Origin of the sequence: Nonomuraea roseola (assembly GCF_039535395.1) — a bacterium.
In the GTDB taxonomy this organism is placed as follows: Bacteria; Actinomycetota; Actinomycetes; order Streptosporangiales; family Streptosporangiaceae; genus Nonomuraea; species Nonomuraea roseola.
This window is the reverse complement of the sequence record NZ_BAAAXC010000008.1, coordinates 55,655-168,190: the sequence shown is the minus strand read 5'-3', so window position 1 is coordinate 168,190 and position 112,536 is coordinate 55,655. Positions and strand designations below refer to the sequence as shown.

The window sequence follows — 112,536 nt, the reverse complement described above, 5'->3', positions numbered from 1 at the left end:
CGTGCGGATCGAGAACACCCGCCTGACCGACCTGGCCACGCCCGACTCCTGACCATCACGAGCGCACCTCGGCCAAGGCCGAGGTGCGCTCTCCTCTTTTCCGCCCCAGGAGCTCCAGGAGGACGTGTGTCCGCCATCGTTGACAGAGACCTGCGCGAGCGGGCCGCGCGGCTGAGCGTCGCCTTCGACGGCGACGCCTGGATTCTGGGCCGCCCCGACCTGGGAATCTTCGTCGCGGTGCCCGAGCCAGGCGCGGTGTTCGTCACCACGCTGCAGGAGGGCGGCTCAGCCGCCGAGGCGGCCAGGCGCGCGGGCGAGGTGGCGGGTGAGGAGGTCGACGGCGCCGACTTCCTCGAAGGTCTCATCGACGCGGGCCTGCTCGACCCGCCCGCGCCCGCCGAGGAGCGAGCCCCCAGCGGCTGGATCGAGGGGCTCAGCCAGAAGACGGCGGCCAGATTCTTCGGCAGGACCGCCTGGTCGTGCTACGTGGCGGCGGCGGTCTTCGTCGTGGCCGTCCTGGTGTTCACGCCCGAGCTGCGCCCTTCGTGGAAGGACGCCTGGTTCCTGCCCAGCGCCATGCTGTCGGTGCTCACCTACCTGCTGGCCGGCATCGCCTTCAGCGCCCTGCACGAGGCGTGGCACTGGGTCGCGGGCAGGGCACTCGGCATCCCCGCCACCTTCAGGGTCAGCTACCGGGGCCTCTACATCGTCTTCGAGACCGACCTGACCCAGATCGTCAACGTGCCGCGCGGGCGCAGGTACGGGGTCTACCTGGCGGGCATGGCCATCGACGCCGTGGTGGTGGCCGTGGCGCTGGGATTGCGGCTGCTCGACAGGGCCGGCGTGCTCGCGCTGCCTGAGACGCTGAACGGTTTTCTCGGCGCCGTGGTGTTGTACCGGCTCATCGGGATCGTCTGGCAGTGGGCCGCGGTGCCGATGCGCAGTGACGGCTATGCCGTACTGGCCAATGCGTTGCGCTGCTACAACCTGTACCGGATCACTTGGCTGACCGCCAAGGCCAAGCTCTTCCGGCTGACCCCCGCCGAGGCGGGGGAACTGGCCTCGGCGGGCGAGCGTGATCGGCGCGTGGCTCGCTGGTTCGCGCTGCTGTACGTGGCGGGGGTCGTGGTCATGGCCGGCATGTTCGTGCTCGTGGCCCTGCCGCTGCTGCTCGCCCTTGCCCAGTGGGCCATGGTGCGGCTGAGCGCCGGCGCGATCGGTTCGGCCGGTTTCTGGGAGGCGCTCGCCGTGGCGGCGTACGTGGTGACGCAGCTCGCCCTGCCCTCGCTGCTCGCGCTGAGGGAGCGCCGCCTGCGCAGGGCGGGCAGGCTCCTGTGAGGGGTGCGGTCAGCCGACAGGCGTGACGCAGTCGAGGCAGCGCTCGTCGTGACCGTGCACGGCCGCGTCGTAGGGCTGGTTTGCCGACACTGCGACCTTGGCCTGCATGCCGAAGATGACCCACGGATCGATGGGCTCACCGGGTAGCTGGATCTCGAATCCGGAGCCGCGATAGAAGGCATCCAGGCCCGGCGTGGGTGGCATCTGCCCGTACAGCAGCACGTACCGCAGTGGGAGTAGATCTGCTTGCAGCGTTTAGTAGAGCGGCGCCGACGCCCTGTCCGCGGGCATCGTCGTCGTGACCGGTGAGGCCGTACGCCTGGATTTTGACGTCGTATTGGTGGTCCAGAAGTAGGGCACCGGTGCGAACGGGGTTGCTGCCCCCAAGAGAGTTTCCGCGGCGGCGGCGCCTTGTTCGGTGGCGCTCATCCGGTGTTCGACGCGCATGCGCCCAAAGTGGGGGTGTTGCCAGGAGGCGAGGTCGCCGGCGGCGACGACGCCGGGGGCGGCCTGGCACCTCTGATCGCATAGCACGCCATCTCCCCAGGTTCAGTCCGCTGTCGGCCAGCCAGCCGACCGCCGGTATCGAACCGATGGCCACCGGCACCAGGTCGGCTGGGACGTGGACGCCATTGTCCAGGTCCACTCCGGTCACCCGGCCATCACGGCTGGTCAATCCAGTGACAGCGGTGCCGGGGCGGAGCTGCACGCCGTGCTGGATGTGCAGCTCGGCAAGCAGCTGCGCCGCATGGTCGCCGAATCGGCGGATCATCGGGGCGGGCAGCGGATCGATCAGGGTGACGTTCAGGCCGAGTTCTCGGGCGACCGCGGCGACCTCCGATCCAAGGAAGCCGGCGCCGACGATGGCCACCGAGGTGGCGGCGATGCCCAGCAGCCAGTCCGCGCCCAGCGTGGTGAGGGCGTCGTGGCGCCGCAGCGCCACACGGTCGGGTTCGCAGCTGCCGCGCAGGATTTGCTTGGACAGCGGCGGCCGATCGTAGGGCAATCGCGGCTCCTTACCGACCAGGGTCAGCCGCGATTGCCAACGCGCCGGTGAATCCTTTCCTGCGCAAGGTTTCGGCGGCGGTCGGACCCGCCGCCGAAGCACCCACGACCACGATTCAAGATGGCTGGTTCACGACGGGGTCAGCGTGATCGCCAGGGCTGGGCAGATGCGGGCGGCCTCACGGACGTCCTCCTGTAGCCCGGGTCCCGGGCTGTCTTGCAGGAGCACGGCGATGCCGTCGGCGTCGCGTTGGTCGAATACCTCGGGTGAGCTGAGTACGCATTGCCCGGAGCCGATGCAGGCGTCTTGGTCGATGGTGATCTTCATGTGTTCTCCTTGTGTGATTTACCAGGTGACGGGTAGTTCGCGCACTCCGTAGAAGACCGCGTTCTCCTTGAACGTCAGCTGTTCCAGCGGTACGGCCAGGGCCAGTGTGGGGATGCGTCGATACAGGGTGCCGTAGACGACTTGCAGTTCCACTCGGGCGAGTGGCTGGCCCAGACACTGGTGGGTGCCGAAACCGAAGGCGACATGGTGGCGGGCCTTGCGGTGGACATCGAGGGTGTCGGGGTCGGGGAAGGCCGAGGGGTCGCGGTTGGCGATGCTTTTCACCGCGATGATGCCGTCGCCTTCGCGGATGAGCCGGCCGCCGATCTCGAGATCTTCCCGCGCGACGCGGCGGGCTTCGGTATGGGTGATGGACAGATAGCGCAGGAGCTCTTCGGCGGCGTTGGTCACCAGTGCGGGGTCGCCGCCGTCGCGGACCGCGCTCAACTGGTCCGGGTGCGCCAGCAGTGCGGTCGTGCCCAGCGCGATCATGGCCGCGGTGGTGTCGTGCCCGGCCACCAGAAGGAGTTGACCGGCCGTGGCGATCTCACGCCGGGTCATCGCGCCGGTCCGGTACTGCTCGACGGCCAGCCTGCTGAACACGTCGTCGCCCGGCTCAGCATTCTTCTTGTCCACCAACTCCTCCAGGTAGGCGTTCAGTTCCTCGCTGGCGGCCATGGCCTGTTCAGGGTCGGGTTCGTCCATGACGAGCGTGCGGGACACTCGGTGGAAGAGGTCGCGGGCGGTATAGGGCGCGCCCAGCAGTTCGCAGATCACCAGTGAGGGAACCGGTAGCGCGAACGCCTCCACCAGGTCTACTGGATTCGGGCCGGCGAGCATCTCATCGATGAGGTCATCGACGATCCGTTGGATCCGGGGCCGCAACGCCTCCATCCTTCTGATCGTGAAGTCCGAGGTCAGGAGCCGTCGCTGGGCGGTGTGCTCCGGCGCATCCATCTGCATCAGCGTCTTCATGTGTGCGTCGCGTGCCTTGCTCACCGCGTTGGTGTGCGGGAAGCCGGGTTGCGCCACGTCGACGCTGACCCGCGGATCGGCGAGCAGCGCACGCACATCCGCATGGCGGGTGACCATCCAGGGGGTGCTGCCATCCCACAGTCTCACTCGTGAAACCGGCGCGTCTTCGAGTCGTCGGCTCAACTCCGGCGACGGGTCGAAGGGACACCCCGTCGCGCGGGCCATCGGAAAGGTCGGCATCTCTGGCAGGGCGTCAGCCATGGCATCTCCTCGCATCGAATGCGGTCATCGGGTGATCTCGGGCACGCGGTGAACAGGCGATCGGAAACCCGAGCCGGTCATCCCCGGGGGTGGACGTCATGTCGGTAGATCGCGAGTCACGAGCCCTGTTGGAGCGGAGTGTGGTCGGCGGGCTCCGGGCGGCTCGAACGGTTCGCCGCGCGTGCGGTGATGGCGCCGATCGCGCAGATGATCGCGAATCCGAACAGTACGTACCGTGCCGAGTCGAGCATCGACGGGTCGCCGAGGTTGACCAGGACTCCGGCCACGGCCGTGCCGAACGCGATCGACAGACTCGTCACGGTGGCGATCGCCGCGGCGGCCCTGCGTCCTTCCTCCGGATCCTGGGTGCTGGACATGGCGGCCACGGACAGGTGCGGGTAGGCCAGGCCGATGCCGGAACCCGCGATGAACAACACCGGCACCCAGATGAGTACCAGCCAGGTCGGCGTGTCCTCGCGCTGCAGCAGTCCCTGGAGGAGGAAGCCGGACGTCAGGAGCAGCGGGCCGATGATGCGCAAACGGCGTACCGTGCGATCCTTGGTGGCCGATGAGCTGCCGAGCTGGGTCAGCGACCAGCCGAGCGAGATGGCCGCCCCGAACAGGCCGGCCGCGAGCGGGGGCAGCCCGCCCAGCTGCTGGCCGAACAGCGGGACGAACGACTCGACCGCGACGCCGAAGGCCAGTAGCCCGAGCGTCAGGTAGATCCACTTCAGTGGGGAGCCGGCCTGGTAGGTCGTGCGCGGGAAGACCCGCAGCTCGCTGCGCCGTTCGTAGGCGACGAAGACGGCCACCAGCAGCAGTGCCACCACGATGCTGCCCACCATCGCCAGGGTGCCGGGCAGCACTCCGGCCAGGCTGACGGCCGCGGTGGCCGCCGTGACCAGCAGCAGCGACACGGCCGGGACCGGTGCCCGCGCGTCACTGCGTTCGCCGCGCGGTAGCACCCGGGGCACGACCGCGCAGCACGCCGCCGCGATCACTGCCATCGTCACGAACGCCAGGCGCCACGAGCCGAACTGGGCGAACAGGCCGCCGAGCGCCGGGCCGACGAAGTTGCCGACGCCGTACATCGCTGACATCAGGGCGTTGCCCCGGGTCCACAGTCGGCGCGGCAGGGCCGAGCGGATGACGGCGAACCCCAGCCCGGACAGCACCCCCGCCCCAAATCCCTGGATGCCGCGGCCGGCCAGCAGTACCGGCATCGCCGGGCTCGCCGCACAGGCCAGCGAGCCCACCAGGAACACGGCGAAGCCGAGGCGATAGGCGCCGACGTTCCCCCACCGGGCCAGGAGCCGACTGACCAGCATCGTCGCGATCACCATGGCGACGAGGTAGATCGTCATGTTCCAGGCGTAGAAGCCGGCGCCGCCGATGTCGGCCACCGCGGTCGGCAGCAGGCTCGAGGCCAGATAGATATTGACCGCACCGACGAGCACGCCGCCCGCCAGCACGATCGCAGCTCCGAGATGTTGGGGGCCCAGCAGTTCCCGCCAGGACGGCGGGGCGGGGGTTGAATCGGGAATCACGCGGTCATCTCGCTTAGTTCGTCGGGGGCTGCGGTGGGCTTTCCGGGTTCGGACTCGCTGGCCACGGCCATGGAGGCGTTCCGCGCATCGATCCGTCCGCGGCGCGGACGCCGGCTGCGGGTCTCGATGGCAGGCTCCGCGCCGGGCTGCTCGTTGTCACCAGCACTCATGACTTCAAGGCTGTCGTTGAACCGTCCCCGGAGACTTTTCGCCGCCTTTCGTGGACGGTTCTGGGCCGGTAGCCGGGAAAGCCTCAAGCCGCGGTCGAACCATGCCGTTCTGCTCCCCGTGGTCGAGGCCATGCGAGCAGCCGATCAAGCACCTCTTCATGACGAACACGGTTGAGGCCGCGGCAACCCTGTCACTCAAACGTGGCCCGCGCCGAGAACGCGCAGCTCGGCGCTGCCCAGAACCTCCTCTCAACCAACCCCGCCTGTCGACTGGAACGCCGCACCCCCGCCCGCCGCGGCGACCCGCACAGCGTGAAAGGGTGCAACCCTCGCTGACCAGCCCGACCACCCTGGAGAACGTCGTGCCGCTGCCCCAGATCCCGACCGGCGACCCGCGCGTACTGGCTCTGTCGCACACCGATCGCTAGCCGGGCGTCCCGTCGCGCTCGCTTCTTCGGGCGAGGCGCTGGGCTTGCCCGTTGTGCACATCGCTTACCCACTCCCAGCCGGGCTTGGCCGATGGGCCGACCCGCGGGTCACTGGGAACATGGCCCTCACGCAAGGCGAGCACGTACGCCCGATCCCGCACGATCCGTGCGTGTACCTGATCAGCTCCGCCGACTGACCCGTGGCCGGGGACGAGGACATCGACGTCGCCCGCCACGCCCTCCAGCAGCCGCAGCGCGGCGAGGTAGTCCTCGATCGGGTCAGCGGTGTCGTCCAGGTCGAGCATCGGAACCAGGACATCAGAGAGCATGTCGCCGGCGACGAGAACCCCGCGTTCTTCGATGAACAGCGCCGCATGGCCCGGTGCGTGCGCTTGATGCTCGATGATCCGGACTTGAGTGCCATCCCATGGAATCTGCGCCGTCTCTGCTGGCAGGGCGGTGATGAGGCCGTACAGGTCCAGCGGGACCTGGTCGGCGATGCCCGTCGGGGCCAGGTGGGCGGTTATCTCGGCCTTCGCACCCGGGTCGGACAGCTGATCCCGGACAGTGGCCGCGCATCGGGCCGTGCCGTATCGAGGGGCCGCGCCGAGCCGGGGGTGCCAGAGCAGGTGATCCCAATCCGGATGCGTCGAGAAGCCTGCCGCAACGGTCTGCCCCAAATCGGACAGGTCGTTCGCGAGGCAGGCCATTTCGTGGTCCTGCACCCCGGGGTCGATGAGCAACACGCCAGCCCGGCCCTGCACGACAACGGCGTTGCTCTGGCAGAACTCGCTCTCATGGACCAGCACCCCCTCAGCGACCTGCCTCAGCACGAGCTCGCCTCCCTTGCATCCCGGATGGCGTGGCGATGCATCGTGACGCCCTGCTGGAACGATCGCTGCTCGAGCAGGTCGAGCTCGATCGGCACGTCGTAGTCGTCGAACAGCGGCCTGCCCGTGGGCGCCGACCTCTTCACCGCGCTTGTGTTCGCCATCGTTCTCCCTGTGGTCGTCGGTTTGCCGACACATCGTCGCGTTCACCATGGAGCCTCATCAATGACGAGATCTGGAACAATTGTTTGGCAATACTGAAGAATGAGGGAGCGGTGGAGCGTCAGGACATCGAGGTGTTCCTCGTACTCGCCGAGCAACTGCACTTCGCGCGCACGGCCGAGCGCCTCCGTGTCTCGGCTGCAACCATCAGCCAGACCATCGCCAAGCTGGAGCGCCGGTTCGGCGCACCGCTGTTCTACCGCACCACCCGCCGGGTCGAGCTGACCTCGCTCGGCAGGCAACTCCGGGACGATTTGCAGCCCGCGCACGCACAAATCCAGGCCGCGATCGCACGAGCGATCGCGGCGGGGCACGGCATCACCGGCACGCTGGAGCTGGGCTACATGTCGGCCGCGGTGGCCCAAGTCGTCCTGCGGCTGGCTGACAGCTTCCGCGACCACGTGCCCGGGCGCCGGGTGGCCATCCGCGAAACCGCGCTCGCCGACCTCTTCGGCCCCCTGCGCCGGGCAGAGGTCGACCTGTCGGTGCTGCCCTTGCCGGTAGAGGAGCCGGACCTCACCGTCGGGCCGGTGCTGCTGTCGGAGCCAGCGATGCTCGCCGTGCCCGCGGACCATCGGCTGGCGCACCGCATCCACGTTGGTCACGATGAGATCGCCCACGAGAGGGTGTTCTTCGCCGATAGTCTGCCCGGCTACTGGATCGACCACCACCTACCGGTGCCCGGCCGTCTCACCGAGTCCCTGCCCGGCTTCCAAGAGATCCTCGCCTACGTCACCTCAGGCCACGGCGTCGCCCTCGTCGGCGCCCAGACGCCGCACTTCTATCCGCGTCCCGGCTTGCTCTGCATCCCCGTGGAAGGCGATGCCGCGTTCGACTACGCCCTGGTCTGGCGCACCGATCGGCTCAGAACCATCGCCGAGGCCTTTCTCCACCACATCACGCCGCTGACCAGTAGCTGAGCGATGTGCCTTCGCTTGCCGGACTCCCATGGCAGCGGAGGTGCAGGTAGGCGACACCTCGTTATCGGGCAATACAGCGATCACCGACCCGGTCGTAAGCAGGGCGGGCGCCATCCGGCGCGAACGCTTTGTTTCCCGATTATCCGCCAACCTGGCGGATCAGGGAAGGCGACACGATGGGTCCACCCACTCGCCCGGCACCTGGACGATTTCCTCACCGACCTGGCCAACGCCGGCGCCTCCCCGCACACCCAGCGCGCCTACCGCGGCGACCTGCTGCAGTTCGCCGCCCACCACGACGGCGAGGTCGCCGAGCTGACCGCGACGCCGATCCGCGCCTACCTGGCCGAGCTCGCCGAACTGTCGCCGGCCAGCCGCAAACGCAAGCGCGCCTCCGTCGCCTCGTTCTGCAAGTGGGCGGTCACGACCTGCCGCTGGACCGGCTGCGTGACCGGGTGCTGTTCGAGACGGCCTACGTCTGCGGCGCCCGCGCCTCGGAAGTGTGCGGTGTCCATCGAGGCCGTCCGCCGCCGCCTCGGCCACGCCTCCACCGAGACCACCCAGCTGTCCGCGCTGCTGGACGGCGAGGTCGCCGACGCCGAGATCCGCGCCGCCCGACGTCACCGCGACCGGGCAAGCCGCTGATCCTCCGTGCTGCACAGCAGCGCGGCCGCGGCGCTGCGGTTCTCGACAACGCTCACGTCGAGATCCCACGTCGCCTTGCCCTGGAGGTGCCAGGGCAGGGTCTGGTGGTCGAGCTCGTCGGCGAGCAGGAGCGCGGCCACGGTGTCGAGGGCGCGGCGCATCGTCGGCCGGGCGGTGTCGGAGTCGTGCGCAGAGAGGTAGACGCTCGCCGGGCTGTGGGCGGTCGGTGCGGGCGAGCGCGGGCGGAGCGCCGGGGTCGCCCTCCGCAGCGTGCGGGTTCCCGATTCGCAACGCGGGGACGCTGGCACCTACAGCAGGCGACCTTTACAACGTAGATCAACCTCGTCTGATCACGTGCCAGGCCAGGTGCAGGGCCAGTCTGGTCGCTGGGTCGTCCAGGTCGTAACCCACCTCCTTGATCCGCTCCAGCCGCGCGGTGATCGTGTTGCGGTGCACGCCCAGCCGTTCGGCCGCCCGGACGGCGCCGCCCTCGCTCAGCACCGCTCCCAGCGTCTCCAGCAGCGTGCCCTCCCTGTCGGCGGCCATCAGCGGCCGCAGCACGACCGTGGCCGGCGCCCTGAGCACTCCCCCTGGAATGGCCGCCAGCAGTTCGGCCGGCCCCAGCCGATCCGAACGGGCCACGCGCCCGCTCCCTGCCAGGAACGCCGCCGCCTCCGCGCCCAGCAGCGACTCCCCCACGGCACGCAGTCCCGCCACGGGGGTGCCCACTCCCGCAGCGCACGGCCATGGCAAGGCTCGCAGGCACGCGCCGAGCCGCTCGGCCAGCTCGCCGGGTTCGAGCGCGGACCAGCCCGCCCAGCCGTCACCCCGCCGGATGACCGGAGCCCCGCCCAGCGTGGCCGCGATCACCTCGCCGGCCCTGGGGGCGTCCTGCCCGGCCGCCGTCCATCCGGACGGTCTGACCATGAAAGCGGACACGGGACCGCGCACGGCCCACCCCAACGCCACCGCCCTGGCCCAGACCCCTTCACCAGCCCTGCGGTCATCGGAGCGCCGGCCTGACCGGCCGCCACGGAGCCTGCCCGAGCCGCTCGGGGCGCTCGGGCCGGCCACGCCGCTGAGTCCAGAGCAGCTCCCGCCCCTGGAACCGGCTGGGCTCTCGGAACCCTCAGCACCCTCGAAGCCATCGAACCCCACGGGGCCGTCAGAATCCTCGAAGCCGCCAAGGTTGCCGGGAACGTCTGGGCCGTCAGAATCTTCGATGCCACCGAGATTGCCGGGAACGTCGGCGCCGTCAGAATCGTCGAAGCCAAGGTCGCCGGGAACGTCGGGGACATCAGAATCCTCCAGGCCGCCGCCGAGGTCGCAGGGAACGTCGGAGCCGGCTGGGCCCTCCGGGTTCTCGGGGCCGCTCGCGGCCTCCGACAGCAGGCGCTCGGCCAGGGCGGACTGGAGGGCGAAGTCACCTGCGGCCGCCAGCCGTTCTGTCGCCGCCCACGCCGCCAGGGGCGCGACGGCCAGCTCCAGCACCGTGCGCACCACCGAAGGCCAGCCCGCCGACCTCGCGGGACCGCCGGCCACCAGCCTGCCGAGCACCTCACCGGCGGGCCCCCGCACGACCACCTCAGCCGGCCACGCCCCCACGACCCCGGACGACCGAGCCACCGGCCCCCGTCCCGCAGGACCCGACGACGGAACGACCGGCCCCCGCCCCTCGAGCCCTGCCGGGCGAGCAGCCGGATCCCTGCCCCTGAGACCGGATGGGCGAACAGCCGGACCTCGGCCTGCGAGACCGGCTGGTGGAACGGCCGAACCTCGGCCCCCGAGACCGGACGCGGGAACAGCCGGATCCCGGCGTGCGGGACCGGACGGGGGCACGGCGGTCCCTCCACCTGCGGCGCCGGACGACAGCGCCGCCGTCCGGCCCGCCAGGCGGGTGCCGTACTCGTCGACGAAGGCCACCGACGTGCCAGGCAGCTCCGCGTTCAGCACCCCGAGCACCCGCCGCGCCGAGGCTCCGGCCTCCGCCAGCCTGGTCGCGCAGCGCGCCACCAGCTGTGTGCGCGCCGCCGCAGGACGAGCCGCCGCCGAGGCCACCTCCACCGCCGTCACCAGCGGGTCGGCCGTCACGAACACCAGCGTGATGCCGAGCCGCTCGGACAGCACCGCGCTGGAGCCCGCCCCCACCGCGCCGGCAGGAGCGATCACGCAGGCCGCCGCCTGCTCCCACGCCCGCCGCATCGCCATCTCCACCGCCCAGCCGCCGCTGGCCGCAGCGCCGATCAGCACCACGGCCGTGTGCGGCGCCACCGAGGAGAAGACGGCCAGCTCGTCCACGATGCGCACCTGATGGACGGGGCTCTCCCCCGCGCCGTACATCCGCGCGCCCGCCAGCGGCCCGCCGTTGACCAGCTCGGCCACCGTGACAGGCGCCTCCCACTCCGCCGCCCCGCCCATCGCACCACCAGGCCCGCTCACAGCTCCCCCGCTCCACTCATGACTCCGCCGCTCCACCCACCAAGGCCCGCTCCATGCGCTGATCCGTGCGATCGCCCCTCCCGCGCGGTGCGCGACGACGCCTCAACCCGCCGCATCCGCCCGGTTCGAGGGATCCCTCCGTCCACCGCGCCCGCTCCCCTCCCAGGAACCGGGGCGTTCTCGGGGAGCGGATCGCCCGCCTCCGCCCCGCTCCTTGTTCGCTCACAGAGCCCGGTCACAGCGGCACCCCGAAGGCGCGCAGGCCGCCGAGGGCTCTGCCCTGCTCGGTGTGCCACGCCGGGGCCGCGCGCAGCACCAGCACCTCGACACGCATCCCGGGGCTCGCCTTGTCGACGTCCACCACCACCCCGTCCGCCGACGAGATCATGCAGATCTGGTCGGGCGCCATCGCCACCGCCGCACCGTCGGCCAGGGCCAGCACGATCTCGTTGTGCGCCTCCAGCCGCACCAGCCGTCCCAGCCCCTCGCTCTCCTCTACCACGATGCTCGACGGCGCCGACGGCAGCGTCACGTCCGCGCCGTGCCCGCTGCTGCCCTCCACCGCGACGATGCGGCCCTCGCACAACCTGCGCACGCCGTACGGCGCCGCCACCGAACGCGGCGCACCGGGTCTGCCCGCCTCCAGCAGCAGCGACACCGTGCCCGGCACCAGCACCCGCGCCAGCTCGGCGGCCTCCATCGGGTAACAGGCGGCCAGCCCCCACCCGCCGAACGACAGCACCACCGGCCGCAGCGTCTCCTCCACCCTGTCGGGCGCGGTCTCCAGCAGCACCAGCTCGCCCGAGGGCCCCGCCAGCGCCAGCGGGGTGGAGCTGACCCCGCCCAGCGTGTAGGTCGTCTGCTCCACCAGGGGGAACACGCGTCCTGTGCCGTCGCCGTCCACCAGAGGCAGCCCCAGCGAGGCAGCGGCGATCAGGGGAAGCAGCGCGTTCTCCGCCGCCAGGTTCAGCGCGACGACCGCGCCCGCGCGCCTGCCCAGCCTGCGTTCCAGCGCCCGTACGGCACGAGCAGGCTCCTGCCCTTCCGGCAGCTGCTCGCCCAGGGCGGTCGTCGACCCGACCAGGCTGACGGCCACGCACAGCGTGCCCGGCGGCAGGTCGCCGGCCCCTGCGAGCTCCACGGGCGTGTCGAGCACCGCGCCCGCCCAGTCCACCGCCAGCTGGAAGGAGGACTCGGCGGCGCCCGTCGCGAACAGCCTCGACCCCGCCGCCAGCACGGGCAGCTCCTCACGCCCGATCACGGGGTGGTCCCCGCGGCGGTGACCCGGACCCTGTAGAGGCCGTCGGGCAGGTAGGACAGCGGGTTCACCGTCACCTCGCCGATGCGCGCCGAGCCGGGAGCGGCTCCCGCGCTCACCACCCTGGTCAGCGCCTCGTCGCGGGCGTCGGCCAGCGCCCTGTCGAGCTCGGCCCTTCCCCTGGCCTGGACGATCCGCTCCACCTCCGCCAGCGGTCCCGCCAGCGCGGCCCCGAAGGCGGCCGCCGCACCCGGTGGGACGGCCCCGCCCTCCCCCGCACCGGCCACCGAGCCCGGCGAGACGGCCTCACTCCCCCGCCCGCGGCCCGCAGGGCCGGGCGGCACTGCCTCGCTCCCCCGTCTCCGGTCCGCCGGGCCGGGCGGCGCGGCCTCGGTCTTCCCCGTGGACCCCGAGGAGACGGGCCCGAGGGGACGTCCAGAATGCGGGCCGGGCAGGGCGCGGGCTCCGTGCAGGGCGGCGGCGGCGGCGCCTTCGCGACAGATCAGGGGGTAGCGGCGGAAGTAGTGCGCCGAGACCAGCCCCTCGCCGCTCCTGGCGAAGTACAGCGGGATGCCCTCGAGCCACGAGGCCGCCGCGTCCGCCAGGCGCTCCGCCTCGGGCCGCAACGCCGCGTTGAGCATCGCCTGCCGCTCACGCTCGCGCAGCCCAGGCCGTCCGAACTCGTAGGACAGCGTGATGCGCGCCCCCGGCACCTCGGCGGCGATCAGCTCGGCCACCGCCAGCTCGTGGTCGGCCAGCACCGGTGAGCCCGTCGCCGTCACCGCGAAGTCCGCCAGCCCGCACCCGGAGGCGAAGGCGCGCACGGCGGCGGCGTCGAGAGGGGCGAGGGGGCGTCGGGTGAGGCTGTGGCCGCCGCGCACGATCGTGGCCAGCCCGCGCGGGTGCGTCACCTGCGGGCCCAGCGCCGGCGGGCACGGGCCGCCCACCCTGATCGCGGCGACGGGCGCGGCGTGCACGTCGTCGAGGTCCACCGCGACACAGGCCGCCCTCACCTCTCCGAGACCCGCCTCGGCGAGCCCGTTACCCAGCGAGCCGGCAGAGGAACGAGCGGAGGCGGGGAGGCCGTCGCCGTCGCGGGCTGGGAGCAGGGCGCCGTCATAGGCGCGCCACCAGGCCAGGACGCCGTCGCGAACGACCGCGACCGTGGTCGAGGACCGTCCGGGAGCGACGCCGAGGATCATTCCAGGCCGCGCCCCTCTGTCTCGGGCAGCGGCACCGCCAGCAGCGCCGTGACCACCATGAACGCGTTGATGACCAGCATCGTCGCGGTGAAGCCCGTGGCGCCTGCCAGCAGCGCGCCCACCGCCGACGGCGCCACCGTCGTGGCCACCAGCTGCGAGGCCGTGGCCCAGGAGTAGCCGGTGCCGCGCAGGGCCGTCGGGTAGAACTCGCCGTTCCAGGTGTTCCAGACGCCCCACGCGCCCAGGCTGAAGAACGACAGCACGAAGTTGCCCGCGTAGAGCTCGAAGGTGGAGTCGGCCAGCGCGAACCACAGCCCGCCCAGCGCCGCGGCCACCACGTAGACCAGGAACACCTTCTTGCGTCCGAAGCGCCCGGTCAGCAGGGAGGCGCTGACGTAGCCGGGGATCATCATCAGCGCGCTCAGCGCCGCGAAGCCCAGCGAGGCGTCGAAAGTCAGGCCCTTGTCCTGCAGCAGCGTCGGCAGCCAGGTCTGCAGGCCCCAGTAGCCCCAGTTGAAGGCGAAGTTCAGCAGCAGCATCGCCACGGTGATCTTCGTCAGTCTGCCGCGCAGCAGGTCGAGGGGGCGGCCCACACGCTCGGTCGCCACGGTGAAGGTCGCGTCGTGGTCGGGGCTGCCCAGCTCGCGCAGGACCTGGCGGGCCTCCTCCTGCCGCCCGCGCGCGGCCAGCCAGTACGGCGACTCCGGCACCCACGCCTGATCGCGAACGCCCACAGCCCCGCCGCCGCACTGGCGATGACGACCACGTGCCAGCCGAGGTCGCCCAGCGCCACCGACGCGCCGATGGCGGCCAGCATGCCGATCGGCCAGCCGATGGACAGGTAGACCGCCGCCCTGCCCCTGCTCCTGGTGGGCAGCAGTTCGAGGAAGTAGGGGAAGGTGATGGTGTAGACGCCCGCCAGCGCCAGTCCCGAGGCGACCCGCAGGGTGACCAGCGTGGCCATGTTCGGGGCGAAGGCCGAGGCGAAGGCGATCACCCCGTAGGCAAGCAGCGACCAGAAGGCGGCGGGCTTGCGGCCGATCCTGTCGGAGACGGGCCCCCAGATGAGCGCCCCCGGGATCATGCCGAAGGCCACGGCCGACAGCACGATCCCGATGCCCGCCTCGTCGATGCCGAAGGACTCGCCGAGGTCGCCCGAGACGTAGATGAGCGCGAGCTGCTCCCACGACTCGATGACGAAGGCGATGAACAGGGCGAGGGCGATGAGCACGTGCCGTCTGGTGAACGGCATCCGATCGAAGGCCGCCCCGATGGGCAGCGTGCGGGCGTCGGTGGCGGTCATGGAGACTCCTCGGAGGAGGGGGGCGCTGTGGGGATATGGCGCACCATAGGGCCGCCCCTCCCTCCTCCGCTGTGCACGACGCACCGGCCCGGCGGGCCGCGCTGTGCGCCTTGCCTTGCGGCCTCAGAATACCCGCAGGTCAGAGGCTGTTCTCGTGCACGTGCACGATGAGCCACTCCCCGTCGAGGTGACGCAGCACGGTGGTGGTGCGCACGATCTCGGGCTCCCCCGTGGCGTAGTCGACGCGCAGCAGGTAGCGGGCCAGCGCGGTGTCTCCCCACACGTCCACGACCTCGTCGTAGGCGTGCAGACCGGTCTCGGCGGGGCCGTCGGTCGGCCTGGCGTCCCGCACCTTGTCCAGCTGCGCCCTGCTGGTGATCAGGTCGGGGGCCGCCGAGTCGAAGATCGTGGCCTCCGGGTGCAGCAGGCGGTCGATGCCCGCCCTGTCCCCCCTGGTGTAGGCGTCGTACATGCCGGTCACAACCGCCCACACTGCCTGGCGCGTCATCGTTGCCCTCTCGTTCGCGTCTTTGTCCCATCGACCCTAGGTGATGGCCGATCAGCCACTTTAGGGTGCTTTGTCGGCATCACCGGACACCCCCTGCGCCCGCCGTCCAGGAGCAGCACGGGCCGTCAAGCTCGGATCAGCCGCACCACAGGCGGTGGAAGGAGTAACCACGCGCCTTCAACGTCTTGATGATCTTGGGGAGGGCCGCGACCGTCTGCCTCCTGTCGCCGCCGCCGTCGTGCAGCAGCACGATGCCGCCCGGCCTGACGTTCGCCAGCACCCGCTTGGCGATCGCCTTCGAGCCGGGCCTGGCCCAGTCGCGCGGGTCCACCGTCCACAGCCGGACCTCCTTGCCGAGCGCGGCCGCGCGCTTGCGCGCCCGCTTGTCCACGGCCCCGTACGGCGGGCGCAGGCACTGCGGGGTGTACCCGGTCTGCTTCCTGATCTCGGCGTCGGTGTGGAGCACCTGCCGCCTGAACGCCGGCCACGACAGGCCGCGCACGTCGGGGTGCGACCAGGTGTGGTTCTGGACGCTGTGGCCCTGCTCGAACACCTTCCTCGTCAGCGCCCTGTTCTCCTTGATGTTGACGCCGAGCTGGAAGAACGTGGCCCGCACGCCGTGCTCGCCGAGGATGGCGAGCACCCTTGACGTGTACTCGGACGGCCCGTCGTCGAAGGTCAGGTAGACGACCTTCTCCGCCGCCCGCGCGTGTGCGGCGGGAGCCGCCCCCAGACCCGCCACCATGACAGCGGCCACGACCGGCACCACAGCGCGCCAGCGAACCATCGTTCCCCCTCGTCCCCACGCCACGAGATCCCCTCTCACGAGAACCCCCGTCACGAGATCGCCCCTGATGAGATCGCCCCTCATGCGAGCCCCCTCAAGAGCTCAGTTCACGAGAGCTCACGTCACGGGAGCCGCCATTACGGGAGCACACATCATGAAATGTCGGGATCTATCTTGCTGCACGCGGGGGTCACTTACTCACGCCTGAGCTCGTGCTCCAGCTGCTCCAGCTCCGAGCCCCCGGCCATGAGCGTGGTCAGCTCCTCGCGGGTGATGTCGGCCTTGCCGTACTCGCCGATGCTCGTCCCCCTGTTGAGCAGCAGGAACCGGTCGCCGACCGGGTAGGCGTGGTGCGGGTTGTGGGTGATGAACACCACCCCGAGGCCGCGGTCGCGGGCCTTGGCGATGTAGCGCAGCACCACCCCCGCCTGCTTGACGCCGAGGGCGGAGGTGGGCTCGTCGAGGATGAGCACCCTCGCCCCGAAGTGCACCGCCCTGGCGATCGCCACCGACTGGCGCTCTCCGCCCGACAGCGTGCCGACGGGCTGGTCGACGTCGCGGATGTCGATGCCCATCGCGCGCAGCTCCTCGCGGGCGACCCGGCGGGCGCGCGCCACGTCGAAGCGCCCCATGGACTTGACCGGCTCCGAGCCGAGGAAGAAGTTGCGCCACACCGACATGAGGGGGATCATCGCCAGGTCCTGGTAGACGGTGGCGATGCCCCTGTCCAGCGCGTCTCGCGGGCTCGACAGGCGCACGGGCGCGCCGTCGACGAGCAGCTCGCCCGAGTCGTGCTGGTGCACCCCCGCCAGGATCTTGATGAGCGTCGACTTGCCCGCGCCGTTGTCGCCCAGCACGCAGGTCACCTGGCCCGCGGCCACGCTCATGGACACCCCGCGCAGCGCCAGCACGCTGCCGAAGGACTTGCCGACGTCCCTGGTCTGGAGGATCAACGTTTCACCTCTTCGGCGTAGCGGCGGACCAGACGGTTGGCGAGCGTGGCCAGCAGCAGCATCGCCCCGAGGAAGAACTTGAACCAGTCGGCGTCCCAGCCGAGGAAGACGATGCCCTTGTCGGCCATGCCGAAGATGACGGCGCCGATGGAGGCGCCGATGGCCGAGCCGTACCCGCCGGTGAGCAGGCAGCCGCCGATGACGGCGGCGATGATGTAGATGAACTCCTGGCCGATGCCCGAGCTGGCCTGCACCGAGGTGTAGCGCAGCGCCAGGATCGAGCCGACCAGCCACGCCGCGAAGGCCGTGGTCATGAACAGGGCGATCTTGGTGCGGGCGGCCGGCACGCCGACCGCGCGGGCGGCCTGCTCGTTGCCGCCGACCGCGAAGATCCAGTTGCCCGCTCTGGAGCGCATCAGCACCCAGGTGGCCACCACGGTCGCCAGCACCCACCACAGGATGGCCACCCTGAACCCGCTGTCGCCGATGGTGCCGCCGAAGACGGCCCTTGCCGACTCGTAGCCCTCGGCCCTGCGCAGGCCCGCGACCTGGACGGTGCCGGTCAGCGCCTTGGTGACGCCCAGGTTGAGTCCCTGCAGCATCAGGAAGGTGCCCAGCGTGACGATGAAGCTGGGCAACCTCGTCCTGGTGACGATGAGTCCGTTGGCGAAGCCGACGGCCAGCGCCACCGCCAGGCCCACGAGCATCGCCAGCCACACGTTCAGCCCGAACCTGGTGGCGAGCGTGACCAGCACCAGCCCCGTGGTGCCGGTCAGCACACCCGCCGACAGATCGAACTCGCCGCCGATCATCAGCAACGCGATCGCGACCGCCATGATGCCGAGGGTGGCCGCGGGGTCGAGCCAGTTGGCGATGCCCGCGACCGAGCGGAAGACCTCCGACTGCCCCGCGAAGAAGGCGAAGACCACCACCGCGCCGACGACCGCGCCGAGCTCCGGCCTGATCAGCAGGCGGCGCAGGCGGCCGACGTCGGCCAGGCGCTCGTCGGCGGCCGCGGAGCTCACCTGGTTCCGCTCTCTGCCAGCTTGGCGACCTGCTCGGCGTTGTCCTTGGTCACGAATCCGGGGCCGGTGTTGACCGGCAGCCCGCCGCCGACGGTGTTGAGGTTGGACTTGTACAGGTGCAGGAAGGTGATCGGCAGCCAGCCCTGCAGGTACTGCTGCTGGTCGACGGCGAACAGGACCTCGCCGTCCTTGATGGCGGTCACCACGTCGCCCGACAGGTCGAAGGTGCCCAGCTTGGCCTGCGAGCCCGCGTCCTTGAGCGCGTCCCTCGCCGCGATGGCCACGGCGGGGTTGAGCGCCAGCACGCCGTTGATCGCCTGGTCAGACTGGATCTTCGCGGTCACCTTTGAGCTGACGTCGGCCAGGTTGCTGACGTCCACCTGCAGGCGCTCGACCGATCCGCCGAGCGTCTGCTCGGCGCCCTTGCACCGCTGGTCGAGACCGACGTTGCCGGCCTCGTGGATGACGCACAGCAGCTTGGTGACGCCCGCCGCCTTGAGCTGCTCGCCCGCCCCGCGCCCCGCCACGTCCTCCGACTGGCCGACGTGCGTGAGGGCGCCGAACTCCTTGGAGCGGTCGAGGCCGGAGTTGACGGTGATCACCGGGATCCTGGCGGCGACGGCCTTGCCGATCGACTCCTTCAGCGCGTCGGGGTTGGCCATCGAGACCACGATCCCGTCGACCTTCTGCGTAACCGCCTGGTCGATGAGCTGCGACTGCTTGGCCGCGTCGCCGTCGCCCTGGTAGGTGACGCTCGCGCCGTACTGCTTGCCCGCGGCCTCCGCCCCGTTCTTGACCACGTCCCAGAAGGAGTCGCCGGGCGCCGCGTGGGTGATGACGGCGTAGGTGCCGCCCCCTCCGGCGGGGGCCGCGGTGGGAGCCGGCGAGCCGGCGGGCGCCGTGGCGGGGGCGGCGGACTGTGCCGCGCCACCGCCCGAGCAGCCCGCGAGGGCCAGCACGCCTGCCAGGACCAGCACGATCGGGGTTCGTTTCATGCGATACCTCCAAGACCATCGGGCTCGTCCTTGATGTAAACGCGCGGTCACCCCTTCGTCAATAATTTGTCGTGACATTAGGACTAATGGCCGTGCTACAGAACGGAATCATACGTTCCGTAGTATGGTCGAGTCATGACCGCCACACCGATGAGCGGCCGCCGTGCTCAGGCCGCCCGCAACGACGAAGCCATCCTCCAGGCGGCGAGAGCCGTCTTCACCACCGATCCCAGCGCGCCCATCTCTGCGGTGAGCGAGCGGGCGGGGGTCGGCATCAGCGCGCTCTACCGCCGCTACGGCAGCAAGGAGGGGCTGCTGCAGAAGCTCTGCGGCGACGGCCTCGAGCTCTACATCGCCGCCTCGGAGAAGTCACTGGCGATGCGGGGGGACCCGTGGGAGGCGTTCACGACGTACATGCGCGACATCGTCGACGCCGACTCCAGCTCCCTCACCATCGCGCTGGCCGGCACCTTCCACCCCACCGAGGAGCTCTACCACGCCTCCGCGCGCGCCTCCCAGCTGGCCATCGAGGTCCACGACCGCGCGGTGAAGGCCGGCGCGCTGCGCCCCGACGTGACCGCCGCCGACATCGCGCTGCTGTTCGAGCAGATCGCCTCCATCAAGCTCGGCGACGGGCAGCGCACCACCGAGCTGCGGCACCGCTACCTGACGCTGGTGCTCGACTCCCTGCGCAACCCCCCTGCCCACCAACCGCTGCCCGGCCCCCCGCCCACGGACGAGGAGCTCGAGCAGCGATGGGCGCCGCCCTCCTGACGGCGCGCCCCGCCGTACGCTCAGAGGGCGAGCCGCTCGGCCAGCGCGAGCGTGCGGCGCGCCCTCGTGATGATCGGCGCGTCCACGAGGCGGCCGTCGGGCAGCGCGACCGCGCCCACGTCGACGGCGCCCTCGGCGGCCTCCACGATCTCCCGCGCGGCGGCCACCTCCTCCCCCGACGGCCTGAACGCCTCGCGGATCACCGGCAGCTGCCGCGGATGGATCGCCGTGCGGCCGAACAGCCCGAACCCCCGCCCGCGCCTGGTCGAGGCCAGCAACCCCTCGTCGTCGGCTACGTTGGCGTACACCGACATCGGCACCGGCGGCAGCCCCACCGCGGCCGCGGCCAGCACCGCCCTGATACGCAGCTGGTCGAGCGCCGCCTCGTCGGTGAGAGACAGCTGCGCGATCAGGTCCTGCTCGCCCAGCGCCACGCCGGCCACCCTCGGGTGCGCCGCGATCGCCACCGCGTTGACCACACCGGCCGCCGACTCCAGCAGCGCGTGGATCGGTGCGTCCAGATCGACCAGGTCCACCGCCGCGGGCGACTCCACCTTCGGCACACGCACCCCCGCCACCGGAAGCCCCTCCAGCGCCCGCAGGTCGAGCTGGCCCTCGTCGGTGGCCGGGTCGTTGATCCGCACATGGACGGCGGGCGCCCCGCCGCGCAGATAGGCGACCGCGTTGCGCCTGGCCTCCTCCTTGCGGGAGGGGGCGACGGAGTCCTCCAGGTCGATGATCACCACGTCGGCGCCCGACGTCACGGCCTTGTCGAACCGCTCGGGTCTGTCAGCCGGAACATAGAGCCACGTGAGGTTCATGCGATCACCCCGTTCTCCCGCAGTTGCTTGATCTGCTCGGGCGTGTAGTCGAGTTCGCCCAGCACCTCGTCGGTGTCGCGGCCGAGTGGTCGTCCGGTCCAGCGCACCTCGCCGGGGGTCTCCGACAGCCTGAACAGCACGTTCTGCACGGTCACCGAACCCAGCTCCTCGTCGGGCAGCTCGACGAAGGTGTTCAGCGCCTCGTACTGCGGATCCTCGGCAATGTCCTTTACATTGTAGATCGGAGCGATCGCCGCCTGCGCCTCCTCGAAGCGGGCCACGACCTCCTCCGCGTCACGTGCGGCGATCCACGAGCCGACCGCCTCATCCAGCTCCTCCACGTGCTCTACCCGGCCCGCGCCGCTGGAGAACCACGGCTGCGCGACCAGGTCGGGCCTGCCCACCAGCGTGACCACGCGCTCGGCGATGGTCTGCGCGCTGGTGGAGACGGCCAGCCAGCGGCCGTCCCTGGTGCGGTAGGTGTTGCGGGGAGCGTTGCTGCTCGAACGGTTGCCCGCGCGCCGCGGCACCACTCCGAGCGCCTTGTAGGCCGTCATCTGCGGCCCGAGCAGGCCCATGATCGGCTCGATGATGGCCATGTCGACGACCTGGCCGCGTCCGGTCCGCTCGCGGGCGTGCAGCGCCACCATGACGGCGTAGGACATCGCCAGTCCCGCGATGCCGTCGGCCAGCGCGAGCGGCGGCAGCGTCGGCGGCCCCTCGGGCTCGCCCGTCATCGAGGCGAAGCCGCTCATCGCCTCGGCCAGCGTGCCGAACCCCGGCCGGCTCGCCATCGGCCCGAACTGGCCGAACCCGGTCATCCTCGCCACGATCAGGCGGGGGTTGAGCGCCAGCAGGTCCTCAGGCGCGAGGCCCCAGCGCTCCAGCGTGCCAGGCCTGAAGTTCTCCACCAGCACGTCCGACTCCCGCACCAGGCGGCGCAGGATCTCCTGCCCTTCGGGCTTGGACAGGTCGACGGCCGCGGCCCTCTTGTTACGCGAGAGCGACTTCCACCACAGGCCGACCCCGTCCTTGGCGGCCCCGTGCCCGCGCGAGGGGTCTCCGCGCCTGGGGTGCTCGATCTTGATGACGTCGGCGCCGAAGTCGCCCAGCATCATCGCGGCGGACGGCCCGGCGAACAACGTCGCCGCGTCAATCACTCGGATATCGGCAAGACTGGTCATAGTCCTATATCTTATAAGTTATGCGAGCGCCCATGAGCAAAGCGGACTACGCGTACGAGGTGCTGCTGGAGGAGATCAGGACGGGCCAGATCCCCGGCGGCACCGCGCTGCGCGCCGCGGCCGTCGCCGCCAGGCTCGGGGTGTCGGTCACCCCGGTGAGAGAGGCCCTGCGCCGCCTGGAGAAGGACCGGCTGATCAGCTACGAGGCGCACCACGGCGCGACGGTCGTCGATCTCGGGGACGAGGCGCTGGCGGAGTTCTACGGCGTGCGCGCGGTGGTGGAGGGCCTGGGGGCGAGGCTGGCCGCCTCCCGCGTCACCGCCGTGGAGCTGGCCGACCTGCGCGAGCTGCACCGCTCGATGGCCGAGGCCGCCGCGGCAGGGCGGCTGGAAGAGCTCGGCGCGGGCTCGGAACGCTTCCACCTGCGGATCGCCGACATCGGCGGACCCGCCTTCCTCGGCCAGCACGCCAGAGCGGTGCGGGCCAGCTTCCCCGTGCCCGCCACGGCCTCGCTGTGGCTCGACCCCGAGGTGGCGGCGCGGCAGCTGGAGGCGCACGAGCGGATCCTGCGGGCGCTGGAGGAGGGCGACGGGACCACCGCCGAGCGCGTCATGATCGAGCACGTCGAGGCGGGCGCCGTCCACCGGCGCGAGCACGGCGCGTCGCCGGCCTGAGCCCCGGCGGACCCGCGTCCCGGCCTCCGCGCCTCAGACCCGCGCGGCCCTGCAGGCGAGCTGGAGGGCCAGGCGTTGCTGGGGATCGTCCAGGTCGGCCTGGAGCAGTTCCTCGATGCGCCTGACGTTCCTGCTGACGGCGTTGCGGTGCATCCGCACCTCCTCGGCGGCCCTGGCGGGCGAGCCGTGGTGGTCGAGGTAGGCCCGCAGGATCTCCAGCAGCAGCCCGGCCTTCTTCTGCTCCAGGATCGGCTGCAGCAGCTCCCTCACCGCCTGCTGCGCCGCGTCGGAGGAGTACCACTCCTCCAGCATCCGGTCCAGGCCGGCCAGGTCGTAGGTGGCCAGGGCCGAGGAGCCCCTGCGCACGGCCGTACGGGCCTCGGAGGCCGAGGTGCGCAGCCCCAGCAACCCCTGGTGGGCGGTGCTGACACCGCATCGCAGGTCGGCGCCGGCCGGCCGTACGCGCTCGAGCAGCAGCGCCGCGTCCCTGGCGGCCGCGCGCAGGCCCGCGCGCCCCGGGTCGTGCGCCGAGGTGCGCACCACGATCAGCGCCCCGTCGGCCATCGTGACGCTCCACTCGGGCCCCACCAGCTCCCGCACCAGCCGCGCGGCCCGCGTCGCGAGAGTGTCGAGCAGCGCGTAGGGCTCGGGGCCCTCCATCCGCAGCACCACGTGCCATCCGTCGACGGGCAGCCCGAGCGTGCGCGCCCTCGGGGCCAGCTCCTGGGCCTGCTTCTCCGGCGCGACCAGCAGCTCGGTCAGCACCTGGGCGCGCGAGCGGGCCGGCGCCTCCTCCGAGGGGCCCGCCGCCGCCACCAACTCGGCCAGTTTGAGCACGATCCGCGTCGCCCTGCCCAGGTGGTCGTCGCGCTCCTGTGCGGAGAAGTCCGCCGCCACCTCGACGCCGAGCGCCGCGCCCGCCTCGGCGGCCATCCGCTCAGGCGCTCCGGCGGCGGCGAGCACGCCGCGCACCGCCTTCTCCGCCCTCACCAGCGCGTCGGCGGCGTCCCCGGCGATGGCGCGCTCGACGGCGACGACGAGCCCCGCCAACTCCGTCCCTTCCCGCGCCGCCAGGAGCGCCACCCCTGCCCGCTCGGCCAGGGCTGCGGCCGAGCGGGCCACCTCCACCGGCGCGGTCAGCACCAGCGCCGCCGCCCCCGCCGCGCCCGCGTCGCGCAGCACCACCTCCAGGCGGTAGCCGGTGGCCCGCAGCGACGCCTCGCCCGTGAGCACGAGCACGGCGCCCGGCGGCTGGTCCACCACCGTGCGCAGGTCCTCAAGCAGCCGCACCCCCGTGGCGAGCCGCGGCTCCGCTGGTCCGGCCAGTCGGCGCAGGTCATCGCCTGTGTACATGCGTTCAGTGTGCCACCAGCACACTGATCCCCCAAAGAGGGTCTCTCAGCACACCCCAGGTGACCTGCGGCTTTCCTACTGTGGGAGACATGGACATCGACACGGGGTCGCTCCCCGCCTACGCCAGGGGATGCGCCGTCCTCGGTTCGGGCGGCGGCGGTCCCGTGACGATCGCCAGGGCCGCCGCCCTCCAGGCGCTGCGCGACCACGGTCCCGTCCGCGTGGTCCAGCCCGCCGACCTCGACCCCGACCTGCTGGTCATGCCGGTCGGGACCGCGGGCTCCTCCGCGGTGATGTCGGAGCGGGTCGGCGGCACCGACGAGCCCCTGTACCTGCGCCAGAAGATCGAGGAGCTGTACGGCACGCCTGTCGCCGCCCTCATGGCCAGCGAGATCGGCGGCGCGAACGGCTGCCTTGCCGTCGCGTGGGCGGCCCGCCTCGGCCTGCCCCTGGTCGACGCCGACGGCATGGGCCGCGCCTTCCCCCGCATGGACCAGACCGTCATGCAGCTGCGCGGCATCTCCCCCACCCCCGCCGTGGTCTGCGACGGGCGCGGCAGGACCGTCGTCATCGACCACGTGTCGGGCCGCTGGCTGGAGCGCCTGGTCCGCGCCGCCCTCGAACCCTTCGGCGGCCAGGTGGCCACCAGCGAGTACGTGCTGCGCGGCCACCAGGTCGCCTCCTCCACCGCGCTCGGCTCGGTGAGCAGGGCGCTGCGCCTCGGCACCACGCTGCCCGCGCCCCTCATCTCGGGGAAGGTCGCCGAGACCGGCTCCATCCTCGTCGAAGGCCTCGGGCCCGACCTCGGCCGCCTGGTCAGGGTCGAGGCGGGCACCGAATTCCTCGCGGTCATGGAGGACGGCGCGCCGCTCGCCGCCGTCCCCGACGTGATCGCGATGCTCGACTCCCGCACCGGCGAGGCCGTCGACGCCGAGCACGTCAGGTACGGCCTGCGGGTCAGCCTCGTGCACGTCCCCTGCGACCCCGTCTGGCACACCCCCGAAGGACTGCGACTGGCAGGACCTGAGGCGTTCGGCCTGTTCGCCCTGCCGGTGCCCGCGACCTCCTCCGCTCCCCCCGGGGGACCCCCGCCCGCGGCCGCCTCCGCCCTCCTGGAGGACCCCCCGGCCGCGGCCCCGTCCCCGCCGCACCGGCCGGTGACGTCGTGAAGGCCGGAGTCGACGTCGGGCCGACCAACACCGACGCCGCCCTGCTCGGACACGCGGGCGCGATCCTGTCCACCGTCAAGGTCGCCTCGGTCCCCGGCGACCCGGTGGCCAGCGTCACCGCGGCGCTCGGAAGGCTCGGCGCGCCGCCCCTCGCGCAGGTCGCGGTCGGGCTGCGCGGCGCCGCCTCGGCCGTGGACGAAAGGCGCGGCCTGTACAAGGTCGCCGTCCTGCGCATCGGCGGGCACGAGGCGCAGGCCGTACGGCCGCTGTTCGGCTGGCCGGAGGACCTGCTGCGGGCCGTCTGCGCCGCGACCGCGATCGTGGACGGCGGCGGCGGCCTGGACCGCGAGGACTGGACGCCCCTGGACACCGTCGCGGTCGCCCGCTTCGCCGCCGGCGTCGCGGGCCGGGCGCAGGCGGTCGCGATCACCGGCCTGTTCTCGCCCCTCGACGCCGAGCAGGAGCTCGAGGCCGCCGACATCGTCAGGGCCGAGCTGGGCGACCTACCCGTCGCGCTGTCGGCCGACCTCGGCTCACTCGGCCTGATCGAGCGTGAGAACGCCACGGTCCTCGACGCCGCCCTGTCCGGTTTCGCCACCGACGTCGCCGCCCGCCTGGCGGCCGCGCTGTCGCCGGTCACCGCCGTCCACGTCACCCGCGGCGACGGCACGCTGATGAGTCTGGAGCACCTGGCGCGGCATCCGGGGCTCAGCCTGGGCAGCGGCCCCGCCAGCGTGCTGCGCGGCGCGGGCGTGCTGACCGGCCTCGAGGACGCCGTGGTCGCCGACGTCGGCGCGCGCCGCGTCAGGGTGGGCGCCCTCGCCGGCGGCTTCCCCGAGGAGGCCCCCGGCGGCGCCCGCATCGGCGGCGTGCCCGTCGGCCTGCGCATCCCCGAGCTGATCAGGGTCCCTCGCCCCTTCGAGCCCGCCGAGCTGGCCGAGGCCGTCGACAGGATGCAGCCGGGCGCGGACCGCCTGCCGCTCGTGGTCGTCGGGGGAGGGGAGCGGGCCGTGCCGGACGGGCTGCATCCGGTCCACGGCACGGCGGCGGGCGCCATCGGAGCGGCCACCAGCCCGGTCGGCGGTCAGTACGAACGCGTCGTGCGCCTGCCCGACCGCTCCGACCTGCCCGCCGCGCTCGAGGCGGTGGTCGAGGAGGCCAGGGCCAGCGCCGTCAGGGCCGGCGCCGACCCCAGGCACGTGCGCATCCTCGAGGCCGCCGACACGCCGCTCGCCTACCTGCCAGGCCCCTTCGTACGGCTGCGCGCCAGGGCCGCGGGCCCGCCAGCCCAGCTGTGAGACCCCCACGAAAGGCACACCTTCCATGAGCACAACCACCACCGACGAGGACTACCCCCTGGAGCGGGTGCCGCAAAGCGCCCGCTATCCCTGGTTCGACGTGGCCGTGCAGCGCTTCGGCCAGCTGTCCGACCTCACCCAGTTCCTGCTCGGCGCCACCCTGGGCGCGGGTCTGTCGTTCTGGGGCGCGTTCTGGGCGTTCACGCTCGGCTCGGTGATCCTGGAGATCGTCTGCATCTTCGTCGGCATCGCCGGCATGCGCGAGGGCCTGTCCACCTCGGTCCTGGCCAGGTGGACGGGGTTCGGCCGCTACGGCTCCACCCTGATCGGCGTCATCATCACGCTCAGCCTCTTCGGCTGGTTCGGCGTGCAGACCGCGGTCTTCGCCGCCGGCCTGCACTCGATCATGAACTGGCTGCCCCTCTGGGCCTGGTCCCTGATCGCGGGTCTCGGCGTGACCGCGCTGGTCATCCGCGGGTTCAAGGCGATGGGCATGACGGCCTTCATCACCGTGCCGGCCTTCCTCGGCCTCGCCGGATGGGCGATGTGGGTGGAGATCTCCCGCCACGACCTGGGCGCGCTGGTCGCCTCGCCGCCGTTCGGCGAGCCGATCTCGATCGCGACGGGCGCCACGATCGTGGCAGGCTCCTACATCATCGGCGCGGTCACCACGCCCGACATGACCCGCTTCAACCGCAACGCGGGCGACGTGGTCAAGCAGACGCTGGTGGGCATCTCCCTCGGTGAGTACGTGCTCGGCCTGGCCGGCGTGCTGCTGGCCTACGCGGTGAAGTCCTCGGACGTCATCGCCATCATCACCGCCTCCTCCGGCGTGGTCGGCGTCATCGTGCTGATCTCGGCCACCGTCAAGATCAACAACTGGAACCTGTACTCCGCCTCCCTCGGCCTGCTGAACGCCATCGAGTCCACGACCGGCCTCAAGCTCAACAGGGTCGCGGTGACCATCGGGATCGGGATCTTCGGTAGCATTCTGGCCGCGATGGGCATCCTCGAGCGGTTCACCGACTTCCTGCTCATCCTCGGCGTCATCACCCCGCCGATCGCGGGGATCATGGTGGCCGAGTACTTCGTGGTCAAGCGCTGGCGGCCGGTCCTCGACGCCTCCCGCGAGCGGGGCGAGCTCCCCGCGACCGAGCCCGGCTGGGTGCCCGCGACGCTCGTCATCTGGGCCTGCGCGGCGCTGGTCGGCTGGCTGAGCGAGCACCACCAGTGGATCGGCATCCCCGCGCTCAACTCCCTGCTGCTCGCAGGCCTGGCCTACATCGTCGCGGGCAAGCTCGGCCTGGTCCGTGGCTCCCGCGAACTCGTCACCGTCTGAAGGATCTCCCCCTTATGCGCATCGGCATCGACGTGGGCGGCACCAACACCGACGCCGCCCTCATCGGCGACGGCGGCGAGGTTCTCGCCACCGTCAAGTCCCCCACCACCGAGGACGTCACCGGCGGCGTCGCCGCGGCGCTGGCGGGCCTCGGCGCCAACCAGGTGTCCGCGGTCATGATCGGCACCACGCACTTCGTCAACGCCCTGGTCGAGGCGGCCCGTCTGGAGCCCGTCGCCGCCGTACGGCTGGGCCTGCCCGCCACGGCGGCCCTGCCGCCCATGGTCGACTGGCCCGAACGGCTCAGGAAGGTCGTCGAGGGCGCGTCCTACCTGTGTCACGGCGGCCACGAGTACGACGGCACCCCCATCTCCGAGCTCGACCCCGAGGAGCTGCGCCGGGTCGCCGCCGACATCAGGGCGCGCGGGCTGCGCTCGGTGGCGATCTCCTCGGTCTTCTCGCCCGTCAGCGACTCCTCAGAGCGGCGCGCCGCCGAGATCCTCGCCGCCGAGCTGGGCCCGGAGGTGCACCTCTCCCTCTCCGGCGAGATCGGCCGCGTCGGCCTGCTGGCCAGGGAGAACGCCACGATCGTGAACGCGGCGCTGCGCCCGCTCGCCGAGCGCACGGTGGCCGCCTTCAGCCAGGCCCTCAAGGTGGCCGGCATCGAAGCGCCGCTGTTCCTGTCGCAGAACGACGGCACGCTCATGGACCTCTCGCGGGCCACGCGCTACCCGGTGGCCACGTTCGCCTCCGGGCCGACCAACTCCATGCGGGGCGCCGCCTACCTGTCGGGGCTGACCGACTGCGCGGTCGTCGACATCGGCGGCACCACCTCCGACGTCGGCATCCTGGTGGGCGGCTTCCCCCGCGAGGCCTCGGGCGAGGCGATGGTCGCCGAGGTCCGCACCAACTTCCGCATCCCCGACGTGCTGTCGATCGGCATCGGCGGCGGCTCGCTGGTCGCCGAGGACGGCTCGGTGGGGCCGCGCAGTGTGGGCTACCGGCTGCCCGAGGAGGCGCTGGTGTTCGGCGGCGGCACGCTGACCGCCACCGACCTGGCCGTGGCCGCGGGCCACTCCGACATCGGCGACCCCTCCCTGGTCGCGGGGCTCGACCCGGCCAGGTCGCTGAAGCTCATCGCCGAGCGGGTGGCCGACGCCGTGGACCGCATGCGCACCTCCTCCGACCCGCTGCCGGTCGTGCTGGTGGGCGGCGGCAGCATCCTCATCAGGGAGCTGCCCGGCTTCGAGGACGTGCGCAGGCCCGACCACTACGCCGTGGCCAACGCCGTGGGAGCGGCCATCGCCCAGGTCGGCGGCGAGGTGGACAGGGTCTTCTCAGGCCCGCGCGACACCGTGCTGGCCGAGGCCAAGGCGGAGGCCGTGGCCCGCGCCGAGCGGGCGGGCGCGCGCGCGGGCAGCGTGCGCATCGCCGACGTGGAGGAGGTCCCGCTGGCCTACCTGCCCGGCGACGCGACCCGCATCAGGGTGAAGGCGGTCGGCGACCTGGACTTGGAGAAGATCAATGCGTGAGATCGACATCGACCAGCTGGACGACATGGCCAGGGGCGCCGGCATCCTCGGCACCGGCGGAGGCGGCGACCCCTACGTCGGCAAGCTGCTGGCCAGGGAGGCCATCCGCCGTCACGGCCCGGTGACCCTCTACGACATCGCCGAGGTGCCGGCCGACGCCACCGTGGTGCCGATCTCGGGCATGGGCGCCCCCACCGTGCTGCTGGAGAAGCTGCCCGCCGGCACCGAGGAGCTGGCCGCGCTGCGGGCGCTGGAGGCGGTGCTCGGCCGCAAGGCCACGCACATCGTCCCGATCGAGGTCGGCGGCGTGAACTCGATGATCCCCATCGCGGCCGCCGCCCAGGCAGGGCTGCCCCTCGTGGACGGCGACGCCATGGGCCGCGCCTTCCCCGAGGCGCAGATGGTGCTCCCCACGCTGATCGGGGTGTCCAACACGCCCATGGCCCTGGCCGACGACAAGGGCAACACCCTGGTCGTCGACGCGATCTCCAACCACTGGGCCGAACGGCTGGGCAGGGCGGCCTGCGTGCAGATGGGCTGCCAGGTCTCCTGCGCCGACACGGTGCTGCGCGGCGACCAACTGGCCGACGGCCTGGTCCCCGCCACCCTGACGCTGGCCGAGGACCTCGGCAGGGCCGTACGGCTGGCGCGGGCCGCCCACGCCGACCCCGTGGCCGCGGCGACCTCCGTGCTCGGCGGCGTGAAGCTGTTCGCGGGCAAGGTCGTGGACGTCGAGCGCCGCACCACCGGCGGGTTCGCGCGAGGCAAGGCGCTGCTGGCGGGGGCGGGCTCCTTCGAGCTCAGCTTCCAGAACGAGCACCTGCTGGCGCGCAGGGACGGCGGGATCGTCGCGACCACCCCCGACCTCATCTGCGTGCTCGACACCGACACCGGCGAGCCGGTGACCACCGAGGCCATGCGCTACGGCCTGCGCGTCACCGTCATCGGGGTGCCCTGCGACCCGCGGTGGACCTCCCCCGCGGGGCTCGAGCTGGCGGGGCCGAGGTACTTCGGCTACGACTGCGACTACCGGCCCCTGACCCTCGCCTAGCCCCGAGCCCCGGCTCAGGGCCTCCCCAGAGCCGGGGCGCGTGCCACCCCTCCGCGGCGCGCCCCCGGTCCCTGTCCCCGCTCGGGTCGCCCTGCCGTCCGTGCAACGTGGAGGAAATATTTGTCAGGACATTCTGACCTCGGTAACCTGATCACATGACCGCGAACCTGGCGATCGACCTGGACCGCTCCAGTCCCGTCCCGCTGTACTTCCAGGTGGCCGAGCAGATCGCCGAAGCGATCAGGCGAGGCGACCTCGCCCCCGGATCCAGGCTCGACAACGAGATCCTGCTCGCCGACCGGCTCGGGCTCTCCAGGCCGACCATCCGCCAGGCGATCCAGTATCTCGTCGACAAGGGCCTGCTGGTGCGCAAGCGCGGCGTGGGCACCCAGGTCGTGCACGGCCAGGTCAAGCGCTCGGTCGAGCTCACCAGCCTCTACGACGACCTGCGCCGCGCGGGGCAGGAGCCCGCCACGCAGGTGCTGGCGCTCGAGCCGCGCCCCGTCGACGAGCAGGTCGCCCAGGTGCTCGGCCTCTCGCCCGGCGACGAGGCCCTCTACCTGGAGCGGCTGCGCTTCGCCTCGGGCGAGCCGCTGGCGCTGCTGCACAACTGGCTGCCCCTCGCCCTGGCGCCGCTGACCCCCGAGGGCCTGCAGGGCAGAGGGCTGTACGAACTGCTGCGCGCCGCCGGGGTGCGGATGCGGGTGGCCAACCAGCGCATCGGCGCCCGCGCCGCCTCCGCGACCGAGGCCAAGCTGCTCGACGAGCGCAGGGGCGCGCCGCTGCTCACCATGATCCGCACCACCTACGACGACCAGGGCAGGGCCGTCGAGCACGGCTCACACGTCTACCGGGCTTCGCACTACTCCCTCGAGGTCACTCTCATCGAGAGATGAGGCCCTGCTCGCCTTCCTCTTGAGATACCAGGTGGTGCCGAGCCCGAACAGCACGGCCGCCACCAGCCCCACCCACGAGAAGCCCTTCAGCCACTTCTCGGCGACGATGCCCAGGTAGTAGATCACCGCCGTGGTGCCGCCCGCCCAGACGATGCCGCCGAGCACGTTGGCGACCAGGAACTTCCAGTACGGCATGCGCAACGCCCCCGCCAGCGGCCCGGCCAGGATGCGCAGCAGTGCGACGAAGCGCCCGAAGAACACCGTCCACATGCCGTAGCGGTGGAAGTAGTGCTCGGCCTTGGCGATGTGGTGCGGCCCGAAGTGCTTGGGGAACCTTCTGCCCAGACGGTCGAAGAGGGGCTTGCCGCCCCTCCTGCCGACGGCGTAGCCGATCGAGTCGCCGACGATCGCCCCCACACTGGCGCACACGCCCACCCAGACGGGGCTCACCACACCCTTGGCCGACAGCAGGGCCGAGCTGACCAGGACGATCTCGCCCGGCAGCGGGATGCCCAGGCTCTCCAGCCCGATGACCAGCCCCACCAGAGCGCAGATCCACAGCGGCGGGATGGCCTGCAGCCATTCGTCGATATGCATCCGGACACCTTAGCGTCGGCAACCTGCGGAAAGAGCGCCGACAGAAGTCGCGATCACACGGGCCGGTCGGCGCCGGGTCCAGGTCGGAGGGCCGCCGCCACTCCGCCGGGATCGGCGCCCTGTGGCCCTCTGTCGCCCGCAACGGGCGCGCAGGGCGTCCCCGGGTCACGCTCCCCCTGTCGAGGACCGGCGCGGCCCGACGGGGCCTCGACACCCGCGCCGACGGCCTGGCCGCCTGTGTGCTCTCCCCATGGCGACCGGGATCGGGACCGTGGCGCCCCAGCCGTCAGGCTGTGTGACCTGTCCGATGTCGCAGCGCCCCGGCCGTCGTATGGACGGGGCCGGGGCGCTCGGACCAGAAGGCGTTACCGCGTGACCCGGGTGCCGCCGAAGGTGACGACGAGGCGGCCGTCTGCGGCGAAGGACCAGTTCAGGGCGCCGGAGTAGGAGGCGCAGCGGGAGCCGTTCGTGCCGGACCAGAACTGGTTGGAACTGTCCGCGTTGCCGACGATCTTGTCGTTGCTGCCGCTGCCGGCGCGGCAGGAGACGTTGTTGCGGAACACCGAGCTGCCCGCCTCGAAGGTGTAGTTGCGTTCGGTGTTGTCGATGCTGATGTTGTCGGAGACCGTCATGGCGCCGGGGTTGCGGTTGTAGGTGAAGCCGTGCTTGCCGTTGTTGTACGCGATGTTCCGCCGGATGACGTGGTTGACCCCGATGTCCTCGCCGCCGAGCTTGTAGCCGTTGCGGTCACCGTTGCCGGCCTGGCCGCCGTCGCTGAGGGTGCCGTTGTCGTACGACAGGGAGTCCTCGATGGTCACCGCGCCGATGGCCCCGGTGTCGGTCTTGGTGTAGAGGTCCCAGCCGTCGTCGATGTTGTTGCGCGCCACGGCGTAGCGGAAGACGTTGCCGGAGCCGACGGTGAGCTTGGCGGCGAAGCCGTCGGCGTCCTCGCCGTCGGAGTCGGCGTTGTCATGCGAGACGACGCTCAGCATGAGGTTGTCGGCCGGCCACCGGTCGCGGGGAGTGGTGGAGAGCATCCGCGAGAGCTGCAGGCCGGTGTCGCGGTTGAACCTCGTCACCGTGCGCTCGATGATGTTGTCGCTGCCGCCCACGAAGATCCCGTTGTCACCGGCGCGCTCGACGGTGATGCCGTTGACGTGCCAGTACGACCCGTTCACGGCGAGACCGCGGTTGGCCGGGTCCTCGGCCTGCGCCGAGAAGTTCAGGATCGGCGTCTCGCCGGGGTAGGCGGTCAGCTTCTTGCGGGCGCTGGGAGTGCCGTTGTTCCCGTCCGCGATGGTGACGGTCTGCGCGAAGGCGTACGTCCCGCCGCGCAGGTAGATCGTCCCACCGGCGGCGACGCGCGTGATCGCCGAGGTGAGCGTCGTCGGGTCCGACTGCGTGCCGGTCGCGCCGTCCCTGCCGCTGGGCGACACGTACAGCGCGCCGCTCGGCGGGGTCGTCGGGGTGACGGTCGGGGTGGGCGTGGGGCTCGGCGTCGGCGTGACGGTCGGGGTCGGCGTGGGGCCGCCACCCGCGGGGCGCAGGGTCCACTGTTTGGAGGTGACCGAGTCGCAGGAGTTCTGCTGCAGGACGGCGCCGACCGCGGTGGAGCTGTCCTTGACGTTGAGGCACTTGCCGCCGTTGGCGTTGACCACCCGGTAGTCCGAACCGGCGGCGACCAGCTGCCAGCTCTGCGAGGCGGCGCCGGTGCACGTCTCCTGCTGGACGGCCTTGCCCGCGCTGGTGGAGGCGTCACGGACGCCGACGCACTTGCCGCTGTGCCGGGCCTTGATCTGGTAGGCGCTGCCGGAGGCGGTGAGCGTGAAGACCGGTTCCGAGGTCTCGGCGCACGCGTTCTGCACGAGCTGCACGCCGTCGCCGGTGCTCTGCCCTGGTACGGCGGCGCACAGGCCGCTGCGGGCGTTGACCAGGGTGTAGTCGCCGTTGGCGGGGGCCGCCCAGGCCGGCGTGGTGACCGCGGCCACCAGGCCGGCGGTGGTGAGGAGCCCGGCGGTCAGTGCGACCGCCAGTTTCCTTCCCATGGATTGCTTCTTGTGCACGTCCAGCTCCATTCCTGCAGTGGGGGGTTTGTTCAGGCATGGCTGTCAGAGCTGCGGGCCGGAGGGGACCGCGGCTGTGGACTGAGAGGAATCCGGGGTGCCGGGCCCCGTGGCACCGGGGACCGCCCCCGGTGGGTCGTGGTACGGCTTGCGCGGGCCGTACCTGTGCTCGGTCAGTTCTTCAGGTCGTCGGCACGGGGTCGCGCTCTGCGCAGTCGACGCCAACCGGTTGCAGAAACAGTGCCGTTACATGACAAGCACCGTCAATACATGCCGATAAAACTGCAAACGCGATCGGGTGTTCCGCCTGGTTGTGTCGCTATTTCTGCAACAACCGATTGCAAGGATTCCCGTGCGGGCTGCGGCAGATGCCGACCGTTCTCGAGGAGATTCACGTCGGGCTGTCGCTGTCGCGCACACCATCCCCCGCCGCCACCGGGTATCGCGTCCGGCATGTCATCGCCTGGCCACCGTCCTACGGAAGACGCTCGTGGCCGTCCGCCGACCGTGGCCGACGAGTGATCGTGCCCGCCCGGAAAAGCCAGTCGACCGCCTCGGCCACGGCGTCCGGGGAGGTGTGGCGGGGCCGGTGACCGAGCATGCGCAGCGCCTTGTCCATGCTGCAGTGGGGACCGTGCGCGAGGTGGTCATAGGTGACCCTGGCGTCCTCCTCGGACACCGTGTGGCGCCACCGCTCCCACGGCAGGTACGCCAGCCGCGCCTCCTGCCCGAACCAGCCCGCCACCGCCTCGGCATAGCCACGCAGCGTGAGACCGGTGGTGGCGACCGAGTGGAAGCTCTCGCCCGTGGCAGCCGTGGGGTTGGCCAGCGCGTCAACGAACAGCCGGGCCACGTCGTCCGCGTTGCCCTACGCGCATGCGCCCCCGCCTGGACGCGCCCAGTCATGCGCCGATCGCGGAGATGAGGCCGGGCTCCAGGCCGTGCCTCGCCCCGTCGCGGAAGGCCGCCGTGAAAGCCCGTTCTCCCAGCTTCCGGCGGGACTGCTCCGCGCAACGCTCGTGCCACCTCGCGTGATACCCCAGCCGGGCCGGTGTGGTGCCCACCACCTGCCACAACGCATGGGCAGCGCCCAGCGTCCTGGCGGCCCGTTCGTGGTCCCCCCTGGCGCCGGCCGTCCACGCCAGCACCTCCAGGCACTGCGTGAGGGTCCACCGGTCGTTGATCTTCTGGGCGAACTCGGCCGCCTCGCTCACCAGCGCTCCGGCACGACAGCAGTCACCCAGGTTCCACATGGCGATGCCGAGCGCCAGCTTGGCGTGACTGCATGACATCGAAGCGTGATGGGTCTCGCACAGCGCCAGCAGTTCCTCACCGAACCTGGCGGCTCGCGCAGGGTCCTCCGTCGAGCCGTAGACGGCCGCGTAGTAGAGGTTGAAGGCGACGCTGTCGATGTCGCCGGTGGCGCGGTGGAGGGCGAGCGACTCCTCCAGGAGCGCGAGGCCGCGTGGCGCGTCGCCGGTGGAGAAGGCGGCGAGACCGGAGGTCCGGATGGCGAACGGCAGGACATTCTCGTTGTCTGCCTGCCGTGCCATGGTGTGACATTCCTCCAGGCTCGGCATCGCCACGGCCAGGTCGCCCTGGCGGAGGGCGAGCATGCTGTCCACCCAGAGCGCCATCGCCCGGGCTCCTACCGCGCCTGGCACCAGGTCCAGACCGCGCTCCAGCCAGTACCGGCCTTCGGTGAGGGAGCCGGCGAGGAGCCAGTAGAGCCACATCGCCGTCGCGGTCTCCAGCCCCTCGACAGCCGTGCTCGGCTCGCTCAGGCACATCTCCAGCGCCGCGCGCACGTTGGGCAGCTCGCGCCGCAGGAGCCGGTAGCGCTCGAGCTGGTCCGGGACGATCCGGTCGATCCGGTGTCCCTCCACCACATCCCGGTAGTGGTCGATGTACCGCCCGCGCAGCGCTCGCGCCTCCGAAGGATCCAGCCGCTCGTACCCGTACGCGCGGATGCTCTCCAGCATGCGGTACCTGACTCCGGCCTGCCCCTGCTCGCCCACCAGGACCGACTTGTCCACCAGACCTGCGAGCAGATCGATGACGTCGGCGAGGTCGATCTCGTCGCCTGCGCACACCGCCTCGGCGGTGTCGAGGTCGGTCCCACCGGGGAACATCGACAGCCGGGCCCACAGCCGCTGTTCCGCCGGCGAGCAGAGATCGAAGCTCCAGTCCATGGTCGCGCGCAGCGTCCGATGGCGGGGCAGCCCGGTGGGGCTCGCGCGCGCCACCACGTCGAAGTGTTCCTCCACCTCACGGGTGAGCTGCTCCAACGGCACTGCGCGCAGCCGCGCCGCGGCCAGCTCGATCGCCAGCGGAATTCCTTCCAGGCGCTGGGCCAGCCTCGCCAGACACGCCGCGTTCCTTGCGTCAAGGGAGAAGCCCGGCCACACGCTCGCCGCGCGATCCACGAACAGCCGTACCGAATCGTGCCGGGCGATGTCGCTCGGCTGGTGGCCGTGGTCAGGCACGGACAGTGACGGGACCACCAGCACCTGCTCGCCGCTCACCCTCAAGGTCTGCCTGCTGGTCACCAGGATCCGCAGCCGGGCGGCACCCCGCAACAGCTGCTCCACGAGGCGGGCGCAGTCCTCGAGCAGGTGCTCGCAGTTGTCCAGCACGAGCAGCATCCGCTTGTCCGCCAGGTAGTCCACCAGCATGGTCGCGGGGTCGGGTCCCGCCTCCGGCAGGCCCAGCGCCGCGGCGACGGTCGGTGCCAGCAGGTCACCGGCTTCCAAGGTGGCCAGCTCGACCGTCTCCACGCCGTCCTTGTACGTCCGCCCGAGCGTCTCGGCGACCCTGGCCGCCAGCCGTGTCTTGCCGACACCGCCCACTCCGGTCAAGGTCAGCAGCCGCGTGTGGGACAGCATCTGCCTGGCCTGCGACACCTCGCGTCTGCGCCCGACGAACCTGGGCGCCTCCATCGGCGGGCCGGTCCTGGCCGCAGGACGGCGCTCGGTCCGGCTCACGGCGCATCTCCGGAAAGGCTCGGGTCATCCCCCGGCTCCTGCCGGCTGACCCAGGCGGCGATCTGGACACGCGAGGTGAACCCGAGCTTGACGAGGATGTGCTCGACGTGTCCCTCGGCGGTGCGCTGCGCGATCACCAGCGCGGCCGCGATCGCCTTGTTGCTCATGCCCTGGGCGACCAGCCGGGCGATCTCCATCTCCCTGCGGGTCAACGGTGAAGGCCTCCGCTGTGGCTCGCTCTCCGGCGGGTCCTCCCGCATCGCGTACTCCAGCGCCTCGGCGAGGGTGAGCCCTGCGCCCTTGCGGAAGGCGGCCTCGAACCCTCTGGCACCGAGGTTTCCCCTGGCCGCCCGCTCGCAGGTGTCATGGTGTTCGGCGAGGTAGCCGAACAGGGGGCCGCCGAAGGAGCGCCAGATCTCCCGCAGGGCGCCGAGGAGCAGGGCCGCGCGCTCACCGTCACCCTCGCCGCAGCTCATCCATGCCAGGGCCTCGATGCACAGGGCGACGCCCAGGTGGTCGTCGAAGGGCTCCTTCAGCCGTACGGCCTCGCGTTCCATCTCGACCGCCCGCCGGGTGTCCCCCCGCTTCCACACCTCGATCCCGTACGTCCACAGCGTGTATGACCGGAACCAGTTCTCGTGGCGCGGCTCGCAGATCGCCAGGCACTCCTCGAACTGCTCGACGGCCTGGTCGGATCGGCCGAGAAGCGACCGCGTGGTGGCGAGATAGATCAACGAGTTCACGACGCCGATCTGGTCGTCCGTCCTGCGGCTGCAGTCCAGCGCCTTGCTGAGGAGGGTCAGCGCCCTGGGGAGGTCCTGCTGGAGCAGGGCGGCGAGGCCGGCGACGTACGTGGCGCTCCCTGTGATCGTCAGGTCGTCGAACCGGCGGGCCAGCTCTCCGCACTCCTCCAGCAAGGTCGCGGCCGCCGTGAAGTCGCTCTGCAGGACCGCGAGCCGAGCCTTGACGCAGAGAGCCCAGGCGCGGGCGGGAGTCGGCCGCTCATCGGCGGCGAGCAGGCGGTCGAACCAGTTCCTGCCCTCGTGCGGGGAGTCGGCCGCGATCCAGTAGTACCGCAGCGCCGAGGCGATGATCAGGCCGGACTCGGCCTCTCCCCCCGCCGCGAGGCAGAAGTCGAGGGCGGTGCGGAGATTGCCGTGCTCGGTGCGCAGGCGCGCGTACCAGGTCACCTGATCCGGTGTGAACCAGTCGTGCTGGGCGCCGAGCACCAGGTCCAGATACCAGTCGCGATGCCGACGCCGCAGCTTCTCCTCCTGGCCGGACTCGCGCAGCCGGTCCCGGCCGTACTGGCGGATGGTCTCCAGCAACCGGAACCGTACCTTCGACCGGTGCTCCTCCCTGACGAGGATGGACTTGTCCACGAGGCCGATCACCAGGTCGAGGATCTCCTCGGTGGCGATGCCGTCGCCGGAGCACACGTGCTCGGCCCCTTCGAGGTCGAGGCTGCCGGAGAACACCGAAAGGCGTGCCCAGAGCAGTTGCTCCTGCGCGGTGCACAGGAGGTAGCTCCAGTCGATCAACGCCCGCAACGTCCGCTGGCGGGGCAGCATCACCTTCGATCCCACCGTGAGCACCCGGAACCGGTCCTCCAACCGGGTCAGCAGCTGTTCGACGGAGATGGCTCGCAGCCGGACGGCCGCCAGCTCGATCGCCAGTGGGATGCCGTCCAGGCTCCGGCAGATCCGTACCACGGCTTCCCGGTTGTCGTCGGTGACCGCGAAACCGGGCAGCACGGCCCCGGCCCGCTCGGCGAACAACCGCACCGCGTCGGACTGCTCCGACGACTTGCCTGGCGGCCGCGACATGTCGCCGTCCAGCAGCGGCAAGGGCGGCACGACCATCGTCTGCTCGCCCGCGACGCCGAGCACCTGCCGGCTGGTCGCGAGGATCCGCAGGCCGGGCGCGGAGCGCACCAGCGTCTCGGCCATGACGGCGCAGTCATGCAGCAGGTGCTCGCAGTTGTCCAGGACCACCAGGGTCTGCCTGTCGCGCAGGTGGTCGGCGACTACCTCGAGCAGGGGCCTGGTGGACAGGTCCGGGATCTCCAGGGCCTCGGTCACCGCCTGGACGAGCAGATCCGGGCGTTCCAGCGCCGCGAGCTCGACCAGGTACACGCCGTCGGGGAAGGCGCGCCGCACGTCGGCCGCGACCCGGAGGGCCAGCCGGGTCTTGCCGACGCCGCCCACGCCGACGAGGGTCACCAGCCTGGAGCCGGCCAGCAGCCGCTTGACCTCGGCTATCTCACACCGACGGCCCACGAAGCTGGTCAGCTCGGCCGACAGCCCACAGATCTCCCAACCCCTCGACGCCACCCCCATGGGCGCTCCACCCGCGTGGTCCCTCGCGACACCCGTTCGATCGGAACTGAGCCGATGAAGTCCAGATTACGCCTGGACTCGCCCGGAGGTTTTTACCGTTTTGTATGGAATCGCCACAGGGATCCTGAGGTTGCAGACGTGTGAGGACCTGCGCATAACCTGAACAACGGCGGCTTGGTTGTTCCATCGTCGACCAAGCCTGGCGAGGTAATCGATGACAGCGCTGAGGACCAGCGCCTCCAGCCGGCAGCAGAAGGCGCGACTGCCGGCTGAGGCGACCAGCTTCGTAGGCCGCAGGCACGAAGTGGCCGAGGTCAAACGATGCCTGCCCGTCTCACGTGCGGTGACCTTGACCGGTGTGGGCGGCGTCGGCAAGACACGGCTGGCCCTCCGGGTCGCGCTCGACGTCGCGCGGGACTTCCGCGGCGGGGTGTGGTTCGTGGAACTGGCCGCGGTGGAGGATCCGGACATGCTCGCCCAGATCGTGGTCGAGGCTCTGGAGATCCGTGACCACAGACTCAGCTCGCCCGTGGAGGTGCTCACCGAGTATCTGCGGGACAAGCAGGCACTGATGATCCTCGACAACTGCGAGCATCTGGTGCACGAGTGCGCCGTCCTGGCTGACGTGCTGCTGCGCTCGGCCCCCGAGCTGCGCATCCTCGCCACCAGCCGGGAGGCCCTCGGCTTCGCGGGTGAGCAGACGCTACCTGTGCCCACGCTCCCGTTGCCGGACCTGGACGGCGCGCGGCTGCCCGCCGAGTCGCTCGCCAAGTGCGATGCCGTCTGTCTGTTCACCGAGCGGGCCAGGGCCGTCCTCCCCTCGTTCGCCCTCACCGAGGACAACAAGGACGTCGTCGTCCGAATCTGCCGGCAGCTGGACGGTCTGCCGCTCGGGATCGAGCTCGCCGCCGTCAGGTTGCGGGCGCTGTCCGTCCAGCAGCTGCACGAGCGCCTGGACGACCGGTTCCGGCTGCTGACTGCCGGCTCGCGGGCCGTACTGCCACGTCACCAGACGCTCCGCGCGCTGATCGACTGGAGCCATGCCCTCTGCTCCGAGAAGGAGCAGGCGCTGTGGGCACGCGTGTCGGTGTTCGCCGGCAGCCTGGATCTGGAGGCGGCCGAGGCTGTCTGCTCCGGCCACGGAATCGCCCGCGAGGAGATCCTCGACCTGGTGTCCGGCCTGGTGGACAAGTCGATCCTGATCCGGGAGGAGCACGGGTCACAGGCGCGCTACCGGTTGCTGGAGATCATCCGCCAGTACGGCATGGAGAAGCTCGTCGCCGCGGGCGAGGAGGCCACTCTGCGACGGCGGCACCGTGACTACTACCGCGCGCTGTCGGCGCGGGCACGAGCGCAGCTGTTCGGGCCGTCGCAGATCGCCTGGTTCGCCAGGCTGCGACTCGAGCACGCCAACCTGCACACCGCGCTGGAGCACTGCTTCGGTGATCCGTCAGAGGCCGCCGACGGCCTCGACATGGCCGCCGACCTGCTCTACCACTGGATCAGCTGTTACTACTTGGGCGAGGGCCGCCACTGGCTGGACCGGGGACTCGCCGCTTACACCCAGCCGGGCGAGATACGCGCCCGGGCACTGTGGGCCGACAGCTGGCTGGCCATCATCCAGGCCGACCTCGCCTCCGCCACGGCGAGGCTGGAGGAGAGCCGGTCCATCGGCGAGCGGCTGGAGCTGGAGCCGGTCCTCGCCTACGTCGCGCTCTACTCCGGGATGATCGCCATGTGCGAGGGCGATGCCGAGTCCGCCATCGCGCTCTACCAGGAGGCGCTGGCCCGGCACCGGGCCACCGATGACCCCGTGGGCACGGCTCTGGCCCTCATCCGGCTGTCCCTCGCGTACTCCTTCTGCGGCGACTCGACGCGGGCCATCTCGCTGGGCGATGAATGCCTTGCCCTGTCCGACGCCCACGGAGAAGGCTGGCACAGGGCGTACATGATGATGGCGCTCGGTGTGGAGGTCTGGCGGCAGGGTGACGCCGCGCGCGCGACCGAGCTCGAGACGAAGAGCCTGACCTTCAACCGCGCGCTCGACGACCCGCTGGGAGCCGGGGTCAATCTGGAGGTGCTGGCCTGGATCGCCGCCACCGAGAAGCAGTACCGGCGAGCGGCCCAGCTGCTGGGCATCGTGGAAACGGTCTGGCAGAGGATCGGAGCGCCACTGTCGGGATTTGGCCATCTTTCGCACTATCACGACGAATGTGTGCAACACACTCGTCAGGCGCTCGGCGATTCGGCCTTCGACATCGCGTTCGAGCGGGGCGCCCGGCTCACCTATGACCAGGCGCTCGCCTACGCGCTCCGTGAGGACAAGCACGTTGACGAGCAACCCGCCGAGACGAAGGGGGCGCAGCTGACCCCGCGGGAGACGGAGATCGCCGGTCTCGTCGCCCAGGGCCTGTCCAACAGGGAGATCGCCGCCTCCCTGGTGATCTCTCGGAGAACCGCCGAGGGGCACATCGAACACATCTTGAGCAAGCTCGGCTACCACTCACGCGCCCAGATCGCCGTCTGGGTCGGCGAGCAGGCGCGCCCGGCCGACGACAGGTCCCCGCCTGACACCGGCGTTCAATAGGGCAACAGCCGCCCGGAGGGCGTCCGCAGGTCCTGGGCCGGGCGGACGATCGGCCTGCCGCCCTTGTGGATCCGGATCCTTCGCACGTAACCACTTCCCTTCAGACGAGTCCGGGCGCGGGAAGCTCGAACCAGACGACCTTCCCGTCGCAGGTATGGGCGGTGCCCCAGCAACAGGCCAAGTCGGCGAGCAGAAGGTTTTCACGGCCCACCCGGTCCCTGGTCCGCGAGGAATCCGCGTGCTCGACCTCGCAGCGCAGCAACCCGTCCTCGGCGGCGAGCATGAACCGGATTTTGTCGCCGCTGTGACGCAGGGCGTTGGTTACCAGCTCGCTGACAAGAAGGTCCGCGACCGCGGCCTGGTGCTGAAGTCCCCACTGCACCAGGCGGTTGCGGGTGATGCGCCGCGCGCTGGGCTCGGCGGAGGGCTCGCACGAGAGAACCCAGCAGGCCGTCCGGTCGCCGCCGGCCGGCCAGACGCGAGCGAGCAGGCCGTCGGCGAAGGCCAGGAGCCGATTAAGGGTCATGAGTTTCATGCCGCATTCCCAGTGCGCACAAGTCCGACGAAGATGCTCCGGCCGTCCGGCAGTAGTTCACCGGCGTCATCGAAGATGACGACACCGTTGCAGAGCAGCCCCCACCCCTGTTCTGGGTGAAAGGCGACCATCCGGGCCGAATCGTGGTCCGAGGCGTCCGCCGACGGGCACTGCGGTTGATGCTGGCGCATGGCTCGTACCCTTCTCTGTATGTTCGTGGTTCTGCTGAGCTCATGTCTAAGCACTCAGCCTGCCCCGCGGACGGTACGAGCAAGACGGGATAAACCCCCGTATACGTACCTATTAGCTACAGGTAGGTACCTACGTAGTGGGCGCGCCCGGCAGCCCGTCTCATTCCGACCTGAGCTTGTCGGCGGTTCGTGGAGCCGGATGACCGTCCACACTGGGGCGATGACAAGCGACGCCGGGCCTCCACCCCGACCTGTCTTGGCGGACACAGCGCGAGAGCGGATCCCGACCGTGTTCCCCTGGAGCATCGGCAAGATCGCTGGTTGCCTGGACTCCACGATCGACCATTCCATCCAGATCGTCGACCGCGCCACCGAGATCGCGCCAGACGACAGCACAGGGAACCGTGGGTAATGCTACGTATGCGCATGAAGCATCTGCGGGTGCCCGCCGGAACGCTGCTGTTCGCGGCAGTGGTGGCGTGCGGCGGTCAAGACCCGACGACCGCGCGGACGAGCCCTGCTCCGTCGGCGTCCAAGCCGACCGCCACGTCCACGAAGGGCGCTTCGTACGAGCTACGCAGGAGCGACCTTCCTTGGAACGGCACGGGAGACCCGTACAACGCCATGGTCGGGCTGGACGACGGGCGGCGAGTGGCCATGCACCACCGGCGGGGGAAGGGGCTCTTCGAACAGCACTCCGGTCCACAGTCCGACGGGTGGACGAGGCCACGCCTGATCTACGGCACGAAGACCGAGGCCTGCCAGGGGATTCACCTGCAGGCCTTCGGCGAAACCGTCACGGTGACAGCGGACTTCGGCCTCTACTGTTCGGACGGCGAGCCGCCGATGGAGTCCATCGCGGCCGTCAGCGTGGGGAACCTGCACACGTGGGACCACCATCTGACGAGAGGCTTCGACGGCTGGGAGCGGGTCTCGGCGGGCGATGGCGGAAGGGAGATCACCTTCAGACGGGGCTCCTCCACGCTGCGGTGGAGCAGGGCGAACGGGTTCTCGAAATAAGGGCGATCATCTCCCTCTCGTTGTCTCTGCCGTTCGGGAGACGCATTCGGATGACATGGGCGTCGCGGGGACTTCCTGAGAGACGGCCGCCTACTCCGAGGCCGAGACCACCTCCCCGCCCTGCACCACGTACCTCAGGTTCTTCGGCTCGGCGAGCGCGCCGATGTCACGCGTCGGGTCGCCCTCCAGCACCAGCAGGTCGGCGTGCGCTCCCACCGCCAGCGTCCCGATGCTTCCCGCCATGCCCACCAGCTCTGCGGCGTTGACCGTCGCGGCCCGCAGCACCTCGATGGGGCTCTGCACCCGCGCCCGCAGGCGCAGCTCCTCGCTCTGGTGGCGGTGCATCCCGCCCAGCAGGTCGCTGCCGTAGACCAGGCGCACCCCCGCCGAAGCGGCGCGCTCCAGCGCGGCGAAGCCGGCCTCGAGCACCTCGTCCACCTTGCGCCAGCTCGCCTCGGGCAGCCCGAAGGCCATGCCCTCCTCCTTGAGCGCCCAGTACGTCACCAGGGTCGGCACGAGGAAGGCGTCCTTGCGCAGGAACAGCTCCACGCTGCTGTCGTCGATGAGGTTGCCGTGCTCGACCGAGCGCACCCCCGCCTCGAGCGCCCTGTTGACCGCCTTGGCGGTGTAGGCGTGGGCGGCGACGTAGCGGTTGGCCGCCTCGGCCTCCTCGACGATCGCGCGCAGCTCGTCCATGGAGTACTGCGTGGAGTCGATGCGGTCGGTCGGCGAGGCCACGCCGCCCGAGGCCATGACCTTGATGTGGTGCGCGCCCTTGCGCAGTTCGTCGCGGGCGGCGGCGCGTACGGCGTCCACGCCGTCGGCCACGCGGCCCACACCCGCGCAGCAGGGGTGGTCGTCCTGCCGGTTCACGCCGCGCCCTCGCAGGTCGCCGTGGCCGCCCGTCTGGCTCAGCGCCTTGCCGCAGAACAGCAGACGGGGCCCGCGGATCAACCCCTCGGCCTGGGCGTCGGCCAGCCCGTAGTCGGCGCCCGAGGCGTCGCGGACGGTGGTGAAGCCGCGCTCGAGCATCTGGCCCATCAGCCGCGCGCTGTGGGCGGCGAGGTAGCTGGGCGACATGGAGGGCAGCGAGCCGAGGTCGGCCGTGGAGGCGGTGACGTGCACGTGCGCGTCGATCAGCCCCGGCATCACGTGCGCGCCGCGCAGGTCGATCACCCGCGCGTCCTGAGGCGCCTTCAGTCCTGGCCCCGACTCGACGATGCGGCCGTCCTCGCAGCGCAGGTCGCCTTCGGAGTGGTCGCCCGAGGCCACGTCGAGCAGCAGGGCGTTGCGCAGCAGCAGGCTCATCGCCCTTCACCCGCCCCGACGGCCTGGCGCAGCGCGGGCACGGCCAGCGGCGCGAGCGCCACGGCCGCCGCCACCGACGCCTCGTCGTAGCTTCCCTCGGCGTCCAGCAGGTTGAGCACGCCCAGCACCCGCCCCTCCTCGACCACGGGCACGTTGATCACGCACCCGCACCCCAGGCTCTCGATGAGCTCGTGGTCGGCGAAGATCTCCCGCACCGCGGCCCTGTCGGCGCCCAGGTACGGCCTGCGCCCCTCGATGCACGTGGCCAGCCAGCCCTCGGCCACCTCCACCGTCTTCTCCCCTCCCACCGGGTACTGGCCGGGGTGGCTGCTGTGCACCCGCCGCAGCGCGCCCCGCTCGGGGATCCAGGCGAGGACGGTGAACAGCCGCGCCCCCACCTCCCGCCTGATCGCGCTCTCGACGTCGAGCAGCTCTTTCACCTGGTCATCTCCTTATTCGGGGCGGGAAGGTCCCGCTCGGTCAGGTCTTCGAGTGATCGTCCCGCCGTGGACAGGCCGAACACCAGCACGCAGATCACCCCGGCCGCCAGCACCGCGGTGGTGAGACCGAAGACGCCGGCGAAGCCCAGGCTCGCCGCCGACAGGCCGATGATGGTCGGCGCGAGGATGCTGCCCACCCGCCCGAACGCGCTGGACAGCCCCGTGCCCGTCGCGCGGATCCAGGTCGGGAACACCTCGGGGGTGTAGGAGTAGACGCCCGCGTACGTGCCGTTGAGGAAGAACGACAGCACCGCGCCCGCGAGCGTGATCGTGGCGGGGGTGTCCATCTGCGACAGCCAGAACGCGCTGACCGCCGACCCCGCGAGGTAGATCGCGATGGTGTTCTTGCGGTCCAGCCTCTCGGTCAGCCACGCGGCGGAGAAGTATCCGGGGATCTGCGCCAGGTAGATGATGATCGAGAACTCGAAGCTCTTGGTCACCGTGATGCCGCGCTGGACGAGCAGGGTGGGGATCCACGAGAAGAAGCCGTAGTACGAGAAGGTGATCACGAACCAGATGAGCCAGATCACGGCGGTGCGCTTGGCCATCGCCGGGCTCCACAGAAAGCGCAGCGCGCTGAGGAGGTTGACCTTCGGCGTCTGCTTCGCCGGCGCCGCGGACGCCGGCGGCACCGGCGGCAGCGTCTGGCCCGTGGCCCGCTCCACGCGGCGCTCCAGGTTCGCCACGACCGCCTCGGCCTCCTCGTGGCGGCCCTGTTGCAACAGGAAGCGCGGCGACTCGGGCAGCGAGCGCCGCCACCACAGCAGCATCACGATCGGCACCGCGGTGATCAACTGGGCGACGCGCCAGCCGTCGTCCAGCGTGGGCACCACGAAGCGGCCGATCAGTGCGGCCAGGACGAACCCGAAGGAGAAGAAGCCCGCCAGCGCGCCGATGAACCAGCCGCGCCGCTTGGCCGGCACGAACTCCGACAGGAACGGCGCGATGATGGCGCTCTCCGCGCCCGCTCCCGCCCCCGCCAGGACCCTCGCGCCGAGGAAGACCTCGTAGTTGGGCGCGAAGGCGGCCACGACGGAGAAGACGGCGTAGAAGGCCAGGGCGTACATCATGACCTTCTTGCGCCCGATGCGGTCGCCGAGCAGGCCCGCCGCCGTGGCGCCGAACAGGAAGCCGAACGGCGTCGCCGACCCGATGAGCCCGAGCTGGCCGTTGGACAGACCCCACGCCTCCTGGGCACTGGGCAACAGGAAGGCGACGACGGCCGAGTCCATGCCGTCGAAGGTGTAGCCGAGCCCGCCTATCAGCAGCAGGACGTAGTGCGGACGGCTCAGCGGGAGCCTGTCCAGCCGCGCCAGCAGAGTCATGGCACATACCTCCCGGATCGATTTGCAGCAACGTATAGTGCGTTTCAGCGAAAACGCAATAGTCTTTGCATAGAAGTACGATGTCTCCCGGCCTAGGGAGAGGATCACGTGACAGAGCACGCGACGGACAGGTTCGACGACTGGCTGCGCGCCCGCGTGCCCGCCCGGGGCCTGCGGCCCAAGGCCGCCGCGGTGCTCGAGGTCCTGCTCTCGCAGCCGCGCAGGGCCTCCTACGGCTCGGCCGCCGAGCTCGCTCAGCTGGCGGGCGTCAACGTCGCGACCGTCACCCGCACGGCGCAGGCGCTGGGCTTCGCCGGATGGCCGGCGCTCCAGCAGGAGCTGCGCGCCCGCTACATGTCCTCGCTCAGCGCCGGGCAGGTCGCCGCCGAGCACAGCGGCACAGGCTCGCCCAGCGCCAGATCGCTGCGGCGCGACCTCGACAGCCTGGCCCTGCTCAACCGGCGCATGGACGAGGAGGTCCTGCTCACCATCGCCGAGGCCGTCGCGGCCGCGCGCCGTACGGTGATCGTCGCCGACGGCAGCTACGCCGCCGTCGGCCTCGCGCTGGCGCACAACGCGGGTCTGGCGGGCTACGACGTCAGGGCCGTGACCGCAGGCGACGCCGAGCTGGCCAACGCCGTCGCGGCGATCGGCGAGCGCGACGTCCTCATCGCCATCAGCTTCTGGCGGCTGTACGAGAGCACCGTGCTGGCCGCCAACGTGGCCCGCGCGCGCGGCGCCCGCGTCTTCGCGGTGACCGACGCCGCCAGCCCCGCCCTGGCCGAGGCGGCCGAGCAGGTGGTGATGGTGCCCGCGGAGGGTGTGGCGTTCTTCCCCTCGCTGACCGCGGGCTTGGCCGTCGCGCAGGCGCTCGTCACTCAGCTGGCCGCTGTCGACCCCGCGCGCACGAGCGCCTCCATCGAGGCAGCCGAGGGCATGTGGTCGAAGTTCGGCCTGCTGCACAGGCGGCCGTCCGGCGGCTAGAGTTCCCTGATCGCCGCCTGGGCGGCGTCCCTCAGCTGCCCGTGCAGGGCCGCGTTCGGCTCCCTGTCGGTCCTGACCTCCACGATCCGCAGCCCCTCGCCCCTGACCGCCTTGGGCAGGTCGGAGATGTCCTCCACCAGCCGGTACGGCGTGCCCGTCGCGGCCGCCACGTACCCGAGGTCCACCCCGTGCGGCGTGCCGAAGACCCGTTCGAACGGATCACGGATCGCCGCCTGCGGCAGCAGCGAGAAGATCCCGCCGCCGTCGTTGTTGACCACCACGAGGCACAGGTCGGGCCGAGGCTCCCTCGGCCCGAGGATCAGCCCGTTCTGGTCGTGCAGGAAGGTGAGGTCGCCCAGCAGCGCGTAGGAGGGCCCGTTGTGCGCCAGCGCCGCCCCCATCGCGGTCGAGACCAGCCCGTCGATGCCCGACACACCCCTGTTGGCCAGCAGCCGCAGCCCTCGCCTCGGCCGCATCGCCTGGTCGAGGTCCCTGATCGGCATCGAGGACCCGCAGAACAGCAGCGCCCCGTTGGGCAGCGAGTCGGCCAGGTCGCGGGCGATGCGCGGCTCGCTCATCCCGCTGGAGTCGAGCAGCTCGTCGATCGCCGCCCTCGCCGCCGCGTCGGCGCGCCGCCACGAGTGCAGCCAGGCGTCGTCGCCCGCCGCGACGGGGATCTCCACCGCCTGCGCCACCTGGGTGGCCGAGCGCGTCGGGTCGGGCCAGCGCGACAGGTCGGTGGCGACCACGATGTGCTCCTGCGCCCTGCGCAGCCACGACAGCAGCGAGCGCGACAACCCGGGACGGCCGAGCGTGACGACGACGTCGGGCTGGTGGGCGTCGGCGAAGGAGGGCGTGCCGAGCAGGAAGTGGTAGGTGGAGACGGCGTGGTCGCCGTACCTGCCGCCGCCGTTGGGCTCCGACAGCACCGGCCAGCCCGCCATGCCCGCCGCGGCGACGTAACGGCGCACGTTCGCCGCGCCGTCGCCGACCACCAGCACCCCTCGCCTGGTCGGCGGCAGGTGCAGGGCGACGGGCGGAGGGGCGACGCGGGTGCGCACCCACGGCCCCGAGGCGTCGCCGTCGAGCGACTCCACCCACGAGCTGTCGCCGTCGGGGATGAGCGGCTCGCGGAAGGCCAGGTTGAGATGGACGGGCCCGGGGTCGGACGGCCCGACGGCCCGCTGGTAGGCGCGGCAGGCCAGCGAGCGCCAGTAGGCGACCTGCCCCGGCCGCTCCTCAGGCACGCCGACCTCGGCGAACCACCTGGCCGAAGGGCCGAAGACCTTCAGCTGGTCGATGGTCTGGTTGGCGCCGGTGCCGCGCAGCTCGGGCGGGCGGTCGGCGGTCAGCACCAGCAGCGGCACCCCCGACTCGCTCGCCTCGATCACGGCGGGGTGGAAGTTGGCCACGGCCGTGCCGGAGGAGCAGATCAGCGCCACGGGGCGCTCGGAGCGGCGGGCCAGGCCGAGCGCCAGATAGGAGGCCGAGCGCTCGTCGATGCGCACGTGCAGCCGCACCCTGGACTCGGCGTGCAGGGCGAGCGCCAGCGGGGCCGAGCGGGAGCCCGGCGCCATCACCACGTCGGTCAGGCCGCAACGGACCAGCTCGTCGACCAGAACCGTGGCGAGCGCCGTAGCCGGGTTCACAGGTCCGCCTCCCGCATCCGCCGCAGCCACGACGGCGACTCGATCTCAAACTCCGACAAAAGCGAAAAATCCACTGCAGGACGCAATACTGGCAAGAAACCATCCACGGGGGCCAGCGAGGGACTCGCGACATCGCCTGACAGCAGCGACATGGTCCCCAGACCGCAGGCGTAGGGCAGCGACGGCAGGCACGCCGCCAGCGCCACCCCCGCGGCCAGACCCACCGACGTCTCCACGGCGCTGGAGACCACCGCGGGCAGCCCGCAGGCCTCCACCACCCGCAGCGCGGCCCGCACCCCGCCGAGCGGCTGCACCTTCACCACCGCGATGTCGGCCGCCTCGGCCGCCCTGACCTTCAGCGGATCCTCGGCGCGCCTGATCGACTCGTCGGCCGCGATCGGCACCTCGACCGCCCGCCGCACCGCGGCCAGCTCCTCGAGCGTGGCGCACGGCTGCTCGGCGTACTCCAGGTCGAAGGCGTCGAGCTCCTTCAACTGCCGTACGGCCGCGGAGACCTCCCACGCGCCGTTGGCGTCCACGCGCAGCTTCCCCGAGGGACCGAGCGCGTCGCGGACCGCCTCGACCCTGGCCAGGTCGTCGGCGAAACTCTGACCCCGCTCGGCGACCTTGACCTTCGCGGTGCCGCAGCCGGATCGCCTGACGATCTCGTGGGCCTGCTCGGGCCCGACCGCGGGGACCGTCGCGTTGACGGGCACGCGCGAGCGCACCGGCTCGGGCCAGCCGTCGAAGGCGGCCTCGCGGGCGCATGCCAGCCAGCGCGCGCTCTCGCGCGGGCCGTACTCGGGGAAGGGGGAGAACTCACCCCACCCGGCGGGCCCCTCGATCAGCACGCCCTCGCGAGCCGTCTGGCCGCGGAAGCGGGTGCGCATCGGGATCCGGAAGACCCGCGGCCCAGAACCCATCAACGCACCTTTCCCATGACCACCGGCTGTCGCCACTAACCTTACGAGCATGTGGAGGAACCCGTCGCATCCGGACCGTCCGTTGCGGGCGCTCGTCCTGCCCCCTGGGCCGCGGCTGTTCGAGGCGATCGAGGCGGCGCTGTCCGGCGAGGGTCCCGCCGTCCTCCCCCTGTCCCCCGACCGCCCCGAGGCGGCGCTGGCGACGCTGCGCCCGACGGAGATCGAGACCACCGAGGGCGTACGGCAGGCAGGCGGCCCCGGCGTCGGCGCCGACATCGCCGTCGTCATCGCCACCTCGGGCAGCACGGGCGCGCCCAAAGGCGTCATGCTGACCGCCTCCGCGCTCAGCGCCTCGGCCGCCTCCTCCCTGCGCCGCCTGGGCGCCGCCCCCGGCGAACGCTGGCTGTGCTGCCTGCCGCCCTCCCACGTCTCCGGCCTGCAGGTGCTGGTCAGGTCGCTCCTCAGCCGGGCCGAGCCGATCACCCACGAGCGCTTCGACCCCGCGGCGGTCGCGGGCTCCGGCGCCGAGCACGTCTCGCTGGTCCCCACCCAGTTGCACCGCCTCATGGAGTCGGGCGCCGACCTGAGCGCCTTCCGCACCATCCTGCTCGGCGGCGCCGCCCCCAGACCGGGGCTGCTGGAGGCCGCGAGGCAGGCGGGGGCCAGGATCGTCACCACCTACGGCAGCAGCGAGACCAGCGGCGGCTGTGTCTACGACGGCAGCCCCCTCGACCAGGTGGATCTCAAGATCCGCGACGACGGCAGGATCCTCGTCTCAGGTCCCGTGCTGTTCTCCGGCTACCGCTCGGGCGAGGCGGGGGCCGCCCCGGAGGGCGGCTGGTTCGCCACCTCCGACCTGGGCGCGATCGAGAACGGCAGGCTGAGGGTGCTCGGCCGCGCCGACGACGTCATCAACACGGGCGGTGAGAAGGTCGTCGCCGCCTCGGTCACCGAGGTGCTCGCCCGGCATCCCGAGATCGCCGACGTGGCCGTCGTCGGCCGCCCCGACCCCGAGTGGGGCCAGGCGGTCGTCGCCGTGGTCGTCCCCAGGGACTCCGCGGCCACCCCCACGCTCGCCCAGCTCCGGGCCTACTGCCGCGACCGGCTGCCCGCCTACGCCGCCCCGCGCGAACTGCGGCTGATGTCCGCACTTCCGCTGCTGCCGAATGGTAAAACCGATCTCGCCGCCCTTCGGACCGGAACCTGAGGCCCGCCGGATGCGTCTTATAGGAGCAGCTGGAAGATAGGAGCCCTTCATGAACCCAACCCGCAAGATGTGGGTGTCCGCGGCGGCTGTCGGCGTCATCGTCGTCGGCGGCGTCTCTGTCGCGGCGGCCGCCTCGGCGGGCAGGCTCGAGAAGGTGAGTCAGGAGACGAAAGTCGTGATCGCCCCGACACCGTCCAGCCGGCCCGCCGAAAGCCAGGATCCCCCCGCCGACGGACAGGATCCGGGCGAGGTCGTCTCCCATGAGGTCAACCAGGACCCGCAGGACGCGGTCGACTACTGGACCGACCAGCGCATGGAGGAGGCCGAGCCGATGCCCATGCCGGAGGTGAACGGCCAGCTCAACGACGTGGACAACTAGGGCGTCCACTCTCAGGGGGCGGCCGCCGGGTCCGGCGGACCGTCCCTTTTTCATCCGGCGCGGGAACAAATTGCGGCAGATGACGTTATTGATACTGGTGCGCCGAGCGGCCGGATCCGCCCCACCACAAACTTTTGACTGACTGCGACTCCGTTTGGAGGAGGTGTCCTCATGCCCCGAACCGCCGTGGCGACCTCGCCTGCCACCCTCGACCAGCTCCTTGACCGAGGGCGAGCTCAGGGTCACCTTTCCCTCGCGGAGCTCCGGGAGGCTTTCGCCCTAGCGGGGATCAGCCCCACCGAGGGACGTTCGATACTGCGCGAACTCACCGAGGCCGGGGTGAGCCTGGCCGCCGAGAACGAGCCCTCGCTCGGCAAGAAGGTTCCCGCACCGAAGAAGGCGACCACCACGCGCAAGAAGACCGCCACCACCAAGAGCGCCACGGACAAGACCGGCGCCACCAAGACGGGGGCCACCAAGACCGCCGCCACCAAGGCCGGTGCCAAGGCGACGGCCGAGTCCGCCGCGAAGCAGGCCGGCGAGGCCGAGCTCGTGGAGCAGACCGACCCGCTCGCCGCCGACGAGGTCGAGGCCCCTGACGACCTCCAGCTGAGCGCCGAGGACGTCGAGCTCGAGCCCGAGCAGGAGCAGCTCGACCTCGACGACAACCAGTCGGTCATGGGTGACTCCGTCCACACCTACCTGAAGTCGATCGGCCGCCGCACGCTGCTGACCGCCGCTCAGGAGGTCGACCTGGCCAGGCGGATCGAGGCCGGCCTGTACGCGGAGTACAAGCTCGACAGCGAGCAGGATCTCACCCCGGCCAGGCGCGCCGACCTGGAGATGGTGGTCGAGGACGGCAGGCGGGCCAAGGACCACATGCTCGAGGCCAACCTGCGCCTGGTCGTCTCGGTGGCCAAGAAGTACACCGACCGCGGCATGGCCCTGCTCGACGTCGTGCAGGAGGGCAACCTCGGTCTCATCCGCGCGGTGGAGAAGTTCGACTACACCAAGGGCTTCAAGTTCTCGACGTACGCCATGTGGTGGATCAGGCAGGCCATCCAGCGCGGCTTCGCCGACTCCGCCCGCACGATCAGGCTGCCCGTCCACGTGCTGGAGATGCTGTCGAAGCTGTCGCGCATCGAGCGCGACATGCACCAGCGCCTCGGCCGTGAGCCCACGCCCGAGGAGCTGGCCGTCGAGCTCGACAAGACGCCCGACCAGATCGAGGAGCTGCTGCGCACCAGCAGGCAGCCCATCTCGCTCAACGCCACCATCGGCGAGGACGGCGAGACCACGATCGGCGACCTGATCGAGGACGTCGACTCCCCCGAGGCGTCGGAGATCGTCGACAGGCAGCTGCTGGGCGACCAGCTGCGAGGCGTGCTCGACAACCTGTCGCCGCGCGAGGCGCGGATCATGGCGCTGCGCTTCGGCCTGGTGGACGGCAAGCCGCACACCCTCGACGAGATCGGCAAGCACCTCGGTCTCACCCGCGAGCGGATCCGCCAGCTGGAGAAGGAGTCACTCTCCAAGCTCCGGCACCCGAGCAACACCCGCCCGCTGCTCGACTGGGCGAGCTGAGAAGAGCCCCGGCCAGCGGCCGGGGCTCTTCGCATTCCGGCCCCCACCCGGAGCCCTTCGAACCCCATCGGTCGCACCCCACGGTCACCGCCGCTCGCACCCCACCGATGGCACCCCAGCGCTCGCATCCTGACACCAGACCCAGCGGTCCGACCCCGACAGGTCGCAGGACCTCGTGGCCGATCAGCTCGAGGCGGGCGGTGGGAGGTCCACAGGTACCTCGCGCAGGACGTCATTCTGATTCTGACGGGCACCAGGCACCCCCCCTGGGGACGCTATGGCGGTCCAGGCCGGGCCCATCCATCCCGGCGAGCGAATCCGGGATACTGCATACTGGATACATGACGCACAATACCGTAGACCGTCGTACTCTTCTCCGCGCAACCGGCCTGGTGGCCGGCGGCCTGCTGTTAGACGCGGGGGCGGCCCACGGGCTGACTCCGTCCTCCGCACCTGCCACGAGCCCGCCCACCCCGGATGAGGCCTGGGCGAAGCTCAGAGAGGGCAACCGGCGCTGGGCGTCCGGCACCGCGATCCACCCCCACCAGGATCTCGCCAGACGGGCCGGCACCGCCCAGAACCAGGAGCCCTACGCGGTCGTCGTGTCCTGCATCGACTCCCGGGTGCCTCCGGAGATCGTCTTCGACACGGGAATCGGCGATCTGCTCAGCGTGCGCAGCGCCGCCCAGACGATAGACCCGCTCGTGTCCGGGGCGATCGAGTACGGCCCGGCCGAACTCGACACCCCCTTGATCGTGGTGCTCGGTCATCAGCGCTGCGGGGCGGTGGCGGCCGCCGCGCACGCGTTACACGAGGACACGAGGCTCCCCGGCGACCTCCATCACATCGTCGAGGCCCTCCGTCCCGCGTACCGGCGCGCCTCAGGTAACACGGACAAGATGATCAGAATCAACACCGCCGACGTCGTGGCCAAACTGAAGGCCGACAAGCTGTTCGTCCCGCGCATCGCCCGCAAGCAGCTCAAGATCGTGGGCTGCTACTACTCTCTCGACACCGGCCAGGTCACCCGAGTCGTTTAGTCCGTGATGGCCTGGTTGGCTCGGCCGTATCGCACCCGAGGGCGCCCGAGTCCCTGCCGGTCGCTCGTTCGGCGAGGGCCTCGAGTTCGGTGACTGCCCGGTCGGTGGCCGTCTCGGCGGCGATCTCGGCCGCCAGGTGCTGCGCTTCGCGGCGGTAGGACGGGTCGTGCAGGACTCGGTCGACCGCGCGGGCGATGGTACGGGGTGAGCTGCTCTTGCTCACCGTGATCCCGGCGCCGGCGAATTCGACGTGCCGTGCCACCTCGCGCTGGTCTCGCCCGAGCGGCACGCAGACCAGGGGGACCCCGGCGGCCAGTGACTTGACGGCCGTCCCGTGCCCGGCGTGCGTGATGGTCACCGCGGCGTGGCGCAGCGCGATGCTGTGCGGGGCGGCCGCGGTGACCAGGACGTTGCCGGGCGCTCGGACCGTCGCCGGGTCCACGGCTGGGCCGGTGGTCAGCAGCCCGCGCACCGGCAGCGTGCCGAGGGCTTCGGCGATGCGCTCGAGCACTATGCGCTGGTCCATGAACGATGAGCTCAGGCCGACCAGCGCCAGCGGTGCGTCACCCGCCGGCAGCTCCAGCTCCCCTGCCCAGGCCGGGTCGTCGAGCCGTGGGCCGACGTGCCGCACGGAGGCGGGGAAGCGTCGGCTGGGGTAGTCGAGCGCACGCGGGGACAGCACGAGCAGCCGGTCGACGCGATAGAACGCGTCGATGACCGAGTCCACCGGCGCTAGGCCGTTGGCGACGCGGGCGGCGTTGAGCGCCGGCAGCCCCTTCCCCCACGGTTTGAGGATCAGCTGGGCCAGCACCCGATCCCGCAGGCGCCCCAGCACGCCCGCGGCGGGGGCGAGGCCAGGACCGGGCGGTGGCGCCCCAGGTGTGGGGAGCGGATAAAGGCTCGTCACCAGCGAGGCCACGGGGATCCCGGCGGCCTCGCCGCCAGCGAGCACGCCGAGCAGCATGTGCTCGGCGACCAGCACATCGGCCGGGCGGGCTCGCAACTCGGCCAGCGTGTCCCGGGCGTAATCGGCCGCAGGGCCGCAGACGATGCGATCCCTCAGCCGCGCGAACTCGCCCAGCGGCGTGCGGGCCTCGAAGTCCTTGATGACGTCCTTGACCGGATCGGTGGCATCGCCCTGGGGCGCCGTCGTCCAGGCGATCGGCTCCACGCCGCTGGCGGCGACCTCCTCGTGCAGTGACCTGTCGGCCAGCACCCGCACGCTGTGGCCGCGTTCGCGCAGTGCGCGGGCGACCGACAGGACGGGCGGCACGGCTCCGCCGCCGGCCCAGGTGGCGAACAAGAAATTGCTACTCATGGTTCCTCTTCCGCGGGTCGATCGAGGTCAACAGGTCGCACATGGCACGTTCGGCGTCCTCACGCGCCAGGCCGAGGTCGCGCCGCCACAGCTTCCACAGGTAGACGTCGGTGGCGGCGTAGTGCAGGTTCAGCGCGTGCTCGCGGGCGAGGCCCGGGGCCGGGAGGCGGTCGGCGAAAACCCGTTCCAGCCACGCCCGATGCTGGCCGCGCGCGTGAGCGGCCGCCCTGGCGATCGCCGGGACACGGTCGACCTGCGCGATCCAGAGCACATTGGCGTCGCCGTGCCGCTCGTAGTCCTCGAACAGCGCGGCCACGATCGCCGCCACATCACCGGCCGGCGCCTGACGGGTGACCGCCGCTTGCGACGCCATCCAGTCGGCGACGGCCTCGGCCAGCTCATCCTTGCCACCGAAGTGGTTGACGATCGTCTGCACCGACACACCCGCCTCATCGGCGACGTGCTGCAGCGTGACGTCGTCGTACCACCGCCGCATCCACAGCGCGGCCGCCGCCTCCAGCACGCGCGTACGCGTGACCTCCATGGCCGCGGCACGGGCACCCATGCGGTACGGACGCCTGGTCCCACTTTCCATGGAGTCATATCTATATTCAATTGATTGCTGAGTCAAATCAAATTGGCCGCCCTCGTCCTGACCGCAGCTGGCGGCGCAGCAAGGCCGGGTAGGTGGGTGAGGGGGCACGCGGTTCTCACGTGTCCTGATCCTCTGCCGTGGTCGCAGGTCCTCGATGTGGCCGGCCACGACGTCGTCGGGTGGGTTGGTGCACAGCACTCGGACCAGCGGGCCGTCCCCCGTTCGTCGGCGGACCGCCTGTCGCACGCGTCAGCGCGTCCAGGCCAGGCAAGGTACGGCTCGCGGTCGGGTGGAGGGCGGGTTCGGGTGCGGCGGGAGTGGGAGCCGGAGGAGCTGATCGCGGCGTGGACGTTGCTGGACGCGACTGGGAGTTGGTGGGGAACAAGACGGGAGCGACCCGTCTGGAGTTCAGCCTGATATTGAAGTTCTTCGAGCAGGAGGCCCGGTTCCCGCGGCAGGTGGGTGAGCCGCACAAGGCTGCGGTGGACTACGTGGCCGGCCAGGTGAAGGTCGATCCGGCGTTGGTGGCGGAGTATGGCCGTGGTGCTCGTTATGCTGCCGAAGTGATCAATACCCCCCTCCTGCGCGGCGCCCTGGCCATGGGTTCGGTGCTGGCCGTACTCACGGCGGCGCCCGCGTACGCGCAGCAGCTCGACGAGGTCGACATCGAGTTGCCTGACATCGGCGTCACCCTGCACGAGCAGGCCGACGATCCGAAGAAGGTCTCCGCGTTCTCCACCCGGACGCGTGCTTACGTCCGGTCCTCCGAGGAAGACTCCTTCGTGAAGAAGAAGGGCTACAAGGAGCTGACCGTGTCACCGACGGGTGGCAAGGTGGCCGGCGTGCCCGACACGTTCGCGGGCAACACCGACTCCGTCGTGATCATCGACAGCGCTACGGGAAAGACCCGGCGCATCCGCACCGTGCGCAAGCCTCTTGAGACGAACTACGCGCTCTGGTCGCGCGATGAGCGCAAGCTCGCCCTGACCATTGAGAAGAAGGTCGGGAAGAAGTGGCACACGATCGGCTTCACACTGATCGACACCGTGGCGGGCACGGCGAAGGCGGTTATGATTCCCGGCGTCGACAAGGAGACGTCCTTCGAGTGGACGCCCGACGGCAGGTACCTAGCCGCCACCCACCACGACGGCGTCCGCTTCTACGACCCGGATGGGCGTGTCCGGCGGGCCTATCCCAAGATCGGCACACTGGCCGGGGCTGAGGACGCGTTCTCGCCTTCGGGCAAGCAGATGGTCACCTGGTGCCCAGCTCGCTACACGGAGATGTTCTGCATCTGGGACACCCGGTCCGGCAAGCTGGCCAACCGCGTCGGCAAGAGTGCCGAGGATTCGCTGGGCTGGTGGGATGACCGTCACCTGATCAGCTTGGTGAAGGAAGAAGGCGGCTACCAGGCGGTCGTGGTCGATCTCAAGGGCCAGGTCGTCCGCGTTCTGGCCGACGTCTCCTCCCCCGCGTGGAAGAAGGACGAGGTCTACCTCTCCTATACCCCCGCTAGCTAGGGCTTGGAACGAAGCCCTTGCCCGATTGGGCGAAGGCTTCGTCATGTCACAGATGCAGGCCGGTGCCGTATTCGGTTTCCTGGGTGGCCACCGCGTGCAGGTCGCGTTCGCGCATCACCAGGAGGTCTGCGCGCGCAGTTCCACCTCGAGCTGCGCGCCACCGGCCGGCTGGATTCGGGCTTGGGCAGCTGGCCGGCCCCAACCGGTGACGCACAGTACCGCCACAGGCGGGACCATCGCCCATGCCAACAGCCTCCAGCCGACCGGCTACCTCAGGACGGAGGTGTCGTCCCCCGAGCAGATCACCGTCTTCTGGTCCACGGTGGACAAGGTGGAGCAGTACGTCCTGCTGCGCGGGCTGGGCCCCCGGCGGGCCGTACACGGAGGTGTGGCGGACCGACGCCAACGGTGCCACCGACACCGGGTTGCGGCCGGACACGACCTTCGTCCACACCGGCACGTCCCTCAGCCACACCGACACCCATCTGGAGCCGGGGACCACCTACCGCTACGTCGTGCAGAGCACCGACGAGACCCGGGTGTCGGAGGGTGAGCTGGCGGGCGGCGCGGCCGGAGCCGCTCATGTAAATCGACGCCGGCGGCGAAGGCGGGCTCGACGGGCAGTGGGTGGTGCCAGCCGATCTCTTCGGCCGGTTCGCGCCCGAGCGCCTGCAAGTCGTGACGAAGGTTGCTCCAGGGACAGACTCACCTCAAGAAGATCCGTCGCGCCCTGGCGAGGTTGGCAATCAGTTCGGAACGGGTCTGGTGCTCGTGCGCGACCCACGCGGGTTGACCGGGACCGCTGCGCCACGATTCGCTGAGCGGGCTGTTGTCTACGGTGTCGAACCCGAACTGGTCGTACAGTCGCGTCACGAGTTCTACGGCTTCGGGAAAGTCGCTCGAGGCCGACAGCGCCAGACGGCCGGAGGTGCCCGCCGGTCTGCCCGCGGTGGTGATGCGGGGAGCCTGGATGTGGGTGAAGGCCTTGACGACCTTGGATCGCCGAAGGTGCTCTTGACGCAGCTCGTGAACGGTCTTCTCACCCGAGTCGATGACCGGGATATGGCCATCGCGCCAGACCATGTAGTTGTTCGTGTCAAGCACGATCTTGCCTGCCAGCTCCTGCGCGGGCATGTCGTTGACCACCTTGAGGGGGACCGCCACGACGGCGAAGTCCCCAGCGGCAGCGGCGCCGGCAGCGGTTGCGGCACGCGCTGACGGTCCGAGCTCGTCGATGAGGTCCTGCAAAGTCTCAGGTCCTCGAGAATTGGCGATGACGACGTCGTAGCCGTTCGCGATCGCCGCACGCGCGATCTGGCTACCGACCTCACCTGCGCCAATGATGCCGATTACTGTCATGGGTGCTTTACCTCTTGTGAGACTCTTGCGTCGTCGGCCGGCGCGGTTTCGCCGTGTGTTGTATGGAGTCGAGCGAGGACGCCGCGGCTGGGGTGCCGTCGGGACCGTTCGTTTGATCAGGGTGATGGGTGGTCAGGCGGCCCACCGAGATCTCCCAGGCGCCGAAGCCGATCACCGTCGCCCCGAGCGTGACCGTCTTGATCGTTCAGACCTGCTTGACGCGCGGACTTATCGCTCACTGGTCGGACTCTTCCTGCTGGCGGTCCGCCGGCACCGTGTCCGGTGCCGACCGAGGCCGAACGCCGCAAGGAGACCCCGGACGAGACCCGGGCCGTTGGCTCACCTGGTGCCGCACCATCAGACGCTGGACCGCACCACCGGTTGCCAGCGGCAGCAAACTGCTGGTGCACTGAATCAACTTCACGCTGCAGCAGGCCTGACCTCTGTCCGCCCTGCCAGCCTGCGATCGAGGCGGCCAGGCTCGCCCACCTGAGCGAGCCCGGCCGGCCAGGCGTCGCCATCCTCGCCAGAGGTGCGGCCGTGGAATTCAGATCTGGTTCAGGCCACCGTCGACGTACAGGCTCGAACCGGTGATGAAGCTGCTCTGTGCGGAGGCGAGGAAGGTCACGGCGGCGGCGATCTCCTCCGGGCGCCCGAGCCGGCCCAGCGGCACCTGCGTCGCCAGTTGCCGCTTGAGGCCGGCGGCCTGTTCCGGGTCGGGAGCGAGCCCCGACAGCCCAGGGGTGTCGGTGGGGCCGGGCGTGATGGTGTTGACCCGGATGCCGCGTCCCTTGAGTTCGTTGGCCCAGGTCCGGGAGAACGATCGGGTGGCGGCCTTGGTCGCCGCGTACACGCCGAACGCCTCCGCGCCGACGTCAACATTGGTAGAGCCGTTCAAGATCACCGAGGCGCCGTCGTTGAGCAGCGGCAGCGCCTTCTGAACGGTGAACAGCGTGCCACGGACGTTGATACCGAAGAGGGTGTCGAAGTGCTCCTCGGTGACCTGCTCAAGCGGCACGAACGCGGCGACGGAGGCATTGGCGAACAGGACGTCCAGGCCCCGTCCCCGGCCGCGGATCGCCTCGTAGAGCCGGTCCAGGTCGGCCAGTTCCGAGATGTCGCCGATCACCGCGGTAGCCGCTGAACCGATCACTTCGACGGCCGCGTCGAGTTCGGTCTTGCGCCGGCCGGTGATGAACACGTGTGCGCCCTCGGCCGCCAGCCGTACGGCACTGGCCAGGCCGATTCCGGTGCTGCCGCCGGTGACGAGAGCGGTCTTACCCTCAAGCAGTCCCATGAGAACAGCCTCCTTCGACTTCTGCAGCGATCGCTGCAGAAGAGGTAGGCTGCAGGCGTGAAGACCAACCAGAGCGGCCCCATCGGCCGCCCGCGAGGATTCGACGCCGACGAAGCGCTCGAACGCGCCATGCTGGTCTTCTGGGAGCATGGCTACGAGGGGGCCAGCCTGGCCACCCTGACCGAGGCGATGGGCATCTCCGCCAAAAGCATGTACGCAGCCTTCGGCAACAAGGAAGAGCTGTTCCGCAAGGCCCTGGAGCGCTACACCGAAGGCCCGAGCGCGTACCTGGCCCGGGCCCTGGAGGAGCCGACCGCCCTCGGTGTCGCCACCGCGATTCTGGCCGGCACCGTCCGAACCACCACCCGCCCGGTCCACCCCCACGGATGCCTGGGCGTCCAGGGCGCCCTGGCCGCCAGCGACTCCGGGCGCGGAGTCCGTGACCTTCTCGCCGCCTGGCGCAACAACGGCTGCTCCCGCGTCCGAGAGCGGTTCCAGCAAGCCCTCGACGACGGCGACCTGTCTCCGGAGGCCGATCCCGGGCTCCTGGCCCGCTACGTCACCACCTTGGCATTCGGCATCGCCGTGCAAGCCGCGAGCGGTGTCGGTCGCGACGAACTCCAGGAGATGGCCGACGCCGCCCTACGCAACTGGCCGCTCCCCTGAGAACCGCCCGGCGTTCGTCTTCGAGGTCGAGACGTGTGGTGGGCTCGGTGGCCGGTGGGGTGAGGTGACACCTGGTAGTCCACCGCGAACGCGAAAGTCTCCGCCCAGGTTGGTGCTGTGAGTGCGCCGGCTCCAGCCGATGCAGCTCGCGCTGCGCCGTGGCCAGCTTCCTGCTGCTGATGGCCGAGCGGTTCGCCCGCAAGCGCCTGCACGTGCTGGCCTACGTGGAGGGCAAGGACACCTCCGGCACACCTCCAACTGGCGAGCGGGTTGAGGCAGCGGCCCGTGGCGGAGCTGGCCACGAATGTGTTGAAGCCGCTCCCCCGTCCTGTAACTGAGGAAGCATCAGCCAGGGAGCGGCTGTTCGTCACTGAGCTGAGCGGCCAAGATATCGGCGCAGGGCTTCTCGCCCACCTGGAACGAAGGGCCCTCGATTGACCACCTTCCGCAGTTCGAGCTCCGTGAGCCAGGCATGCCAAGCGATCTCGGACGGATCTGGAGCCAAGGGCTCGGCGATCAAGGCCTCGTGCACCCCGAACCAGACAGGGCTGATCCCGTCCTGGCACAGGAACTTGAACAAAAAGCGGACCGGGAAGCCGGCGCCCAGCTCCTCGACCAGTTCGCGGGCCGCCGCGTCCTCATACGATTCGCCTACGCCCACGGCGCCGCCGACCATCACGTCATAATGGCCGGGAAAGCGAACATGCCCCTCGGCTCGGCGCAGCACGAGGATCCGCCCCATCGGATCGCGGCAGATCGTCGTCGCGATCCGGTGCGTCCACCGCCGACGCACCGCCTCTGCGCGCTCCACGACTTCCAGCACGCGGTCCTGTTCATCCACCCGCTCGATCAGCTCACCCATGCAGCACACGGTCGCAGACGCCACTGACTGAACATCGCCCGGGCCGCCGGGTAGATCAGCCGCCGGAACGGACGGCGCATGCTCAGGCCCGGGCTGCACGAGACCGAGACCCGGCTGGCCACCGAGCGCGAGCCGCGGGACGAAGGTGAGCGGCGGTTCGCCGAACACGCCGGAGACGAGCCAGGCCCGGCCGCCGGCGATACGGAGCGGCCGTCATGAGCCCGGCCGCCGGCACGAGGCTCGGGGCCGGCCCGGTCGGTACCAGCCGTTCTCCCTCAGGAACTGCCCGGCCGCGCAGGGACCGCCGTGCTTCTCCTTGAGATAGGCGGCCCCTGTCCCGGTCCAGCCGAGGTACTGCCTCGGACGGGTCTCGCGGATCACCTCGCGTACTGGCTCGGTGCGCAGCGCGTACCTGGGAATATCCCCTCACAGGCAGTTTCCGGACCGGTGGGGGAGTCCTTCATGGCTTACCGTTTCGCGCAGGACGAGAAGTTCAACTTCGAGATCCAGCTCGCGCTCGGCCAGGTCCAGGCGGGCGCGGGCGACGTGGGGGAGATTCTGTCGACGACGGCGCGCGTCATCGACGGCGACGCCGAGAGCTGGTTCACCGAGTGGACACGCACGGGTGAGCGCGTGCACTGGCCGAGGCGAGCGCGGCCCGCGGCCACCCCGACTGGGAGCGGGTGCTCACCCCCGTCGTCGACTTCCTGTGCGCCCGCCCCGAGGTCGACGCCGACGGGATCGTGCTGATCGGCGTCAGCCAGGCCGGCTACTGGGTGCCCAGGGCGCTGGCCTTCGAGCACCGTTTCGCCGCCGCGGTGGCCGATCCCGGCGTCTTCGACGTGTCCACCTCGTGGCTGCGCAACCTGCCGGACGAGCTCGTCGCACTGCTGGACGGCGGTGAGCGCGAGCTGTTCGACCGGGTGGTGGCCGAGGAGATGAGCCAGGCGACGCCGCAGGAGCGGCAGGAGCTGGCCTGGCGGGCCAAGCCGTACGGGATCGGCTCGCTGTTCGACCTGTTCACCGAGGTGCGCGGGTACACCCTGGCCGGGGTCGCCGAGCGGATCACGACACCGCTACTGATCACCGACCCCGAGGGCGAGCAGTTCTGGCCCGGCCAGTCACGGCGCCTGTTCGACGCGCTGACCGGGCCGAGCGAGCTGGTGGCCTTCACCGCGGCCGAGGGGGCCGACCAGCACTGCCAGCCGATGGCGCGCAGCCTGGCCGACCAGCGCATCTTCGACTGGTTCGCCGAGCGGCTCCCGGGCTGACCCGCCGGCCGCCAGGTCAGCGGATCACCCGGCACACCAGCGCGTCCGACGTGCCGCCAGGACAGGAGACTGTCTGTTCCGCACAAAGATGACCATGAGCGCGCAGACCATCTAATGGGGCACGGTGGTCAATTGGAGGGCGAAGCCGAGGCGGTGGTGTGTGCCGCGCCGTTCGGTGATCAGCGCCCGGTCCGCATCGCCCCGCCGCTCCGCGGGTCCCTCCGCCCGGCTGCGGCCGATCGTCGGACTGCCACCCCGTGAATAAATCGGTTGCGGCTCGGCAAGTGATCTCATAACTTGCCATCGGCATTGTCGAATCCGTCGTGAGGACACCGCGTGACCCCGCCCGCTCTCTCCGCCTGACACCTTTCCCCAGCGCTTCGTCGTCGACTCCGTCGGCACTACCGGGCTGTCCCGTTCCTGCGCGCCGCAGCTGTCGGCTCTGCCGGGACGTCCCGGCTCTTCAGCGTTTTCAGGCCGTGTGACGACGGCCTTTGTCAGGCCCGAGAGAGATCATGTCTTCACAACCCCATAGAGATCATTCCGTGCTGTCCTGGACCGTACGGCGGACCCGCCTGCCCCTGCTGCGCTTCCACTGCCTGGAATGCCGATCAGCGATGGCCACCGTCGCGGAGGGCAAGTTCCGGGTGAACGCCAACGGCAAGCTGCTCGACGTGTGGCTGCTCGTCCACTGCGTCTCCTGCGACCAGACCTCGAAGATCACAGTACGTGAGCGAGTCCCGGTCCGCTCCGTGGATCCCGTCCAGCTCCACGCGTTCGAGACCAACGATCAAGCGCTGGTCATCGAGACGCTCCTGGACCCGTTGATCGCCCGGCGCAACCGGTTCAGCCTCGACTGGAAGGACGCATGGCGTCTGCACACGCCGCCAACGGATCAACCGGCCGACCCGGGCTGGCCGATCCGGGTGGAGGTCGAGTTCCTCGACCCCGTGCCCATCCGCCCTGAGCGGCTGATCGCCCACGGCCTCGGCATCAGCCGGGGCGAGATCGAACGCCGGATCAAGTCCGAGGTCCGCCTCAACCGCACCACGACCACGAACTTCGCCTTCGTCGTCCTTCCCGTCGTTCAGGGCGGGAGCGGGGCGATGTAGCCGCCCGGATCTCGCGCCGCGTCCGGGCCTGCCGGCCCGTCACCGCCCGCGCTCTGCTTCCCGCACGTCGGCGGAGCAGATCGCGGGCGGGCCACCCTCGGTGCGCGGGTGGAAACCGGCACCGGAGACGGCGAAGAGCCGAGCAGGTCAGCGGGTCAGGACGAACGTGGCGACCGTGGTGCAGCTGCCGCCGATGTTGAGCGTCAGCGCCGTGCGCGCGCCCTCCACCTGCGTGGCGCCCGCCGTACCTGTGACCTGCGCTCGCGGTGGCCGCCTTCGGCCCTTCGGCCGTGCGGACCGCCGCGAGGGCCGACCGGATGGTCCTCAACCTCGTCACCCCCGCCTCCGCCGCCCGGCTGGTCGAGCGGCTCACCGACGTCGCGGGGACCGAAGCCGGCCCCGGCACCAGGACCGCGGCCTGGGTGACGACGGCCGTGCACCCCGGCGGGGAGGCGATCGACCGGATCAGGCGCGCCGTCGTGGGCTACCTGGCCGCGCCCGGCTACGGCGAGATGTTCACCGAGGCGGGGTTCGCCGAGATCGTGGCCTTCGCTCGCACAGGACCGCATCCGCGCGAGCTCATGGCCGCCATCCCGGACGAGCTGCTGCGCGAGGTCGCCCTGCTGGGCGACGCCGAGACGGTCAGGAAGCGGCTGGACGGCCACGCGGCGGCCGGCGTCGACGAGGTGGCGCTGGTGCCGGTGAGCACCGAGGCCGACCCCGGCGGGGTAGCGAGCCTGGAGGCGCTGGCGGGCCTGCTGCCCGCGCCGGGCGAACAGGCCCCGCCACGCCGTCCGCCCGACGAGGCCGGCCGATGAACCGGATCAACGGATGAGCCTCTCCGTCACCGGGCGGTCCAGGCGGGGCCCGTCATACCCCCGTTCAGCCGCGTCTGGTCCCGACGACGACGAGGTACGGCCGGGGCTGGTGAACGCCCTGCTCGTTCCTGTAGCCCTCGAAGAACTCGGCGAACGCGCGGCGCAGCTCCTCACGCCGGTCGGGGTCGAGCGACTCGGCGAGCGTCCTCGTCGGCCCGTAGACCGTGGAGAAGAGCTCCCACACCTCCTCGCCCGACTCGCTGACCTGGGGCGCGTCCCCCTCTTCGAAACGGAGCTCGAAGTCCTCGCCCAGGCGTTGCTCGACGTACTCGCGCTTCCCCCACTGGAACGGCGAGCCGGCCCCTGGCGGCGGTGGAGGCATGAAGGGCTTCATCACGTTGAACATGTCCACGACACCGCGCTCGTCGCTCCAGTGCCCGAGCGCCAGCCGGCCTCCTGGCCTGCAGACCCGCGCCAGCTCCCTGGCGACGGCCTCGTGGTCGGGCGCGAACATCGATCCGACGTTGGACCCGACGGCGTCGAAGCTCGCCTCCGGATACGGCAGGCTCTCCGCGTCGCCGACCTCGTAGGCGATGTCGAGGCCGTCGTCGGCGGCCAGCCGCTTCGCGGTCGTGATCAGCGCGGGCGCGAGATCGACCCCGGTGACCTGGCCACCGGCGCGCGCCAGCAACGTCGCCAGTGCCCCTGTCCCCGTCGCGACGTCGAGCACTCGCTCTCCCGGGCGAACGTCGAGCGCTCGCGCCACGTGGTCGAGCAGCGGCTGGTAGTGCTCCGGCAGCCGTTCGTAAGGGCCGGTGCCCCAGATGACGCTCTGCCGCTTCTTGAGCTCTTCGAACCCCATGCTCTGCTCCTTCCGGCGCGCCTGTGAGGGCGCGGTGCCGCACACCCCAACCCCCGAAGGCCGTACGCAGGCACCTCCCCATCGCACGCCACCTGAAAACCCGCTTCAACCAGGCCGGCTGACGATCAGTCGGGCCCGCCGCGCGGCGTCGCTCGCACGATGCAGGCTCGAGGGGGCCGACCCCGCCGACGTCCACCAGGCCTGAGCAGGTCAGCGGTGCGCATCGCAGGAGGCGACGCGAGGCGGGTGACGCGCGCAGGGCACCTTGCCGTCGTCGGTCTGAGTGCCGAACAATGAGGTGGTCCTGCCGAGACACCGGACGGCGCGACACGCGCGGCGTCCAGCGGCAGCCGGCCGAACCCTTCGTCGGCCGCACCGCCTCACCTACGGCAGCGCCCGCGAGCCGCGTCGCCACCCGGTGCGACAACCTGAGGAGATCAGCATGAGAGCCCGCGACCTGCCGCTCACCCTTGATGGTCGCCACGGCCGCTACAACGCCATCACCGACGTTCCGGGCGTCGAGGTCGGATACGTGACGCTGACCGAGGCAGACGCGCGCACCGGCGTGACCGCGATCCTGCCGAGGGGAAGGCGGAAGGTCGGCCTGCCGTGCGCCGCGGGCACCCACTCGCTGAACGGCAACGGCGAGATGACCGGCGTCACCTGGATCGAGGAGAGCGGCGCGCTGACCCTGCCCGTCATGATCACCAACACGCACGCCGTCGGCACCATCCACCGAGGCGTCATCGACTGGGTGGCCACCCGCCACCCGGGGCTGGCCGCGCAGTGGCTGCTGCCCGTGGTCGCCGAGACCTGGGACGGCTACCTCAACGACATCAACGGCCCCCACGTACGGCCCGAGCACGCCGCCCAGGCCATCGAGGCGGCGGCGACGGGCCCCGTCGCCGAGGGCAACGTCGGCGGCGGCACCGGCATGAACTGCTACTCCTTCAAGGGCGGCTCGGGCACGGCCTCACGCCTGGTCGGCCACGGCCCCGACACCTACACCGTGGGAGTGTTCGCGCAGGCCAACTTCGGCAGCCGCCACGAGCTGACCGTCGCCGGGCACAGAGTCGGCCCCTCGCTGCTCGACGACGACCCGATGGCCACCACCGACTGGTTCGCCCCCTCGGGCGCGGGCTCGGTGATCGTCGTCGTGGCCACGGACGCGCCGCTGCTGCCGGGCCAGTGCAAGGCGCTGGCGCGCAGGGTGCCGATGGGCCTGGCCAGGACGGGCACCACGGGCAGCCACTTCTCAGGTGACATCTTCCTGGCCTTCTCCACGGCCAACGAGGGCGCCCTGACCAGCGGTTTCACCGTCCACGACGAATACCAGAGCCTGCGTTTCGTGCCGTGGGGCCGGATGGACCCCTTCTACACCGCCGTGGTGCAGGCGGTGGAGGAGGCCGTGCTCAACGCCCTCACGGGCGCGGAGGAGATGATCGGCAGGAACGGGCACCGCTCGCCCGCCCTGCCGATCGGCAGGCTCATCGAGCTGCTGGCACAGGACGGGGCAGGCGCGGGATCCCGGTGAGGCGGTTGGCCTCGCGCAGCGTGCGCAGTCTGTCGACCTCGGCGGTCCACATGGCGCCCTTGGGCGTGGCCTTGGCCTTGCGGCGGGCGAGCCTGTCGTCGTAGGACTTCACGCCGAACGTCGCCCGCTGCCCCGCCTCGGCGGCGCGCAGCGCGTCGGTGAGCGCCTTGTCGAAGTGGAGGCCGGCGGCGCGCAGCTCGAGCTCGGGAGCGCCGGCGGCGCGCAGCTCGCTCAGCACCGCCTCGGCCTGCCTGGCCTTGGCGAGCAGCTCGGGGAAGCTCTTGGAGATCTCCTGGTCTGCGTGGAAGCGCACCTCGGCCTCACGGCTCACACGCGGACGGAAAAACGCCATCGGACAGCTCCCTTTCACTCGTTGCCAGCGGTAGCGTACGCCGTCCCCGGCCCGAACACCCACTCGGGGCCCGCCCCCCTGCGCGCCAGGAGGCCGGCCGCGTACACGCCGGGCGAAACGAGTGACCGCCTTTACAAAGTATGGCAGGATGATCTCCATGCCCGCCAAGCGACCACCCGTCCCGCTGTCTCGTGAGCGCATCATCGACGCCGCACTCCACATCGCCGACGGTCAGGGCCTGCGCAGGCTCACCATGCGCAGGCTCGGCGACGCGCTGCAGGTGGAGGCCATGGCGATCTACCACCACCTGCCGAGGGGCAAGGAGGCGCTCATGGACGCCCTGGCCGAGCACGTCACCGCGATCCAGGTCGACCCTGCCCCCACCTGGCAGGAGACCGCCAGGCAGTGGTGCAGGGCGCAGCGCGAGGCGCTCAGGGAGCATCCAGGGGTGCTCGCGCTCGCGCTGACCAAACCCCCGAAGGGCGCCACGGCCATCGCCATCATGGAGCAGACCGAGCAACTGACCGGCGCGGGGCTCAGCGACGCCGCCGAGGCGGTGCGCTCGCTGCGGGCCTTCGTCTTCGGCAGTGTCGCGGTGGAGGTGCAGCAGTCGGGATGGGCCGATCCCGAGCGCGACACCTGGACGCGTCGCGACGCCAGGGCCGACGCCGACTTCGAGCGCGGCATGGACGCGATGCTGCGCGGGCTGGGCGGGTAGTCGAGGGTTTACCACAACGTCAGCGTGTCGACGTTGGACCGTTATCTCGCGTAAGGCACCCTGTGTCGTGGGTCACACGATCTGAACCACCCGGGGATCCTCCTTGAATCGTCCGAACGGGCTATGTCGGAAACTGTGACGCACGCCGCACACTTGGCGCAGAATACGAAACAGCCCGAGCCGCTCCCCCGCCGCTTGCCCAGTGCGGGGAGCCACCCAAGAGATATCGGAGGCACGCCGATGTGCCCGCACGACCCGGCCTGTCCGGCTGCTGAGGCTCCCGACCGCGAGGCGGCACGTACCCTCGCCTCCCACCCCGAGCAGGGATGGAGCCTTCTGTGCAACGGTGTGGTCCTGTTCGAGGACACCGGGGAGCTGCTGCCCAGCGGTGACGCGATCGCCCCGCACCGGCCCCATCCGCTGGTCGGCGCAGCCTGAGCCCTCAGTAACGCCCCGCGAGCCAGTCGGCGACCACCTCGCCGACCTTCGCGGGGTCCTTCTTGAGATCGTGCCCCTCGCCCCGCAGCACAACCAGGCGTGCGGCGTCAGCGGCGTCGGGCACGCCGAAGGGATCCCTGTCCCCGTTCACCACCAGCACGTCCACCCCCGCGGCCCGCAGCTCGTCGGCCCGTGACTTGTCGGGCCTGCCCGGCGGATGCAGCGGGAAGGCCAGCGCCACCACCGCGTCGGCGCCCACCGCCCCAGCGGTACGGCAGGCCACCCTGGCCCCGTTGCTCCGCCCTCCCTGGACGATCGGGAGCCCCGGATGGCGCGCGACCAGCTCCCGCAGCACCGCGATCCACGCCTCGTCCTGCCGCGCCGGCGAGCCCGGAGCCCTGGCCCCCGCCCTCCTGAACGGCTGCGTCACCCTGGCCACCGTGGCGCCCATCCCGAGCGCCGCCTCGCGCACGGCCAGCAGATCGGGCGCCTCCACCCCGCCGGCCGAGCCATGGGTGAGCACCAGCAGCAGCCTCGGTCGCTCGGCCTCGTCGACCTCGGCCAGCGCCGCCCCCCGCGGCGTCATGATCTCCATCCGTCCACGGTAGCGGGGCCGCTACCTGCCGCACCCGCCGCCTCGCGGCCCGCGCCTCGGGACCGACCCTCGGATCTCCCTTCCCGCACCCCGGGAAAACCCGGATACGGGGGAAGGCCGGTCTCGTCCCGAGGAAGGATGGCGACAGACCCCAGTACGTGGGACATTGGCGGCATGTCTGACATCCACGACGATCTGCAGGCAACCCTCGAGACCCGCAAGCACCTGGGACCCGACTACGAGGCCGCACTCGTCGAGTCGTTCGTGGCAAGGCTGGACGCCACCATCGCCGAACGCGTCAAAGCCGAGGTGGATGCCCAGCGGCCGGCCAAGGCCAAGAAGAAGGGCAAGAGCGACGACATCGGCAGCGGGGCGATGGTGCCGATCACCGTCGGCTCACTGGTCCTGGCGATCCCCCTGTCGGCGATCGCGGGAAGCCAGGCGGGCCTCATCGGCCTGGCCATGGTGTGGGTCAGCATCGTCATCATCAACATCGCCGCGGCCGGCGCGGTCATGCGCCGGAGCTGAGCTCGTCCCTGTCGAGGCGGAGCCTGACCTGCTCGACCAGCTCCTCGTCGGCGTGCGAGAGGCCGTAGGCCCAGACCCTCTCGGCGTCGTCGGCCCTGCCCCTCAGCGGCAGCGTACGGGCCAGCAGCTCGATGGCCAGCGAGGTGGACTCTGCCTCCGCGCCCTCGCCCCTGGCGGCGTCCTCGACCACCCCCGCGAACTCCGCGCACGCCAGCTCCAGATGCGCGATGCCCAGCAGTACCCGCAGCCGCCCCGCCTGGGCGCCCTGGGCCAGCGGCAGCGTCTCGACGAGCACCGCGGCCGCCTCCCCCGGCTCGCCGCGATCCAGCAGCAGCTCGGCCAGCTCCTGCGCCGCCGTGCAGCTCAGCTCCGGGTCGCCGACCGAGATCGCCGCCCGCAGCTCCCGCTCGGCCTCCTCCTCGCCGTCGGCGAGGCGGGCCAGCGCCAGGTGCGCCAGCGGCAGGTAGGCGGCCGTGCCCACGCCCAGGACGGCCTGCCAGGCCCCTCGGGCCTGCTCGTCCTGGCCGTCGCGCTCGAAGCCTCTGGCCAGGTGGCAGGCGGCCTGCGCGGCGTACTCGGGATGGCCGGTGGCCAGCGCCGTACGCGCCGCCGACCTGGCGCCCTCGAGATCGCCTCGCTCCTCCAGGACCACGGCGAGACCCACGGCCGCCTGCGCCCTGTCGCGTCCCTCGGGGTCGGCGGCCAGCTGGGCGAAGATCTCGGCCGCGGCCTCGAGATCGCCGCTCTCGGCGAGACGACGGGCCTGTTCGAGCGGGCCGGTGTGCAGCTCGGTGTCGAGTTCGGGGGACGTCAAGAAGGCTCCTTCGACGGCGATCAACGCCGAGCCTAACGATTTCGCGCCGCCGCGTCGCCTGACATGACCATCCTGAGTGCGGCTGTTGGTCAGCGCCCGACCCTGCGAAGCCGAACGTGCGGCCTCCCGTAGGGGAAGCCGCACGTCCGAAGGGGGGTCAGTCCTCGTAGGCCGACAGGGGCGGGCAGGAGCACACGAGGTTGCGGTCCCCGTAGGCCTGGTCGATCCGCCGCACCGGCGAGAAGTACTTGCCGTCCCTCAGGTCCTGCACGGGGTAGGCCGCCTCGGTCCTGGTGTAGGGGTGGGCCCACTCGTCGGCCACCAGCGACTCCGCGGTGTGCGGGGCGTTGCGCAGCGGGTTGTCGCTCTTGTCGTACGAGCCGTCGGCCACCTTGGCGATCTCGCCGCGGATGGCGACCATCGCCTCGACGAACCGGTCGAGCTCGGCCAGGTCCTCGCTCTCGGTCGGCTCGATCATGAGCGTCCCCGCCACGGGGAAGGACATGGTCGGCGCGTGGAAGCCGTAGTCGATGAGCCGCTTGGCGACGTCGTCGACGCTGACCCCCGTCTCCTTGGTGATCTGTCGCAGGTCGATGATGCACTCGTGGGCGACCAGGCCGCCGCGGCCGGTGTAGAGGACCGGGTAGTGCGGGGCCAGGCGGCGCGCGAGGTAGTTGGCCGACAGGATGGCCTGCTCGGTGGCGGCCTTGAGGCCCTCGCCTCCCATCATCCTGACGTAGGCCCAGGAGATCGGCAGGATGCCCGCCGAGCCGTACGGCGCCGCCGAGACGGGGCCCACGGGCGAGCCCTGCGCCAGCGGGTGACCGGGCAGGAAGGCCGCCAGGTGGCCGCGGACCGCCACGGGGCCCACGCCGGGGCCGCCGCCGCCGTGCGGGATGCAGAAGGTCTTGTGCAGGTTGAGATGAGAGACGTCGGCGCCGAACTCGCCCGGCTTGGCCAGGCCGACCAGCGCGTTGAGGTTGGCGCCGTCGACGTAGACCTGGCCGCCCGCCGCGTGGACCTTGGCGCAGACCTCGGTGATCGTCTCCTCGTACACGCCGTGCGTGGACGGGTAGGTCACCATGATCGCGGCGAGCTGCTCAGCGTGCTTGGCGATCTTGGCGTCGAGGTCGTCCATGTCGACGTTGCCGTTGTCGTCGCAGGCCACGACCACGACCCGCATGCCCGCCATGACCGCGCTGGCGGCGTTGGTGCCGTGCGCGGAGGAGGGGATGAGGCAGACGTCGCGGTGGGTGTCGCCGTTGGCCCTGTGGTAGGCGCGGATGGCCAGCAGCCCGGCGAACTCGCCCTGCGAGCCCGCGTTGGGCTGGATGGAGACGGCGTCGTAACCGGTCACCTCGGCCAGCCAGCCCTCGAGGGTCTCGACCAGCTCGACGTAGCCGCCCGCCTGCTCGAGCGGGGCGTAGGGGTGGATGCCCGCGAACTCGGGCCAGGTGATGGGCTCCATCTCGGTGGTGGCGTTGAGCTTCATCGTGCAGGAGCCGAGCGGGATCATCGACCTGTCGAGCGCGATGTCCTTGTCCTGGAGCCTGCGCAGGTAGCGCAGCATCGAGGTCTCGGAGTGGTGGGTGTGGAAGACCGGGTGGGTGAGGTAGTCGCTCTCGCGCGTCAGCGCCTCGGGCAGGCCGTCCTCGGGGGCCAGGTCGGTCAGCGACGCGCTCACGCCGAAGGCGGCGGCGACCTGCTCCAGGTGGGCCAGCGTGGTCTTCTCGTCGCAGGCGATCGAGACGTGGTCGGCGTCGGCCTGCCAGAGGTTGACGCCGCGCTCGGCGGCGGCGGCCACGACCTGGGCGGCCCTGCCGGGCACGCGGGCGAGCACGGTGTCGAAGAAGTCGTCGTGGACGACCTCGACCCGGCCGGCGCGCAGCGTCTGCGCGAGCGTGACGGCCGAGCGGTGGGTGCGCCTGGCGATGCGGCGCAACCCCTCGGGGCCGTGGTAGACGGCGTACATGCCCGCGATGACCGCGAGCAGCACCTGGGCGGTGCAGATGTTGCTGGTGGCCTTCTCGCGGCGGATGTGCTGCTCGCGGGTCTGCAGGGCCAGCCGGTAGGCGGGGTCGCCGTCGACGTCGACCGAGACGCCCACCAGGCGGCCGGGCATCTGCCGCTGCAGGCCCTCGCGGACCGACATGTAGGCGGCGTGCGGCCCGCCGAAGCCGAACGGCACGCCGAAGCGCTGCGAGGAGCCGATCGCGATGTCGGCGCCCAGCTCTCCAGGGGCGGTGACGAGGGTCAGCGACAGCAGGTCGGCGGCGGCGACCACCAGGGCTCCGCCGGCGTGCGCCCGCTCGGCCACGGCGCGGAAGTCGCGCAGGCGGCCCGACGCGCCAGGGTACTGCACCAGCACGCCGAAGCACTCGGGCAGCTCGCCCTCCAGGTCGCTCTCGACGAGCGAGATGCCCAGCGGCTCGGCGCGGGTGGCCAGCACCGCCTTGGTCTGCGGCAGGGCGTCGGCGTCGACGACGAAGACGTCACTCTTGGACCTGCCTGCCCTGCGCGCCAGCGTCATCGCCTCGGCGGCGGCGGTGGCCTCGTCCAGCAGGGAGGCGCCGGCCACGTCGAGGCCCGTCAGGTCGGAGACGACGGTCTGGAAGTTGAGCAGCGCCTCGAGGCGGCCCTGCGAGATCTCGGGCTGGTAGGGCGTGTAGGCGGTGTACCAGCCCGGGTTCTCCAGCAGGTTGCGGCGGATCACGGCGGGCGTGATCGTGTCGTAGTAGCCAAGGCCGATCATCGAGGTCAGCACCCGGTTGCGGTCCGCGAGCGCGCGCAGCTCACTGATCACCTCGGTCTCGCTCGCCGCAGCGGGCAACCTGAGCTGGTCCTTGGCCCTGATGGCCTCGGGCACCGCCACCGCCACCAGGTCGGCGACCGATTCGAAGCCGACCGCCTCCAGCATCCTGGCCTGCTCGGCGTCGGAGGGCCCGATGTGACGGGTCGCGAAAGGCGGCGCAGCGAGGTCGCTGAGGGGCTCGGTCATGGAACTGCCTCCCAAGGCTGGTGGAGAGCACGGGCGTATGCCGGATCTCCCCCTCTGTCATCAACCTGAGAGGTTCGCCCGCGTGGACGCGGACTTGCACCGTCGGTGAGACACGCCTGGCTGGCGCGCTGCTTTCCAGAGTTGCCTCACCCGAGCGGTACAGGGTGCCTGAGAGATTCCGGGGAGGTTTGCTCCTTCGGCGCCCCGGCTTTCCCGGGGACTCTCCCGCACGGGGTCGTCAGCATCTCCAGGCTACCAGCGATCGCACATCAGCCCAGTCTCCGGGCCCTCCTGCGCTGGGCCAGCTCGTCAGCGGGGTGGTCGGCCGGGACGTTGTCCTCGACCGCCGCCCGTTCCCCCGGCAGCTCCGCGAGCGATCCCTCGACCTCGCGCCAGACTCTGCCGAGCGCGATCCCGAACACTCCCTGACCGCCCTGCAACAGGTCGATGACCTCGTCGGGCGAGGTGCACTCGTAGACGCTCACTCCATCGCTCATCAGCGTGATCCTGCTCAGATCGCCGACGCCCCTGTCGCGCAGGTGCTGGACGGCGGTGCGGATCTGCTGGAGCGACACACCGGTGTCGAGGAGGCGTTTGACCACCTTGAGCACCAGGATGTCGCGGAAACTGTAGAGGCGTTGGGAGCCCGAGCCCTGCGCGGCTCTTATCGTGGGCTCCACCAGTCCGGTGCGGGCCCAATAGTCCAACTGCCTGTAGGTGATGCCGGCCGCCGCGCAGGCCGTGGGGCCGCGATAGCCGATGTCGCCAGGCAGAGTCGCGGGCTGCTCGTCGAAGAGCAGGCCCTGCTCCCCGGCACGCTGGCGCGCACTCTCGCGCCGCACCGGGTCTTCCTGGCCGGCCGTCTTTCCCTCGCCGCTGCTGACCGCCACGCGGACCTCCGGCTTTCTCTCATCCCGTGGTCTGATCTGGGGGTTCGTCAATAACAACCACAGGTTTCACTTGCACCGTAGGACCGTGACCATCCGCAGTCAACGATCCGGCTCGGCGCGTCGTGAAGCGTAAATGCAGTGAAATGCCGACCCCAGGTGTTGGCCAAGGGTTCGGGCGCTCACAAAGGGAGTCCTACCCAGCCCGCCCGAAGTCCTCGGGCGTGATGGTGTCAAGGAACTCCCTGAACTTCTCCACCTCATCCTCCTGGTCATCAGGGATGATCACCCCGGCCTCCTGGACGACCTCCTCGCTGGCGAAGATCCGCGCACCCGTGCGCAGCGCCAGGGCGATGGAGTCGGAAGGACGCGCCGAGACCTCCACGCCGTTGGAGAAGACCAGGTCGGCGAAGAAGATGCCGTCACGCAGAGCGACGATGTTGACCGCGCGCAGGCCGACCCCGAGCGCGCTCAGCACGTCGCGGAACAGGTCGTGCGTCAACGGCCTCGGCGGCGGCTCCTCCGCCTGCGCGAGCGCGATGGCCGTGGCTTCGGTCATACCAATCCAGATCGGGAGAAACCTCTCCCCTTGCGCCTCCTTGAGCAGAACGATCGGCTGATTTGTGGGCATTTCTACGCGAACGCCCACTACCTCCATCTGCAACACGGGCTGCTCCGAATTCACTGACCGGTGACCCCAGGGGGCTCCGCAATAGTTTGGCCGCTCTTCCGCAATTCAACGTAACACCCGGAGGGCGTGGAATGTCCCCTGCCCCATGGCATCGCCGACAACCTACCTCGCCTTCCTCGCCAGGTCAGCCCGCTCCACGGGATCGGGGGCCCCGTCCGGCACCCGGCCGAGGGAGGGGGCGGGGGCGAGCGGGCGAGCGCTGAGGTCCGGCCGCCAGGCGGCGCCCAGGCCTACCGGCTGGAAGTGCGGAGGTCAGCCGCCCAGGACGGAGCGGACCGAGCCGCGCAGCAGGGCCGCGTGCAGCTCGAGCAGCCGGCCCGAGAGCTCGCGCGCCACCTCGTCGGCCTCGCCGATGGCGCCGGGGGCGCGGCGCTTGAGAATGGGAGCCACGCTCTGCTCGACCAGGCCGGCCTCACGCTCGGCCGCGGCCTTGACCGCGCGCAGGTGCCTGGCGTGCAGGCCGTACTTGGCCAGGGCGCCGACGCTGCGCGCGATCTTCAGCGCGTCCTCGTCGTAGCGGCGCGCGACGGGCGCGAGCAGGCCGTAGTCCTCGAGCTCGGTGAGCGCCTCCTCGTCGAGGCCGCTGGCCTCGAGCAGCTCGGCACGGCTGAGCCGCACCTCCTTGACCTCCGGCACCACGCGCGGACGGCCGAGCTCCTCGGCCATCTTGTCCTTGATGACGCGCAGCGGCAGGTAGTGGTCGCGCTGCTCGGTGAGGATGAAGCGCAGCTGCTCGACGTGCATGTAGGTGAACTTGCGAAACCCCGAGGGGCTGCGTTCGGGCTCGATCAGCCCCTCACTCTCCAAGAAGCGGATCTTGGAGACGGTGACGTCGGGGAACTCGCCCTGCAGCAGGGCGAGCACCTCCCCGATGCTCATGTGCGAGCGCGCCGCCTGGGGACTCATGCGCCCCGCGTGAGGAAGACGAGGCGGAACTTGCCGATCTGCACCTCGTCGCCGCTGTGGAGGGGAACCTCCTCGATGCGCTCCCTGTTGACGTAGGTGCCGTTGAGGCTGCCGACGTCGCGGACGGTGAAGGCGCCGCCGGGATGGCGGTAGAACTCCACGTGCCGCCTGGAGACGGTGATGTCGTCGAGGAAGATGTCGCTCTCGGGATGGCGGCCCGTGGTGGTCAGGTCACGGTCGAGGCGGAAGCGGCTGCCCGCGTTGGGCCCCCTCGTGACGACGAGCAGCGCCGCGCCAGGGGGCAGTTGCTCGACCGCGGCCCGCTCGGCGAGGAGAGCGTCTGCCGTCTCCGCCTCATACGCCTCGATTCCCGCGACGGAGATCGTCGAGGTGGTGTCTCCGGCGACCTCATGTCTGGTCAGCGGCGACCCACACCGGGAGCAGAAACGGGCATCCTCGGGGTTGGCATGACCGCACTGCGTACAGTAGACGCTCGGCATCGATCGGCTCGGCCTCCTACCGCGAAGACGCGGCGACGGTTGATCAGGGCGCCCCTCGCCTCTTCGCTCGTTCACGTTTGCGAATGCCGCAACTTACGCTGATCAGTGGCAAAGGTCAAGGCGAGAGGCTGCACGACAGGTTCGGACGGTGACAAAGTTACCGCCGAGCCGCCCTCAAGGTCCATGCCGCCGCGCCATCTGAGTTGTCACGTTCCCGCCGCCCTCTCCACGATCCGCGCCCACCTGTCCAAAAAGGCCTGGGCGGTGTCGAAGTCGTGGGCCTCGGCCCACAGGTCGGTGGCGGGCTCCGAGGCAGCGGGCAGGATAAGCGCCCAGCGCCCGTCCTCGCCGACCACGCGCACGCCGTCGGTGGTGTCGAGGCGGAAGCCCTCCGCGGCCTCGATCACCGAGCGCATCACCGCCCCTTTGGTCGCCCACGGCGTCGGGACCGTCCGCTTGAGCAGCTTGGCCTCGGGGATCCTCGCGTCGATCTGGCTGAGCGTCAGCCGCGTGCGGGCCACGAGGCCGAGCAGGCGCAGGAAGACGGCCAGGCCGTCGACCGTGGGCCCGAACTCCGGCACGATGAAGCCGCCCCTGCCGTCGCCCGCGAAGATCATGTACGGCCTGGCGGCCGCGGTGGTGAGCGCGTCGAGGGAGGTGGAGGTCCACTCCACCTGGACCCCGTGGAAGCGGCAGACCTGTTCGGCGACCCTCGTGGTCGTGACGGGCAGCGCCACCCTGCCCCTTCGGCGCTCGGCGGCGACCAGGTCGAGCACCACCAGCAGCGCCCGCTCCTCGCTGATGAGCTGGCCCATCTCGTCGACCAGGGCGATGCGCTCGCCCACCGGGTCGAAGCGCACGCCGAAGGAGGCCCGTGAGGAGCCGACGAGCTCGGACAGGCGCTGCAGGTCGCGGCGGCGCTCGGCGAGCGTCTCGGTGGGCGAGGCGGAGTCGAGGCGGGCGTTGACGGTCAGCACCTCCACGCCGAGGCGGCCCAGCAGGGTGGGCAGGACCAGCGAGGAGGTGCCTCCCGCGCAGTCGACGACCACTTTCATGTCGTTGACGCCGGTCATGTCCACGTATCTCAGGAGTTCCTGGGCGTAGTCCTCGACCGCCCTCGCGGGGAAGCTCAGCTCGCCGATCTCGCCGGGGAAGGCCCTGCGGAACTCCTGACGGGAGAAGACGCGCTCCAGCTTGCGCTGGCTGGCCGGGGACAGGTCGGCGCCCCTGGAGTCCATGAAGACGATGTCGACGCTCTGCGGGTCCCCAGAGGTCGTGCGCAGGGCGATGCCGCCGCTGGCGGGCCTTCGGGAGGTGTGGAAGCGGGCCACCGGCAGCGGCATGGCCTCCAGGTCGAGCACGTCGATGGCGCCCGCCGTCAGCGCGCTGATGACCGCGCGCTTGAGCGCTCTGGCCGCGCGGGAGGAGTCGCGCGAGGTGATGACCCTGTCGCCCTTCTTCAGGGTGGTGGCGTAGGCGCTGGCCAGCCGTACGCACAGCTCTGGGGTGATCTCGACGTTGACCAGGCCGCTGACGCCGCGCGGGCCGAACAGGCTGCGCTGACCGCGCGACTCCCAGATGACGCTGGTGTTGACGACCGCGCCCGCCTCGACGGTCTTGAAGGGATAGACCTTGACGCCGCTGGAGACGTAGGCCTCGGCCTCGATGACGCACTCGTCGCCGACGACGGCGTTCTCCTCGATCCTGGCGCCGGTCATCAGGTCGGTGTTCTTGCCGATGACGCAGCCGCGCAGGTTCACCCCCGGGCCGATGTAGACGTTGTCGTGGACGACGGCGCGGTGCAGGAAGGCGCCCTCGCGCACCACGGCGTTGCTGCCGAGCACGGTGTACTCACGAAGCTCGGCGCCCGCCTCGATCTTGACGTAGTCGCCGATCAGCAGGGGGCCCTTGAGCACGGCGTCGGGGTCGACCGCCGCGCCCTCGCCGACCCAGATGCCCGGCGACATCTCGAAGCCGCCGATGTCGAGGTCGACGCGTCCGGACAGCGCGTCGGCCTGGGCCTTCATGTAGCTCTCGTGGGTGCCGACGTCCTCCCAGTAGCAGTCGGAGACGTAGCCGTAGATGGGCGCGCCGCGCTTGAGCAGGCGGGGGAAGACGTCGGAGGACCAGTCGACGGCCTCGCCGGCGGCGACCTCGTCGAGGACCTCGGGCTCCATCACGTAGATGCCGGTGTTGACGGTGTCGGAGAAGACCTGGCCCCAGGTGGGCTTCTCCAGGAAGCGCTGCACCCTGCCCTGGTCGTCCACGATGATGATGCCGAACTCGAGGGGGTTGGGGACGCGGGTCAGCCCGATCGTGACGAGGGCGGAATTCTCGCGGTGAAACCTGATCATGTCCGATAAGTCGATATCGGTCAGGGCATCACCGGAAATAACGAGAAAACGATCATCGCGGAGTTTGTCGGCCGCGTTCTTGACGCTGCCCGCCGTGCCGAGGGGGAGGTCTTCGGTGGCGTAGTGCAGGCGCATGCCCAGTTCGTCGCCGTCGCCGAAGTAACTGCGCACGAGCGCCGCAAGGAACTGGACGGTGACGACGGTCTCGGTCAACCCGTGGCGTTTCAGCAGGCGGAGGACGTGTTCCATGATCGGGCGGTTGACCACGGGGAGCAGGGGTTTGGGCTGGTTCGCGGTCATCGGCCGCAGCCGAGTCCCCTCCCCGCCTGCCATGACGACCGCCTTCACTCGATCACTCCTTCTTCGCAGCGGTTACGAGTTGGCGCACCTGTACCACATACAGCAGTCCTGCCCACCAGTACAGGCCCGTTCCCCAGATGGCGAACGCCCATCCGACAATCCTTGCAATATCGGCATACCAGGCTCCGGTGTGCGAGGCCAGGAAGAGGAGGGGGAAGGCGTACATCAGATTGGCCATGGCGGCCTTGCCGAGGAAATGCACGGGCAGTGCCTTGTAGCCGTACTTGCGGAGCACGGGGAAGAAACATCCGACGAAGATCTCTCGGCCCAGGATGATCGCGACCAGCCACCACGGGATGACCTCGCGCAGCAGCAGGCCGAGCAGGGTGGCGAAGACGTAGAGCTTGTCGGCGGCGGGGTCGATGAGACGGCCGAGCCTGCTGGTCTGGTTCCACGCGCGGGCGATCTTGCCGTCGAGCCAGTCGGTGAACCCCGCGACCATGAGCAGCGCGATGGCCCAGCCGTCCGCCTTGGGCCCCAGAACCAGCCAGAGGAACACGGGGACGCCGAGCAGGCGCAGGAAGCTCAGCAGGTTCGGAACCGTCCAGATTCGGTCCTCGGCGGAAGTTTCACTCACGCTGCCGACCCTACTGCGTCGCCCACCTGCGCACGCTGAGCCGCCCGCCCGCTGTTTTCCGCGCAACCCCCTGCCGCCCGCGGGCGGCAGGGGGTTGCGCGACACCCGGGTGATCGGGTTACGGTGGCGCCGACCAACGCGGGAGCCCGGTGCGGACCGGGCTGAGAGGACGGCTGACCAGCCGCCGACCGCCAGAACCTGCTCCGGGTAATGCCGGCGAAGGGAGTTTGCGCGATGAGTGGCGCGCGCTTTTCCAAGACCTACCAGGGCGAGCTCAGGGTCCCCATGCGGGAGATCGGACTGAGCGACGGCACCGTGTTCACCGTCTACGACACCTCGGGCCCCTACACCGACCCGGCCGTCGAGACCGACGTCACGCGCGGCCTGAGCCCCCTGCGCGAGCAGTGGATCCTCGATCGCGCCGACGTCGTCGGGTACGGCGGCCGCCAGGTCAAGCCGCTGGACGACGGCTACCGCGACCAGGCCTCGTGGAAGCGCGCCCAGGCCGTCCCCCGCCAGGGCGCGCGGCGCCAGCCGCTGAGGGCCGCGGGCGGGCCCGTCACCCAGCTCGCCTACGCCCGCAGGGGCGTCGTGACGAAGGAGATGGAGTTCGTCGCCGTGAGGGAGGGCGTCGAGGCCGAGTTCGTCCGCGCCGAGGTGGCCGCGGGCAGGGCGATCATCCCGGCCAACGTCAACCATCCCGAGAGCGAGCCGATGATCATCGGCCGTGACTTCCTCGTCAAGATCAACGCCAATATCGGCAACTCCGCCGTCACCTCCTCCCTCGAGGAGGAGGTGGAGAAGATGACCTGGGCCATCCGCTGGGGCGCCGACACCGTCATGGACCTCTCGACGGGCCGTGACATCCACACCACCCGCGAGTGGATCATCCGCAACTCCCCCGTGCCCATCGGCACCGTGCCGCTCTACCAGGCGCTGGAGAAGGTCGGCGGGGTCGCGCCCGACCTGTCGTGGGAGGTCTACCGCGACACCCTGATCGAGCAGTGCGAGCAGGGCGTCGACTACGTGACCGTCCACGCGGGCGTGCGTTTGTCCTATGTCCCCCTCACCGTCGGCCGCAAGACCGGCATCGTCTCGCGCGGCGGCTCGATCATGGCGGCGTGGTGCCTGGCCCACCACCGCGAGAACTTCCTGTACGAGAACTTCGAGGAGATGTGCGAGATCCTCGCCTCCTACGACGTCGCCTTCTCCCTCGGCGACGGCCTGCGCCCCGGCTCGATCGCCGACGCCAACGACGAGGCCCAGTTCGCCGAGCTGCGCACGCTGGGCGAGCTCACCGGGATCGCGCGCTCACGCGACGTCCAGGTCATGGTCGAGGGCCCTGGCCACGTGCCCATGCACAAGATCAAGGAGAACGTCGACCTGCAGCGCGAGCTCTGCGACGACGCCCCCTTCTACACTCTCGGCCCCCTCGTCACCGACATCGCGCCGGGCTACGACCACATCACCTCGGGGATCGGCGCGGCCATGATCGGCTGGTACGGCACCGCCATGCTCTGCTACGTCACGCCGAAGGAGCACCTGGGGCTGCCCGACAGGGAGGACGTCAAGACCGGCGTCATCACCTACAAGATCGCCGCGCACGCCGCCGACCTCGCCAAGGGGCACCCGAAGGCCCAGGAGTGGGACGACGCGCTGTCGGAGGCGCGCTTCGAGTTCAGGTGGGAGGACCAGTTCGAGCTGTCCCTCGACCCCGGCACCGCCCGCTCCTTCCACGACGAGACACTGCCCGCCGCGCCCGCGAAGACGGCGCACTTCTGCAGCATGTGCGGGCCGAAGTTCTGCTCGATGCGCATCTCGCACGACCTGAGGGCGGCGGAGGGCATGCGCGCCAAGTCGGAGGAGTTCGTGGCCGGGGGCGGCGAGGTCTACGTGCAGCTGACCGACAGGCCGTCGATGACCGAGCGCCGCTGACAGAGCACCGCTGACAGAGCACCGCCGACAGAGCACCGCCGACGCGGCCGATCCCGCGGGGAGATGTCGCCCCGGGATCGGCCCCCGCCGCAACCGCAGGCCGGGCAGGCGCCTGGTCACGTCCGTCCTGGCAGACCGAGGTCTAGGAGCGGGCCGCCCCGAGGAAGGAGCGGATGAGGTCGGAGTCCTTCACGCCCCTGGCCACCTCGACGCCGCTCGAGACGTCCACGCCCCACGGCCGCGCGGCCTCGATCGCCTGCCGTACGTTGCCGGGGTCGAGGCCGCCCGCCAGCAGCCAGTTCCCCGACGGCCTACCCCGGACGGCCGCCCAGTCCCACGGCTCGCCCGCGCCCGCCCTGGGCGCGTCGACGATCAGCAGGTCCTCGTCGAAGGCTCCGGTGCGAAGGTCGGCGTCGGCCGCCACGGCGCGCACGAGGGTGAGGCCGAGATCCTTCAGCGCGGTGAAGTCGGCGTGCGGGTGCCTGCCGTGCAGCTGGACGGCTCCGACCCCCGCGGCCTCGGCCGCCTGCCGTACCTCTTCCACCGGCTCGCCCATGAAGACGCCCACGGTCAGCACGTGAGGGGGAGCCAGCGCGGCCAGCTCCGCGGCCCGCGAGGGGGTGACCCTGCGCGGGCTGGCGGTCATGACGAGCCCGATCGCGTCGGCGCCGGCCTCGACGGCCGCCTCGACGTGCTCGGGCTCGCTCAGCCCGCAGATCTTCACGAACATAGCCGAAAGCCTAGCGCCGGCGTGAGGCTGCGGGCGACCAGGCCCAGACCGTGGTCAGCGCCAGCAGGCCGAACATGAGCACGCCGTTGGGCACGTGCGCGCCCAGGCCGATGGCCAGCAGGAAGTGCTGGGCGATGCCGAGCACGAACAGCGCGAGGCTGGCGAGCGCGGGCCAGCCCGCGCCCCTGCCCGGACGCCAGTACAGGACGGCGGCGACGATCTGGAGCAGGCCGATCAGGTGGGAGACCATGCCGATCATGACGTGGGTCTCGGCGACCCCGAGATCGGCGGCGATGCCCGTGTCGGTGAAGACCAGCGCCTGGCCCGCGAACATGGCCGCGACGAGCAGCGAGACCGCGTGGGCGAGCACGAGGACGCGCAGGGTGTAGAGCAGCCCTGAGGAGACAGGGGAGACAGACGTGGCTGAGGTCACGTCGTGCATGAGGTGGTCCTTCCTGGAGAGGTGAGGACCACATCGTGACGGCGCGGGCACCCGGCGGTCGTCAGCCTGCCGGGTGATGCCCCGGTCAGCCCCGCGGCGGATGCCGCACGGGGCGGAAGGCGGCGTCGACCAGGCCGATGCGGTGCGCGACGACGGCGGCCTGGATGCGGTTGCGCAGGCCGAGCTTGTCCATCGCCGAGCCGACGTGGGTCTTGACCGTGGTGACGCCGACGTGCAGCCTGTCGGCGATCTCGGCGTTGGACAGGCCGGTGCCGACCAGGGCGAGCACCTCGAGCTCCCGCTCGGTGAGCCCGACGGGCGCGGGTGTGGCCTGCTGCTCGGCGGCCAGCGCCCGCTCGACCACCCTGCGCAGCACCGAGGGGGCCAGCAGCTGCTCGCCCGAGGCCGCCCTTCGCACGGCCTCGACCATGCGCTCCGGCTCGTCGTCCTTGACCAGGAAGCCCAGCGCTCCGACCCGCAGGGCCGCGTAGACGTTGGCGTCGTCGGCGAAGGTGGTGAGGACCACGATCTTGGCGCCCGGCTGCGAGCCCAGGATGCGCTTGATCGCCTCGAGGCCGTCGACCCTGGGCATGCGCAGGTCCATGAGCACCACGTCCGGTCTGTGGTGTTCGGCCAGGCGCACCGCCTCCGCGCCGTCCTCGGCCTCCCCGACGACCTCCATGTCGCCCGCCGCCTGCAGCAGCATGCGCACGCCGGCTCTGACCAGCGCCTGGTCGTCGGCCACCACCACTCGGATCACGTCGTCACCTTGGTCTTGGGGTAGGGAAGGGTCACCGACAGCCGCCAGCCGCCGCCGTCGGGTCCTGCGCTCAGCGTGCCGCCCAGCGCCTTGGCGCGCTCGCGCATGCCCGCCAGCCCCTGCCCCGAGGACGGCAGCGGCTCGCGCACCGTGGGCGGGCGGCCGTTGGACACCTCGACGAGGAGCTCCCCGTCACCCGCGGCCAGCCCCACCCGTACGGCGGTGCCGGGCCCCGCGTGCTTGAGCACGTTGGTCAGTCCCTCCTGCACGATGCGGGCGGCCGAGGCCCTGGCCACCAGCGGCGCCTCGCCGAGCGCGGGATCGACGTCGAGGTCGACCAGCAGCCCCGCGGCGATCATCCGCTCGGCGGACTCGGTGACCACGTCGGCGGGGTCGGCCAGCAGCGCGGCGTCGCCGCCGGGGTCGCGCAGGACGTCGAGCAAGCCGCGCAGGTCCTCGAGCACCTGGTGGCCCGTCTCCTTGATGTCGGCCAGCGCGTCGGCGACGGGACCGTCGGGGGCGGCGTAGCGGGCGGCGCTCGCCCGCAGCACCATCGCCCCGACGTGGTGGGCGACGATGTCGTGCACCTCGCGGGCGATGCGCTCGCGCTCGGCCAGCTGGTCGGCGCGCAGCTGGGCGATGGCCAGCCGCTCGGACTCGCGCACCCGCAGCCGCTCGGCCTCCGCGGCCGACTGCCTGGCGCCCGCGTACCTGCCGATCGCGATCGGGGTGGCGACCACCACGAGCATGAGCCCCACCTTGAGCCCGGTGACGGTGCCCTCGGAGCCGACCACCACGAGCGAGGCCAGGAAGCTGGCCGCCACGTAGACGACCAGGTTCCAGAACCAGGAGGCCACCCGCATCGCGAACACGCCGACCGAGATCAGCAGCAGGACGTGGACGGTGCTGGTCGCCGCCGAGAACGTCTGGTTGGACAGGAGCAGCATCGCCCCCTCGACCAGGAACACCACCGCGGGCAGCCGCCTGGCCACGCCCAGGGCCAGCCCCGCGACCACCACGAACGAGACGATCACCCATGCGGGCTGCTCGCTGGTGTGCCACATGGGCCAGGTGCCGAGCACCGCGACGGCCACGCCCGCCCCCGCCAGCAGCACGTCGGGGGTGACCTCGGGCTCCTTCAGCCGCCCCGCGGGACCGCGCAGGTAGCGGCCGACCAGGGCGGGCAGCAGCGGGATGCCGACGGAGTAGACCCAGGCCGCCCCGGTGAAGCCGGTGCCGGGGTCGGCGATGTTGAGGCCGGTGGCCAGCGCGCCCGGCACGACGGCGACGAGGGTGGCGAGCCAGCCTCGCAGGTAGCCGGTGGCGCCGATCGCGACGCAGAGCAGGATCTGCGCGGTGTTGGAGGTGAAGGCCTCGATCTGGTCGGTGAACAACAGGAACGCGGCCAGGTAGAGGCTGACGTGGACGGGACGGCGCCGCACGAACCCCATCGGCGCGCCGACCAGGACGGCGAAGACGGGGACCAGCCAGTCGGGCGCCGCCCCTGCCCCCGCCTTGCCCGACATCAGCAGGTCGAGGGCCACTCCCGAGGCGGCGAGCAGCACGTCGGGTGCCACACCACGCCATCGCATGGGGACAACCGTATCGAGGACCGCCGCCTGCTCGGTCCTCCCGACGGAGGAGTTCGCATCCTCCAAGTGGCCGGTTTTCTGGCCGCAAGTCGGATGAGCGGGCTTGCGCGGGGGTCGTAACGTTGGTCCCATGCCCAACGACACCACGTTGTTCCTCGGCCAGTTCATGCGCTCCCCCGCGACCATCGGAGCCCTGGCGCCCAGCTCGCGGCGGCTGGCGGAGACGGTGTGCACCCCCGTGCCCGAGCGCGGCGAGCCGACCGTGGTCGAGTTGGGCCCCGGCACCGGGCCGTTCACCGCCGAGATCCAGCGCAGGCTGGACGGGCGTGGCCACCATCTTGCGATCGAGTTGAACCCCACGCTGGCCTCCCTGCTCGCCGACCGCTTTCCCCGGGTGGACGTGGCGCAGGACGACGCGGCCCGCCTGCCCGACCTGCTCCGCGATCGCGGCCTGACCAGGGCGGACGTGGTGGTCAGCGGGCTGCCGTGGGCCGCCTTCCCCGAGACGCTGCAGGAGCGGCTGCTGGGCGCGGTCACCTCCACCCTGTGCCCGTCGGGGGCGTTCACGACGTTCTCCTACATCCACGCGATGCCGCTGGGCTCGGCTCGCCGCTTCCGCGCGCTGCTGGCCGACCGCTTCGAGGAGGTCGTGCTGGGCCGTACCGTGTGGCGCAACACCCCGCCGGCCTACGTGCTGCACGCCCGCCGTCCGCGCTGACCCCTGTCGGCTGGACAGAACTTCGTTCTACGATTGCGCACGCAACGAGAATGGGGTGATCGAGGTGGACTTCACGCTCCCCGAGAGCGCGCTGACCGTCCAGCAGGGCGTCGGTGACATCTGCTCGCGCTACGACATGGACTACTGGCAGCGCTGCGAGGCCGACAAGCGCTGGCCGGAAGAGGTGTGGGCGGAGCTGGCCAAGGGCGGATGGCTCGGCCTGGCCGTACCGGAGGAGTACGGCGGCGGCGGGCAGGGCCTGCTGGAGCTGGCGGTGGCGACCGAGACCCTGGCCGCCTCAGGGGCGGCGGGCGGTTCGGCGTTCACCTACGTGCTCACCCCGGGCTTCGGCGCGCTGACGCTGGCCAGGCACGGCAGCGCCGAGCAGCGGGCCGCGTTGCTGCCCAGGCTGGCCACCGGCGAGATCGAGACGTGCTTCGCGCTGACCGAGCCGGACGCGGGCTCCAACTCGCTGGCGATCACCACCTCGGCGCGCCGCGACGGCGCCGACTACGTGATCAACGGGCAGAAGATCTGGATCACGGGGGTGCAGCGGGCCACCTGGATGATGCTCGTCACCAGGACGATCCCGGCGGCCGAGGCGAAGCCGCGCACGAACGGGATGACCGTCTTCCTGGTCAACGTGCCCGAGGCGGTGGCGGCGGGCCGGCTGTCCTTCCGGCCGATCCCCAAGATGGGCGCCAACACCACGCCCTCGAACATGGTCTTCCTCGACGACCTGCGCGTGCCCGCCTCCAGCGTGGTCGGCCAGATCGACCAGGGCGCCCTCGTCCTGTGGGACATCCTCAACCCCGAGCGGATCCTGCTGGCCGCCTCGGCGCTGGGCGGGGCGGAGGTGGCGCTGCGGGTGGGGGTGAGCTACGCCAAGGAGCGTGAGGTGTTCGGGCGGCCGATCGGTGCCAACCAGGCCATCGCCTTCCCTCTCGCCCAGGTCAAGGCGAAGATCGAACTGGCCAGGCTCATGCTGTACAAGGCCGCGTGGTCCTTCGACCGGCAGCTGCCGTGCGGCACCGAGGCCAACATCGCCAAGCTGACCGCCTCGCAGGCGGCGTGGGAGGCGGCGGACGCGGCCTTCCAGACGCACGGCGGGATGGCCTACTCGCTGGAGTACCCGGTCGCGCGGCTGCTCACCGACGCGCGGATCGGCAAGATCGCTCCGGTGACCGAGGAACTGCTGCTGAACCACCTGGCCACCCAGGTGCTCGGCCTGCCGCGCAGCTTCTAGAAGGACGGCGGGCGCTTCTCTCGCAGCGCCCGCACCCCCTCCTGGACGTCGGGGCCTGAAAAGCCGAGGAACTCCATGGCCAGGGAGGCGTCGAAGGTCGGGCCCGCCATCCTGAGCCAGTTGTTGAGCGAGTACTTGGTCAGCCTGATGGCCTCCTGGGAGCCCGCCGCGAGCCTCACCGCGATGTCGAGCGCCCTGTCGTGCACCTCGGAGTCGTCGACGCAGAGGCTGACCAGGCCCATCCGCTCGGCCTGCTCGCCGGTGACGGGCTCGCACAGCAGCAGGTGGTACTTGGCCTTGGCCATGCCGCACAGCAGCGGCCAGATGATCGCCGCGTGGTCGCCCGCGGCCACGCCCAGGCGGGTGTGGCCGTCGATGATGCGGGCGGTGCGCCCGGCCACGGAGATGTCGGCCAGCAGCGCCACCGCCAGGCCGGCGCCGACGGCGGGGCCCTGGATGGCGCTCACCACCGGCTTGGAGCAGTTGAGCACGTTGTAGACGATGTCGCGGGCCTCGGTGAACACCCGCAGCCTCGTGGCGTGGTCGCGGGTCATCTCCTCGATCATGGACAGGTCGCCGCCCGCGGAGAAGGCCTCGCCCTCTCCCCTGACGAGGATGGCGCGCACGTCGTCGTCGCGGTCGAGGTCGCGCCAGATCTCGGCGAGCTCGCGATGGCCCGCCATGTCGACGGCGTTGAGCCTGCGCGGCTCGCTGATCGTCACCCGCCGCACGCCCTCGGCGGCCCAGTCGAGCCTCAGCTTGTCGTAGGTCACGGCTCCAGCGCCGTCCTGAGCCTGTCGGCCACGTAGGCGCGGATCTCGTCGGCCTGGTCGAAGAAGCCGGGCAGGCCGAAGAAGCCGTGGACCATGCCGGGACAGCGGCGCACCTCGACGGCCACGCCCTCGTCGGCCATGCGCGCGCCGTAGGCCTCGGCCTCGTCGCGCAGCACGTCGTACTCGGCGCTCACCACCGTCGCGGGCGCCAGGCCCGCGCACGAGCCCAGGCGCAGCGGCGACAGGCGAGGGTCGAGCGGATCGGCGCCGGCGGCGTACTGCTGGACGAACCAGGCCATCTCCTCCGCGTCGAGGCCGAAGCCCTTGGCGTGCTCGCGGTAGCTGGGTGTGTCCATGGCCACGTCGACGATCGGGTAGAGCAGCGCCTGGTGGGCGAGGGTGAGCCCGGCGTCGCGGGCCTGCCAGGCGGCCACCGCGGCGAGGTTGCCTCCCGCGCTGTCGCCGATGACCGCCACGTGGCCGTTGCTCTGGTAGAAGGCCGGGCGGGCGAAGATGTCGCGCAGCACGGTCCAGGCGTCGTCGGCGGCCGCGGGGAAGGCGTGCTCGGGGGCCAGGCGGTAGTCGACGGAGACCACCACCGCCCCCGTCCTGATCGCCAGGTCCCTGCCGACGGCGTCGTTGCGCCTGACGCTGCCGAACACCCAGCCGCCGCCGTGGAAGTAGACGATCACCGGCAGGGTGTGGTCGCCGGGGTCGGCCCGGTAGACCCTGATCGGCACCTCGTCGGCCAGGGCGTCGCGGACGAACGGCAGCCGCGTCAGCGGGCCGCGCCGCTCCGCCAGGCCGTCGGTGGCGCGCATCCGCTCTATCTCCGCAGGCCCCAGGCTCGCCAGGTCGGCGCCGAGGTCGGAGGGGTAGAGCTCCAGATAAGCCCTGGCCTGGGGGTGCAAGCTCATGATCCGAGCTTACTCATGAGCCACACCATTTCTCATCAGTATCGGGCGGCCTCGACGAGTGCCTCGAACAACCGCATATCATCGCCGCGCTCGGGATGCCACTGGACGCCCACGCCGAACCTGTGCCCCTGCAGTTCGACGCCCTCCACGATCTGGTCGTCGGCCCATGCCACGGCCAGCAGCCCGGTGCCGAGGCGCTTGACCGACTGGTGGTGCGGGGCGTTGACCTCGATCGTGTCGCCGATGGCCTTGCCGAGCTTGCTGGAGACGCTCACCTGGATGACGTGCGGCTGCCCCTGCGCGCCGTGCCGCTCGTGGTCGAGCACGTCGGGCAGCCAGGGGATGAGCGTGCCGCCCTGGGCGACGTTCAGGACGTGCATGCCGCGCGCCACCGCGAGGATCGGCACATCGGCCTGGACGGCGGCGCGGGCCAGCGAGAGCTCGAACCTGTCGCGGTGCGGCTGGGGCTCGGCGACCCTGTCGTCCTGGTCGGCCCCGTAGAGCGTGGCCCCGACCTCCACGCCGCCCGCCAGGACGACGCCCTTGAGGCCGCGGACGTAGTCGTCGACGGCGTGCAGGTTGAGCGGCGGGAGCAGGACGGGGGCGCCGCCCGCCCGTTCGACCGCCTTGGCGTAGGAAGGCGGCCCGATGACCGCCTCTCTCACCCAGTCACCCCATCGGGCGGCCTCGAAGTAGGCGGTGATACCGATCAACGGACGAGACATGCGCGCTCCAGGAGGCATGCAGGAGGTCGGGCAACCCGCGTCAGAGATGGTGACCAGGTTCCCGCTCCATCATGGCCTACCGGATTTCGGTTATGTCACCTTCCCGGGTATCAGTGCTGTCACTTCCTCCTCAGGGATCATGTCGCCGCCCTTCCGTAGCAGGGCGGCAGGAAGCTTCCCGGGCGACCGTGACGGGTGGCGGCACCCCGGCGAATACGAATGCGATACGTATTCACTTTCGCTGACCTAAACTCCAGAATTTCGATTGCGGAAAATAACGTTCCCATTACGGATAGTTCTGGTTAACACCGTATTGAGGTGAAACGGTTGTGGCCCCAGGGAGGCGGTGTAACACTCCAGATGAGTGCGCGGACGTGCCGGGGCGCGCCGTACGCTCATAACCCGGAGCCGTCAGGGAGGTGGAACGACACGACCGGAATCGCATTCCGGTCAAAGGGTGGGGTCAAAAGGCATGTCGTTGAATCCGCGCCTCGTCAAAGAGAGTTTCTCCGTCATCGAACCCGTCGCCGACAGGGCGGCGGCCTATTTCTACGGCCGGCTGTTCGCCGAGAACCCGCATCTGCGGGGGATGTTCCCCCCTGCCATGGACGTGCAGCGCGACCGGCTGTTCAGCGCGCTGACCAGGGTGGTGTGGAGCCTGGACAGTCCCGACAGCCTCGCCTCCTATCTCGGCCAGCTCGGCCGCGACCACCGCAAGTACGGTGTGATCGCCGAGCACTACACCGCGGTCGGCAACGCCCTGCTGGCCACCATCAAGCGCTTCGCCGCCGACATCTGGAGCACCGAGATCGAGGCGGCATGGGTGGCGGCCTACACCGCCGCCGCCAACCTCATGATCGACTCGGCCGAGAGCGACGCGGGGGTCTCACCCGCGTGGTGGCTGGCCGAGGTCGTCGACCACGAGCGGCGCACCGCCGACATCGCGGTGCTCACGCTCAGGCCGACCCAGCGCCTGCCGTACACCGCGGGCCAGTACGTCAGCGTGCAGACCGCGCGCTGGCCGAGGGTGTGGAGGACCTTCTCCATCGCCAACGCGCCGCGCGAGGACAACACGGTCAGGCTGCACGTGCGAAGCGTGCCAGGCGGCTGGGTCTCGACCGCCCTGGTGCGGCACACGCGCATCGGCGACACGCTCATGCTCGGCCCGCCCATCGGGACGATGATCCCGCACGAGTCCGGCGGCAGGGACATCCTCTGCGTGGCGGGCGGCACGGGCCTCGCGCCGATCAAGGCCATCATCGACCACGTCATCACCTCGGGACGGCGGCCCAACATCCACCTGCTGTACGGCGCGCGCACCGCCGAGGACCTCTACGACCTGCCGGACCTGATCCGCATGGAGTCGCGCTTCCCCTGGCTGCGGGTCCTGCCCGTGGTCTCCCACCAGGCATCCTACGACGGCATGCGCGGCCACCTGCCCGAGGTGATGCAGCGCTTCCACTCGTGGGCCGAGCACGAGGTGTACGTCTGCGGGCCGCCCGCGATGGTGCACGAGACGGTCGGACGGCTGCAGGCGAGCGGGGTGCCGCTCGCCCGCATCCACCGCGACGTCGTCCAGGGCGAACGCTGACCCCTTCCTCCTCCCCGGCCTCCTCCCCCGGCGCGGCCGCGGGAGGAGGGCTCAGTGGAAGGCGGCGGCGGTCTCCTCGTCGTTCGGCCAGAAGGTCTCGATCGCCAGCTCCGACACCGTCACGTCCACCGGGGTGCCGAACGTAGCGATCGTGGTGAACATCGACAGCACCCTGTCCCCGTGCCTGATCCGCAGCGGCAGCAGGATGTCGGCGGGCCCTGGGACGTGCGCCACGTTCAGGTCCACCCCCTCGTAGGTGTAACCGGCCAGTTCGTCGTGCAGCTCGGCCAGGCGCCCGCTGCCCGAGGCCTCCGCCTGTCTGCGCAGACGGTGAAGCAGGTGCGCCCGCACCTCCGGCAGGTTGACCAACCGCCCGCCCATCGCCTCGGGGTGCAGCGAGAGCCGCATCACGTTGACGGGCTCCTTCAGCAGCTCGGCGGGCGCGCCCTCCATGAACATCGCGGCCGCGCCGTTCGCGGCCACCAGGTCCCACGCGGCGTCCACCACCAGCGCGGGGTACGGCTCGTGCCCTGCGAGGATCTTGTCCAGCGCCTGCCGTACCACCTCCATCTCCGGCGCGCGCACCTCGCGCTCGGGAAAGACCGGCGCGTAGCCCGCGGCCACGAGCAGGCGGTTGCGGTGCCGCAGCGGTATCTCCAGCTCCTCGGACAACCTCATCACCATGTCCCTGCTGGGCCTGGCCCGGCCCGTCTCGAGAAAGCTGATGTGTCGGGCCGACACCTCCGCCTCGATTCCCAGGTCGAGCTGGCTGACGCGGCGCCGCTGGCGCCACGAGCGCAACAGATCACCAAATGACTCAGTTTGTACGGCAAGCGCTCCCATAGCCCGAACGCTAGCGGGAAAAGGGAATCATCACGATTACCTGGGACGTAAGCGGACGGCGCACGCCCGCAAATCCCGCACTCCCCAGAAGTTGTCGGTAGCGCGTGACACGATGGCCAGCAAGCCAAGACAGGGAGACCAACATGAGCGACGCCCTACTCGCCGTCGGCACCCGCAAGGGGCTCTTCCTCGCCCGCTCCACCGGCGGCGGCCCGTTCGAAGTCGAGCCGATCCAGTTCTCCACCGTCGGGGTGCACTCCGTCGCGATCGACACCAGGGGCGAGAGGCCCAGGCTGCTCGTGGGCATCGAGTACGGCCACTTCGGCCCCTCGGTGATGTACTCCGACGACCTCGGCAAGAGCTGGCAGGAAGCGCAGAGACCACCCATCGCCTTCCCCGAGAAGACCGGAGCCACCCTCGAGAAGGTCTGGCAGCTCCTGCCCTCGCCGTCCGAGCCGGGCGTCGTCTGGGCCGGCACCGAGCCGGGCGCGCTGTTCCGCTCCGACGACGGCGGCATCACCTACACCCTGGTCGAGGGGCTGTGGGAGCATCCGCACCGGCCGCAGTGGCAGCCGGGCGGCGGCGGCCTGTGCCTGCACACGATCCTCAACCACCCGACCGACCCCAAGATCATGGGGGTGGCCATCTCCACGGGCGGCTTCTACCGCACCACCGACGGCGGCATCTCCTGGGAGGCGGCCAACCAGGGCATCCGCGCCCCGTTCCTGCCCGAGGGCCAGCAGTACCCCGAGTTCGGGCAGTGCGTGCACAAGGTCAGCCTGCACCCGGCCAGGCCCGAGCGGCTGTTCCTCCAGCACCACTTCGGCGTCTACCGCAGCGACGACTTCGGCGGGTCGTGGACCGACATCGGCTCCTCCCTGCCGTCCGACTTCGGCTTCCCCGTCGTCGTCCACCCCGACAGGCCCGACACCCTCTACGTCCTGCCGCTGCACGCCGACATGGACCGCACCCCCGTCGGCCACCGCTACCAGGTCTTCCGCAGCGACGACGCGGGCGAGAGCTGGCAGGCGCACGGCGAGGGCCTGCCCCAGGGGCCGGTCTACGCCTCCGTGCTGCGCGACGCGATGACCGCCTCGCACGCGGGCATCTTCTTCGGCACCCGCGACGGCTCGGTCTACGGCTCGCGCGACGGCGGCGACACCTGGAGCGAGGTGGCCTCCCACCTGCCCGACGTCCTGACCGTCAGGGCGGCGGTGCTGTAGCCCATGGCCAAGCCCGCCATGATGGTCGTCTTCGTGCTTCCCAGCGCGCTGCGGCACTGGGTGAGCGGTGAGAGCGAGGTCAAGGTCTTCGCCGTGGGGGCCGACCGCGACACACCGCCCACCCTGGGCTCCGCCCTCGACACGCTGCGGCGGACTCATCCGTCGCTGGAGGGGCGGTTACGAGACGACTACGGGCAGATCAAGAGCCACATCAACATGTTCGTGTGCGGAGAGAACGCCCAGGGGCTGGGCGGCCTCGACTGCGCGATCCCACCGGGAGCCGAGGTGTACGTCCTGCCTGCCCTTTGACCGCGGGGGGCTTCGCCTGGGGGGCTGACTGCAAGGGCCTTCGCCTTCGGGCGCTTCGCGCGATGGTGGCTTCGGGCGGGTTTTCGGGGGAGCCCAGTTCCCCACGTCCCCTCGGCAAGGGGCCTCCCGGCCCCCTGCACCCCCGGGCGTTGCGGTGGCGGGGTTTGGTCAAGGCTTGAGGATCCTTTCGAGGATCGCCAGTTCCCTCGCCAGGACATGCGGAACCGAGCGGTTCTTACCTCGGTGATCAGGATCGGGGTTCAAGTGGGTTACTCGTGTGGCGCCCATCATGCGCTGGATTCTGATGGACAGGTTCTCGTAGATCTGGGTGGTTTAGGCGCCTGATTCGGTCACTGGGACGAGACAGCTCGGCCGTGCCCGTGACCAGGAGTGCCCTGCGGGCTGGTCACGGTGGCAAGCCGAGCGAAGGTGGTCCTCCTTCATCATCTGGCTGAAGGCGGTGTGTGGTTCGTCGGCCCCGGGCCGGCCTCCGTCACGAGTCCCGCGGCGCCACTGTGGCAGGTCAGGTGGCTGGTGGCTACAGGCGGATGCGGGTGTGTCTGGCCTCCTGGGGTGGGATCTGAACCTTGGCCAGTTCTCGCAGGGCTCGTAGGGCGCCGGTCTGCCTGGCCAGGGTGAGGGCCTGTCTGGCTGTTTCGACCGAGCGCTCGCATTCGTGGGCGTCGGCGTACGCGTGGGCCATGCGTGCCAAGGCGTAGGCGGTGGCATAGGTCGGCGGCGTCTTCGGCGGTTCCTGTTCCAGGATCTCGATCGCGTCCCTGGCGTGGCCGAGATCGACGAGACACCCGGCGCACAGGGTGTTGTGGGCCTGGGTGGAGCAGTCGAATCGGTAGGGCGTGTCGTCCCCCGGTTCCGCGAGTGACTGAGCGGACTCTTCCAGGCGGCGACGGCACATGTCCAGGTTGCCGGCGAGGGCGTGGCCCTGCGCCTCATGATGCCGGGACAGGGCATCCACCCGCGCGGGGAGGTTGGCGCGTTCACGGGCGGCGACGGCGAGGGCGACGAGCCCGCCCGGATCACCGGCGGCATCGGAGAGACCTCCCCGCTGGGCAAGGGTGTAGGCCTCGAGCAGCGCGTCGGCCGCCTCGCGAGCATCGCGTACGGCCTCATCCGACCAGGCCAGTGCCCTGCCCGGGTTTCCCGCCTCGTGGTGCAGGCGGCTGATCAGCTCCGCGTTCTCGGTGGCGAGCAGCAGGAACGCGCGTCTGACGGGCGAACTGGCATCCCGACGGAACTCTTCGATGCCCACGAAGACAGGCCGCAGGACGCTGATCGCGTCGGCGGGGCGGAGGTCGGTTCGGGTGTAGGCGTCCAGGATCGCTCTGAAGTAGCCGACCGTCCGGTCATCGGCCCGCTGAGGCGCCTCGATCGCCCGGCCGGTGGATTCCTCCTCCTCCGCGGTGAACATCCCCGGCACCAGCGGGATGCCGGTCAGGTAGTGCCACAGGGTGGTGCCGGCCGCGTCGCCGACGAACAGCTCGGCCTCGTCCACGCCGAAAGCCCGGCAGAGCAGCTCCGCATACCACTCGTCGGGCCGCCGCTCCCCCGCCTCCCAGAGCCGAATCATCGAGGTGAGCGTCTCCAGCGTGGGCAACCGGTCCCGCGTGCTCTCGTCCGCCGCGGCTGCCAGCCGTTCCGCGAGCTCCCTCTGACTCCACAGGCGCCCGCGGCGCAGGACCCCCAGACGGGCGGCCCAGATCGGAACATCGATGTCGACCATTGGCGTGTCCCCCCATCGTCCATATGGTCATATAAGTCACTTATGGGCGATTGTTCCCATTGTCCGCGCTTTGAGGCGTCCCGTCAGCCCCGCGCTGCCAGACGGGACCCCAGCTGCCCGGCCGTGTCCCCGGCGGATGGCCGGGTGCGGATCGGCGCGCCACCATCCCTCGATCCGCTGGGCACGATCGTGGGGTCGGTGGTGGTGCTCGAGTCGGGGGAGGGCACGAGGTCCGAGCAGCGCCGTGGCCGTCAGAGGAGACCCCGGTCGTCGGTCCCGCCGAACGGGACGGGGGGACCGGCGGGCGGCCGAGGCCGGCGCGAGGACGGCGGGTCAGGCCTCCAGCCCCCTGCGGAGCAGCGTCCACACCCGTTCGGCGGTCTCACGCCGGTCGGGGGCGGGGGTCTTGGCGAGCACGCCGGCGAGCATTCCCACGGCCAGGACCAGGTCGTCGGGGGCGAGGTCCTCGCGGACACGACCCGCGCGCCGGGCCTCGGGCAGCGCACCGGCCAAGAGCTTCGCCACCCTGTCGCGCACCTGGATGAGGCGAGGGTCGGGGTCCATCGGGGGCACGCTGACCATGTCGATGAACGCGGTCGAGGCGATGGTCTGCTCGGTGATCAGGTCGAGAACGTCGGCCAGGGTGGCGCCGGGCTCGGCGGCCAGGGCCTCCAGGTCGGCCACGGCGTCCTCGAACACCGCGAGGGCGAGGCTGACGCGATCGGGGAAGTGCCGGTAGAGGCTCCCCTGCCCGACCCCTGCCGCCCGGGCGACCATGCTGAGCGGCGCGTTGTACCCGGCGCCGGCGAAGACCTCGCGGGCCGCGGCTATCAGCGCCGCCCGGTTCTCCGCCGCGGCGCTTGGTCCTCTGTTCGGTCGACGCACAGTGTGCACATCGCCTACAGTAGCAACCGGACAAGGTTGTCCGGTTGCTGACGTCGCCCCGGGCCGCGGCCGAGCCGCGGCGCACCGAACGGACGGGGGCGTCGCCTGCGGCCAGGCCGCCTTCGTGCCGCGACCGAAAGGACGAACACGTGACGACCTTCGCCTTCGACGACCGCGTCAGCCTGGTCACGGGCGCGGGCTCCGGAATCGGCAGGGCGATGGCCTTCGCCTTCGCCAAGGCCGGGGCCCGCGTCGTGGTCTGCGACGTCGACCGCGAACGCGCGGAGCCGACCGCCTCGGGCATCGGGGACGCGGCCATCGTGGCCGCCGCCGACATCTCCGACGAGGCGTCGGTAGGCGCGCTGGTCGAGACCGCGATCAGCGCGTACGGCCGGATCGACGTGCTGTGCAACAACGCCGGGATCATGGACACCATGGCCCTGCCCGCCGACATCCCGGTGGGGCTCTGGGAGCGGGTGCTCCGGGTCAACCTGACCGGCACGTTCCTGGTCACCCACGCGGTGCTGCCGCACATGCTGCGCGAGGGAAGAGGCGCGATCGTCAACACCGCCTCCGAGGCCGGCATCAGGGGCGGGACGGCCGGTGCCGCCTACACCGCCTCCAAGCACGGCGTCGTCGGCCTGACGCGCAGCGTGGCGTGGGCGTACGCCAAGGACGGCATCCGCTGCAACGCCATCCTGCCGGGCCCCACCCTGACCGGCATCGCCTCAGCGGAGAGCGTCGGGAGCTTCGACCCGACGGGCGCCGCCCGCCTCGCGCCCGTGCTCGCACGCGGCGAGCGGATGGCGCAGCCGGAGCAGATGGCCGACGCCGCCCTCTTCCTGGCCTCGGACGCCGCCTCGTTCGTCAACGGAGCGATCATGCCGGTGGACGGCGGCTGGTCGGCGGCCTGACGAGGCGACGAGTCCTTCCGATTCCGATCACAGGAGACACGATGAGCGACACCAGCCGGCAGACACCGCACTACCCCTTCTCCCCGCCCGGCGCCTTGGAGCCCCCTCAGGAATGGGCCTCGCTGCGCGAGGGCTGCCCCGTGGCCCCGATCCGCCTGGCCAGCGGCGATGAGAGCGTGCTGCTGACCCGCTACGCCGACGTCAGGCAACTGCTGTCGGACCCCCGCTTCACCCACCACCTCGACAGCGCCGACGCCGCCAACATCACCGCGAACGAATCCGGCGGGGTGTTCGGCTCCGGCGGCACGAACATGGGAGCCGACGCCCACCGGCAGTGGCGCCAGCTGATCGGCAAGGCGTTCACCGCCAAGCGCGTCTCCGCCATGCAGCCCGGGATCGAGGCCATGGCCGAGCACCTGGTCGATGAGATGATCAAGCAGGGCTCCCCCGCCGACCTGGCCGGCGCCCTCGGCTTCCCGCTGCCGGTGTGGGTGATCTGCGACCTGCTCGGCGTGCCGGACTCCGACAGGGACAGGTTCTCCTACTGGTCCGACACCATGCTCAGCCTCACCAGGTTCACCCAGGAGGAGATCGACGCGGCCCAGGCCGAGTTCGACGACTACCTGCGCGCCCATGTCGCGGCCAAGCGGGCCACGCCGGGCGACGACCTGATCAGCGAGCTCATCTCACTCGTCGGCGCGCTCGAAGGGCGCATGACCGAAGAGATCATGATGCTCACGGCCAAGGGGCTGCTGATCGCCGGTCACGAGACGACCTCCAACATGATCGGCAAGATGGTCGCGATGCTGCTGGCCGACCGCGGCCGATGGGAGCGGCTGCTCGCCGACCGCTCGCTGATCCGCCTCGCGGTGGAGGAGAGCCTGCGCTACGACGCCAACCCCGGCTTCGGGATTCCCCGCTACATCAGCGAGGAGATCCAGGTCGACGACATCACGGTCCCCGCGGGGACCACAGTGGTGTGCAACCTGGCCGCGGCCAACCGCGACGAGCGCCAGTTCGACCACGCCGCCGACATGGACCTGACCCGCTCCCCCAACCCCCATCTGGCCTTCGGCGCGGGGCCGTACGCCTGCCTCGGGCAGGCGCTGGCCCGCACCGAGCTGCAGACCGTGCTGAAGGTGCTGCTCGACCGCCTGCCCACGCTGGAGCTCGCCGTGCCCGCCGCCGACCTGGCCCGCCGCGAAGGGCTCATCGTCGGCGGCCTGCAGCAGGTCCCCGTGCGCTGGTGACGCGGCGTCGCTGAGAGAGAGGAACCGAAGATGAACATCGCTGTTGACCAGGACAAGTGCTGCGGCGCCGGACAGTGCGCGCTGCTCGCGCCCGAGGTGTTCGACCAGGGCGAGGACGACGGCATCGTGATCCTGCTGGACCCGTCGCCCGCCGAGCGGTTCCACGCCGCCGTCAGGGAGGCCGCCGACGTGTGCCCGGCCTCCGCGATCAGCGTGGACGTCCGGCCTTGACGGTGCCCGACGACGTGGTGATCGTGGGCGCCTCCGCCGGTGGCCTGGCCGTGGCGGAGGCGCTTCGCCGCAAGGGCTATCAGGGCGGCCTGTCGCTGCTGGGCGCCGAGTCGCATCCGCCCTACGACCGGCCGCCGCTGTCCAAGCAGGTGCTGTGGCCGCGACCGGGCGCGGCATGGGGGTCGACGTCACCCTCGTCGGCCTCGGTGCCGCGGTCCTGGCCGACCAGCTCGGCGACCTGGTCGGCGGGATGCTCACCCGGCTGCACGCCGAGCGCGCCGTCCGGCTGCGGCTCGGCGTCGCGGTCGAGGGCCTGTCGGGTTCCGGCGGCAGGGTCTCGGGGGTACGGCTGGCCTCTGGCGAACTCCTGCCCGCCGAGACGGTCGTGGTGGCGATCGGCTCGCGCCCGGCGACCGGCTGGCTCCACGGCAGCGGGCTGTCCGTGCGTGACGGCGTGCGGTGCGACTCACGCTGCCGCGCCGCCCCTGGCGTCTACGCCGTGGGCGACCTGGCCTCCTGGCACCACGAGAAGCTGGATCGCAGGCTGCGGCTGGAGAACAGGACCAACGCCGTCGAACAGGCCCAGATCGTGGCGGCCAACCTCCTCGGCGAGGACCGGCCCTACGTTCCCCTCCCCTACTTCTGGACCGACCAGTACGACACCAAGATTCAGGCTCACGGCTTCTTCCCTCCAGGCGCCAGGGCGGACGTGGTGGAGGGCGACCTCGAGCAGAACCGCTTCGTCGCGCTCTATCACCTGGAAGGGAAGGTCACCGGAGTACTCGGCTGGAACATGGCCAAGGCCGCCCGCCTGCATCGCGGCCGGGTGGCCGACGCCATCGGCGTCTGAACTCCGAGCGGCCTCACGTGATCGGCAGCGTCCCGCCTTGTGCTCCCGGCTGGCGGGCGCCGCCTCATTGCGGACATAATCCCCGGATGGACGGTCGGGGAGCTGCGTTGGCGCGCGTCATCGCCTGGGGTGTCGCCGTCGTGTCCCTGGTCGCGGTCGTGGTGGCGTTCCTGATCCAGGCGCGGCTGCCCGAGGCGTGGCGGCCGTCCATCCCCGCCACGCCCGACCACGCGGCCGGGCTCGCCTTCCCGCTCGTCGGCGCCTTCGTCGTGGCGCGGCGTCCCAGGCTCGTCGTGGGCTGGCTGATGTGCGCGGGCGGGCTGTTCGCAGGGCTCAGCGTGCTCGCCGGGATGCTGATGTTCCAGGCGGCGGGCGTGGGGTCGATGGAGACGGCGGGCGTGCTCCGCATCGCGTCGGGGATCACGTGGGCGTTCGGCGGCGGTATCCTCGCGGTCCTCGTGCCGCTGCTCGCGCCGGACGGCAGGCTGCCCTCGCCCAGGTGGAGGGCGCACGTGGCGGTGAGCATGACGGTGTTCGCCACGCTCGCCTTCCTGCTCGCCGTCCGTCCGAAGCCCGCGCCCGGCGCGCTGCGCCGCCCCGCGGTCATCCCGAACCCGCTGAAGATCGAGGCGCTCGCGCCTGTCCACCTCCAGCTCTACGAGGCCGCCTACCTGGCCATGGAGGTGTGCGTCGTCGTGGCGCTGATCGCGCTCGCCACGCGCTTTCGCAGGGCCGGCCCCGCGATGCGCCGACAGATCGCGTGGCCGCTCGCCACGTTCGCCGTTTACATCGTCTTCCTGCTGCTCGGCGACGGCTACTGGGCGCCCGCCGTCTTCTGGACCACCCTGATCCCCGTCGCGCTCATGGTGTCGATACTGCGCTACCGGCTGTTCGGCATCGACACGGTCGTCAGCCGCGCCTTCGTGGCCGCCGGCCTGATCGCGGCGGTCAGCGCCGTCTACTTCGGCGTGGGCGCCGTCTCGAGCCTGGTGGTCGCCGGATACCACCAGGTGGCGGGGCTGGCCGCGGCGCTGTTCGCCGGCGCGTTCTTCCAGCCCATGCGCCGCCTCCTGCAGCGGGCGGTGGACAGGCTGATGTACGGCCCCGTCGGCGATCCGCGCCTGCTGGCCGAGCGGCTCACGCAGGAGGTCAGGCGCGCGGACCCTGCTGAGGCCCTGAGCGTGGTCGTCGAGGTCGTGCGGGACGGCCTCGCGGTGGACGGCGCCGCCGTACGCGTGAGCGGGGGCCTGTCCGTCGAGAGCGGCGACGTGGGCGCCTCACCCCGCGAGATCGCCCTGGTCTGGCACGGTGAGCCCGTCGGACGCCTGCTGATCGGCCGGCCGGGGGCGCGCAGGTTCGCCGCGGCGCACGACGAGCGGGTCATCGCGACGCTGCTGCCGTATGTCGCCGACGTGGCGCACGCCGCGCGTATGGCGGCCGACCTGCAACGTTCACGCGAGCGCATCCTGGCGGCCCGCGAGGAGGAACGCCGCAGGCTCCGCCGTGACCTGCACGACGGCCTCGGGCAGACGCTCGGCGCGATGGCCATGACGATCAACATCGCCCGCATCAGCATCAAGCGCGCTCCCGGCACCGCGGACGACCTGCTCAAGGACCTCCACAGCGGCATGGAGGCGGTCACGGGCGACATCCGGGAGCTGGTGTACGGCCTGCGCCCTCCCGCGCTCGACGACCTCGGCCTGGCGCAGGCCGTACGGCAGCTCGCCGAGGCGACGCTGACCAGGGCCGACGAGGAGGGCACCGCCGTCGAGGTGGTGGTGGACGGCGAGCTGGGCGACCTGCCCGCGGCCGTCGAGGTGGCCGCCTACCGGATCGCGCAGGAGGCGGTGACGAACGTGCGGCGGCACGCGCGGGCGTCATCGGTCAGGATCGCCCTGGTCCGCGAGGCCGGCCAGTTCGTGGTCAGCGTCGAGGACGACGGCGTGGGCCTGCGTCAGGACTGCAGGGCGGGAGTCGGCACCTCGTCGATGCGCGAACGCGCGGCCGAGCTCGGCGGCTCCTGCTTCGTCACCTCCCGCCCGGGTGGCGGCACCCTGGTGGAGGCCAGATTGCCGGCCGCCGCCCCGCTTGCCGAGGCGGGGCGGGCCGGCCGAGGAGCCGCAGGGTCGGCCCGCGAGTGACGAGACCACCGCGGGGTGAGGCGGGCGGCGAGCGGAATCAGCCGGCGAACCGGCTCAGCTCGAGGGTGTACTCGAGCGCAGGGCGGCCGTCCAGCACGGTCTCGCCGGTGGCGACGAATCCGGTGCGGGCCAGCACGGTCTGCGAGGCGAGGTTGTCCAGCGTCGTGGCCGCTCGCAGCGTCGTCAGGGCGTACTCGGTGGCGGCCAGGGCGCACACCCGGCGGACGGCGGTGGTGGCCAGGCCCTGGCCCGAGGCGCTCTTGGCGATCCTGTAGCCGAGCTCGGCCGAGCCGTCCGCCACGTCGACCAGGTTGACACGGCCCAGGATCACGCCGTCGCCGTCGACGAGCACGTGGAAGTGGATCACCCCTGCGGCCTGCTCGTCCAGCAGGGCGGCGTGGCGTGCGTCGAACTCGGCGAAGTAGGCGTCACCGCGGTCGGGGATCGAGGCGGCGAAATAGGCCCTGTTCTCCCGTTCGAACGCGAGCAGGGCGGAAGCGTGGTCGGAGCGGAGGCGCTGCAGCTCGGGCATGGGACGCACGCTACCTTGACCGCCCGGCATGCGGCTTTCATGGTCATCCATCGAGCCGCCGGGCGCGACGCCGTCCCGACGTCCCCGAGGAGGCCGTCAGCCGGTGCGCAGCGCCTCGACGACGGCGACGGCCTCCTTCAGCAGGTCGACGGGGCAGCCCCAGTAGTCGTAGATGCCGCCGCGCGCACGGTTGCTGCCGCAGATGACGAAGACGCCGGTTCCCAGCTCGGCCTTCAGGTGGCCGGCCAGCCAGCCGACGAAGCCGCTGTTGTCGAGGTCGGCGGGGAAGTGGAAGGAGAAGACGCCGAAGCGTTCGGTGTCTCCGCCGCCGCTCGGCAGGGGGACCAGCCGGCTCCAGCTCTCGCTGTCGCGGACCACCGCCAGGGTGTCCTCGGTGAGCGCCGGCGGGCGATCGGCGGGGAACTCCTCGAAGTGCCACACGCCGTCGTGCACGGTGAGGTCGGCCATGGAGATCACCTGGCGCAGGCGCTCCTCGGTCTGTTCCCGGGTCTCCACACTGACGCTGACCATGACAGGGCCCCCGATCCTCGAGACCATGATCCGCTCGGGATCACCGGACGGCCGCCATCCTCGCACACCGCGCCCTGCCGCCTGCCTCCGAGGCGCTTCCAGCGGGCCACCGGCTCGCTCCCGCGCGCGAGGACGCCGCCTCGGCGCGGGAACGAGCCCGAACTCCCGTCAGCCCAGGATCTCCGGGCGGATCCTGGCCCATTCCAGCGAGTGCCTGATGCCCTCGGCCACCGTGTGGCGAGGCTCCCACTCCAGCAGGCGCCTGGCCAGCTCCGTGCGGGTGTAGGCGCCCGCCACATCACCGGGCCTCGGCCCCGTCTCCACGACCTCGATGGGCCGCTCGACCACCTCGTTGAAGGCGTCCGCCAGCTCCCGCACCGTCGTTCCCCTGCCGGTGCCGAGGTTGATGACGTCCTCGGTGAAGGAGCCGAACCGCTCGAGGGCGGCCACGTGCGCCGTGGCGAGGTCCCACACGTGGATGTAGTCGCGGATGCCCGAGCCGTCGCGGGTCGGCCACGACGTGCCGGTGACCTGGAACGGCGTGCCCTCCTCCCACGCCTCGATCATCTTGCCGAGCGCGTGGCTGGGCCTGCGCAGCTGCAGTCCCGTGCGCATCTTGGGGTCGGCGCCGATCGGGTTGAAGTAGCGCAGCGACAGGATCCTGATCGGCTGCGTGGCGCTGATGTCGGCGAACATCCCCTCGCACACGGCCTTGGTCCGCGCGTACGGGCTCTGCGGCGCGAGCCCCGAGCTCTCGTCGACGGTGAAGTCGTCGCCCGCCTCGTAGATCGAGGCCGACGAGCTGAAGATCATCCTTTCGCAGCCGTTGCGCAGCAGGTGCTCGACGAAGTCGAGGCTCTTGGCCACGTTGGCGCGGTAGTAGCCGACGGGGTCGGCCACCGAGTCGGGCACCACGATGAGCGCCGCGCAGTGGACGACGGCCTCGATGTCGGGATGCTCGGCGAAGATCGTGTCGATCAGGCCGCCGTCGGCGATGTCACCCTCGTAGAAGGCGCGCCCCCGCGCGAACTCCCTGCGCCCGGTGACCAGGCTGTCGAGAACGACCGGCGTGATGCCGGCGTCGAGGCAGGCCGAGGCGACGGTGCTGCCGATGTATCCGGCCCCGCCGGAGATGAGGACCTTCACGGGGCGACCCGCCCGTTGGCGACGAAGGCGGCGTGCGTGAGGGGCATGAGCTCGGCCCAGGCGGCCTCCATCTTCTCCGCCACCATCTCGATCTCACGCTGCGGGAAGGAGGGCACCTTGGCCTGCTCGTTCTTGGTGCGCAACGACAGGAAGTGCATGAGGGAGCGGGCGTTGCAGGTGGCGTACATCGTGGAGAACAGGCCCACGGGCAGGACGGCGCGGGCCACCTCGCGGGCCACGCCCGCCTCCAGCATCTCCTGGTAGGCGGCATACGCCTGCCGGTAGGCGCCCTCCATCGCCTCGGTGACGAGCTTGTGCTGCTCGGGCGAGCCGTCGACGAAGACGTAGCGGCCCGGCTTGCCCTCCTGGACGAGCTTGCGCTCATGGCCCGGAACGTAGAAGACGGGCTGGAGCTCCCTGTAGCGGCCGCTCTCCTCGTTGTAGGACCAGCCGACTCGGTGCCGCATGAACTCGCGGAACACCAGGATCGGGGCGCTGACGAAGAACGTCATGGAGTTGTGCTCGAACGGGCTGCCGTGCCTGTCGCGCATCAGATAGTTGATCAGTCCCTTGGACCGCTCGGGATCCTTGCCGACCTCTTCGAGTGACTGCTCCCCCGCGGTCGACACCCTGGCGGCCCAGAGCACATCCGTGTCGGACGCGCTGTGCTTGACGAGTTCGACCGTGACGTCGTTCAGGAAACGCGGCTCGTCGCTCACTTAGTGGATCCCCCTTGTGCTCGGCGTTCTGGCCGCCCGCCATCGTACGCCCGTCGTCACAGAGAACGGGCCCTCGCACCGCGCCTTGGCCGCGGCTCCCGGCTAGTCTCTCCTGACGTGAACGTGCTGTGGATCGGGGGGCCGCCGGGATCGGGGAAGACGACCGTGGCCAGGAGGCTGGCGCGCCTTCACGGCCTGCGGCGCTACGACTCCGACGCCCGCACCTGGGCGCATCGCGACCTGGCCGTCAAGGCGGGCCATCCGGCCGCGCTGCGGTTCGAGGAGCTGACGCCCGCGCAGCGCGCCGCCGCTCCGATGGAGGAGCGCCTGGCCATGTGGCTGCAGGCCGAGCGCGGCCCCATGACCGTCGCCGACCTGCGCGCGCTGCCGTCCTCGCCGCTGACCGTGGCCGAGGGCACGCAGGTGCTGCCTGGGATGCTGCCCCCCGGTAGCAGGGCGGTGTGGCTGGTGCCGCCCGCCGAGGTACGGCTGGCCAGGCTGAGGGCGCGGCACGGACCCGGTTGGGCGCCCGAGCTCTACCTTCGCCTCGGCGAGCTGATCGAGGCGGAGGTCGAGCGGGCCGGTGTCGCGGTCATCACGCAGGAGGACGCGCTGCCCGAGGTCGAGCGCTTCTTCGCCGCGGAGCTGGCGGCGGGTCCGCTGGCGCGGGGGCCCGAGGAGCGGGCGCGGTTGCTGCGTGAGGCCAACGAGGCGGTGGCCGAGCAGTACCGCGCCTTCTTCGCCCGCCCATGGAGCCCCGGCGTCTCCGGGACGACCGCCCGGCCGTTCATGTGCGAGTGCGCCGATCCCCGCTGCGACCTGCAGGTGTCTCTGGTGATCGAGCGGCTGCCCCCTGCGCCCGTGCTGGCGCCGGGTCATCGGCCCTGGAACCGGCCGAAACAGGCCGGCGTGAGCGGTCAGAGCCGGTAGACGCGGCGGGCGTTGCCCGAGCCCGCCATGTGGGCGACGCGGGCGGCGTCGGCCGCGCTCCACTCCCCCGACTCGACGCGCCTGCCCAGCGCGCCGGCCATGCCGAGCCTGAAGTAGACGGCCCCGAGGTGGCAGCCCTCGGCCAGGCCGTAGCAGTCGGAGCTGAACAGCTGCTTGTGGAAGGGCACCAGTTCGAGCAGCTCGTCGAGGATCCTGGCCGACCCCGCGGCGGTGTGGGTGAGCGTGAGGCCGACGTCGACGTAGAGGTGCGGGAAGACCGAGGCGAGGTAGGCGGCCTGGCGGTGGAAGGGGTAGCAGTGCAGCAGCACGACGGGGATGCCGAGCGGCTGCAGGGCGCGGATGAAGCCGGTCATCTGGGCGGGGTCGGCGCGCGCCAGGTCGAGGTCGGCGTCGCCGTAGCCGGTGTGGAACTGGATCGGCAGAGGGCGGTCGCGGGCCACGTCGACGGCGGTCCAGAGCAGGTGGCGCAGCAGGATCGGATCGACCAGGCGCTCTCGCGGGTCGGACAGGCGGCGGTTGGCGGCGGCGATGACCGAGCCCCTGCTGGGTCTGGAGGGGTCGAAGTCGAGGCCGCAGCGGTACGCGATGATCGACTTGAGGCCGACGGCGCGGGCCGCCCTGGCGACGAGCTCCTCGCCGAGGCTGTCCATGTAGTCGACGGCGACCGCCGCGCTCTCGGCGATGTCCTGCTCGACCTGCTCGAGCCTGACGATCTCGTCGGCCGCGGCGCCGCCGTGGCGGCCCATCTCGGCGGCCGAGAGCAGGTCGGGGGCCTCCAGTCCGGTGTCGACGAGGAAGGCGACCACCCCTGAGGCCTGCAGCAGCCTCCTGTTGACCTCTCCCGCGCCGAGCTCCTGGCGCCTGCCCAGGTAGACGGCGGGGGCGACGTGCGGTTCGAGGTCGAGCACGGGGGCGCACCAGCGGCGGATAGCCGCGCCGAGCGGGGTGTCGAAGTGTGTGGTTCCCGGCGGGGCGGGTGTGCGCGACTCGCCGATCAGCAGCTCGAACTGGGCCCTGCTGAGGTCGTCGCGGCGCACCCCGTGGCAGTGGTGGTCGACGAGCGGGGCGAGCAGGGCGTCGCGCACCGCATCCGGCAGGTCTACGGGGAGCATGCGCCTGACTCTAGAGCGTGATCGCCGGCGAGATCCGGGCTTTTGCCCACTGCGTACGTTGGGGCGACCCCGGCCGCGCGGCCGGGGTCGCGTGTCCTTCAGGCCCTGCGCGACAGCCGCAGGACGTTGGCGATGACCTTCGCGCCCGCACCGCCCTCCGCGGTCAGGATCGACTCGGGGTGGAACTGTACGGCGAAGCGCCTGTTGGCCACGTCCTCGATCGCCATCACGTTGCCGTCGGGGGTCAGCGCCGTCGCCTCGAAGCCGACGACGCCCGGCCGCTTGGCGTGCAGCGAGTGGTAGCGGGCGGCGACGAACTCGGCGGGCAGGCCCTCCAGCAGGGCGCTGTCGCCGAGGCGGGAGACCTGGCCGCGCTTGCCGTGCTCGGGGTAGTCGAGCAGTTCGAGGGCGCCGCCCGCGTGCTCGACCATGGCCTGCAGGCCGAGGCAGACGCCGAAGACCGGCAGGCCCCTGACGTAGACCTGGTCGATGAGGGCGGACATGCCGAAGTCGGAGGGCCAGCCAGGCCCCGGCGACAGGACGACCAGGTCGGGGGCGATCTGGTCGATCATCTCCGCGGGGAAGCCGTGGCGCAGGGTGACGACGTCGGCGCCCTCCTGGCGGAAGTAGTCGGCCAGGGTGTTGACGAAGGAGTCCTCGTGGTCGACGAGCAGGACCTTCATGCCCAGGCCCGGCTGGTCGCGCACGGGGCGTTCCCGGACGGCGGAGGGCTCGTTGACCGCGGCCAGCGCGCCGAGCAGGGCGCTGGCCTTGAGCTCGGTCTCGCGCTCCTCGGCCTCGGGGTCGGAGTCGAACAGCAGGGTGGCGCCCGCCCTGACGGTGGCCACGCCGTTCTTGATCTGGGCGGTGCGCAGGGTCAGGCCGGTGTTCATGGAGCCGTCGAAGCCGATGAAGCCGATGGCCCCGCCGTACCACCTGCGGGTGGTGGCCTCGTGGTCCTCGATGAACTGCATCGCCCAGGTCTTGGGCGCGCCGGTCACGGTGACGGCCCACATATGGGTGAGGAAGGCGTCGAGGGCGTCGAACTCGGGGCGCAGCCGGCCTTCGATGTGGTCGACGGTGTGGATGAGGCGGGAGTAGAGCTCGATCTGGCGGCGGCCGATGACCTGGACGGTGCCGGGGACGCAGATGCGCGACTTGTCGTTGCGGTCGACGTCGGTGCACATCGTGAGCTCGGACTCCTCCTTCACGCTGGACAGGAGGGTGCGGATGGCCTCGGCGTCCTCGACGGGGTTGGAGCCGCGGGCGATGGTGCCGGAGATGGGGCAGGTCTCGACCCTGTCGCCGGTGACCCGGACGTACATCTCGGGCGAGGCGCCGACCAGGTGCTCGCCGTCGCCGAGGTTGATGATGAACTCGTAGGGCGCCGGGTTGGTCAGGCGCAGGCTGCGGTAGAAGGCCGAGGGGTCGGTGCAGGTGGCGTGGAAGACCTGGCCTGGCACGACCTCGAACAGGTCGCCGCGCTTGAACTTCTCCTTGGCCGCCGCGACGACGGTGGCGTAGGCGCCCTTCTCCGGGTCCTTCGGGACCTCGGTGGGGGCGACCTGGGGGAAGGTGTCGCCGGTGCGCTCGAGCCCTCTGGTGGAGACGCCGTCGACGACGAACTCGTAGCGGTACTCCACGCTGGTCTCGCGCTGGCGGTCGATGACGACGAGCCTGTCGGGCAGGTGCAGGACCAGGTCGCGCTGGTCGGCGGGCCTTTCCAGCTCGTGGCGGATGGGCTCGAACTGGAAGGCCAGGTCGTAGCCGAAGGCGCCGTAGAGGCCGAGGTGCTGGTCCTCGCCCTTGAAGGCGGCGATGACCTCGCGGATGGCGGTGAAGACGGTGGGACGGCGGCTGCGCATCTCCTCGGGGAGCAGGTCCTCCGACTCGGGGATGTGCACCTCGACGTGGACGCCGGTCGGCTCGGAGACCGGCTTGCCCGCGGCCAGCAGGCAGGAGGCGATGGCGGGCAGGACCACCTTGCCGCGCTCGTTCAGCGCCCTCGCGGCGATGGTGCGGCCTCGGGCGACGAGCTCGACGCAGGGGTCGACGTAGCCGAACGCCCATCGGCTGTAGCGGCCGGGGTAGTCCATGCCCGACGAGAACGCGCCGCCGCGTCGCTCGCCGAGCTCGGTCACGATCTGCTCGAGGGCCTCCTCTGGCACCTCACGGACCTCGCGCTCGACGCTGACGCCCCCGGCGGTGGTATATCCGCTCGTCTCCACTCAAAGCCCCTTGTTAGCTCATGAGCCCCGGGGCGGAGACAGGAAAGGCCGCCTTCCGGGGCGGCCGTCCGTTGAGGAATGCGAATCTGGCGCCGCCTAGGAGCGGCGCCACCACTGAAGCTGCAAGCCGATTCGCATGGCCCAAGGGTAGCCGCCCGATCGGAGATCACGCAACGCGGACACACCGCGCCGCTTCAGCGGTTGACCAGGGGTGCCAGCTCGGGTCGCTTGGGGCGGACGCCGTCGCCTGAGGAGCGTCCCTGGATGCGCCTGTTGATCCACGGCCCGAGGAACTGCCGCGCCCATCGCAGGTCCTCGCGGCGGGCGTCGGTCCACTGGGCGGGCAGCAGCGGCGGGTACGGCTCGCGCCAGTCCTCCTCCACCGCCACCCCGAGCACCTCGGCCGCGTGCAGGGCCACCCTGCGGTGCCCGTCGGGCGACAGGTGGAGCCTGTCCATGTTCCACGCCCGCCTGTCGCGCAGCACCGCCATGGGCCACATGTCCACCAGGAAGGCGTCGTGGCGGCGCGCGATGTCGTGGATGTGCAGGTTGAAGATCTCGATCTTGCTGTGCGCCAGCCGCATCACCGGGACGTCGCGCAGGTCGAACCCGGTGAACAGCATCACCCTCGAGCCGGCCTGCGTGAGCGCCGCCACGCCCTGCTCCAGCCTGGCCGCCACCACGTCGGGGCCGCTGCTCGGCCGCAGGATGTCGTTTCCTCCCGCGCACAGCGACACCAGGTCGGGCCCGAGCTCGACGGCCATCGGCACCTGCTCCCCGACGACCTCGTCGATCAGCCTGCCGCGCACGGCGAGGTTCGCGTACGCGAGCCCCGGCTGCTCGGCCTCGATGTGCTCGGCCAGCCGGTCGGCCCATCCTCGGTAGCCCTCGTCGGCGGGGTCCTCGAGACCCTCGGTGAAGCTGTCCCCCAGAGCGACAAACGACGCAATTCGTCCCATGACCGGATAGTTTGCCAACAGGCGATCTCCCTACGCGACCGTAGCCTGGGGTGACGGGACTCACCTTGTCGAGGCCGCTCCCCTTCTGTTACTGGTTAGTAATGCGGGTTCGAGTCGAGAGGGACCTTCCCGTCCCGATGCGGGACGGCGTGACGTTGCTCGCCGACCGTTACGTGCCGGTCGGGGCCGAGCGCGCGCCGGTGGTCCTGATCCGCTCGCCGTACGGCAGGCGCGGCCTGTTCGGCTACGCCTACGGGCGGGGGTTCGCCCGCCACGGCCTGCAGGTGGTGATCCAGAGCTGCAGGGGCGGTTTCGGCTCGGGCGGGATGCTCGACCCGCTCGGCGACGAGCACGACGACGGCATGGCCACGGTCGAGTGGCTGCGCGGCAGCCCGTGGTATCCGGGCGCGTTCGCGATGCACGGCCCCTCCTACCTCGGCTACACCCAGTGGGCGATCGCCCCCTACGTGGGAGCCGAGCTCAAGGCGATGGCCACGCAGATCACCGCCTCCCAGTTCAGGGACGCCGCCTACGTGGGAGGGGCGTTCGCGCTGGAGTCGGCGCTGAGCTGGACCACGCTGACCAACGGGATCTCGCGCAGGTTCGGCGGCGCGTCGGTGCTGACCGCGCCCAGGCTGACCAGGAGGGCGGTGCTGTCGGGGCGGCCCGTCGCCGAGCTGGACCTGGTGTCGGCGGGGCAGGCGCTGCCCTTCTACAGGGACCTGCTCGCCCACCACGCCGACCCGGCGGTGCCGTACTGGCACAGGCGGGACTTCTCTGCCGAGGTCGGGAGGGTGGAGGCGGCCGTCACCATGCTGGGCGGCTGGTACGACGTGTTCCTGCCGTGGCAGCTGCGCGACTATGTGGCGATGCGGGCGGCGGGGCGGCAGCCGTACCTGACGATCGGGCCCTGGTGGCACATCGACGTCAGGCACGGCCCCGTGACCAGGGCCGAGTCGCTGGCCTGGTTCCGCGCGCACCTGCTCGGCGACCGGTCGGGGCTGCGGGACTCCCCGGTGCGGCTGTACGTGACGGGCGCGAGGGAGTGGCGCGACTATCCCGACTGGCCGGTGCCCGGCATGCGGCCCGTGCGCTGGCACCTGCAGCGCGCCTTCGGCCTCGGTCCCGACGGGCCGCTGGAGGCCGAGCCCGATCGGTACAGGTACCACCCCGGCCATCCGACGCCGGTGATCGGCGGTCCGGTGCTGCTGGCCGACTCCAGGCCGCGCGACCAGCGCCGTCTCGAGGCGCGCAGGGACGTGCTCGTCTACACCTCCCCCGTGCTGCGGGAGGACGCCGAGGCGATCGGCCCGGTCTCGGCCGAGCTGTTCGTCAGGTCGAGCACGCCGCACGTGGACGTGGTCGTGCGGGTGTGCGACGTGCATCCCGACGGGCGCTCCATGAACGTCTGCGAGGGGGTGCGGCGGCTGTCGGCGGCCGACGGGGGTGACGCCGACGGCGTGCGCAGGGCCTCGGTGGACCTGTGGCCGATCGCGCACAGGTTCGCCAAGGGGCACAGGATCAGGGTGCACGTGGCGAGCGGCGCCTACCCGACGATCGCCCGCAACCCCGGCGCCCCCGGGTGGGACGCCCCGGGGGTGCCCGCCGACGTCGAGGTCTTCCACGACCCCTCGCGCCCTTCCTCGCTCGTCCTGCCCTTGACGGCGGCTTGAGTTACTTGCGGGTCACTTTCCGTGATCGACGGCAAGGAAGTTGCAGGCAGAGCGGTGCATAACTGAGTCGCGAGCCCCAGGGCGCAACCGCCGGACCGGGGCCCCGAGACCTCAGGAGAGCACCATGAAGCGCACCTCGCTCGGTCTGGCAGTCCTCGCGATCGCGGGCCTGACCGTCACCGCCCCCGCCGCGGCCTCCGCCGCCGTCTCAGGCTCGGCCGACCCCGGCCCCGAGACCTGCCGCCAGGGATACGTGTGGCGGGTCGCCAAGCCGTCCGACCTGGTCTGCGTCACCCCCGCGACCCGCGCCCAGGTGGCCGCCGACAACGCCGCCAGGCACGGCCGCTGGACCACCGGCGCGTACGGCCCGCACACCTGCGTCGTCCCCTACGTCTGGCGCAACGCCTACAACGGCGACGACGTCTGCGTCACCACCGGGCAGCGCGACCTGGCCGCGGCCGACAACGGCCAGAGCTCGGCGCGCAAGGTGCT

Annotated in this window: 107 protein-coding genes, 1 pseudogene and 2 riboswitches (1 of these 110 running past the window's edge); of the genes and pseudogenes, 42 read left to right on the top strand and 66 right to left on the bottom strand. The window is 71.1% G+C overall.

Going from position 1 to position 112,536, the window contains the following annotated elements:
- Positions 1-126: 126 nt before the first annotated feature.
- On the top strand, positions 127-1,338 hold the full coding sequence (locus ABFX55_RS09155; protein ID WP_346119529.1) for a hypothetical protein: 1,212 nt from the start codon (positions 127-129) through the stop codon (positions 1,336-1,338).
- Between the two features lie 9 nt (positions 1,339-1,347).
- Here ABFX55_RS09155 and ABFX55_RS09150 read toward each other — a convergent pair whose 3' ends face one another.
- The 7 genes from ABFX55_RS09150 to ABFX55_RS09120 form a co-directional block, all read right to left on the bottom strand.
- On the bottom strand, positions 1,348-1,560 hold the full coding sequence (locus ABFX55_RS09150; RefSeq protein WP_346119528.1) for a hypothetical protein: 213 nt from the start codon (positions 1,558-1,560) through the stop codon (positions 1,348-1,350).
- Positions 1,475-2,209, bottom strand: coding sequence for an FAD-dependent oxidoreductase (locus ABFX55_RS49730; RefSeq protein WP_379479166.1), 735 nt, complete (start codon positions 2,207-2,209; stop codon positions 1,475-1,477). The genes ABFX55_RS09150 and ABFX55_RS49730 overlap by 86 nt, the downstream gene beginning before the upstream one ends.
- 264 nt (positions 2,210-2,473) lie before the next feature.
- Positions 2,474-2,671: a ferredoxin gene (locus ABFX55_RS09140; RefSeq protein ID WP_346119524.1), complete on the bottom strand. Its 198-nt coding sequence runs from the start codon at positions 2,669-2,671 to the stop codon at positions 2,474-2,476.
- A gap of 18 nt (positions 2,672-2,689) precedes the next feature.
- Complete coding sequence (locus ABFX55_RS09135) at positions 2,690-3,907, bottom strand: cytochrome P450 (RefSeq protein ID WP_346119522.1); 1,218 nt, start codon at positions 3,905-3,907, stop codon at positions 2,690-2,692.
- A gap of 116 nt (positions 3,908-4,023) precedes the next feature.
- Positions 4,024-5,454, bottom strand: coding sequence for an MFS transporter (locus ABFX55_RS09130; protein WP_346119521.1), 1,431 nt, complete (start codon positions 5,452-5,454; stop codon positions 4,024-4,026).
- Positions 5,455-6,048: 594 nt separating this feature from the next.
- Complete coding sequence (locus ABFX55_RS09125; RefSeq protein WP_346119519.1) at positions 6,049-6,885, bottom strand: MBL fold metallo-hydrolase; 837 nt, start codon at positions 6,883-6,885, stop codon at positions 6,049-6,051.
- On the bottom strand, positions 6,879-7,046 hold the full coding sequence (locus ABFX55_RS09120; RefSeq protein WP_346119517.1) for a hypothetical protein: 168 nt from the start codon (positions 7,044-7,046) through the stop codon (positions 6,879-6,881). Before ABFX55_RS09120 ends, ABFX55_RS09125 begins: the two co-directional genes overlap by 7 nt.
- Positions 7,047-7,157: 111 nt before the next feature.
- Here ABFX55_RS09120 and ABFX55_RS09115 point away from each other — a divergent pair, with 111 nt between their 5' ends.
- On the top strand, positions 7,158-8,024 hold the full coding sequence (locus tag ABFX55_RS09115; protein WP_346119515.1) for a LysR family transcriptional regulator: 867 nt from the start codon (positions 7,158-7,160) through the stop codon (positions 8,022-8,024).
- 15 nt (positions 8,025-8,039) lie between these two features.
- Positions 8,040-8,669 (top strand): site-specific integrase, encoded by a 630-nt coding sequence (locus tag ABFX55_RS09110; protein ID WP_346119513.1) that lies wholly within the window; start codon positions 8,040-8,042, stop codon positions 8,667-8,669.
- On the opposite strand, the gene ABFX55_RS09105 is transcribed toward ABFX55_RS09110, so the two are convergent.
- The 11 genes and pseudogenes from ABFX55_RS09105 to ABFX55_RS09055 form a co-directional block, all read right to left on the bottom strand.
- Positions 8,645-8,977, bottom strand: a complete 333-nt coding sequence (locus tag ABFX55_RS09105; protein WP_346119511.1) for a hypothetical protein — start codon at positions 8,975-8,977, stop codon at positions 8,645-8,647. The two genes, ABFX55_RS09110 and ABFX55_RS09105, sit on opposite strands and share 25 nt — an antisense overlap.
- A gap of 28 nt (positions 8,978-9,005) precedes the next feature.
- Positions 9,006-11,108, bottom strand: coding sequence for a PucR family transcriptional regulator (locus tag ABFX55_RS09100; RefSeq protein ID WP_346119509.1), 2,103 nt, complete (start codon positions 11,106-11,108; stop codon positions 9,006-9,008).
- A 235-nt stretch (positions 11,109-11,343) separates the two neighbouring features.
- Complete coding sequence (locus tag ABFX55_RS09095; protein WP_346119507.1) at positions 11,344-12,369, bottom strand: DUF917 domain-containing protein; 1,026 nt, start codon at positions 12,367-12,369, stop codon at positions 11,344-11,346.
- On the bottom strand, positions 12,366-13,568 hold the full coding sequence (locus ABFX55_RS09090) for a hypothetical protein (protein ID WP_346119505.1): 1,203 nt from the start codon (positions 13,566-13,568) through the stop codon (positions 12,366-12,368). The genes ABFX55_RS09095 and ABFX55_RS09090 overlap by 4 nt, the downstream gene beginning before the upstream one ends.
- The gene (locus ABFX55_RS09085; RefSeq protein ID WP_346119504.1) at positions 13,565-14,278 is read right to left on the bottom strand and encodes an MFS transporter; all 714 of its coding nucleotides are present in this window, start codon (positions 14,276-14,278) and stop codon (positions 13,565-13,567) included. Before ABFX55_RS09085 ends, ABFX55_RS09090 begins: the two co-directional genes overlap by 4 nt.
- A pseudogene (locus ABFX55_RS09080) lies at positions 14,266-14,820 on the bottom strand (MFS transporter); the annotation flags it as partial. The gene ABFX55_RS09085 and the pseudogene ABFX55_RS09080, both read right to left, overlap by 13 nt.
- A gap of 190 nt (positions 14,821-15,010) precedes the next feature.
- On the bottom strand, positions 15,011-15,379 hold the full coding sequence (locus ABFX55_RS09075) for a nuclear transport factor 2 family protein (protein ID WP_183661288.1): 369 nt from the start codon (positions 15,377-15,379) through the stop codon (positions 15,011-15,013).
- A gap of 136 nt (positions 15,380-15,515) precedes the next feature.
- Complete coding sequence (locus tag ABFX55_RS09070; RefSeq protein WP_346119502.1) at positions 15,516-16,136, bottom strand: polysaccharide deacetylase family protein; 621 nt, start codon at positions 16,134-16,136, stop codon at positions 15,516-15,518.
- Positions 16,137-16,360: 224 nt separating this feature from the next.
- Positions 16,361-17,119 (bottom strand): ATP-binding cassette domain-containing protein, encoded by a 759-nt coding sequence (locus tag ABFX55_RS09065; RefSeq protein ID WP_346119500.1) that lies wholly within the window; start codon positions 17,117-17,119, stop codon positions 16,361-16,363.
- Entirely contained in the window at positions 17,116-18,144 is a 1,029-nt protein-coding gene (locus tag ABFX55_RS09060; protein ID WP_346119498.1) for an ABC transporter permease, read from the bottom strand. Before ABFX55_RS09060 ends, ABFX55_RS09065 begins: the two co-directional genes overlap by 4 nt.
- Complete coding sequence (locus ABFX55_RS09055; RefSeq protein WP_346119496.1) at positions 18,141-19,139, bottom strand: sugar ABC transporter substrate-binding protein; 999 nt, start codon at positions 19,137-19,139, stop codon at positions 18,141-18,143. The genes ABFX55_RS09060 and ABFX55_RS09055 overlap by 4 nt, the downstream gene beginning before the upstream one ends.
- Positions 19,140-19,274: 135 nt before the next feature.
- Between ABFX55_RS09055 and ABFX55_RS09050 the strand changes: the two genes are divergently transcribed.
- Positions 19,275-19,913, top strand: a complete 639-nt coding sequence (locus tag ABFX55_RS09050) for a TetR/AcrR family transcriptional regulator (RefSeq protein ID WP_346119494.1) — start codon at positions 19,275-19,277, stop codon at positions 19,911-19,913.
- A 20-nt stretch (positions 19,914-19,933) separates the two neighbouring features.
- Here ABFX55_RS09050 and ABFX55_RS09045 read toward each other — a convergent pair whose 3' ends face one another.
- On the bottom strand, positions 19,934-20,734 hold the full coding sequence (locus ABFX55_RS09045; protein WP_346119492.1) for an HpcH/HpaI aldolase/citrate lyase family protein: 801 nt from the start codon (positions 20,732-20,734) through the stop codon (positions 19,934-19,936).
- Positions 20,731-21,918, bottom strand: a complete 1,188-nt coding sequence (locus ABFX55_RS09040) for a CaiB/BaiF CoA transferase family protein (RefSeq protein ID WP_346119490.1) — start codon at positions 21,916-21,918, stop codon at positions 20,731-20,733. Before ABFX55_RS09040 ends, ABFX55_RS09045 begins: the two co-directional genes overlap by 4 nt.
- 32 nt (positions 21,919-21,950) lie before the next feature.
- Here ABFX55_RS09040 and ABFX55_RS09035 point away from each other — a divergent pair, with 32 nt between their 5' ends.
- The gene (locus tag ABFX55_RS09035; protein ID WP_346119488.1) at positions 21,951-22,592 is read left to right on the top strand and encodes a GntR family transcriptional regulator; all 642 of its coding nucleotides are present in this window, start codon (positions 21,951-21,953) and stop codon (positions 22,590-22,592) included.
- Between the two features lie 33 nt (positions 22,593-22,625).
- Here ABFX55_RS09035 and ABFX55_RS09030 read toward each other — a convergent pair whose 3' ends face one another.
- Complete coding sequence (locus tag ABFX55_RS09030; protein ID WP_346119486.1) at positions 22,626-23,945, bottom strand: PucR family transcriptional regulator; 1,320 nt, start codon at positions 23,943-23,945, stop codon at positions 22,626-22,628.
- Between the two features lie 89 nt (positions 23,946-24,034).
- Here ABFX55_RS09030 and ABFX55_RS09025 point away from each other — a divergent pair, with 89 nt between their 5' ends.
- From ABFX55_RS09025 to ABFX55_RS09000, 6 genes are all read left to right on the top strand, one after another.
- Positions 24,035-25,114, top strand: coding sequence for an S-methyl thiohydantoin desulfurase family protein (locus ABFX55_RS09025; RefSeq protein ID WP_346119484.1), 1,080 nt, complete (start codon positions 24,035-24,037; stop codon positions 25,112-25,114).
- A complete protein-coding gene (locus tag ABFX55_RS09020; protein WP_346119482.1) occupies positions 25,111-26,412 on the top strand; it encodes a hydantoinase/oxoprolinase N-terminal domain-containing protein in 1,302 nt (433 codons plus the stop codon). Before ABFX55_RS09025 ends, ABFX55_RS09020 begins: the two co-directional genes overlap by 4 nt.
- Positions 26,413-26,437: 25 nt before the next feature.
- On the top strand, positions 26,438-27,751 hold the full coding sequence (locus ABFX55_RS09015) for a purine-cytosine permease family protein (protein ID WP_346119480.1): 1,314 nt from the start codon (positions 26,438-26,440) through the stop codon (positions 27,749-27,751).
- A 14-nt stretch (positions 27,752-27,765) separates the two neighbouring features.
- On the top strand, positions 27,766-29,283 hold the full coding sequence (locus ABFX55_RS09010; RefSeq protein ID WP_346119478.1) for a hydantoinase/oxoprolinase N-terminal domain-containing protein: 1,518 nt from the start codon (positions 27,766-27,768) through the stop codon (positions 29,281-29,283).
- Positions 29,276-30,334, top strand: coding sequence for an S-methyl thiohydantoin desulfurase family protein (locus ABFX55_RS09005; RefSeq protein WP_346119476.1), 1,059 nt, complete (start codon positions 29,276-29,278; stop codon positions 30,332-30,334). Before ABFX55_RS09010 ends, ABFX55_RS09005 begins: the two co-directional genes overlap by 8 nt.
- Positions 30,335-30,489: 155 nt before the next feature.
- Positions 30,490-31,230 carry a GntR family transcriptional regulator gene (locus ABFX55_RS09000; RefSeq protein WP_346119475.1) on the top strand — a complete coding sequence of 247 codons (741 nt, stop codon included), beginning with the start codon at positions 30,490-30,492 and terminating at the stop codon, positions 31,228-31,230.
- Here ABFX55_RS09000 and ABFX55_RS08995 read toward each other — a convergent pair.
- The 5 genes from ABFX55_RS08995 to ABFX55_RS08975 form a co-directional block, all read right to left on the bottom strand.
- Positions 31,174-31,827 carry a DedA family protein gene (locus tag ABFX55_RS08995; protein WP_346119473.1) on the bottom strand — a complete coding sequence of 218 codons (654 nt, stop codon included), beginning with the start codon at positions 31,825-31,827 and terminating at the stop codon, positions 31,174-31,176. The two genes, ABFX55_RS09000 and ABFX55_RS08995, sit on opposite strands and share 57 nt — an antisense overlap.
- A gap of 365 nt (positions 31,828-32,192) precedes the next feature.
- A complete protein-coding gene (locus tag ABFX55_RS08990; RefSeq protein ID WP_346119471.1) occupies positions 32,193-33,872 on the bottom strand; it encodes an RICIN domain-containing protein in 1,680 nt (559 codons plus the stop codon).
- 493 nt (positions 33,873-34,365) lie between these two features.
- Positions 34,366-34,743, bottom strand: a complete 378-nt coding sequence (locus ABFX55_RS08985; RefSeq protein WP_346119469.1) for an NAD-dependent epimerase/dehydratase family protein — start codon at positions 34,741-34,743, stop codon at positions 34,366-34,368.
- Between the two features lie 49 nt (positions 34,744-34,792).
- Positions 34,793-36,874: an ATP-binding protein gene (locus tag ABFX55_RS08980; RefSeq protein ID WP_346119468.1), complete on the bottom strand. Its 2,082-nt coding sequence runs from the start codon at positions 36,872-36,874 to the stop codon at positions 34,793-34,795.
- A complete protein-coding gene (locus tag ABFX55_RS08975) occupies positions 36,871-39,213 on the bottom strand; it encodes an ATP-binding protein (RefSeq protein WP_346119466.1) in 2,343 nt (780 codons plus the stop codon). The genes ABFX55_RS08980 and ABFX55_RS08975 overlap by 4 nt, the downstream gene beginning before the upstream one ends.
- Before the next feature lie 214 nt (positions 39,214-39,427).
- Here ABFX55_RS08975 and ABFX55_RS08970 point away from each other — a divergent pair, with 214 nt between their 5' ends.
- Entirely contained in the window at positions 39,428-41,800 is a 2,373-nt protein-coding gene (locus tag ABFX55_RS08970; RefSeq protein ID WP_346119464.1) for an ATP-binding protein, read from the top strand.
- Positions 41,801-41,900: 100 nt separating this feature from the next.
- On the opposite strand, the gene ABFX55_RS08965 is transcribed toward ABFX55_RS08970, so the two are convergent.
- The gene (locus ABFX55_RS08965; protein ID WP_346119463.1) at positions 41,901-42,335 is read right to left on the bottom strand and encodes an ATP-binding protein; all 435 of its coding nucleotides are present in this window, start codon (positions 42,333-42,335) and stop codon (positions 41,901-41,903) included.
- Positions 42,332-42,526 carry a DUF5999 family protein gene (locus ABFX55_RS08960; RefSeq protein WP_346119462.1) on the bottom strand — a complete coding sequence of 65 codons (195 nt, stop codon included), beginning with the start codon at positions 42,524-42,526 and terminating at the stop codon, positions 42,332-42,334. Before ABFX55_RS08960 ends, ABFX55_RS08965 begins: the two co-directional genes overlap by 4 nt.
- A 420-nt stretch (positions 42,527-42,946) precedes the next feature.
- Here ABFX55_RS08960 and ABFX55_RS08955 point away from each other — a divergent pair, with 420 nt between their 5' ends.
- Complete coding sequence (locus tag ABFX55_RS08955; RefSeq protein WP_346119460.1) at positions 42,947-43,546, top strand: hypothetical protein; 600 nt, start codon at positions 42,947-42,949, stop codon at positions 43,544-43,546.
- Positions 43,547-43,636: 90 nt separating this feature from the next.
- On the opposite strand, the gene ABFX55_RS08950 is transcribed toward ABFX55_RS08955, so the two are convergent.
- Genes ABFX55_RS08950 through ABFX55_RS08940 form a run of 3 tightly spaced genes read right to left on the bottom strand, consistent with a single transcriptional unit; the run spans position 43,637 to position 46,679 of the window.
- Positions 43,637-44,854: a metal-dependent hydrolase family protein gene (locus tag ABFX55_RS08950; RefSeq protein ID WP_346119458.1), complete on the bottom strand. Its 1,218-nt coding sequence runs from the start codon at positions 44,852-44,854 to the stop codon at positions 43,637-43,639.
- Positions 44,851-45,294, bottom strand: coding sequence for a GAF domain-containing protein (locus tag ABFX55_RS08945; protein WP_346119457.1), 444 nt, complete (start codon positions 45,292-45,294; stop codon positions 44,851-44,853). The genes ABFX55_RS08950 and ABFX55_RS08945 overlap by 4 nt, the downstream gene beginning before the upstream one ends.
- Positions 45,291-46,679: an MFS transporter gene (locus ABFX55_RS08940; RefSeq protein WP_346119455.1), complete on the bottom strand. Its 1,389-nt coding sequence runs from the start codon at positions 46,677-46,679 to the stop codon at positions 45,291-45,293. The genes ABFX55_RS08945 and ABFX55_RS08940 overlap by 4 nt, the downstream gene beginning before the upstream one ends.
- A gap of 108 nt (positions 46,680-46,787) precedes the next feature.
- Here ABFX55_RS08940 and ABFX55_RS08935 point away from each other — a divergent pair, with 108 nt between their 5' ends.
- On the top strand, positions 46,788-47,663 hold the full coding sequence (locus tag ABFX55_RS08935; protein WP_346119453.1) for a MurR/RpiR family transcriptional regulator: 876 nt from the start codon (positions 46,788-46,790) through the stop codon (positions 47,661-47,663).
- Here the strand turns inward: ABFX55_RS08935 and menD are convergent.
- Positions 47,660-49,312: a 2-succinyl-5-enolpyruvyl-6-hydroxy-3-cyclohexene-1-carboxylic-acid synthase gene (gene menD, locus ABFX55_RS08930; RefSeq protein WP_346119451.1), complete on the bottom strand. Its 1,653-nt coding sequence runs from the start codon at positions 49,310-49,312 to the stop codon at positions 47,660-47,662. The genes ABFX55_RS08935 and menD overlap by 4 nt on opposite strands.
- Positions 49,309-50,235 (bottom strand): o-succinylbenzoate synthase, encoded by a 927-nt coding sequence (locus tag ABFX55_RS08925; protein WP_346119449.1) that lies wholly within the window; start codon positions 50,233-50,235, stop codon positions 49,309-49,311. The genes menD and ABFX55_RS08925 overlap by 4 nt, the downstream gene beginning before the upstream one ends.
- A 49-nt stretch (positions 50,236-50,284) precedes the next feature.
- On the opposite strand from ABFX55_RS08925, the gene ABFX55_RS08920 reads away from it, so the two are divergent.
- The 4 genes from ABFX55_RS08920 to ABFX55_RS08905 all read left to right on the top strand — a co-directional run bounded on the left by ABFX55_RS08920 (position 50,285) and on the right by ABFX55_RS08905 (position 54,445).
- Complete coding sequence (locus ABFX55_RS08920) at positions 50,285-51,442, top strand: AMP-binding protein (RefSeq protein WP_346119447.1); 1,158 nt, start codon at positions 50,285-50,287, stop codon at positions 51,440-51,442.
- Between the two features lie 49 nt (positions 51,443-51,491).
- Positions 51,492-51,821, top strand: coding sequence for a hypothetical protein (locus ABFX55_RS08915; protein ID WP_346119445.1), 330 nt, complete (start codon positions 51,492-51,494; stop codon positions 51,819-51,821).
- A 171-nt stretch (positions 51,822-51,992) separates the two neighbouring features.
- On the top strand, positions 51,993-53,405 hold the full coding sequence (locus ABFX55_RS08910; protein WP_346119443.1) for an RNA polymerase sigma factor: 1,413 nt from the start codon (positions 51,993-51,995) through the stop codon (positions 53,403-53,405).
- A 341-nt stretch (positions 53,406-53,746) separates the two neighbouring features.
- The gene (locus ABFX55_RS08905) at positions 53,747-54,445 is read left to right on the top strand and encodes a carbonic anhydrase (RefSeq protein WP_346119441.1); all 699 of its coding nucleotides are present in this window, start codon (positions 53,747-53,749) and stop codon (positions 54,443-54,445) included.
- Here ABFX55_RS08905 and ABFX55_RS08900 read toward each other — a convergent pair.
- Entirely contained in the window at positions 54,429-55,763 is a 1,335-nt protein-coding gene (locus ABFX55_RS08900; protein ID WP_346119439.1) for a glycosyltransferase, read from the bottom strand. The two genes, ABFX55_RS08905 and ABFX55_RS08900, sit on opposite strands and share 17 nt — an antisense overlap.
- Positions 55,756-56,286, bottom strand: a complete 531-nt coding sequence (locus ABFX55_RS08895) for a TetR/AcrR family transcriptional regulator (protein ID WP_346119438.1) — start codon at positions 56,284-56,286, stop codon at positions 55,756-55,758. The genes ABFX55_RS08900 and ABFX55_RS08895 overlap by 8 nt, the downstream gene beginning before the upstream one ends.
- Positions 56,287-56,702: 416 nt before the next feature.
- Here ABFX55_RS08895 and ABFX55_RS08890 point away from each other — a divergent pair, with 416 nt between their 5' ends.
- On the top strand, positions 56,703-57,878 hold the full coding sequence (locus tag ABFX55_RS08890; protein WP_346119437.1) for a hypothetical protein: 1,176 nt from the start codon (positions 56,703-56,705) through the stop codon (positions 57,876-57,878).
- 705 nt (positions 57,879-58,583) lie between these two features.
- On the opposite strand, the gene ABFX55_RS08885 is transcribed toward ABFX55_RS08890, so the two are convergent.
- Positions 58,584-59,237, bottom strand: a complete 654-nt coding sequence (locus tag ABFX55_RS08885) for an NADPH-dependent F420 reductase (protein WP_346119435.1) — start codon at positions 59,235-59,237, stop codon at positions 58,584-58,586.
- Between the two features lie 547 nt (positions 59,238-59,784).
- Positions 59,785-60,534, bottom strand: a complete 750-nt coding sequence (locus ABFX55_RS08880; RefSeq protein WP_346119433.1) for an SDR family oxidoreductase — start codon at positions 60,532-60,534, stop codon at positions 59,785-59,787.
- Positions 60,535-60,591: 57 nt separating this feature from the next.
- On the opposite strand from ABFX55_RS08880, the gene ABFX55_RS08875 reads away from it, so the two are divergent.
- The gene (locus tag ABFX55_RS08875; protein ID WP_346119432.1) at positions 60,592-61,200 is read left to right on the top strand and encodes a TetR/AcrR family transcriptional regulator; all 609 of its coding nucleotides are present in this window, start codon (positions 60,592-60,594) and stop codon (positions 61,198-61,200) included.
- A gap of 367 nt (positions 61,201-61,567) precedes the next feature.
- Here the strand turns inward: ABFX55_RS08875 and ABFX55_RS08870 are convergent, their stop codons facing one another.
- On the bottom strand, positions 61,568-62,062 hold the full coding sequence (locus ABFX55_RS08870; protein ID WP_346119430.1) for an NUDIX hydrolase: 495 nt from the start codon (positions 62,060-62,062) through the stop codon (positions 61,568-61,570).
- A 462-nt stretch (positions 62,063-62,524) separates the two neighbouring features.
- On the opposite strand from ABFX55_RS08870, the gene ABFX55_RS08865 reads away from it, so the two are divergent.
- From ABFX55_RS08865 to ABFX55_RS08850, 4 genes are all read left to right on the top strand, one after another.
- Positions 62,525-62,812: a hypothetical protein gene (locus ABFX55_RS08865; RefSeq protein ID WP_346119428.1), complete on the top strand. Its 288-nt coding sequence runs from the start codon at positions 62,525-62,527 to the stop codon at positions 62,810-62,812.
- Positions 62,746-63,333, top strand: coding sequence for an alpha/beta hydrolase family protein (locus tag ABFX55_RS08860; RefSeq protein WP_346119426.1), 588 nt, complete (start codon positions 62,746-62,748; stop codon positions 63,331-63,333). The genes ABFX55_RS08865 and ABFX55_RS08860 overlap by 67 nt, the downstream gene beginning before the upstream one ends.
- Positions 63,334-63,878: 545 nt before the next feature.
- Complete coding sequence (locus ABFX55_RS08855) at positions 63,879-64,445, top strand: DUF1062 domain-containing protein (protein ID WP_346119424.1); 567 nt, start codon at positions 63,879-63,881, stop codon at positions 64,443-64,445.
- A gap of 266 nt (positions 64,446-64,711) precedes the next feature.
- On the top strand, positions 64,712-65,263 hold the full coding sequence (locus ABFX55_RS08850; RefSeq protein ID WP_379479158.1) for an LLM class flavin-dependent oxidoreductase: 552 nt from the start codon (positions 64,712-64,714) through the stop codon (positions 65,261-65,263).
- Positions 65,264-65,327: 64 nt separating this feature from the next.
- Here ABFX55_RS08850 and ABFX55_RS08845 read toward each other — a convergent pair whose 3' ends face one another.
- Complete coding sequence (locus ABFX55_RS08845) at positions 65,328-66,125, bottom strand: class I SAM-dependent methyltransferase (RefSeq protein WP_346119420.1); 798 nt, start codon at positions 66,123-66,125, stop codon at positions 65,328-65,330.
- A gap of 442 nt (positions 66,126-66,567) precedes the next feature.
- On the opposite strand from ABFX55_RS08845, the gene ABFX55_RS08840 reads away from it, so the two are divergent.
- Positions 66,568-67,659: a DmpA family aminopeptidase gene (locus ABFX55_RS08840; RefSeq protein ID WP_346119418.1), complete on the top strand. Its 1,092-nt coding sequence runs from the start codon at positions 66,568-66,570 to the stop codon at positions 67,657-67,659.
- Here ABFX55_RS08840 and ABFX55_RS08835 read toward each other — a convergent pair.
- Positions 67,613-68,011 carry a hypothetical protein gene (locus tag ABFX55_RS08835; protein WP_346119416.1) on the bottom strand — a complete coding sequence of 133 codons (399 nt, stop codon included), beginning with the start codon at positions 68,009-68,011 and terminating at the stop codon, positions 67,613-67,615. The two genes, ABFX55_RS08840 and ABFX55_RS08835, sit on opposite strands and share 47 nt — an antisense overlap.
- Before the next feature lie 157 nt (positions 68,012-68,168).
- On the opposite strand from ABFX55_RS08835, the gene ABFX55_RS08830 reads away from it, so the two are divergent.
- Both ABFX55_RS08830 and ABFX55_RS08825 read left to right on the top strand, forming a co-directional pair.
- Positions 68,169-68,729 (top strand): TetR/AcrR family transcriptional regulator C-terminal domain-containing protein, encoded by a 561-nt coding sequence (locus tag ABFX55_RS08830; RefSeq protein WP_346119414.1) that lies wholly within the window; start codon positions 68,169-68,171, stop codon positions 68,727-68,729.
- A gap of 240 nt (positions 68,730-68,969) precedes the next feature.
- Positions 68,970-69,167 carry a DUF5999 family protein gene (locus ABFX55_RS08825; RefSeq protein WP_183661366.1) on the top strand — a complete coding sequence of 66 codons (198 nt, stop codon included), beginning with the start codon at positions 68,970-68,972 and terminating at the stop codon, positions 69,165-69,167.
- A gap of 4 nt (positions 69,168-69,171) precedes the next feature.
- Here the strand turns inward: ABFX55_RS08825 and ABFX55_RS08820 are convergent, their stop codons facing one another.
- On the bottom strand, positions 69,172-69,762 hold the full coding sequence (locus ABFX55_RS08820; protein ID WP_346119412.1) for an alpha/beta hydrolase family protein: 591 nt from the start codon (positions 69,760-69,762) through the stop codon (positions 69,172-69,174).
- Positions 69,763-69,936: 174 nt separating this feature from the next.
- Between ABFX55_RS08820 and ABFX55_RS08815 the strand changes: the two genes are divergently transcribed.
- Positions 69,937-70,290 (top strand): hypothetical protein, encoded by a 354-nt coding sequence (locus tag ABFX55_RS08815; RefSeq protein ID WP_183661370.1) that lies wholly within the window; start codon positions 69,937-69,939, stop codon positions 70,288-70,290.
- On the opposite strand, the gene ABFX55_RS08810 is transcribed toward ABFX55_RS08815, so the two are convergent.
- The 8 genes from ABFX55_RS08810 to clsA form a co-directional block, all read right to left on the bottom strand.
- A complete protein-coding gene (locus ABFX55_RS08810) occupies positions 70,274-71,104 on the bottom strand; it encodes a hypothetical protein (RefSeq protein WP_346119410.1) in 831 nt (276 codons plus the stop codon). The two genes, ABFX55_RS08815 and ABFX55_RS08810, sit on opposite strands and share 17 nt — an antisense overlap.
- Before the next feature lie 157 nt (positions 71,105-71,261).
- On the bottom strand, positions 71,262-74,102 hold the full coding sequence (gene gcvP / locus ABFX55_RS08805) for an aminomethyl-transferring glycine dehydrogenase (protein WP_346119408.1): 2,841 nt from the start codon (positions 74,100-74,102) through the stop codon (positions 71,262-71,264).
- A 145-nt stretch (positions 74,103-74,247) separates the two neighbouring features.
- Positions 74,248-74,340, bottom strand: a riboswitch (glycine riboswitch).
- 31 nt (positions 74,341-74,371) lie between these two features.
- The gene (locus ABFX55_RS08800; RefSeq protein ID WP_183661376.1) at positions 74,372-74,992 is read right to left on the bottom strand and encodes a MerR family transcriptional regulator; all 621 of its coding nucleotides are present in this window, start codon (positions 74,990-74,992) and stop codon (positions 74,372-74,374) included.
- A gap of 193 nt (positions 74,993-75,185) precedes the next feature.
- Positions 75,186-75,656, bottom strand: a complete 471-nt coding sequence (locus ABFX55_RS08795) for a bifunctional nuclease family protein (protein ID WP_183661379.1) — start codon at positions 75,654-75,656, stop codon at positions 75,186-75,188.
- A 276-nt stretch (positions 75,657-75,932) separates the two neighbouring features.
- Positions 75,933-76,586, bottom strand: a complete 654-nt coding sequence (gene ftsR / locus ABFX55_RS08790) for a transcriptional regulator FtsR (protein WP_346119406.1) — start codon at positions 76,584-76,586, stop codon at positions 75,933-75,935.
- Positions 76,583-77,086 carry a double zinc ribbon and FHA domain-containing protein gene (locus tag ABFX55_RS08785; protein WP_183661383.1) on the bottom strand — a complete coding sequence of 168 codons (504 nt, stop codon included), beginning with the start codon at positions 77,084-77,086 and terminating at the stop codon, positions 76,583-76,585. The genes ftsR and ABFX55_RS08785 overlap by 4 nt, the downstream gene beginning before the upstream one ends.
- A gap of 206 nt (positions 77,087-77,292) precedes the next feature.
- Positions 77,293-79,788, bottom strand: coding sequence for a sugar phosphate nucleotidyltransferase (locus ABFX55_RS08780; protein ID WP_346119404.1), 2,496 nt, complete (start codon positions 79,786-79,788; stop codon positions 77,293-77,295).
- Between the two features lie 4 nt (positions 79,789-79,792).
- On the bottom strand, positions 79,793-80,377 hold the full coding sequence (clsA, locus tag ABFX55_RS08775) for a cardiolipin synthase ClsA (protein WP_346119402.1): 585 nt from the start codon (positions 80,375-80,377) through the stop codon (positions 79,793-79,795).
- A gap of 128 nt (positions 80,378-80,505) precedes the next feature.
- A riboswitch (TPP riboswitch) is annotated at positions 80,506-80,619 on the top strand.
- Between clsA and thiC the strand changes: the two genes are divergently transcribed.
- Positions 80,612-82,312 carry a phosphomethylpyrimidine synthase ThiC gene (gene thiC / locus ABFX55_RS08770; protein ID WP_346119400.1) on the top strand — a complete coding sequence of 567 codons (1,701 nt, stop codon included), beginning with the start codon at positions 80,612-80,614 and terminating at the stop codon, positions 82,310-82,312. It overlaps the preceding riboswitch by 8 nt.
- 142 nt (positions 82,313-82,454) lie before the next feature.
- Here thiC and ABFX55_RS08765 read toward each other — a convergent pair whose 3' ends face one another.
- The 4 genes from ABFX55_RS08765 to ABFX55_RS08750 form a co-directional block, all read right to left on the bottom strand.
- Positions 82,455-83,042, bottom strand: coding sequence for a phosphoribosylanthranilate isomerase (locus tag ABFX55_RS08765; RefSeq protein WP_346119398.1), 588 nt, complete (start codon positions 83,040-83,042; stop codon positions 82,455-82,457).
- A 10-nt stretch (positions 83,043-83,052) separates the two neighbouring features.
- Positions 83,053-83,484, bottom strand: a complete 432-nt coding sequence (locus ABFX55_RS08760; RefSeq protein WP_183661393.1) for a hypothetical protein — start codon at positions 83,482-83,484, stop codon at positions 83,053-83,055.
- Positions 83,485-83,569: 85 nt separating this feature from the next.
- Positions 83,570-84,244: a response regulator gene (locus tag ABFX55_RS08755; RefSeq protein WP_346119396.1), complete on the bottom strand. Its 675-nt coding sequence runs from the start codon at positions 84,242-84,244 to the stop codon at positions 83,570-83,572.
- Positions 84,241-85,836 carry a sensor histidine kinase gene (locus ABFX55_RS08750; RefSeq protein WP_346119394.1) on the bottom strand — a complete coding sequence of 532 codons (1,596 nt, stop codon included), beginning with the start codon at positions 85,834-85,836 and terminating at the stop codon, positions 84,241-84,243. Before ABFX55_RS08750 ends, ABFX55_RS08755 begins: the two co-directional genes overlap by 4 nt.
- Before the next feature lie 130 nt (positions 85,837-85,966).
- On the opposite strand from ABFX55_RS08750, the gene ABFX55_RS08745 reads away from it, so the two are divergent.
- Together ABFX55_RS08745 and ABFX55_RS08740 are read left to right on the top strand one after the other, a co-directional pair.
- A complete protein-coding gene (locus tag ABFX55_RS08745; RefSeq protein ID WP_183661397.1) occupies positions 85,967-86,554 on the top strand; it encodes a class I SAM-dependent methyltransferase in 588 nt (195 codons plus the stop codon).
- 55 nt (positions 86,555-86,609) lie between these two features.
- Positions 86,610-87,800, top strand: coding sequence for an acyl-CoA dehydrogenase family protein (locus ABFX55_RS08740; protein WP_346119392.1), 1,191 nt, complete (start codon positions 86,610-86,612; stop codon positions 87,798-87,800).
- On the opposite strand, the gene ABFX55_RS08735 is transcribed toward ABFX55_RS08740, so the two are convergent.
- From ABFX55_RS08735 to ABFX55_RS08725, 3 genes are read right to left on the bottom strand one after another with little or no spacing between them, the layout of a single operon-like run.
- Positions 87,797-88,573, bottom strand: coding sequence for an enoyl-CoA hydratase/isomerase family protein (locus ABFX55_RS08735; protein WP_346119390.1), 777 nt, complete (start codon positions 88,571-88,573; stop codon positions 87,797-87,799). The two genes, ABFX55_RS08740 and ABFX55_RS08735, sit on opposite strands and share 4 nt — an antisense overlap.
- Complete coding sequence (locus tag ABFX55_RS08730; protein WP_346119388.1) at positions 88,570-89,490, bottom strand: alpha/beta hydrolase; 921 nt, start codon at positions 89,488-89,490, stop codon at positions 88,570-88,572. Before ABFX55_RS08730 ends, ABFX55_RS08735 begins: the two co-directional genes overlap by 4 nt.
- 35 nt (positions 89,491-89,525) lie before the next feature.
- Entirely contained in the window at positions 89,526-90,215 is a 690-nt protein-coding gene (locus ABFX55_RS08725) for a gamma-glutamyl-gamma-aminobutyrate hydrolase family protein (protein WP_346119386.1), read from the bottom strand.
- 472 nt (positions 90,216-90,687) lie between these two features.
- Between ABFX55_RS08725 and ABFX55_RS08720 the strand changes: the two genes are divergently transcribed.
- On the top strand, positions 90,688-91,806 hold the full coding sequence (locus tag ABFX55_RS08720; protein WP_346119385.1) for a globin domain-containing protein: 1,119 nt from the start codon (positions 90,688-90,690) through the stop codon (positions 91,804-91,806).
- Between the two features lie 51 nt (positions 91,807-91,857).
- Here the strand turns inward: ABFX55_RS08720 and ABFX55_RS08715 are convergent, their stop codons facing one another.
- Positions 91,858-92,607: a helix-turn-helix domain-containing protein gene (locus ABFX55_RS08715; RefSeq protein ID WP_246453711.1), complete on the bottom strand. Its 750-nt coding sequence runs from the start codon at positions 92,605-92,607 to the stop codon at positions 91,858-91,860.
- A gap of 185 nt (positions 92,608-92,792) precedes the next feature.
- Between ABFX55_RS08715 and ABFX55_RS08710 the strand changes: the two genes are divergently transcribed.
- Positions 92,793-93,872, top strand: coding sequence for a WD40/YVTN/BNR-like repeat-containing protein (locus tag ABFX55_RS08710; RefSeq protein ID WP_346119383.1), 1,080 nt, complete (start codon positions 92,793-92,795; stop codon positions 93,870-93,872).
- 3 nt (positions 93,873-93,875) lie between these two features.
- Positions 93,876-94,181: a ubiquitin family protein gene (locus tag ABFX55_RS08705; protein ID WP_183661405.1), complete on the top strand. Its 306-nt coding sequence runs from the start codon at positions 93,876-93,878 to the stop codon at positions 94,179-94,181.
- A gap of 538 nt (positions 94,182-94,719) precedes the next feature.
- On the opposite strand, the gene ABFX55_RS08700 is transcribed toward ABFX55_RS08705, so the two are convergent.
- Both ABFX55_RS08700 and ABFX55_RS08695 read right to left on the bottom strand, forming a co-directional pair.
- Positions 94,720-95,922, bottom strand: a complete 1,203-nt coding sequence (locus ABFX55_RS08700) for an NsdA family TPR-like regulatory protein (protein ID WP_346119381.1) — start codon at positions 95,920-95,922, stop codon at positions 94,720-94,722.
- Positions 95,923-96,255: 333 nt separating this feature from the next.
- Positions 96,256-96,816 (bottom strand): TetR family transcriptional regulator, encoded by a 561-nt coding sequence (locus ABFX55_RS08695; protein WP_346119379.1) that lies wholly within the window; start codon positions 96,814-96,816, stop codon positions 96,256-96,258.
- A gap of 140 nt (positions 96,817-96,956) precedes the next feature.
- On the opposite strand from ABFX55_RS08695, the gene ABFX55_RS08690 reads away from it, so the two are divergent.
- The 5 genes from ABFX55_RS08690 (at position 96,957) to ABFX55_RS08670 (ending at position 102,193) form a co-directional block, all read left to right on the top strand.
- Positions 96,957-97,721, top strand: coding sequence for an SDR family NAD(P)-dependent oxidoreductase (locus ABFX55_RS08690; RefSeq protein ID WP_346119377.1), 765 nt, complete (start codon positions 96,957-96,959; stop codon positions 97,719-97,721).
- A 41-nt stretch (positions 97,722-97,762) separates the two neighbouring features.
- Positions 97,763-98,971, top strand: coding sequence for a cytochrome P450 (locus ABFX55_RS08685; RefSeq protein WP_346119375.1), 1,209 nt, complete (start codon positions 97,763-97,765; stop codon positions 98,969-98,971).
- Positions 98,972-99,001: 30 nt separating this feature from the next.
- Positions 99,002-99,202 carry a ferredoxin gene (locus tag ABFX55_RS08680; protein ID WP_346119373.1) on the top strand — a complete coding sequence of 67 codons (201 nt, stop codon included), beginning with the start codon at positions 99,002-99,004 and terminating at the stop codon, positions 99,200-99,202.
- A gap of 154 nt (positions 99,203-99,356) precedes the next feature.
- Complete coding sequence (locus ABFX55_RS08675) at positions 99,357-100,052, top strand: FAD-dependent oxidoreductase (RefSeq protein WP_346119371.1); 696 nt, start codon at positions 99,357-99,359, stop codon at positions 100,050-100,052.
- Positions 100,053-100,159: 107 nt separating this feature from the next.
- A complete protein-coding gene (locus tag ABFX55_RS08670) occupies positions 100,160-102,193 on the top strand; it encodes a sensor histidine kinase (protein WP_346119370.1) in 2,034 nt (677 codons plus the stop codon).
- 37 nt (positions 102,194-102,230) lie between these two features.
- Here the strand turns inward: ABFX55_RS08670 and ABFX55_RS08665 are convergent, their stop codons facing one another.
- From ABFX55_RS08665 to thyX, 4 genes are all read right to left on the bottom strand, one after another.
- Complete coding sequence (locus tag ABFX55_RS08665; RefSeq protein WP_346119368.1) at positions 102,231-102,725, bottom strand: GNAT family N-acetyltransferase; 495 nt, start codon at positions 102,723-102,725, stop codon at positions 102,231-102,233.
- Positions 102,726-102,821: 96 nt separating this feature from the next.
- On the bottom strand, positions 102,822-103,256 hold the full coding sequence (locus ABFX55_RS08660; RefSeq protein ID WP_346119366.1) for a DUF6196 family protein: 435 nt from the start codon (positions 103,254-103,256) through the stop codon (positions 102,822-102,824).
- Positions 103,257-103,424: 168 nt separating this feature from the next.
- Positions 103,425-104,402, bottom strand: coding sequence for a UDP-glucose 4-epimerase GalE (gene galE, locus ABFX55_RS08655; protein WP_346119364.1), 978 nt, complete (start codon positions 104,400-104,402; stop codon positions 103,425-103,427).
- Positions 104,399-105,121, bottom strand: coding sequence for an FAD-dependent thymidylate synthase (gene thyX / locus ABFX55_RS08650; protein WP_183661433.1), 723 nt, complete (start codon positions 105,119-105,121; stop codon positions 104,399-104,401). Before thyX ends, galE begins: the two co-directional genes overlap by 4 nt.
- A 117-nt stretch (positions 105,122-105,238) precedes the next feature.
- Here thyX and ABFX55_RS08645 point away from each other — a divergent pair, with 117 nt between their 5' ends.
- Complete coding sequence (locus tag ABFX55_RS08645) at positions 105,239-106,051, top strand: P-loop nucleotide/nucleoside kinase family protein (RefSeq protein WP_346119362.1); 813 nt, start codon at positions 105,239-105,241, stop codon at positions 106,049-106,051.
- On the opposite strand, the gene ABFX55_RS08640 is transcribed toward ABFX55_RS08645, so the two are convergent.
- The 3 genes from ABFX55_RS08640 to ABFX55_RS08630 all read right to left on the bottom strand — a co-directional run bounded on the left by ABFX55_RS08640 (position 106,039) and on the right by ABFX55_RS08630 (position 110,371).
- The gene (locus ABFX55_RS08640; protein WP_346119360.1) at positions 106,039-107,184 is read right to left on the bottom strand and encodes an amidohydrolase family protein; all 1,146 of its coding nucleotides are present in this window, start codon (positions 107,182-107,184) and stop codon (positions 106,039-106,041) included. The genes ABFX55_RS08645 and ABFX55_RS08640 overlap by 13 nt on opposite strands.
- A gap of 98 nt (positions 107,185-107,282) precedes the next feature.
- Complete coding sequence (locus ABFX55_RS08635) at positions 107,283-109,412, bottom strand: anthranilate synthase component I (RefSeq protein WP_346119358.1); 2,130 nt, start codon at positions 109,410-109,412, stop codon at positions 107,283-107,285.
- A gap of 194 nt (positions 109,413-109,606) precedes the next feature.
- Positions 109,607-110,371 carry an SGNH/GDSL hydrolase family protein gene (locus ABFX55_RS08630; protein ID WP_346119356.1) on the bottom strand — a complete coding sequence of 255 codons (765 nt, stop codon included), beginning with the start codon at positions 110,369-110,371 and terminating at the stop codon, positions 109,607-109,609.
- Positions 110,372-110,472: 101 nt separating this feature from the next.
- Here ABFX55_RS08630 and ABFX55_RS08625 point away from each other — a divergent pair, with 101 nt between their 5' ends.
- A complete protein-coding gene (locus ABFX55_RS08625; protein WP_346119354.1) occupies positions 110,473-112,044 on the top strand; it encodes a CocE/NonD family hydrolase in 1,572 nt (523 codons plus the stop codon).
- 124 nt (positions 112,045-112,168) lie between these two features.
- Positions 112,169-112,536: the 5' portion of a hypothetical protein gene (locus tag ABFX55_RS08620; protein WP_346119352.1), read on the top strand. 355 nt of this gene lie beyond the right edge of the window; 368 of the gene's 723 nt are visible here — the first part of the coding sequence; its start codon is at positions 112,169-112,171; its stop codon lies beyond the right edge, outside the window.

Coding starts and splice junctions, on each gene's coding strand:
- ABFX55_RS08905 (WP_346119441.1), top strand. CDS start 53,747: ATGACGCACAATACCGTAGACCGTCGTACTCTTCTCCGCGCAACCGGC.
- ABFX55_RS08640 (WP_346119360.1), bottom strand. CDS start 107,184: ATGCTCCCCGTAGACCTGCCGGATGCGGTGCGCGACGCCCTGCTCGCC.
- ABFX55_RS09040 (WP_346119490.1), bottom strand. CDS start 21,918: ATGACCAGTCTTGCCGATATCCGAGTGATTGACGCGGCGACGTTGTTC.
- ABFX55_RS08915 (WP_346119445.1), top strand. CDS start 51,492: ATGAACCCAACCCGCAAGATGTGGGTGTCCGCGGCGGCTGTCGGCGTC.
- ABFX55_RS08705 (WP_183661405.1), top strand. CDS start 93,876: ATGGCCAAGCCCGCCATGATGGTCGTCTTCGTGCTTCCCAGCGCGCTG.
- thiC (WP_346119400.1), top strand. CDS start 80,612: ATGAGTGGCGCGCGCTTTTCCAAGACCTACCAGGGCGAGCTCAGGGTC.
- ABFX55_RS09025 (WP_346119484.1), top strand. CDS start 24,035: ATGGACATCGACACGGGGTCGCTCCCCGCCTACGCCAGGGGATGCGCC.
- ABFX55_RS08730 (WP_346119388.1), bottom strand. CDS start 89,490: ATGAGCTTGCACCCCCAGGCCAGGGCTTATCTGGAGCTCTACCCCTCC.
- ABFX55_RS08710 (WP_346119383.1), top strand. CDS start 92,793: ATGAGCGACGCCCTACTCGCCGTCGGCACCCGCAAGGGGCTCTTCCTC.
- ABFX55_RS08825 (WP_183661366.1), top strand. CDS start 68,970: ATGTGCCCGCACGACCCGGCCTGTCCGGCTGCTGAGGCTCCCGACCGC.
- ABFX55_RS08910 (WP_346119443.1), top strand. CDS start 51,993: ATGCCCCGAACCGCCGTGGCGACCTCGCCTGCCACCCTCGACCAGCTC.
- ABFX55_RS09075 (WP_183661288.1), bottom strand. CDS start 15,379: ATGACGCGCCAGGCAGTGTGGGCGGTTGTGACCGGCATGTACGACGCC.
- ABFX55_RS08940 (WP_346119455.1), bottom strand. CDS start 46,679: ATGACTCTGCTGGCGCGGCTGGACAGGCTCCCGCTGAGCCGTCCGCAC.
- ABFX55_RS09050 (WP_346119494.1), top strand. CDS start 19,275: ATGACCGCCACACCGATGAGCGGCCGCCGTGCTCAGGCCGCCCGCAAC.
- ABFX55_RS09140 (WP_346119524.1), bottom strand. CDS start 2,671: ATGAAGATCACCATCGACCAAGACGCCTGCATCGGCTCCGGGCAATGC.
- ABFX55_RS08785 (WP_183661383.1), bottom strand. CDS start 77,086: ATGCCGAGCGTCTACTGTACGCAGTGCGGTCATGCCAACCCCGAGGAT.
- ABFX55_RS08920 (WP_346119447.1), top strand. CDS start 50,285: ATGTGGAGGAACCCGTCGCATCCGGACCGTCCGTTGCGGGCGCTCGTC.
- ABFX55_RS08745 (WP_183661397.1), top strand. CDS start 85,967: ATGCCCAACGACACCACGTTGTTCCTCGGCCAGTTCATGCGCTCCCCC.
- ABFX55_RS08815 (WP_183661370.1), top strand. CDS start 69,937: ATGTCTGACATCCACGACGATCTGCAGGCAACCCTCGAGACCCGCAAG.
- ABFX55_RS08820 (WP_346119412.1), bottom strand. CDS start 69,762: ATGGAGATCATGACGCCGCGGGGGGCGGCGCTGGCCGAGGTCGACGAG.
- ftsR (WP_346119406.1), bottom strand. CDS start 76,586: ATGAGTCCCCAGGCGGCGCGCTCGCACATGAGCATCGGGGAGGTGCTC.
- ABFX55_RS09010 (WP_346119478.1), top strand. CDS start 27,766: ATGCGCATCGGCATCGACGTGGGCGGCACCAACACCGACGCCGCCCTC.
- gcvP (WP_346119408.1), bottom strand. CDS start 74,102: ATGACCGAGCCCCTCAGCGACCTCGCTGCGCCGCCTTTCGCGACCCGT.
- ABFX55_RS08880 (WP_346119433.1), bottom strand. CDS start 60,534: ATGGGACTGCTTGAGGGTAAGACCGCTCTCGTCACCGGCGGCAGCACC.
- ABFX55_RS08970 (WP_346119464.1), top strand. CDS start 39,428: ATGACAGCGCTGAGGACCAGCGCCTCCAGCCGGCAGCAGAAGGCGCGA.
- ABFX55_RS08900 (WP_346119439.1), bottom strand. CDS start 55,763: ATGAGTAGCAATTTCTTGTTCGCCACCTGGGCCGGCGGCGGAGCCGTG.
- ABFX55_RS08885 (WP_346119435.1), bottom strand. CDS start 59,237: ATGACAGTAATCGGCATCATTGGCGCAGGTGAGGTCGGTAGCCAGATC.
- ABFX55_RS08835 (WP_346119416.1), bottom strand. CDS start 68,011: ATGGCGTTTTTCCGTCCGCGTGTGAGCCGTGAGGCCGAGGTGCGCTTC.
- ABFX55_RS09035 (WP_346119488.1), top strand. CDS start 21,951: ATGAGCAAAGCGGACTACGCGTACGAGGTGCTGCTGGAGGAGATCAGG.
- ABFX55_RS08660 (WP_346119366.1), bottom strand. CDS start 103,256: ATGGTCAGCGTCAGTGTGGAGACCCGGGAACAGACCGAGGAGCGCCTG.
- ABFX55_RS09045 (WP_346119492.1), bottom strand. CDS start 20,734: ATGAACCTCACGTGGCTCTATGTTCCGGCTGACAGACCCGAGCGGTTC.
- ABFX55_RS08765 (WP_346119398.1), bottom strand. CDS start 83,042: ATGTTCGTGAAGATCTGCGGGCTGAGCGAGCCCGAGCACGTCGAGGCG.
- ABFX55_RS08995 (WP_346119473.1), bottom strand. CDS start 31,827: ATGCATATCGACGAATGGCTGCAGGCCATCCCGCCGCTGTGGATCTGC.
- ABFX55_RS08630 (WP_346119356.1), bottom strand. CDS start 110,371: ATGGGACGAATTGCGTCGTTTGTCGCTCTGGGGGACAGCTTCACCGAG.
- ABFX55_RS09120 (WP_346119517.1), bottom strand. CDS start 7,046: ATGGCGAACACAAGCGCGGTGAAGAGGTCGGCGCCCACGGGCAGGCCG.
- ABFX55_RS08965 (WP_346119463.1), bottom strand. CDS start 42,335: ATGAAACTCATGACCCTTAATCGGCTCCTGGCCTTCGCCGACGGCCTG.
- ABFX55_RS08955 (WP_346119460.1), top strand. CDS start 42,947: ATGCGCATGAAGCATCTGCGGGTGCCCGCCGGAACGCTGCTGTTCGCG.
- ABFX55_RS08840 (WP_346119418.1), top strand. CDS start 66,568: ATGAGAGCCCGCGACCTGCCGCTCACCCTTGATGGTCGCCACGGCCGC.
- ABFX55_RS08845 (WP_346119420.1), bottom strand. CDS start 66,125: ATGGGGTTCGAAGAGCTCAAGAAGCGGCAGAGCGTCATCTGGGGCACC.
- ABFX55_RS09005 (WP_346119476.1), top strand. CDS start 29,276: ATGCGTGAGATCGACATCGACCAGCTGGACGACATGGCCAGGGGCGCC.
- ABFX55_RS08960 (WP_346119462.1), bottom strand. CDS start 42,526: ATGCGCCAGCATCAACCGCAGTGCCCGTCGGCGGACGCCTCGGACCAC.
- ABFX55_RS09055 (WP_346119496.1), bottom strand. CDS start 19,139: ATGAAACGAACCCCGATCGTGCTGGTCCTGGCAGGCGTGCTGGCCCTC.
- ABFX55_RS08725 (WP_346119386.1), bottom strand. CDS start 90,215: ATGTCTCGTCCGTTGATCGGTATCACCGCCTACTTCGAGGCCGCCCGA.
- ABFX55_RS08830 (WP_346119414.1), top strand. CDS start 68,169: ATGCCCGCCAAGCGACCACCCGTCCCGCTGTCTCGTGAGCGCATCATC.
- ABFX55_RS09030 (WP_346119486.1), bottom strand. CDS start 23,945: ATGTACACAGGCGATGACCTGCGCCGACTGGCCGGACCAGCGGAGCCG.
- ABFX55_RS08990 (WP_346119471.1), bottom strand. CDS start 33,872: ATGGGAAGGAAACTGGCGGTCGCACTGACCGCCGGGCTCCTCACCACC.
- ABFX55_RS09135 (WP_346119522.1), bottom strand. CDS start 3,907: ATGGCTGACGCCCTGCCAGAGATGCCGACCTTTCCGATGGCCCGCGCG.
- ABFX55_RS08665 (WP_346119368.1), bottom strand. CDS start 102,725: ATGCCCGAGCTGCAGCGCCTCCGCTCCGACCACGCTTCCGCCCTGCTC.
- ABFX55_RS08685 (WP_346119375.1), top strand. CDS start 97,763: ATGAGCGACACCAGCCGGCAGACACCGCACTACCCCTTCTCCCCGCCC.
- ABFX55_RS08625 (WP_346119354.1), top strand. CDS start 110,473: ATGCGGGTTCGAGTCGAGAGGGACCTTCCCGTCCCGATGCGGGACGGC.
- ABFX55_RS08680 (WP_346119373.1), top strand. CDS start 99,002: ATGAACATCGCTGTTGACCAGGACAAGTGCTGCGGCGCCGGACAGTGC.
- ABFX55_RS08760 (WP_183661393.1), bottom strand. CDS start 83,484: ATGCACGACGTGACCTCAGCCACGTCTGTCTCCCCTGTCTCCTCAGGG.
- ABFX55_RS08925 (WP_346119449.1), bottom strand. CDS start 50,235: ATGGGTTCTGGGCCGCGGGTCTTCCGGATCCCGATGCGCACCCGCTTC.
- ABFX55_RS08700 (WP_346119381.1), bottom strand. CDS start 95,922: ATGGTCGACATCGATGTTCCGATCTGGGCCGCCCGTCTGGGGGTCCTG.
- ABFX55_RS08720 (WP_346119385.1), top strand. CDS start 90,688: ATGTCGTTGAATCCGCGCCTCGTCAAAGAGAGTTTCTCCGTCATCGAA.
- ABFX55_RS08950 (WP_346119458.1), bottom strand. CDS start 44,854: ATGAGCCTGCTGCTGCGCAACGCCCTGCTGCTCGACGTGGCCTCGGGC.
- ABFX55_RS09000 (WP_346119475.1), top strand. CDS start 30,490: ATGACCGCGAACCTGGCGATCGACCTGGACCGCTCCAGTCCCGTCCCG.
- ABFX55_RS08750 (WP_346119394.1), bottom strand. CDS start 85,836: ATGCGATGGCGTGGTGTGGCACCCGACGTGCTGCTCGCCGCCTCGGGA.
- ABFX55_RS08870 (WP_346119430.1), bottom strand. CDS start 62,062: ATGGGTGAGCTGATCGAGCGGGTGGATGAACAGGACCGCGTGCTGGAA.
- ABFX55_RS08865 (WP_346119428.1), top strand. CDS start 62,525: ATGGCTTACCGTTTCGCGCAGGACGAGAAGTTCAACTTCGAGATCCAG.
- ABFX55_RS09090 (WP_346119505.1), bottom strand. CDS start 13,568: ATGATCCTCGGCGTCGCTCCCGGACGGTCCTCGACCACGGTCGCGGTC.
- ABFX55_RS09015 (WP_346119480.1), top strand. CDS start 26,438: ATGAGCACAACCACCACCGACGAGGACTACCCCCTGGAGCGGGTGCCG.
- ABFX55_RS08975 (WP_346119466.1), bottom strand. CDS start 39,213: ATGGGGGTGGCGTCGAGGGGTTGGGAGATCTGTGGGCTGTCGGCCGAG.